This is a genomic window from Metabacillus sp. SLBN-84 (genome assembly GCF_053629595.1).
In genome coordinates, this window is sequence record NZ_JBRJIP010000001.1 from 1382864 (window position 1) to 1496387 (window position 113524).

124 protein-coding genes and 1 tRNA gene (2 of these 125 cut by a window edge) are annotated in these 113524 nt (G+C 43.9%); 102 read left to right on the plus strand and 23 right to left on the minus strand.

What is annotated here, in order from left to right; all coding sequences use genetic code 11:
- The 5 genes from RKD52_RS06765 to RKD52_RS06785 all read left to right on the plus strand — a co-directional run.
- Window positions 1-204, plus strand: the end of a protein-coding gene (locus tag RKD52_RS06765) for a peptidase U32 family protein (protein ID WP_454101155.1). 1065 nt of this gene lie to the left of the window's left edge; only the last 204 of its 1269 coding nucleotides appear in the window; its start codon lies beyond the left edge, outside the window; its stop codon occupies window positions 202-204.
- A gap of 4 nt (window positions 205-208) precedes the next feature.
- Window positions 209-844 carry a uridine kinase gene (gene udk, locus RKD52_RS06770; RefSeq protein WP_029279486.1) on the plus strand — a complete coding sequence of 212 codons (636 nt, stop codon included), beginning with the start codon at window positions 209-211 and terminating at the stop codon, window positions 842-844.
- Window positions 845-1158: 314 nt separating this feature from the next.
- Window positions 1159-1632, plus strand: coding sequence for a transcription elongation factor GreA (greA, locus tag RKD52_RS06775; RefSeq protein ID WP_282032990.1), 474 nt, complete (start codon window positions 1159-1161; stop codon window positions 1630-1632).
- Window positions 1633-1689: 57 nt separating this feature from the next.
- The gene (locus RKD52_RS06780) at window positions 1690-3432 is read left to right on the plus strand and encodes a peptidoglycan D,D-transpeptidase FtsI family protein (protein WP_454099139.1); all 1743 of its coding nucleotides are present in this window, start codon (window positions 1690-1692) and stop codon (window positions 3430-3432) included.
- A 60-nt stretch (window positions 3433-3492) separates the two neighbouring features.
- Entirely contained in the window at window positions 3493-4182 is a 690-nt protein-coding gene (locus tag RKD52_RS06785; protein ID WP_454099140.1) for a DUF1510 family protein, read from the plus strand.
- A gap of 28 nt (window positions 4183-4210) precedes the next feature.
- Here the strand turns inward: RKD52_RS06785 and RKD52_RS06790 are convergent, their stop codons facing one another.
- Window positions 4211-4411, minus strand: coding sequence for a DUF2536 family protein (locus tag RKD52_RS06790; RefSeq protein ID WP_454099141.1), 201 nt, complete (start codon window positions 4409-4411; stop codon window positions 4211-4213).
- A gap of 357 nt (window positions 4412-4768) precedes the next feature.
- Here RKD52_RS06790 and RKD52_RS06795 point away from each other — a divergent pair, with 357 nt between their 5' ends.
- The 5 genes from RKD52_RS06795 (at window position 4769) to RKD52_RS06815 (ending at window position 8639) form a co-directional block, all read left to right on the plus strand.
- A complete protein-coding gene (locus RKD52_RS06795; RefSeq protein WP_454101156.1) occupies window positions 4769-5410 on the plus strand; it encodes a class I SAM-dependent methyltransferase in 642 nt (213 codons plus the stop codon).
- 62 nt (window positions 5411-5472) lie between these two features.
- The gene (gene mtnN / locus RKD52_RS06800; protein ID WP_454099142.1) at window positions 5473-6171 is read left to right on the plus strand and encodes a 5'-methylthioadenosine/S-adenosylhomocysteine nucleosidase; all 699 of its coding nucleotides are present in this window, start codon (window positions 5473-5475) and stop codon (window positions 6169-6171) included.
- Window positions 6172-6253: 82 nt separating this feature from the next.
- Entirely contained in the window at window positions 6254-7177 is a 924-nt protein-coding gene (locus RKD52_RS06805) for a PLP-dependent cysteine synthase family protein (protein WP_454099143.1), read from the plus strand.
- A 1-nt stretch (window position 7178) separates the two neighbouring features.
- The gene (locus RKD52_RS06810; RefSeq protein WP_454099144.1) at window positions 7179-8312 is read left to right on the plus strand and encodes a bifunctional cystathionine gamma-lyase/homocysteine desulfhydrase; all 1134 of its coding nucleotides are present in this window, start codon (window positions 7179-7181) and stop codon (window positions 8310-8312) included.
- 78 nt (window positions 8313-8390) lie between these two features.
- Window positions 8391-8639 carry a YrhC family protein gene (locus RKD52_RS06815; RefSeq protein WP_454099145.1) on the plus strand — a complete coding sequence of 83 codons (249 nt, stop codon included), beginning with the start codon at window positions 8391-8393 and terminating at the stop codon, window positions 8637-8639.
- Window positions 8640-8687: 48 nt separating this feature from the next.
- Here the strand turns inward: RKD52_RS06815 and RKD52_RS06820 are convergent, their stop codons facing one another.
- Entirely contained in the window at window positions 8688-9452 is a 765-nt protein-coding gene (locus tag RKD52_RS06820) for an SGNH/GDSL hydrolase family protein (RefSeq protein WP_369734798.1), read from the minus strand.
- Between the two features lie 217 nt (window positions 9453-9669).
- Here RKD52_RS06820 and sigK point away from each other — a divergent pair, with 217 nt between their 5' ends.
- On the plus strand, window positions 9670-10410 hold the full coding sequence (gene sigK / locus RKD52_RS06825) for an RNA polymerase sporulation sigma factor SigK (RefSeq protein ID WP_029279504.1): 741 nt from the start codon (window positions 9670-9672) through the stop codon (window positions 10408-10410).
- A 542-nt stretch (window positions 10411-10952) separates the two neighbouring features.
- On the opposite strand, the gene RKD52_RS06830 is transcribed toward sigK, so the two are convergent.
- Together RKD52_RS06830 and RKD52_RS06835 are read right to left on the minus strand one after the other, a co-directional pair.
- A complete protein-coding gene (locus tag RKD52_RS06830; RefSeq protein ID WP_081414169.1) occupies window positions 10953-11093 on the minus strand; it encodes a YrzI family small protein in 141 nt (46 codons plus the stop codon).
- Between the two features lie 43 nt (window positions 11094-11136).
- Entirely contained in the window at window positions 11137-11277 is a 141-nt protein-coding gene (locus tag RKD52_RS06835; protein ID WP_454099146.1) for a YrzI family small protein, read from the minus strand.
- A gap of 585 nt (window positions 11278-11862) precedes the next feature.
- Between RKD52_RS06835 and RKD52_RS06840 the strand changes: the two genes are divergently transcribed.
- Entirely contained in the window at window positions 11863-12030 is a 168-nt protein-coding gene (locus tag RKD52_RS06840; protein ID WP_282032982.1) for a hypothetical protein, read from the plus strand.
- A 30-nt stretch (window positions 12031-12060) separates the two neighbouring features.
- On the opposite strand, the gene pssA is transcribed toward RKD52_RS06840, so the two are convergent.
- Window positions 12061-12600 carry a CDP-diacylglycerol--serine O-phosphatidyltransferase gene (gene pssA / locus RKD52_RS06845; protein WP_369734799.1) on the minus strand — a complete coding sequence of 180 codons (540 nt, stop codon included), beginning with the start codon at window positions 12598-12600 and terminating at the stop codon, window positions 12061-12063.
- A gap of 424 nt (window positions 12601-13024) precedes the next feature.
- Window positions 13025-13165, minus strand: coding sequence for a sporulation histidine kinase inhibitor Sda (sda, locus tag RKD52_RS06850; protein WP_369734800.1), 141 nt, complete (start codon window positions 13163-13165; stop codon window positions 13025-13027).
- A gap of 380 nt (window positions 13166-13545) precedes the next feature.
- Between sda and RKD52_RS06855 the strand changes: the two genes are divergently transcribed.
- The 8 genes from RKD52_RS06855 to RKD52_RS06890 are packed head-to-tail and all read left to right on the plus strand — an operon-like array spanning window position 13546 to window position 18573.
- Window positions 13546-14061, plus strand: a complete 516-nt coding sequence (locus tag RKD52_RS06855; RefSeq protein WP_369734801.1) for a YqeG family HAD IIIA-type phosphatase — start codon at window positions 13546-13548, stop codon at window positions 14059-14061.
- 2 nt (window positions 14062-14063) lie between these two features.
- Window positions 14064-15170 (plus strand): ribosome biogenesis GTPase YqeH, encoded by a 1107-nt coding sequence (yqeH, locus tag RKD52_RS06860; protein ID WP_454099147.1) that lies wholly within the window; start codon window positions 14064-14066, stop codon window positions 15168-15170.
- Window positions 15171-15185: 15 nt separating this feature from the next.
- A complete protein-coding gene (gene aroE, locus RKD52_RS06865; RefSeq protein ID WP_454099148.1) occupies window positions 15186-16028 on the plus strand; it encodes a shikimate dehydrogenase in 843 nt (280 codons plus the stop codon).
- Window positions 16022-16315 (plus strand): ribosome assembly RNA-binding protein YhbY, encoded by a 294-nt coding sequence (yhbY, locus tag RKD52_RS06870; RefSeq protein WP_029279516.1) that lies wholly within the window; start codon window positions 16022-16024, stop codon window positions 16313-16315. The genes aroE and yhbY overlap by 7 nt, the downstream gene beginning before the upstream one ends.
- Before the next feature lie 15 nt (window positions 16316-16330).
- Window positions 16331-16900: a nicotinate-nucleotide adenylyltransferase gene (locus RKD52_RS06875; RefSeq protein WP_454099149.1), complete on the plus strand. Its 570-nt coding sequence runs from the start codon at window positions 16331-16333 to the stop codon at window positions 16898-16900.
- Window positions 16890-17468 carry a bis(5'-nucleosyl)-tetraphosphatase (symmetrical) YqeK gene (yqeK, locus tag RKD52_RS06880; protein ID WP_454099150.1) on the plus strand — a complete coding sequence of 193 codons (579 nt, stop codon included), beginning with the start codon at window positions 16890-16892 and terminating at the stop codon, window positions 17466-17468. Before RKD52_RS06875 ends, yqeK begins: the two co-directional genes overlap by 11 nt.
- A 23-nt stretch (window positions 17469-17491) precedes the next feature.
- Complete coding sequence (rsfS, locus tag RKD52_RS06885; RefSeq protein WP_369734838.1) at window positions 17492-17821, plus strand: ribosome silencing factor; 330 nt, start codon at window positions 17492-17494, stop codon at window positions 17819-17821.
- Window positions 17818-18573, plus strand: coding sequence for a class I SAM-dependent DNA methyltransferase (locus RKD52_RS06890; protein ID WP_454099151.1), 756 nt, complete (start codon window positions 17818-17820; stop codon window positions 18571-18573). The genes rsfS and RKD52_RS06890 overlap by 4 nt, the downstream gene beginning before the upstream one ends.
- Before the next feature lie 94 nt (window positions 18574-18667).
- Here RKD52_RS06890 and comER read toward each other — a convergent pair whose 3' ends face one another.
- Complete coding sequence (gene comER / locus RKD52_RS06895; RefSeq protein WP_342823569.1) at window positions 18668-19492, minus strand: late competence protein ComER; 825 nt, start codon at window positions 19490-19492, stop codon at window positions 18668-18670.
- A gap of 85 nt (window positions 19493-19577) precedes the next feature.
- Here comER and RKD52_RS06900 point away from each other — a divergent pair, with 85 nt between their 5' ends.
- The 3 genes from RKD52_RS06900 (at window position 19578) to RKD52_RS06910 (ending at window position 23179) form a co-directional block, all read left to right on the plus strand.
- Window positions 19578-20207, plus strand: a complete 630-nt coding sequence (locus tag RKD52_RS06900) for a helix-hairpin-helix domain-containing protein (protein WP_454099152.1) — start codon at window positions 19578-19580, stop codon at window positions 20205-20207.
- 69 nt (window positions 20208-20276) lie between these two features.
- Window positions 20277-20825, plus strand: a complete 549-nt coding sequence (locus RKD52_RS06905; RefSeq protein WP_454099153.1) for a ComE operon protein 2 — start codon at window positions 20277-20279, stop codon at window positions 20823-20825.
- A 5-nt stretch (window positions 20826-20830) separates the two neighbouring features.
- Window positions 20831-23179 (plus strand): DNA internalization-related competence protein ComEC/Rec2, encoded by a 2349-nt coding sequence (locus tag RKD52_RS06910; protein ID WP_454099154.1) that lies wholly within the window; start codon window positions 20831-20833, stop codon window positions 23177-23179.
- Between the two features lie 36 nt (window positions 23180-23215).
- Here the strand turns inward: RKD52_RS06910 and RKD52_RS06915 are convergent, their stop codons facing one another.
- A complete protein-coding gene (locus RKD52_RS06915; RefSeq protein ID WP_029279532.1) occupies window positions 23216-23350 on the minus strand; it encodes a YqzM family protein in 135 nt (44 codons plus the stop codon).
- A gap of 294 nt (window positions 23351-23644) precedes the next feature.
- On the opposite strand from RKD52_RS06915, the gene holA reads away from it, so the two are divergent.
- The gene (gene holA / locus RKD52_RS06920) at window positions 23645-24673 is read left to right on the plus strand and encodes a DNA polymerase III subunit delta (protein WP_454099155.1); all 1029 of its coding nucleotides are present in this window, start codon (window positions 23645-23647) and stop codon (window positions 24671-24673) included.
- A 35-nt stretch (window positions 24674-24708) separates the two neighbouring features.
- Here holA and rpsT read toward each other — a convergent pair whose 3' ends face one another.
- Complete coding sequence (gene rpsT, locus RKD52_RS06925) at window positions 24709-24975, minus strand: 30S ribosomal protein S20 (RefSeq protein WP_029279536.1); 267 nt, start codon at window positions 24973-24975, stop codon at window positions 24709-24711.
- Window positions 24976-25179: 204 nt separating this feature from the next.
- Here rpsT and gpr point away from each other — a divergent pair, with 204 nt between their 5' ends.
- The 13 genes from gpr (at window position 25180) to deoC (ending at window position 40994) form a co-directional block, all read left to right on the plus strand.
- Window positions 25180-26298 carry a GPR endopeptidase gene (gene gpr, locus RKD52_RS06930; RefSeq protein WP_454099156.1) on the plus strand — a complete coding sequence of 373 codons (1119 nt, stop codon included), beginning with the start codon at window positions 25180-25182 and terminating at the stop codon, window positions 26296-26298.
- Window positions 26299-26366: 68 nt separating this feature from the next.
- Complete coding sequence (gene spoIIP, locus RKD52_RS06935; protein ID WP_454099157.1) at window positions 26367-27566, plus strand: stage II sporulation protein P; 1200 nt, start codon at window positions 26367-26369, stop codon at window positions 27564-27566.
- Between the two features lie 24 nt (window positions 27567-27590).
- Entirely contained in the window at window positions 27591-27932 is a 342-nt protein-coding gene (locus RKD52_RS06940) for a YqxA family protein (protein WP_454099158.1), read from the plus strand.
- A gap of 539 nt (window positions 27933-28471) precedes the next feature.
- Window positions 28472-30295 carry a translation elongation factor 4 gene (gene lepA / locus RKD52_RS06945; protein ID WP_454101157.1) on the plus strand — a complete coding sequence of 608 codons (1824 nt, stop codon included), beginning with the start codon at window positions 28472-28474 and terminating at the stop codon, window positions 30293-30295.
- A gap of 96 nt (window positions 30296-30391) precedes the next feature.
- On the plus strand, window positions 30392-31549 hold the full coding sequence (hemW, locus tag RKD52_RS06950) for a radical SAM family heme chaperone HemW (protein WP_454099159.1): 1158 nt from the start codon (window positions 30392-30394) through the stop codon (window positions 31547-31549).
- Window positions 31550-31692: 143 nt separating this feature from the next.
- Window positions 31693-32721, plus strand: coding sequence for a heat-inducible transcriptional repressor HrcA (gene hrcA / locus RKD52_RS06955; RefSeq protein ID WP_029279550.1), 1029 nt, complete (start codon window positions 31693-31695; stop codon window positions 32719-32721).
- 85 nt (window positions 32722-32806) lie between these two features.
- A complete protein-coding gene (gene grpE / locus RKD52_RS06960) occupies window positions 32807-33406 on the plus strand; it encodes a nucleotide exchange factor GrpE (RefSeq protein WP_454099160.1) in 600 nt (199 codons plus the stop codon).
- A 25-nt stretch (window positions 33407-33431) separates the two neighbouring features.
- Window positions 33432-35261, plus strand: coding sequence for a molecular chaperone DnaK (gene dnaK / locus RKD52_RS06965; RefSeq protein ID WP_282032970.1), 1830 nt, complete (start codon window positions 33432-33434; stop codon window positions 35259-35261).
- A gap of 453 nt (window positions 35262-35714) precedes the next feature.
- A complete protein-coding gene (gene dnaJ / locus RKD52_RS06970) occupies window positions 35715-36830 on the plus strand; it encodes a molecular chaperone DnaJ (RefSeq protein ID WP_369735914.1) in 1116 nt (371 codons plus the stop codon).
- Between the two features lie 20 nt (window positions 36831-36850).
- Entirely contained in the window at window positions 36851-37789 is a 939-nt protein-coding gene (gene prmA / locus RKD52_RS06975; protein ID WP_369735913.1) for a 50S ribosomal protein L11 methyltransferase, read from the plus strand.
- A gap of 13 nt (window positions 37790-37802) precedes the next feature.
- Window positions 37803-38558: a 16S rRNA (uracil(1498)-N(3))-methyltransferase gene (locus tag RKD52_RS06980; protein ID WP_454099161.1), complete on the plus strand. Its 756-nt coding sequence runs from the start codon at window positions 37803-37805 to the stop codon at window positions 38556-38558.
- Window positions 38559-38563: 5 nt separating this feature from the next.
- Complete coding sequence (gene mtaB / locus RKD52_RS06985; protein WP_342823551.1) at window positions 38564-39922, plus strand: tRNA (N(6)-L-threonylcarbamoyladenosine(37)-C(2))-methylthiotransferase MtaB; 1359 nt, start codon at window positions 38564-38566, stop codon at window positions 39920-39922.
- Window positions 39923-40322: 400 nt separating this feature from the next.
- On the plus strand, window positions 40323-40994 hold the full coding sequence (deoC, locus tag RKD52_RS06990) for a deoxyribose-phosphate aldolase (protein WP_035207215.1): 672 nt from the start codon (window positions 40323-40325) through the stop codon (window positions 40992-40994).
- A gap of 31 nt (window positions 40995-41025) precedes the next feature.
- Here the strand turns inward: deoC and RKD52_RS06995 are convergent, their stop codons facing one another.
- Entirely contained in the window at window positions 41026-41973 is a 948-nt protein-coding gene (locus RKD52_RS06995) for a Na/Pi symporter (protein ID WP_454099162.1), read from the minus strand.
- A gap of 206 nt (window positions 41974-42179) precedes the next feature.
- On the opposite strand from RKD52_RS06995, the gene rpsU reads away from it, so the two are divergent.
- The 26 genes from rpsU to RKD52_RS07125 all read left to right on the plus strand — a co-directional run bounded on the left by rpsU (window position 42180) and on the right by RKD52_RS07125 (window position 66590).
- Window positions 42180-42353 (plus strand): 30S ribosomal protein S21, encoded by a 174-nt coding sequence (gene rpsU, locus RKD52_RS07000; protein WP_015595024.1) that lies wholly within the window; start codon window positions 42180-42182, stop codon window positions 42351-42353.
- Between the two features lie 13 nt (window positions 42354-42366).
- Window positions 42367-42813: a GatB/YqeY domain-containing protein gene (locus RKD52_RS07005; RefSeq protein WP_029279574.1), complete on the plus strand. Its 447-nt coding sequence runs from the start codon at window positions 42367-42369 to the stop codon at window positions 42811-42813.
- 169 nt (window positions 42814-42982) lie between these two features.
- Window positions 42983-44281 (plus strand): NfeD family protein, encoded by a 1299-nt coding sequence (locus tag RKD52_RS07010; protein WP_454101158.1) that lies wholly within the window; start codon window positions 42983-42985, stop codon window positions 44279-44281.
- A 16-nt stretch (window positions 44282-44297) separates the two neighbouring features.
- Entirely contained in the window at window positions 44298-45287 is a 990-nt protein-coding gene (gene floA / locus RKD52_RS07015) for a flotillin-like protein FloA (RefSeq protein WP_454099163.1), read from the plus strand.
- Window positions 45288-45317: 30 nt separating this feature from the next.
- Window positions 45318-45809, plus strand: a complete 492-nt coding sequence (locus RKD52_RS07020; RefSeq protein WP_454099164.1) for a hypothetical protein — start codon at window positions 45318-45320, stop codon at window positions 45807-45809.
- Window positions 45810-45869: 60 nt separating this feature from the next.
- Window positions 45870-46157, plus strand: coding sequence for a sporulation protein YqfC (yqfC, locus tag RKD52_RS07025; RefSeq protein ID WP_029279581.1), 288 nt, complete (start codon window positions 45870-45872; stop codon window positions 46155-46157).
- A gap of 17 nt (window positions 46158-46174) precedes the next feature.
- A complete protein-coding gene (gene yqfD / locus RKD52_RS07030; RefSeq protein WP_454099165.1) occupies window positions 46175-47359 on the plus strand; it encodes a sporulation protein YqfD in 1185 nt (394 codons plus the stop codon).
- A gap of 3 nt (window positions 47360-47362) precedes the next feature.
- Entirely contained in the window at window positions 47363-48322 is a 960-nt protein-coding gene (locus RKD52_RS07035; protein WP_454099166.1) for a PhoH family protein, read from the plus strand.
- Between the two features lie 62 nt (window positions 48323-48384).
- A complete protein-coding gene (locus RKD52_RS07040) occupies window positions 48385-50562 on the plus strand; it encodes an HD family phosphohydrolase (RefSeq protein WP_454099167.1) in 2178 nt (725 codons plus the stop codon).
- Complete coding sequence (gene ybeY / locus RKD52_RS07045; protein ID WP_454099168.1) at window positions 50559-51041, plus strand: rRNA maturation RNase YbeY; 483 nt, start codon at window positions 50559-50561, stop codon at window positions 51039-51041. The genes RKD52_RS07040 and ybeY overlap by 4 nt, the downstream gene beginning before the upstream one ends.
- Window positions 51013-51390: a diacylglycerol kinase family protein gene (locus RKD52_RS07050; protein WP_454099169.1), complete on the plus strand. Its 378-nt coding sequence runs from the start codon at window positions 51013-51015 to the stop codon at window positions 51388-51390. The genes ybeY and RKD52_RS07050 overlap by 29 nt, the downstream gene beginning before the upstream one ends.
- A gap of 112 nt (window positions 51391-51502) precedes the next feature.
- Entirely contained in the window at window positions 51503-51901 is a 399-nt protein-coding gene (locus RKD52_RS07055) for a cytidine deaminase (protein ID WP_454099170.1), read from the plus strand.
- A complete protein-coding gene (gene era / locus RKD52_RS07060) occupies window positions 51894-52802 on the plus strand; it encodes a GTPase Era (protein ID WP_454099171.1) in 909 nt (302 codons plus the stop codon). Before RKD52_RS07055 ends, era begins: the two co-directional genes overlap by 8 nt.
- A 117-nt stretch (window positions 52803-52919) precedes the next feature.
- Window positions 52920-53063, plus strand: coding sequence for a YqzL family protein (locus RKD52_RS07065; protein WP_369735901.1), 144 nt, complete (start codon window positions 52920-52922; stop codon window positions 53061-53063).
- 32 nt (window positions 53064-53095) lie between these two features.
- Window positions 53096-53854, plus strand: coding sequence for a DNA repair protein RecO (recO, locus tag RKD52_RS07070; RefSeq protein WP_454099172.1), 759 nt, complete (start codon window positions 53096-53098; stop codon window positions 53852-53854).
- A 311-nt stretch (window positions 53855-54165) separates the two neighbouring features.
- Window positions 54166-55056 carry a glycine--tRNA ligase subunit alpha gene (glyQ, locus tag RKD52_RS07075; RefSeq protein ID WP_035207207.1) on the plus strand — a complete coding sequence of 297 codons (891 nt, stop codon included), beginning with the start codon at window positions 54166-54168 and terminating at the stop codon, window positions 55054-55056.
- Window positions 55049-57109, plus strand: coding sequence for a glycine--tRNA ligase subunit beta (gene glyS, locus RKD52_RS07080; protein WP_454099173.1), 2061 nt, complete (start codon window positions 55049-55051; stop codon window positions 57107-57109). Before glyQ ends, glyS begins: the two co-directional genes overlap by 8 nt.
- A gap of 180 nt (window positions 57110-57289) precedes the next feature.
- Window positions 57290-57928, plus strand: a complete 639-nt coding sequence (locus RKD52_RS07085) for a helix-turn-helix transcriptional regulator (RefSeq protein ID WP_029279601.1) — start codon at window positions 57290-57292, stop codon at window positions 57926-57928.
- Between the two features lie 19 nt (window positions 57929-57947).
- Entirely contained in the window at window positions 57948-58760 is an 813-nt protein-coding gene (locus RKD52_RS07090; RefSeq protein ID WP_369735898.1) for a pyruvate, water dikinase regulatory protein, read from the plus strand.
- A gap of 315 nt (window positions 58761-59075) precedes the next feature.
- Window positions 59076-59528, plus strand: a complete 453-nt coding sequence (locus tag RKD52_RS07095) for a YaiI/YqxD family protein (protein WP_454101159.1) — start codon at window positions 59076-59078, stop codon at window positions 59526-59528.
- 32 nt (window positions 59529-59560) lie between these two features.
- On the plus strand, window positions 59561-61372 hold the full coding sequence (gene dnaG, locus RKD52_RS07100) for a DNA primase (protein ID WP_454099174.1): 1812 nt from the start codon (window positions 59561-59563) through the stop codon (window positions 61370-61372).
- 99 nt (window positions 61373-61471) lie between these two features.
- On the plus strand, window positions 61472-62584 hold the full coding sequence (gene rpoD, locus RKD52_RS07105; RefSeq protein WP_029279609.1) for an RNA polymerase sigma factor RpoD: 1113 nt from the start codon (window positions 61472-61474) through the stop codon (window positions 62582-62584).
- Between the two features lie 357 nt (window positions 62585-62941).
- Window positions 62942-64081, plus strand: coding sequence for an acyl-CoA dehydrogenase family protein (locus RKD52_RS07110; RefSeq protein WP_454099175.1), 1140 nt, complete (start codon window positions 62942-62944; stop codon window positions 64079-64081).
- A 179-nt stretch (window positions 64082-64260) separates the two neighbouring features.
- On the plus strand, window positions 64261-64623 hold the full coding sequence (gene cccA / locus RKD52_RS07115; protein ID WP_029279613.1) for a cytochrome c550: 363 nt from the start codon (window positions 64261-64263) through the stop codon (window positions 64621-64623).
- Window positions 64624-64758: 135 nt separating this feature from the next.
- On the plus strand, window positions 64759-65472 hold the full coding sequence (locus RKD52_RS07120) for a tRNA (adenine(22)-N(1))-methyltransferase (RefSeq protein ID WP_454099176.1): 714 nt from the start codon (window positions 64759-64761) through the stop codon (window positions 65470-65472).
- Window positions 65469-66590, plus strand: coding sequence for a Nif3-like dinuclear metal center hexameric protein (locus RKD52_RS07125; RefSeq protein WP_454099177.1), 1122 nt, complete (start codon window positions 65469-65471; stop codon window positions 66588-66590). The genes RKD52_RS07120 and RKD52_RS07125 overlap by 4 nt, the downstream gene beginning before the upstream one ends.
- A gap of 40 nt (window positions 66591-66630) precedes the next feature.
- Here the strand turns inward: RKD52_RS07125 and RKD52_RS07130 are convergent, their stop codons facing one another.
- Together RKD52_RS07130 and vrrA are read right to left on the minus strand one after the other, a co-directional pair.
- Entirely contained in the window at window positions 66631-67572 is a 942-nt protein-coding gene (locus RKD52_RS07130; RefSeq protein ID WP_454099178.1) for a 4-hydroxy-3-methylbut-2-enyl diphosphate reductase, read from the minus strand.
- Window positions 67573-67697: 125 nt separating this feature from the next.
- Complete coding sequence (vrrA, locus tag RKD52_RS07135) at window positions 67698-68429, minus strand: VrrA/YqfQ family protein (protein ID WP_454099179.1); 732 nt, start codon at window positions 68427-68429, stop codon at window positions 67698-67700.
- A 243-nt stretch (window positions 68430-68672) separates the two neighbouring features.
- Here vrrA and RKD52_RS07140 point away from each other — a divergent pair, with 243 nt between their 5' ends.
- On the plus strand, window positions 68673-69989 hold the full coding sequence (locus RKD52_RS07140; RefSeq protein WP_454099180.1) for a DEAD/DEAH box helicase: 1317 nt from the start codon (window positions 68673-68675) through the stop codon (window positions 69987-69989).
- Window positions 69990-70000: 11 nt separating this feature from the next.
- Window positions 70001-70897: a deoxyribonuclease IV gene (locus RKD52_RS07145; protein ID WP_454099181.1), complete on the plus strand. Its 897-nt coding sequence runs from the start codon at window positions 70001-70003 to the stop codon at window positions 70895-70897.
- Between the two features lie 32 nt (window positions 70898-70929).
- Here RKD52_RS07145 and RKD52_RS07150 read toward each other — a convergent pair whose 3' ends face one another.
- The gene (locus RKD52_RS07150; RefSeq protein ID WP_426866683.1) at window positions 70930-71190 is read right to left on the minus strand and encodes a DUF2624 domain-containing protein; all 261 of its coding nucleotides are present in this window, start codon (window positions 71188-71190) and stop codon (window positions 70930-70932) included.
- A gap of 120 nt (window positions 71191-71310) precedes the next feature.
- Between RKD52_RS07150 and RKD52_RS07155 the strand changes: the two genes are divergently transcribed.
- From RKD52_RS07155 to RKD52_RS07170, 4 genes are all read left to right on the plus strand, one after another.
- Window positions 71311-72192, plus strand: coding sequence for a YitT family protein (locus RKD52_RS07155; protein ID WP_454099182.1), 882 nt, complete (start codon window positions 71311-71313; stop codon window positions 72190-72192).
- A 123-nt stretch (window positions 72193-72315) separates the two neighbouring features.
- Window positions 72316-73089, plus strand: coding sequence for a metal ABC transporter ATP-binding protein (locus RKD52_RS07160; RefSeq protein ID WP_454099183.1), 774 nt, complete (start codon window positions 72316-72318; stop codon window positions 73087-73089).
- 2 nt (window positions 73090-73091) lie between these two features.
- Entirely contained in the window at window positions 73092-73928 is an 837-nt protein-coding gene (locus tag RKD52_RS07165; RefSeq protein WP_454099184.1) for a metal ABC transporter permease, read from the plus strand.
- Between the two features lie 2 nt (window positions 73929-73930).
- Window positions 73931-74353: a Fur family transcriptional regulator gene (locus tag RKD52_RS07170; protein WP_369735884.1), complete on the plus strand. Its 423-nt coding sequence runs from the start codon at window positions 73931-73933 to the stop codon at window positions 74351-74353.
- A 38-nt stretch (window positions 74354-74391) separates the two neighbouring features.
- Here RKD52_RS07170 and RKD52_RS07175 read toward each other — a convergent pair whose 3' ends face one another.
- A complete protein-coding gene (locus RKD52_RS07175) occupies window positions 74392-74973 on the minus strand; it encodes a hypothetical protein (protein WP_369735917.1) in 582 nt (193 codons plus the stop codon).
- 188 nt (window positions 74974-75161) lie between these two features.
- Here RKD52_RS07175 and RKD52_RS07180 point away from each other — a divergent pair, with 188 nt between their 5' ends.
- A complete protein-coding gene (locus tag RKD52_RS07180) occupies window positions 75162-75548 on the plus strand; it encodes a hypothetical protein (RefSeq protein WP_369735883.1) in 387 nt (128 codons plus the stop codon).
- A 46-nt stretch (window positions 75549-75594) separates the two neighbouring features.
- Here the strand turns inward: RKD52_RS07180 and ispG are convergent, their stop codons facing one another.
- Window positions 75595-76698 (minus strand): flavodoxin-dependent (E)-4-hydroxy-3-methylbut-2-enyl-diphosphate synthase, encoded by a 1104-nt coding sequence (gene ispG, locus RKD52_RS07185; RefSeq protein WP_203290356.1) that lies wholly within the window; start codon window positions 76696-76698, stop codon window positions 75595-75597.
- A 141-nt stretch (window positions 76699-76839) separates the two neighbouring features.
- Window positions 76840-77172 (minus strand): hypothetical protein, encoded by a 333-nt coding sequence (locus tag RKD52_RS07190; protein ID WP_454099185.1) that lies wholly within the window; start codon window positions 77170-77172, stop codon window positions 76840-76842.
- A 223-nt stretch (window positions 77173-77395) separates the two neighbouring features.
- Here RKD52_RS07190 and RKD52_RS07195 point away from each other — a divergent pair, with 223 nt between their 5' ends.
- Window positions 77396-79135 carry a methyl-accepting chemotaxis protein gene (locus tag RKD52_RS07195; RefSeq protein WP_454099186.1) on the plus strand — a complete coding sequence of 580 codons (1740 nt, stop codon included), beginning with the start codon at window positions 77396-77398 and terminating at the stop codon, window positions 79133-79135.
- A 57-nt stretch (window positions 79136-79192) separates the two neighbouring features.
- Here the strand turns inward: RKD52_RS07195 and RKD52_RS07200 are convergent, their stop codons facing one another.
- Entirely contained in the window at window positions 79193-79966 is a 774-nt protein-coding gene (locus RKD52_RS07200; RefSeq protein ID WP_454099187.1) for a DUF1189 domain-containing protein, read from the minus strand.
- A gap of 213 nt (window positions 79967-80179) precedes the next feature.
- Here RKD52_RS07200 and RKD52_RS07205 point away from each other — a divergent pair, with 213 nt between their 5' ends.
- The 10 genes from RKD52_RS07205 to phoU all read left to right on the plus strand — a co-directional run bounded on the left by RKD52_RS07205 (window position 80180) and on the right by phoU (window position 92360).
- Window positions 80180-81811 carry a Na/Pi cotransporter family protein gene (locus tag RKD52_RS07205; protein WP_454099188.1) on the plus strand — a complete coding sequence of 544 codons (1632 nt, stop codon included), beginning with the start codon at window positions 80180-80182 and terminating at the stop codon, window positions 81809-81811.
- A gap of 96 nt (window positions 81812-81907) precedes the next feature.
- Window positions 81908-82390, plus strand: coding sequence for a DUF456 domain-containing protein (locus RKD52_RS07210; RefSeq protein ID WP_369735878.1), 483 nt, complete (start codon window positions 81908-81910; stop codon window positions 82388-82390).
- Window positions 82391-82507: 117 nt separating this feature from the next.
- Window positions 82508-83116, plus strand: a complete 609-nt coding sequence (gene sodA, locus RKD52_RS07215) for a superoxide dismutase SodA (protein WP_320156846.1) — start codon at window positions 82508-82510, stop codon at window positions 83114-83116.
- Between the two features lie 918 nt (window positions 83117-84034).
- Entirely contained in the window at window positions 84035-85330 is a 1296-nt protein-coding gene (locus tag RKD52_RS07220; RefSeq protein ID WP_454099189.1) for an MFS transporter, read from the plus strand.
- Between the two features lie 140 nt (window positions 85331-85470).
- Complete coding sequence (locus RKD52_RS07225) at window positions 85471-87633, plus strand: peptidoglycan D,D-transpeptidase FtsI family protein (protein WP_454099190.1); 2163 nt, start codon at window positions 85471-85473, stop codon at window positions 87631-87633.
- Between the two features lie 231 nt (window positions 87634-87864).
- Window positions 87865-88839 carry a PstS family phosphate ABC transporter substrate-binding protein gene (locus RKD52_RS07230; protein ID WP_454099191.1) on the plus strand — a complete coding sequence of 325 codons (975 nt, stop codon included), beginning with the start codon at window positions 87865-87867 and terminating at the stop codon, window positions 88837-88839.
- A gap of 73 nt (window positions 88840-88912) precedes the next feature.
- Complete coding sequence (gene pstC, locus RKD52_RS07235; protein ID WP_454099192.1) at window positions 88913-89854, plus strand: phosphate ABC transporter permease subunit PstC; 942 nt, start codon at window positions 88913-88915, stop codon at window positions 89852-89854.
- Between the two features lies 1 nt (window position 89855).
- Window positions 89856-90734 (plus strand): phosphate ABC transporter permease PstA, encoded by an 879-nt coding sequence (gene pstA / locus RKD52_RS07240; protein WP_426866696.1) that lies wholly within the window; start codon window positions 89856-89858, stop codon window positions 90732-90734.
- Between the two features lie 35 nt (window positions 90735-90769).
- The gene (gene pstB / locus RKD52_RS07245; RefSeq protein WP_454099193.1) at window positions 90770-91594 is read left to right on the plus strand and encodes a phosphate ABC transporter ATP-binding protein PstB; all 825 of its coding nucleotides are present in this window, start codon (window positions 90770-90772) and stop codon (window positions 91592-91594) included.
- 106 nt (window positions 91595-91700) lie between these two features.
- Window positions 91701-92360: a phosphate signaling complex protein PhoU gene (phoU, locus tag RKD52_RS07250; RefSeq protein WP_454099194.1), complete on the plus strand. Its 660-nt coding sequence runs from the start codon at window positions 91701-91703 to the stop codon at window positions 92358-92360.
- A 100-nt stretch (window positions 92361-92460) separates the two neighbouring features.
- Here the strand turns inward: phoU and RKD52_RS07255 are convergent, their stop codons facing one another.
- Together RKD52_RS07255 and RKD52_RS07260 are read right to left on the minus strand one after the other, a co-directional pair.
- Complete coding sequence (locus RKD52_RS07255) at window positions 92461-92937, minus strand: endolytic transglycosylase MltG (protein ID WP_454099195.1); 477 nt, start codon at window positions 92935-92937, stop codon at window positions 92461-92463.
- Complete coding sequence (locus RKD52_RS07260; RefSeq protein WP_454099196.1) at window positions 92934-93281, minus strand: hypothetical protein; 348 nt, start codon at window positions 93279-93281, stop codon at window positions 92934-92936. The genes RKD52_RS07255 and RKD52_RS07260 overlap by 4 nt, the downstream gene beginning before the upstream one ends.
- 198 nt (window positions 93282-93479) lie before the next feature.
- Here RKD52_RS07260 and RKD52_RS07265 point away from each other — a divergent pair, with 198 nt between their 5' ends.
- The 13 genes from RKD52_RS07265 (at window position 93480) to RKD52_RS07325 (ending at window position 105848) form a co-directional block, all read left to right on the plus strand.
- Window positions 93480-95165, plus strand: a complete 1686-nt coding sequence (locus RKD52_RS07265) for a glycosyltransferase family 4 protein (RefSeq protein ID WP_454099197.1) — start codon at window positions 93480-93482, stop codon at window positions 95163-95165.
- 5 nt (window positions 95166-95170) lie between these two features.
- Window positions 95171-96220, plus strand: a complete 1050-nt coding sequence (locus tag RKD52_RS07270; protein WP_454099198.1) for a sugar phosphate nucleotidyltransferase — start codon at window positions 95171-95173, stop codon at window positions 96218-96220.
- A gap of 109 nt (window positions 96221-96329) precedes the next feature.
- On the plus strand, window positions 96330-96479 hold the full coding sequence (gene rpmG, locus RKD52_RS07275) for a 50S ribosomal protein L33 (RefSeq protein WP_070875478.1): 150 nt from the start codon (window positions 96330-96332) through the stop codon (window positions 96477-96479).
- Between the two features lie 63 nt (window positions 96480-96542).
- Window positions 96543-97109 carry a 5-formyltetrahydrofolate cyclo-ligase gene (locus RKD52_RS07280; RefSeq protein WP_454099199.1) on the plus strand — a complete coding sequence of 189 codons (567 nt, stop codon included), beginning with the start codon at window positions 96543-96545 and terminating at the stop codon, window positions 97107-97109.
- Window positions 97102-97872, plus strand: coding sequence for a DUF92 domain-containing protein (locus RKD52_RS07285; protein WP_454099200.1), 771 nt, complete (start codon window positions 97102-97104; stop codon window positions 97870-97872). Before RKD52_RS07280 ends, RKD52_RS07285 begins: the two co-directional genes overlap by 8 nt.
- 67 nt (window positions 97873-97939) lie before the next feature.
- Window positions 97940-98116: a hypothetical protein gene (locus RKD52_RS07290; protein ID WP_087946341.1), complete on the plus strand. Its 177-nt coding sequence runs from the start codon at window positions 97940-97942 to the stop codon at window positions 98114-98116.
- 190 nt (window positions 98117-98306) lie between these two features.
- On the plus strand, window positions 98307-99476 hold the full coding sequence (locus RKD52_RS07295; protein ID WP_454099201.1) for a rhomboid family intramembrane serine protease: 1170 nt from the start codon (window positions 98307-98309) through the stop codon (window positions 99474-99476).
- A 145-nt stretch (window positions 99477-99621) separates the two neighbouring features.
- On the plus strand, window positions 99622-99822 hold the full coding sequence (locus tag RKD52_RS07300; protein ID WP_029279680.1) for a YqgQ family protein: 201 nt from the start codon (window positions 99622-99624) through the stop codon (window positions 99820-99822).
- Window positions 99823-99889: 67 nt separating this feature from the next.
- Entirely contained in the window at window positions 99890-100858 is a 969-nt protein-coding gene (locus tag RKD52_RS07305; RefSeq protein ID WP_454099202.1) for an ROK family glucokinase, read from the plus strand.
- Between the two features lie 350 nt (window positions 100859-101208).
- Window positions 101209-103092 carry an LTA synthase family protein gene (locus RKD52_RS07310; RefSeq protein ID WP_454099203.1) on the plus strand — a complete coding sequence of 628 codons (1884 nt, stop codon included), beginning with the start codon at window positions 101209-101211 and terminating at the stop codon, window positions 103090-103092.
- 131 nt (window positions 103093-103223) lie between these two features.
- Window positions 103224-104366 (plus strand): M14 family metallopeptidase, encoded by a 1143-nt coding sequence (locus RKD52_RS07315; protein ID WP_454099204.1) that lies wholly within the window; start codon window positions 103224-103226, stop codon window positions 104364-104366.
- A gap of 51 nt (window positions 104367-104417) precedes the next feature.
- On the plus strand, window positions 104418-105515 hold the full coding sequence (locus tag RKD52_RS07320; RefSeq protein WP_454099205.1) for a YqgU-like beta propeller domain-containing protein: 1098 nt from the start codon (window positions 104418-104420) through the stop codon (window positions 105513-105515).
- Window positions 105516-105536: 21 nt separating this feature from the next.
- Window positions 105537-105848 (plus strand): MTH1187 family thiamine-binding protein, encoded by a 312-nt coding sequence (locus RKD52_RS07325; protein ID WP_454099206.1) that lies wholly within the window; start codon window positions 105537-105539, stop codon window positions 105846-105848.
- Window positions 105849-105908: 60 nt separating this feature from the next.
- Here RKD52_RS07325 and RKD52_RS07330 read toward each other — a convergent pair whose 3' ends face one another.
- Both RKD52_RS07330 and RKD52_RS07335 read right to left on the minus strand, forming a co-directional pair.
- On the minus strand, window positions 105909-106082 hold the full coding sequence (locus RKD52_RS07330) for a DUF2759 domain-containing protein (protein WP_029279690.1): 174 nt from the start codon (window positions 106080-106082) through the stop codon (window positions 105909-105911).
- 82 nt (window positions 106083-106164) lie between these two features.
- Entirely contained in the window at window positions 106165-106611 is a 447-nt protein-coding gene (locus RKD52_RS07335; protein ID WP_454099207.1) for a hypothetical protein, read from the minus strand.
- Window positions 106612-106692: 81 nt separating this feature from the next.
- Between RKD52_RS07335 and RKD52_RS07340 the strand changes: the two genes are divergently transcribed.
- Window positions 106693-107325, plus strand: coding sequence for an MBL fold metallo-hydrolase (locus tag RKD52_RS07340; protein WP_454099208.1), 633 nt, complete (start codon window positions 106693-106695; stop codon window positions 107323-107325).
- 8 nt (window positions 107326-107333) lie between these two features.
- Window positions 107334-108422 carry an SAM-dependent methyltransferase gene (locus RKD52_RS07345; RefSeq protein WP_454099209.1) on the plus strand — a complete coding sequence of 363 codons (1089 nt, stop codon included), beginning with the start codon at window positions 107334-107336 and terminating at the stop codon, window positions 108420-108422.
- 437 nt (window positions 108423-108859) lie between these two features.
- On the opposite strand, the gene RKD52_RS07350 is transcribed toward RKD52_RS07345, so the two are convergent.
- The gene (locus tag RKD52_RS07350) at window positions 108860-109105 is read right to left on the minus strand and encodes a DUF2626 domain-containing protein (protein ID WP_029279699.1); all 246 of its coding nucleotides are present in this window, start codon (window positions 109103-109105) and stop codon (window positions 108860-108862) included.
- Between the two features lie 269 nt (window positions 109106-109374).
- Between RKD52_RS07350 and RKD52_RS07355 the strand changes: the two genes are divergently transcribed.
- Window positions 109375-109755 carry a Spx/MgsR family RNA polymerase-binding regulatory protein gene (locus RKD52_RS07355; protein ID WP_035207135.1) on the plus strand — a complete coding sequence of 127 codons (381 nt, stop codon included), beginning with the start codon at window positions 109375-109377 and terminating at the stop codon, window positions 109753-109755.
- A gap of 182 nt (window positions 109756-109937) precedes the next feature.
- Window positions 109938-110186: a hypothetical protein gene (locus tag RKD52_RS07360; protein WP_342823499.1), complete on the plus strand. Its 249-nt coding sequence runs from the start codon at window positions 109938-109940 to the stop codon at window positions 110184-110186.
- Between the two features lie 330 nt (window positions 110187-110516).
- On the opposite strand, the gene RKD52_RS07365 is transcribed toward RKD52_RS07360, so the two are convergent.
- A tRNA-Gln gene (locus tag RKD52_RS07365) sits at window positions 110517-110588 on the minus strand.
- Between the two features lie 196 nt (window positions 110589-110784).
- Between RKD52_RS07365 and comGA the strand changes: the two genes are divergently transcribed.
- The 4 genes in view from comGA to comGD are tightly spaced (at most 18 nt apart) and all read left to right on the plus strand, a layout consistent with a single transcriptional unit that may run on beyond the window.
- Window positions 110785-111852, plus strand: coding sequence for a competence type IV pilus ATPase ComGA (gene comGA, locus RKD52_RS07370; RefSeq protein ID WP_369735857.1), 1068 nt, complete (start codon window positions 110785-110787; stop codon window positions 111850-111852).
- The gene (gene comGB / locus RKD52_RS07375; protein ID WP_454099210.1) at window positions 111842-112876 is read left to right on the plus strand and encodes a competence type IV pilus assembly protein ComGB; all 1035 of its coding nucleotides are present in this window, start codon (window positions 111842-111844) and stop codon (window positions 112874-112876) included. The genes comGA and comGB overlap by 11 nt, the downstream gene beginning before the upstream one ends.
- Before the next feature lie 18 nt (window positions 112877-112894).
- Window positions 112895-113206 (plus strand): competence type IV pilus major pilin ComGC, encoded by a 312-nt coding sequence (gene comGC, locus RKD52_RS07380; protein WP_454099211.1) that lies wholly within the window; start codon window positions 112895-112897, stop codon window positions 113204-113206.
- A 13-nt stretch (window positions 113207-113219) separates the two neighbouring features.
- A protein-coding gene (comGD, locus tag RKD52_RS07385; protein WP_454099212.1) for a competence type IV pilus minor pilin ComGD crosses the window boundary here: on the plus strand, window positions 113220-113524 show its 5' portion. Its footprint extends 109 nt past the window's final position; only the first 305 of its 414 coding nucleotides appear in the window; it begins with the start codon at window positions 113220-113222; its stop codon lies off the right edge, out of view.

Consider the following 113524-nt stretch of genomic DNA (forward strand, 5'->3'; position numbering starts at 1 on the left):
ACACTGCAGCAGCGCAACTATTTCAAGCCTGGAGACGAAGTTGAATTCTTTGGCCCTGAAATGGAAAACTTCACGCAAAAAATTGAGCAGCTGTGGGATGAAGATGGAAACGTTCTTGATGCAGCCCGTCACCCTCTGCAAATTGTGAGGTTTAAAGCAGACCGAAAAGTCTTCCCAAATAACATGATGCGGAAGGGGAAGTGAACTGATGGGGAAAAAGCCCATTGTCATTGGGGTAGCCGGGGGCTCAGGCTCCGGAAAAACCAGTGTGACAAAGTCCATTTATGATTACTTTAAAGGCCATTCCATCTTAATGCTGGAGCAGGACTTTTACTATAAAGATCAAAGCCATCTTCCGTTTGAGGAAAGGCTGAATACAAACTATGATCACCCGCTTGCGTTTGACAACACGCTTTTGATTGAGCATATTAAACAGCTTTTAAATTACGAAGCCATCAACAAGCCTGTCTATGACTACAAGCTTCATACCCGTTCTGAAGATGTCCTGCTCGTTGAGCCGAAAGACGTCATTATTCTTGAAGGCATTCTTGTTCTTGAGGACGAGAGACTGCGCAATTTGATGGATATTAAGCTGTACGTTGATACAGATGCAGATATCAGGATCATCAGACGCATGCTTCGCGACATAAAAGAGCGCGGAAGAACGATTGACTCTGTCATTGAGCAGTATGTTTCCGTTGTCCGTCCAATGCATAACCAGTTCATTGAGCCGACAAAGCGCTATGCGGATATTATCATACCTGAAGGCGGCCAGAACCATGTGGCCATCGACCTTATGGTTACAAAGATTCAAACAATTCTTGAACTAAACGCAATTTTGTAATAACATAGCATAGATAAAGAGTACTGTGACCATATTATGTATAGGCTGTTAAAGTTTCTCACAGCTTTTATGAACCGGATGAAAATCCCCATGTTCAGAAAGCTTCATCGGGAAAAGAACGATGTCTTAAAAGCAAGCCCAGGGCTTGCTTTTAAGCTACATAAAGCAAATACCCGGCCAGTCGTTTTTGAGATGACCTGACACTTCAGCATATGCATAAACCGTGCGGGAGCAGCAACTGCTCCGCCGTTATCACAGTGCAGTCTTACATACCAATTGATTTTGGGGGCAGTTATACTAGAAGGAGTGAGATCATGGCACAAGAAAAAGTATTTCCTATGACACTTGAAGGTAAAGAAAAGCTTGAGCAGGAACTTGAATACTTAAAATCGGTCAAACGCAAAGAAGTTGTAGAAAGAATCAAGATTGCGCGCAGCTTCGGAGACCTGTCTGAGAACTCGGAATATGATTCAGCCAAAGAAGAACAGGCTTTTGTTGAAGGACGTGTAACAACACTTGAGAATATGATCCGCAATGCTAAAATCATTGTGGATGATGCAGATTCAAATGTTGTCACTCTCGGCAAAACCATTTCATTTATTGAACTTCCAAACGGCGATGAAGAAACATATACAATCGTCGGAAGCGCTGAGGCTGATCCATTTGAAGGCAAAATCTCAAATGATTCCCCAATCGCAAAGAGCCTCATGGGCCGCCAGGTTGGAGATGAAGTAAACGTGCAGACTCCGGGCGGAGAAATGCAAGTAAGAATCACAAACGTTAAGTAAGCAGGTTTAATAAGAAAACACCTCGTCGACACTAGTCAAAGGCGAGGTGTTTTTTTGATGATAATGAAGAAGAGAATGAAATGGACGGGTGCTTTTATTTTTATATGCATGCTTGTACTGATTGCAAGACTTGCTGACATCCAGCTTATAAACACTGAATCCTTTGGGGGAGAAAACGTCAATTTAATTGAAGAGAGTGTAGGCCAGAGAACGCAGGAAGTCATGATTGACGACGGCCGCGGCCGGTTTGTGGACAGAAATCTCCTTCCTGTCGGAAATTTTCAGGAATCCAAACTCGTATTATTTCCGTTTTTGAAAAACATTGAGTGGCCAAAAGAAAAACTGGCTCAGATAACCGGATACTCTGCATTTGACCTCGAAAATATGCTTGAGGATGCTCACAAACCGCTGATCATGGGTTCTGCAGAGGGAATTACCTTGACCGAGTCCGAAATGGATACGATCAATGACCTTGAGATTCCGGGAGTTTTCGCCATTTACCAGCAGGCAAAAAAGAAGGATGAAGCAGCAAACCATATGATCGGCATCACAGGAGAAAGTCCGGATGTACTGAGAGAACGCTACCCGGATAAGAAGGAGCTTTCCTCCAAAACGCAGGTCGGCTTTACCGGGCTTGAAAAAGCATTTGATGAATTTTTGCTTCCGGATGCAGAAACAAAGCTTTTATACCATGTGGACGGCGATGGAAATCCGCTCTTTGGCATAAACGTCAAGTATATTGCAAACGCAAATCCCTTTTATCCTGTAAGCGTCAAAACGACCATTGACAGCAGGATACAGAATATGGCGGATGCGGTCGTCACGAAATACGGCATTAAAAAAGGGGGACTTGTGCTCCTGGACGCTGAAACGAGTGAAGTGCTGGCGATGGTAAGCAAACCGGCGATTGAAAGGTCAGACTCCGGTTCACATATAAACCATATGCTGACTCCGCAAATCCCGGGCTCCGTTTTTAAAACGGTCATTGCAGCTGCCGCGATTGAAAGCGGGCTGGAGCTGAAAAATTCGTATAACTGCCAGCTGGATATGTATGGTAAACATGACGATGATTCTGACATGGGAATCCTCAATTTCGAACGCAGTTTTGCAAGAAGCTGCAACTACACGTTTACAACGACAGCTGATGAGCTGATTGAAAAAGACAAACAGACCATTGAGGAATTTGCAGGAAAATTAGGCCTGACTGAAAAAAATGGCTGGAGCGGAAATGTGTTTCATTATAACCAGTTCAGGCAGTTTCCTGAAGAGAAGTCTCCTTCTATTTGGGACGACCCGCGTGATAAAGGAGCGTTTCGTGCTGTGGCGCAGACGGCAATCGGGCAGAAAAATGTCCGCGTAACCCCGCTTGCAGCAGCGAACATGATGGCGACGATTGCGCGCGGAGGAGAAAAAAAGCAGGTGAAGATTGCTGACAGCATTCTTTATAAAAACGGGACAACCATGTTTGAATTTCCGGATCAGGATATGGAAGGTGACGGCATCTCTCCTTATACAGCGTCCAAACTTCAGCATTTGCTCAGGCTTGTTGTAACAGATAAAGACGGAACCGGCAGAAGATTTCAGTCGCTGCCATTTGAAGTTTCGGGAAAGTCAGGCACGGCTGAAACAGGACATAAAACTGTCCACAAATGGTTTGCAGGCTATTTCCCGTCAAACAATCCCAAATATGCCCTTGCAGTTGTTGAACTGGATACGCAAAGTGAAACATCCTCGGCCAACAGCATCTTTTATGATGTCGCAGCTGAATTATCCCGATTAGAAAATGCTTCTACTAGATAGAATTGCAATCTAATGATAGAATAAGACAGAATGTTAGAGGGATAAAGGAGTGTAATGCACTTGAGCAATCTAAGTAAAGGATCACGCTTTGAAAACCGTGATAAACGCCGGAAAGCAAATGTTGTCCTGAACATTTTAATTGGAATTGTAGCCATTTTAATTCTTGTCATTGGATCACAGCTGCTGCTAGGCGGAAATGACAGCGAAAAGGCGTCAGAAAAAGCAAACGAAGAGACGGCATCAGGTACCGTCAAGAATGATGAGAATAAAGGACAACAAGATAAAGAAAAAGAACAGGCTGAAGCGTCTGAAGAGAACAGCGAAGAAAATAGCACAGAAGATGCAGATGAAGCTGACAAAGAAGAAACCGCCGAAGAAAACGGCGAAGAAAATGAAGAAGCCGGAGAACCTGTCGTAACAGAAGGCGATCCGAATTCAAACGTAGATCAGATTATTGAAAATCCAGGCTGGAAACCGGTTGGAACTTCGCAATCTGAGCCTCACGTTGCCCAATATGACAAAAGCTCACAGGACTGGGCTGAAATGATTCAGGCTATGAGCTATGCTACTGGACTGAGTGAATCAGATATGACCATCTGGTTTATCGGAAACAACGGCAGTCCGAATGATGCAAAAGGAACCATTTCTTCAAAAGACAAAACACAAAATTACAAAGTAGAGATTACCTGGGTTGAAAATGAAGGCTGGAAGCCGGTCAGAGTCGAAAAACTGAAACAGCCTGAAAATTAATGAAAGGTGAGACACGCGTCTCACCTTTTTACTTTGCCTTAAAATGGACCGCAGCGCTGTAAAACCGTCTTCCTTCTTCACTTACATGCATCTGGTGGGAAACCGAATGCACCTCAAGCAGAATCGCTTTATTGATCTCAATCTGCTCGCTGATCTTCTTCTCAAGATCTGAAAGCTTCTCCGACTCGAAAAATTCGACTTTATCTTTGATAAACTCCAGTTTAAACATATTAGATGCCTCCAATTGTATTCTTATCTGCTGTTTAGAAACGTTATTAAGTTTGAACCTTAGTGGATTGCAGCGGAAAGGGACTTGACACCTTGTCCAGCTGCAGCGCCCAACTCCTCTGTCAGAACAAAATCCCCCAAAAAGTCAAACCCGGACTTTTCGGGTGATTTCTTATCTGACTGCCGGAGCAAAACGGGCGCTTCCGCTTTTCTATAGAATATCGCATAAAATACCCTTCTGGAAAGTCTTTTCATTGCCTCTGAAACAAACCATGTGGTAAATTAAGAACAGTTCTATTTTTAAATCATAGTATACACATAGGAATTATTTAAATTATCATCGAAGGATTGGTGCATGATGGGAAGAGAATTTGTAGAACTATTTGAAGATTGGGCTCACTCGTATGATTCGACAGTAGTCGGACATGATGAAGAATATAAAGAAGTGTTCAGCGGCTACAGCGCCATTCTTGATGCTGTAGCATCCAAATCCGGAAAATCCGTCCTTGAATTTGGAGTCGGAACCGGCAACCTGACAGCAGAACTGCTGAAAAAAGGAAAGCAGGTCTACGGAATTGAACCATCAAAGACCATGAGAGAAAAAGCAGCTGAAAAGCTTGGGAACGTGGCTCAGATCAGCGACGGTGATTTTCTCACCTTCCCTGTTCCAGAAGGGGAAATTGACACGGTTGTAAGCACATATGCTTTTCATCATCTAACAGATGAAGAAAAAGAGAAAGCTGTCGCAATTTATGCCCGTCTTCTCGGCAAAGGTGGTAAAATAGTGTTTGCTGACACAATGTTTGAAGATCAGGAGGCTTACGAGGCCATGATCGAAAAAGCAAAAAAACAGCACTACTTAAACTTGGCAGCCGACCTTGAAACAGAATATTACACGACACATTCAGTCATGCGCGGCATCCTTGAAAAACATTCATTCACTGCCGACTTCACGCAGCTCAACGAATTTGTGTGGCTGATAGAAGCCGTAAAAAAATAATACCGACAGCGTTTCAGGCTGATGCCGGCCAAAAACCCCTTTTGAAAGGAATGGATCAATAAATGAAAGCAGCCATCATTGGAGCAATGGAAGAAGAAGTTTCTATTTTAAGAGATCAGCTTGAACATGCAAAAACCGAAACCATCGCTGGAAGCGAATTTACAACTGGAACATACAGCGGGATGGACGTCATCCTGCTGAAATCAGGAATTGGGAAGGTAAATGCTTCAGTAAGCACCGCTATCCTGCTTGACCGCTTCAAACCGGACGTGGTCATTAACACAGGTTCAGCAGGAGGTTTTCATCAATCCCTGAATGTAGGAGACGTCGTCATTTCTACAGAAGTAAGACATCACGATGTAGATGTGACAGCATTTAACTACGAATACGGTCAGGTGCCCGGCATGCCGGCTGCTTTCCTTCCGGATGAAAAACTGGTTGCAATTGCTGCCGAGCAGGCCGAGGAACAGGAAGGCATTCAGGTTGTGAAAGGTCTGATTGCCACCGGTGATTCGTTTATGAATGATCCTGAAAGAGTCGCATACATCCGAACAAAATTTGAAGACCTTTACGCTGTTGAGATGGAGGCTGCGGCCATAGCCCAGACTGCCCATCAATTCGGCGTACCGTTTGTCATCATCCGCTCCCTGTCTGATATTGCAGGAAAAGAATCGGATGTTTCATTCGAACAATACTTGGAAACAGCTGCGAAAAACTCTGCAGAGCTTGTTTTAAGCATTGTCCGTGCATTAAAAAGCTAAAAACAGAGGGGATCGCAATGATCCTCTTTTTTAAGGATAACAGGATAAGAGTGCAGACATTCTTATCACAGGAGTGGACAGAATGAAAGTCGTAAAAGGCATTGAAGAACTGATTGGTAGAACGCCTCTGATGGAATTGACACAGTTTCCGCTTCCAAACGGCGTGCGGCTGTTTGCAAAACTGGAGTTTATGAATCCGGGCGGCAGCATTAAAGATCGTCTTGGCGCAGAACTGATAGATGAAGCACTAAGAACAGGCAAGGTAAAAAAAGGCGGAACGATTATTGAACCGACCGCGGGCAATACGGGCATTGGACTTGCGCTTGCCGCAATCAGCAGGAATGTAAATGTGATTGTGTGCGTCCCCGAAAAGTTCAGCATGGAAAAACAGGATCTCATGAGAGCGCTCGGGGCAGAAGTTGTAAATACCCCGACAGCAGAAGGGATGAAAGGCGCCATTAAGAAAGCGCATGAGCTTTGTGAGAAGATACCCGGATCCTACTGCCCTCAGCAGTTTGGGAATCCTGCAAATCCGCTGACGTACTATAAAACGCTTGGACCTGAGCTGTGGGAGCAGCTCGACGGGAAAATCGATGTGTTTCTCGCAGGGGCAGGAACCGGCGGAACATTTATGGGAACGGCGCAGTATTTAAAAGAGGTAAACCCCGGTGTGAAAACCGTTATCGTCGAGCCGGAGGGATCGATTTTGAACGGCGGAGAATCAGGACCGCACAAAACAGAGGGAATCGGAATGGAATTCCTTCCGGATTATATGGATGAAACGTATTTTGACAGTATTCATACAGTCATGGACACGGACGCGTTTACAAGAGTGAAAGAGCTTGCCATGAAAGAGGGCCTTTTAGTCGGAAGCTCAGCAGGTGCAGCGATGCATGCAGCGCTTCTTGAGGCAGAAAAAGCGGCCCCGGGCTCACACATTGTGACGATCTTTGCTGACAGCAGCGAACGGTATTTAAGCAAAAAGATTTACGAAGGAGGAATCTAGCATGAAACAGAAAACAAAAATGATTCACGGGGGCATTGTCGGTGACCCGCACACAGGAGCGGTATCAACACCTATTTATCAGGTAAGCACCTATAAGCAGGACGGGGTCGGCAATCACAAGGGATTCGAGTATTCACGCACAGGAAACCCTACCCGTCATGCTTTGGAAGAGCTGATCAAGGACCTTGAGGGAGGTCATGCAGGCTTTGCGTTTGGTTCCGGCATGGCTGCCATAACCGGTGTCATGATGCTTTTCAACAGCGGAGATCATGTGATTTTGACTGATGATGTCTACGGCGGAACGTACCGTGTAATGACAAAGGTTCTTAACCGTATGGGCATTGATTCTACCTTCGTTGACACAAGTGACCTCTCTACAATTGAAGCGGCGGTAAAAGAAAACACGAAAGCCCTGTTCATCGAAACACCGACAAACCCGCTTCTTAAAATTACGGACGTTGAAGCAGCAGCGGCACTTGCGAAAAAACACGGACTGCTGACGATCGTAGACAACACGTTCAGCACGCCATACTGGCAAACCCCGCTTTCAATGGGAGCTGACATCGTCCTGCACAGTGCAACAAAATACATTGGCGGACACAGTGACGTAGTAGGAGGCCTTGTAGTCGCAGGATCTGAACAACTGGCAGAAGAACTTCACTTTGTTCAAAACTCGACAGGCGGAGTACTTGGTCCTCAGGATTCATGGCTTTTGATGCGCGGTATTAAAACACTCGCTCTCCGTATGGAAGCACATGAGAAGAATACGGCAGCAATCGTAGATTTTCTAGTTCAGCATCCGGCAGTTGAAAAAGTATTTTACCCGGGACTTAAAAATCATCCTAACCATGAAATCGCGAAAAAGCAGTCAGGCGGATTCGGCGGAATGGTTTCGTTTGATGTCGGCAGCGAAGAAAAGGCAGAAGAAGTTCTTTCAAAAGTAAAATACTTTACTTTGGCAGAGAGTCTTGGCGCAGTTGAAAGCCTGATTTCAGTTCCGGCTAAAATGACGCATGCGTCCATTCCGGCAGAGCGCCGCAGAGAGCTTGGCATCACAGATGGCCTTGTCCGGATTTCCGTGGGCATTGAAGATGCAGAAGACCTTGTTGAAGATCTGAAAAATGCATTAAACTAATTCCTCTGCTGCCTGAATTTGCCTGCATCATTGCCTGCTCTGATATGTTAAGGTTTTTATAGACACATATTCAGGCAGGTGATTGGTTTGAATACAAAACAGGTAAAGCACTTAATGACAGACTTTAAGAGATATGCTTTTGTCCTTCTTGCAGTCAGCGTCTTTTTATATATCGGCATGCTCATTCCTGTAAAGGGAGGGGAACCTGGCGATATTCAGGAATACGCGATGATGGGCACAACTGCACTCTTCCTGATCGGAGCTTTTTTCTGCTTTAAACGGTCTCTCGATTATAAAAAACAGCTGGATGAAAAGGACCAGGCATAGTCTTCTACTATAAATAAAGAAAGAACCCGTTTTCTGAACGGGTTCTTTTTATTGGTTAAGCACCTTGCTCTTTAAGATGGATTCATAGATCAGCTTTGCACCATGAGGAGTCATATGATTTCCGGACGGATCAATGATTCCTGATTTCAGCAGCAGTTCATCGGAGTCTCCTCCTGCAGCCTGCACCATAGTAGTCCAGTTGTCAATTAAGGTGATGTCATTTTTAAACGCAATTTCACGGGTAATGTCATTATAGGAATTATGCCAGTTCCGTGCCCCGTCTGTATGGGAATAGAGTTTTTTAGGATATCTCGTGTAGTAAAGCTTGTCATGGCCGTTTCCTTCAACGATAGGAAGGCATGTCATCAGAACGGGCTTTCCGCCGTTCTTTTTAATCTCATTTACATAATAAAGCAGGTTTTCCCTGAAGCGGCTGTGTGTGACTTTTGGCTGCCCATTTGGCAGAATCACAGCATCATTCGTTCCAAACATGATGAAAACAAGGTCGGGTTTTGTGTTCAGCACATCCCGTTTAAACCGTTTTCTTGCATCCTCGGTCGTTTCTCCTCCAATTCCTGCATTATGAATGAACGTCTGTCCATCGTTTACAGGGAGAGTGGATTTGACCAGGTTTACCCATTTATCTGTATCCTGGTAATTTCGGATAGTCCAGTTTGCTCCGCGCGTGTTGCTGTCGCCAAAGGCTACAATGGTATATCTATCTGAACGGTTTCCGCAGCTGATCAGCAGCAGAAAAAACAAAAGAAAAGCGGCTAGAGACAAATATTTTTTCAAAAAAACAACCTCCAACATAAGATGGCCAAGGGCTTGCAGCACCAGCATTCATTATTGATGAAAAAGAAGGAAGAATCAATAGAGTTTTCAAAAATGTCATAATGTATGCGCTTAATTTTTGGTGAAAAACTGGAAGGACTTCCGCAATCTTTCGTAGTACAGACACTTTCACACCCTTCCGGACATAGACTTGATTATAGGCAGCTGCCTACAATCTGTTCGTGGAGGTGGGTCAATGTCAGGAGTTTTAGCTGCATTAGGATACTTATTAAAAGAGCTGGTTTTTTTAGTATCTTATGTCAAAAACAATGCCTTCCCTCAGCCATTGTCAGCTAGCGAAGAAAAAAAATACTTAAGGCTGATGGCAACAGGGGATGAGCATGCCCGTAATATGCTGATCGAGCACAATCTGCGGCTGGTGGCGCACATCGTCAAGAAATTTGAAAATACAGGCGAGGACTCGGAGGACCTTATTTCAATCGGCACGATCGGTCTGATAAAAGCAATTGAGAGCTATTCAGAAGGCAAAGGCACAAAGCTTGCTACGTATGCGGCAAGATGTATTGAAAATGAAATTCTCATGCATCTGAGAGCATTAAAGAAAACCAAAAAGGATGTCTCCCTTCATGATCCGATCGGCCAGGATAAAGAAGGGAATGAAATCAGCCTGATTGACGTGCTTAAATCTGAGTCAGAAGACGTCATCGATACGATTCAGCTGAACATGGAACTTGAAAAAGTAAAAGAATTTATCGATATTCTGGATGAGCGGGAGAAAGAAGTGATTGTAGGCAGATTCGGCCTTGACCTGCAAAAAGAGAAAACGCAGCGCGAAATCGCTAAGGAGCTGGGCATCTCAAGGAGCTACGTGTCGAGGATCGAAAAGAGGGCTCTCATGAAGATGTTCCACGAATTTTACCGGGCGGAAAAGGAAAAAAAGGGCCAGCAGAAGGGCCGGCAAAAGGGGAAGGGATGAAAAAAGCGAAGATCTTTAAAAAGATCTTCGCTTTTTTATGTTGGTTTATGTCAGGTTTCGGTCGGCTCCGCTTTTCGTGGTGTCCAGCTCCGCCTCCCAGCCCTTCCGTCAGAACAAAATCCCCCAAAAAGTCAAACCCGGACTTTTCAGGTGATTTCTTTTCTGCCTGTCAGGGCTAAACGGTCGACTCCGCTTTTCGTGGTGTCTAGCTCCATCAGCCAACTCCTCTGTCAGAACGGAATCGTCAAAAAAGGCAAAAAGCGCCTTTTCCGCCGCTTCCTTATCTGACTCCCGGAGCTAAACGGCTGATTCCGCTTTTCGTGGTGTCCAGCTCCATCGCCTAACTCCTCGGCCAGAACGGCTTCGCCGCAAAAAGCAAAACCGGCTTTTTCCGTCGAATCCTTTTCTGTCCTTCGGAGCTGAACAAGGCGATTCCGCTTTTCGTGCTACGCGGTATCCTTCTCCACATTAAGGTGCATTCTGAGTTTCATTTGAATCATCATTTTCGCCCTCTCCTTTCGTTTTTTAAGTATGATTGGGTATTAGTTTCCGTTATACATTTGGAAGCATTTGTTCATCATGGCTTCATAAGATTTGTAGACCTGTTCTTCGTGGTGGATCTCTTCGATTGATTTTTTCCTGCGTTCGATTGTCAGGCTTACAAACAATAGGTTGATCGTCATATAGTTTCACCTCCTGCTGTTTCTTGATGAGTTTGGCTGTGCATTAGATGCCGTTATACATTTGGAAGCATTTATTCTGCATGGCTTCATACGATTTGAAAACTTGTTCTTCATGCAGCAGTTGTTCAAGCGTCTGTTTTCTGCGGTTGATTGTAAGTGATACAAATAATAAGTTGATCGTCATTTTTTCTCACCTCCTTGAAATGTTAAAAATGAGTACAGGTTTTTGGTAAACGATACCGTTCCTTTCCGCTCCAGGAACAAGATTACCGCAGGGAGTGCCTGAAGCTTCCTCGCTGCGCTTGCGGGATCTTCAGTGCCCTCTTCATCCCGCAGGAGTCAAGTTCCTTCCGCTGCAATACACTGGAGAGGCTGTTCAAATCCCCAGAGAACACAAAAACGCCGCAGGGCATACCTGTGGCGTGTCGCGTTTTATAAAAATGGACATAAAAACGCCGCAGGATGATGCTACTCAACCTGCGGCGGTAAGGACAATAGGATAATTACCGTTTACCAGTTCGGCCGAATAGACGTATATTCAATTGAGCTGAATTAGATTGTGCTGACATGATTGACATTTGATTCGACCTCCCTTTTCGTGGTTTTGATTACAATGGTAATTATATCCACTAACAGATAAATTGTAAACCCTTTTTTTGAAAAATAGGCAATATTTATTAAATGCGCTGACAATCTATGGCTATAGCCTATACAAATTAGTTGAGTATCACATAATTTAGAGGGAACAGCTCAAAAGGAGGTCTTACTTATGCGCTCATGCACACCATTCTACGGACCGCCTGCACCATATCCTTATCCTTATCCCTATGCACCTTATGCGGGCTTTGGCTATTGGTACGCTTTTATTGTCGTATTGCTGATCCTGCTGCTTGTTTTAGGAGGAGGCTATTACTACAATAACTATTACTGCAAATAGCCAAAAAAAACACCTCGGCTGAGGTGTTTTTTACATTTTTCGGATTCTGAAGGATGAGATCATGCAAAAAGAAAGAATCATCAGAAGGAACATATAGAAATGCACCGGCATGAAGTCTTTCCATAAATAACTGAGCGTTGCAATGCATCCGGCTGCCGTTATTGGCAGGCCGCTGAAAAATCCGCAGTTTTCTGTAATGTTAAATCTGGCAAGTCTGAAAGCACCGCATCCTATAAATAAAACGGCGAAAAAAGCTCCCGGCGCCCCAAGTTCAAAAAGAATTCCTTTATAAATAAGTAGTGCCGGAGCAACACCAAATGATATAATATCACTCATTGAATCCAATTGTTTGCCGAGCTCGGACTCGATGTTGAATTTTCTGGCAACCATTCCGTCAAACCTGTCAGCGAGAGCAGCAAGAAAAATAAGCAGAAGACTCAGCTTCAGCACGTCGTTAAGAGTATAGATTATGGCGAAGCCGCCCAGGCCTAGGTTGACAAGGGTCAGCATGTTGGCGGTATTTGCTTTTATTTTTTTTAATGTGGCATCGATATAGCCTGCTAAAAACATAATGGCACTTCCTTAAGTAACATAAATGACCTATTCAGGCCTACTTTTATTCTATGCATGATATTGACAGTAGTAAAGATATTTTTTTGGAGGATGAGCATTGATAACAAGAATTTTCCAATGATTTCTTTAGAAAAGCATAAAAAAGAAGCATGAACATTTGATAATAACCCAAATCATGTGATTCGTCCAGGTTAATCATCAATTAATGTTAATGCCAGGGCTGTTTTAAATACGGTTGAATTGACTCATGCTAAGGAAAGACAAAAAAAGGAGAGGAGCTGGCTGATTTCTCTTTTGGACCGGCTGCTGTTCTCCTTTTTGAAAAGAAAAAAGCGGCATTTGCAGAGGCTGGGGGAGAGAGGGTAAGGTTTTCGCGGGATTGGCTGTAAGCGTTAAAGAAGGGAGCTTCACGTTTTAAAAGTCAGCCCGAAGCTTTTAAAACGTGAGTCAATGACCGGCGTTTGATCTCTTTTTTGATCAGTTCTATAAAATCTTCGCTCAGCTGCATTTCTGTCGCTTTATAGTAGGATTCAATGAGCAGTTCATCGGAAAGTTTTCTCATAGGATCGCCGGCTTGCCGGCTTGCACCTCCATTATGGAAATAATGTTCTATAAAATAAGCACCATGCATATACTTTTATGTTATTTTCTTCTAGTAAATTTAATCTAACACGAAAAATAAAATAGAACAATCGTTCTGTTATCCACAGAAGAAAGTGGATAAGCTGTTAATATCTTGTTTATAATCCTGCCAGCAGAGGAATCTATATGAGTGAACAATGTGAATAGACTTATCCACAGAACGGAAGGCCGAACATATTGTCGAAAAATTTACCGGATTTCTTCTGAATTTCTGCAGAACGCCAAGTTTCTTTTGAAAGAAAGATTAAAATCAGATATGATGTAGTTTGGCTAAAAAATGTCCGATGAGGTGTTTATAGAATGTTGAAATTATTTCTGCCGGGAGAGTACGTGAAGAATATTTATGAAATCTCTCCACAGGCATTAAAAGACAAGGGAGTAAAAGGCATCATTACGGATCTTGACAACACCCTGGTAGAATGGGACCGTCCAAGTGCCACTCCGAAGCTTATTGAATGGTTCAAAGATGTAAAAGAACATGGCATCAAGGTTACCATTGTTTCTAATAATGTAGAGAAACGGGTGCGCTCTTTCTCAGACCCCCTTCAAATTCCTTTCATCTATAAAGCAAGAAAACCGATGGGCAAAGCATTCCGCAGAGCTCTGAAAAACATGGAGCTTGATAAAAAGGATGTTGTTGTGATTGGCGATCAGCTGCTGACAGATGTCCTCGGCGGCAACCGCAACGGTTTTCATACGATTTTAGTCGTGCCTGTTGCATCTACTGACGGTTTTGTAACGAGACTTAACCGCAAAATTGAAAGAAGAATTCTTGCTGTTCTGAAAAGAAAAGGCTTGATTCAGTGGGAGGATTAAACGTGACAGAGGAACAATTTGTCTGCATCGGCTGCGGTGTGAAAATACAGACAGAACATCCGGACGAGCTTGGATATGCACCGGAGAGTGCTTTGCAAAAGGAACAGATTATTTGCCAAAGGTGCTTCCGCCTAAAAAACTATAATGAAATTCAGGATGTTTCCCTGACAGATGATGACTTTCTGAAAATCCTTCACAGTATCGGCGACACGAACGCACTTGTGGTGAAAATCGTTGATATCTTTGACTTTAACGGCAGCTGGCTGAGCGGTCTTCAGCGTTTTGTCGGAGGCAACCCGATTCTGCTCGTCGGCAATAAAGCGGATATTCTTCCAAAGTCGGTGAAGAGACAAAAATTGACCAATTGGATGAAAAGGGAAGCTAAGGAACTCGGATTAAACGCTGTGGATGTATTTCTGATCAGCTCTGCAAGAGGGCAGGGCATTCCGGAAGTCACTGAAGCGATTGAAGAGTACCGGAACGGACAGGATGTCTACGTGGTCGGCTGCACAAATGTCGGCAAATCCACCTTTATCAACCGCATCATTAAAGAGGTGACGGGTGAAAAAGATGTGATTACCACATCGCATTTTCCTGGCACAACTCTTGATCTCATTGAAATTCCGCTTGATGACGGATCAGCTTTATATGATACTCCGGGCATTATTAACCACCATCAGATGGCCCATTTCGTCGATAAAAAAGACTTAAAACTGCTGTCTCCGAAAAAAGAGATCAAACCAAAGGTTTTTCAGCTGAACGAGTCTCAGACTCTATTCTTTGGCGGTCTTGCCCGTCTTGACTATGTGAGCGGCGGAAGAACGTCTCTTACGTGTTATGTGCCTGCAGAAATAACGATCCACCGCACAAAGCTTGAAAATGCAGACGAGCTGTATGAACGCCATGCAGGAGACATGCTGACTCCGCCAAGAACAGACCAGCTCGGTAGCTTCCCGGAACTGACACCTCATGAATTTACAATTAAGGATGATAAGACCGATATTGTCTTTTCCGGGCTTGGATGGGTGACTGTCAACGAAGGAAACAAAAAAGTAACGGCTTATGCGCCTAAAGGTGTAAATGTTACATTAAGATCATCCTTAATTTAACGGGGAGAGATTCTTTTGAACAAAGTATACGGTCTTATTGGATGTCCGGTCGGACACTCCATGTCGCCGCTGATTCATAATGATCAGCTTCAGCATAAGAAAATAAGTGCGGCCTATCATGCTTTTCATGTGGAAAAAGAACACCTTAAAGCTGCGGTTGAAGGTGCAAGAGCGCTTGGCATTGCCGGATTTAATGTTACCATCCCTCATAAAATCGCCATTATCCCCTTTTTGGATGAACTTGATCAAAGCGCAGAGCTGCTTGGCGCTGTTAATACGGTTTTGAATAAAGAGGGCAGATTAATCGGGTATAATACAGATGGACAGGGATATTTGGAATCACTGAAGCAGCTGATGGAAAAGCCTCTGCATGAGCAGAGGTATTTGATTATCGGTGCTGGAGGGGCTGCCAGGGCGATTTTTTACACACTAGCATCAGAAGGCGCATCAGCCATTGATCTTGCCAACCGGACACCTGAAAAAGCCCGCATGCTTATGCAGGAGTGTCCGCATAAGGTAAAGGGAAACGTCTTTTCATTAAACGAGGCGGAATCCCTTTTATCTGATTATGATGTCATCATTCAGACAACGGCCATCGGCATGCATCCAAATGAAACAGAAAAGCCCTTTGCGGCAAGCAACATCCGAAAAGGGACGATTGTAAGCGACATCGTGTACAACCCGGTAAAAACCGCTTTTCTGACAGAAGCGGAAAAAGCAGGTGCGAGAATCCTGAACGGGGTTGGCATGTTTGTTTATCAAGCGGCCCTTTCATTTGAAATATGGACCGGTGAAAAACCGGATACTGCAAGAATGAGTAAGCTGGTATTTGCACAATTAGGAGGAAATTCATGTTAACAGGAAAACAAAAACGCTTTTTGCGTTCAGAAGCTCACCATTTGAACCCGATTTTTCAAGTAGGCAAAGGCGGGGTCAATGACAATATGATTCAGCAAATCGCAGATGTCCTTGAAGCGAGAGAACTAATTAAAGTAAGTGTGCTGCAAAACTGCGAAGAAGACAGAGATACAGTTGCAGCAGCCCTTTCAAAAGGCGCAAGAGCTGAACTTGTACAAGTGATCGGCAATACGATTGTTCTGTACAAAGAGTCCAGAGAGAATAAGCAGCTGAAGCTGCCTAGATAACAAGGAGGTTGAAGGATGAAGAAGGTTGGGATATTCGGAGGAACATTCGATCCTCCTCATTTTGGACATTTAATTATGGCAAATGAAGTTCTAAGTGCTCTTCACCTTCATGAGATCTGGTTCATGCCGAACCAGAACCCTCCCCATAAAGACTCAGAAGAAATATCAGACAGCCTTCACCGCATGCATATGCTCAGGCTGTGTACAGAAAAGAAGCCGGAATTTAAGGTTCAGAGTATTGAGTTTGAGCGGGTCGGACCTTCTTATACGTATGACACGATTGTCCTTTTGAAGGAACAATACCCTGACTGCTCGTTTTATTTTATCATTGGAGCGGACATGATCGAATATTTGCCGAAGTGGCATAATATAGACAAGCTTACTGAACTTGTTCAATTTGTCGGAGTGAAACGGGAAGGATATCAAACAGAGACAACCTATCCTGTCTGTGAAGTCACTGCTCCGATCATTGAGATTTCTTCCACAATGATCAGGGAACGGTTCAGGCAGCAGCAGTCGGCGGATTTTCTGCTGCCTGAAGAAGTGATAGGGTATATAGAGGAGAATCATTTATATGAATCGTGATCAGGCACTTGCTATTGTAAAAGAACAATTAACAGAACACAGATATGTTCATACAATCGGCGTGATGGAAACGGCGGCCGAGCTCGCTCAAAGGTACGGGGGAGACCTCAAAAAAGCAGAAACAGCTGCTATTTTTCACGATTATGCAAAGTTCCGCAGCAAGGAAGAAATGAAGCAGATTATTACGGAGCAGAAGATGTCCCCTGATCTGCTGATTCACAGTCCAGAGCTGTGGCATGCTCCTGTAGGGGCGTACCTTGTGAAAAAGGAAGCGGGGATAGAGGATGAAGAAGTCCTTGATGCGATCCGCTATCATACCTCAGGCAGAGAAAACATGACGCTGCTCGATAAAATCATCTATGTGGCAGATTACATTGAGCCAGGAAGAATTTTTCCTGGTGCTGAGGAAGTGCGCAAAATCGCTGAAACGAATCTGAATCAGGCGCTGATTGCATCGATGAAAAACACGATCCTGTTTTTGCTGAAAAAAAATCAGCCCATCTATCCGCAGACTCTGCAATCATATAATTATTTAGTGTTTGAAGAAAAAGGAGGAACAAGCTATTGACTGGTAAAGAAACATTGGAAATCATGGCAAAAGCAGCAGATGATAAAAGAGGGGAAGACATTGTTGCCCTTAAAATGGAAGGAATCTCATTAATTGCGGATTACTTTCTGATTTGTCACGGGAATTCAGATAAACAGGTTCAGGCCATCGCAAGAGAGATGAAAGATCAGGCAGGCGAAAAAGGGATTAACGTGAAACGTCTGGAAGGCTTCGATGAAGCACGCTGGGTACTGATTGATATGGGAGATGTTGTAGCTCATGTTTTCCATAAAGAAGAGCGGGGTTACTATAAGCTTGAAAAGCTCTGGGGAGATGCTCCGCATGAGAATCTGGAGAATGTTCTCGCTCCATGATCTATAAAGGATTCGCTGAAATTTACGATGAATTGATGAAAGACGTCCCGTACGGACAGTGGACGGATTTTCTTCATGAAAGAATGACGGGATATGGAAACGGAGGCAGCCGCATTCTTGATTTAGGCTGCGGCACCGGGGAGATATCCATCAGGCTCAAGCAAAAAGGATACGGCGTTACCGGCATGGACATCAGTGAAGAGATGCTTTCAGTCGCTTATCAGAAGACAGCAGAACTGGGTCTCAGCATCCAGTATCTTCAGCATGACATGCGTGAGAAAAGCGATCTGAATCAATCATTTGACGGTGTCTTTATCTGCTGTGATTCCCTGAATTATCTGCAGTCAAAAGAAGATGTCCAAAATACTCTTAAAGCATCCTTTGACCAGCTGGCTGATGGCGGTCTGATTATTTTTGATGTGCACTCATTATATAAAATTCATGAAATTTTTAATGGCGCTACTTTTGCAGGAAATGATGAGGATGTAAGCTTTATTTGGAACAGTTTCCTGGGCGATGAGCCCGGCAGCATCGAGCACGATTTATCCTTTTTTGTAAAGCGGGATTCTCTTTATGAGCGCTTCGATGAATTCCATATTCAAAGAACCTACTCCATTGACTGCTACAAAGATATGATTGCGGCTGCGGGGCTGGAACTGCTTGAGATAAGTGCGGATTTTTCGCAGGATCAGCCTGACGAAGAATCCGAGAGAATCTTTTTTACCGCTCGGAAGAACGGGTCACTGGGTTAAGCCTTATCTAACCGCTAAAAAACCATCATTTTTTTGATGGTTTTTTTTCGTATGAAGAAGGAATAGAAGGCTGCTTGAAGAATGATTAGTATAGTCACTCATATCTCCCGAACTGTTCTCCCACTTCTCTCAGATCCTGATCGAATTTTTTATGGGTCCTCTGAAACAGGTGTTCAAAAACATCGCCCAGTTCAGATTCCATCACACTGATCCCCTCTCCCGTAACACCGCCTTTTACACACACCTTCTCCTGAAGGGTTGGCAGTGTATACCTCTCGCTTTCAAGCAATTTCCCAAGACCGACGACCATTTCACTTGTAAGCTGTACCGCCTGATTTTTTGTAATGTCTGTTTCCCTGACAGCTGCATCAATAAACCGCTGAAGCAGATAACTGAAGAATGCCGGCCCGCAGCTTACAATATCTGAGGAGACACGTGTAATCTGATCGTCAATTGTAAATGGATGAGAGATGGTCTGGAAGAGTTCTTCAATTTTCTTTCGCATATCCCCGCTGCATCTTCCGAACGTCAGCAGTGACACTCCTGACAGTGCCCGGTTTGTAATACTCGGTATAACACGGGCGACCTGACAGCTGACAACCGACTGCAGCTGCTCCACACTGATTGGGCTCGTTATGGAAATAATGCATTGATCATGCCGGAGATAGGGTGACAATTTCAGCAACAGGGGGTGAATATCAAGCGGCTTGACGCATATAAAAATAAGCTCAGCTTGCCGAGCAATTTCTTCGGGCGTTAAGTACAGGTTCAGTTTAGGATGCTCTTTTCTCAGGTTTGCCGCTTTTTCAAATGTGCGGTTTGTAATATGAATGTCTGAGGGCTTAAGTGCATGAGATTCAATAAACGCTTCAATCAGAATCTTCCCCATATTGCCTGTTCCAATAAAACCTGCGTTCAATGTGTCATCCCCTCCTTTTATCATACTTACTCCTACACTTTATGAAATCTGTTTCCCATTTATGAATACAACTAAGGAGCTTAAAATGAAATTACTTAAAAAATATAAAATCGCTGTTCTGATTGCCGCTGCAGCTGTTTTTCTGTATGTTTATCAATCTCAGGAGCAAGATTCAGGGGGCGAAAAGACAAAATTGCTTGATGAAGAGGCTTTATCAATGGAACTCGAACCTCCCGAAACCACACCCGATCAAAGTGCGGAAAGTCAGCCGGAGGAAATCATTGTGGACGTGAAGGGTGAGGTGAAAACGCCTGGCGTTTATGAAATGAAGCCTGGAGAAAGATACCATCATGTCATCGATGCTGCCGGGGGACTTACTGAACAGGCGGATGCTGCACAGATTAACCTTGCCGCACTGCTTGAAGACGGTATGGTGGTTCAGGTTCCGAAGATTGGAGAAATCCCGAATGAGCTCACTCAGCAGACTGCAGGGGCAAATGCTTCGGGCGGGGGAGGAGAGAAAGTGGTGAACCTGAATAAGGCGTCATCTGAGGAACTGCAGACCCTTACAGGGATAGGCCCGGCAAAAGCAGAGGCCATTATTGCCTACAGGGAGGAAGCAGGCGGTTTTAAAGCCGTTGAAGATCTTATGAATGTTTCAGGAATCGGAGAAAAATCGTTTGAAAAAGTGAAAGACAGTATTTCAGTAAAATGAATTGACTGCGTTTTAGAAGTATCAGTACACTAGAAAAAGATCATGCACTTTTACAAATGGGGGGATAATATGAACAGAATTTCCTGGAATCAGTATTTTATGGCCCAGAGCCACTTGCTCGCATTAAGAAGCACGTGCACGAGGCTTGCAGTAGGAGCGACCATTGTAAGAGACAAGAGGATTATAGCAGGCGGGTACAACGGCTCCATTGCGGGAGGGGTGCACTGCATAGATGAAGGCTGCTACGTCATCGATAACCATTGTGTAAGAACCATCCACGCGGAAATGAATGCGCTGCTTCAATGTGCAAAATTCGGCGTTCCGGCGGCGGGAGCAGAAATATATGTGACCCACTTTCCCTGCCTGCAGTGCTGCAAAGCTCTTATTCAAAGCGGTATAAAGAAAGTTTATTATGCAAAAAGCTATAGGAATCACCCTTATGCTATCGAATTATTTGAACAGGCGGGAGTTGCAGTAGAGCAAGTGGTAGGCGAGACGGATTCACTTGAAGCGGAGCAAAGGGAGTTCGTAGAAGAACTTCTTCAACGTGTAAGTGCTGATGATGCGGATGCCCGCGACATGCTCATAAAAAAAGCAGACAAGCTGTTTAAAAGGTGAATATCTTGCAGATCTCTAAAATAAGCTATCAGGGAAGGCTTATCTATTTTGCGGCAGCATCCGGTTTAGGTGTTGCTGCTGCAAAATCTCCTGATCATCCCCATATGCTCATATTGTTGTTCTTCTTCTTTTCCTATCTTCTACTCCGTAAACAAAAGACCCTTTTCATTCTTACACTTCTCACGTTTATGTTCTTTACCATTTACTACACCCAAACCGACAATCGAAATGTTTCACAATTTACAGAAGGCAGAACCGTTCTCCGCGCAGCCTTTTTAAAACCGCCTGAGTTTGACGGAAATCAGATGAAAGGCCTGATTCTTGCGCATGGGGAGAAGCTGTCTGCCGTCTATTACGTTCAGTCTGAACGGGAACTTATGAACCTGGCCAAACAGATTGAAGCAGGCACCTCCTGTACATTTAATGGCAATCTCACGCATCCATTAAAAGCGACTGTGCCTAATGCGTTTGACTATCATGATTATTTGAGGTATAGCAGAATTCACTGGATTATGACCCCGGATTCGATCAAAGACTGCAGCGGCGGGGCATCATCTTTTTTTGAAAAGCTGGCTGAGTACAGAGAAAAAGGGATTAAGTTTGCTGCCTCGGAATTTTCTCCCCAATCAAGAGGCATTGCTGCGGCGCTGCTTTTTGGATACAGAGAGCTTATTCCAGAGGAGATCAACGAGGCGTACCGGGATTTGGGCATCATCCATTTGCTGGCGATTTCAGGACTGCATGTCAGCATTCTTGTTTCCTGCTTTTACTTCATTCTCATACGCTCAGGTGTGACACATGAATGGGCTGCCCGTATTCTTCTTCTGCTGCTTCCCGTATACAGCCTGCTTGCAGGCGGGGCTCCGTCTGTCCTGAGGGCTGCCGGCATGAGTATGATTTATCTTGCGGTTAAACAGCTGAAAGTAAAGCTCACGGCTGCTGATGCGATTTCCATTGCATTTATCGTGATGCTTGCCGCAGATCCCTATTATTTATTTAACATCGGTTTTCAGCTGTCCTTTGCAGTCAGTCTGGCCCTTCTTTTATCCGTTAAAATTTTATCCTCATTTTCAAGCCGTCTGCAGCAGCTCACAGCTGTATCAGTGATTGCACAGGCTTCCTCTCTCCCGATCATTCTGCACAGCTTCTATCAGATGTCAGCGGTAAGTGTACTGGTGAATTTGCTGTTTGTGCCATTTTATTCAGCGGTCGTCCTTCCACTTTGTATTGGCTCTTTTCTCTTAAAAGCGGCTGTTCCTTCTGCAGGGGCAGTGCTGATTGGAGTGACAGATGCCGTCATTTCCATCAGCAATGATGCGGTGCTGCTTGCAGGCAGCAAATATTCTTTTATGCTTTTATTCGGGAAGCCATCATGGCTGATGCTTTCCCTTTACACGATGTGCTTTTGCTTTGCTGCTGCAGCATACGAACGGAATTTCCTTTTCAGCCGGCTGAAAGGGCCGGCAGCAGTCATTTTTCTGCTTCTCTTCCTTCAGCATCAATCTGCACACTTCCAGGCAGAAGGAGAGGTTGTCATTCTGGATGTCGGGCAGGGTGATTCCATATTCGTGTCTGCGCCTTATAATCAGGGAACATATCTGATTGATACCGGAGGCATCCTCTCGTTCAGCAGGGAAGCCTGGCAGGAAAAACGGTCATCCTACTCCATAGCCGAGGATACGCTGGTGCCATTTTTAAAATCTAAAGGTAAGAACACGCTCGATAAGCTGATTTTGACTCATGGGGATGCGGACCATGCAGGGGAAGCACTGAAACTTTTAGATGAAGTGGAGGTAAGGGAAATCGTCGTTCCAAAAGGATTTATCAGAGGGGATTTTGAAAAAGAAATTGTAGATGAGGCTTTGGCAAGAGGGATAAAAATAACCGCTCTTAAAAGCGGAGATGTTATGGATGACAAATATTTCAAGTGGAAAGCATTATCACCTGCAGAGCTTACAGACAGTGAAAACGATGATTCACTTGTTCTGTACGCGGAAATAGGAGGTCTGAAGTGGATCTTTACCGGTGATCTTGAACATGAGGGGGAGAAGCGGCTCCTTGAAGCCTACAGGGGATTACGGGCGGATGTTCTGAAAATTGGCCATCATGGAAGCAAAGGTTCCACTTCCAATCCCTTTCTTCAGCAGCTGCAGCCCAAGATAGCCGTGATTTCGGCCGGAAGGAAAAACAGATACAATCATCCCCATCCGGAAGTGCTGAAACTCCTTGAGCAAAATGGGGCCAAAACATACCGGACGGACCGGGATGGGTCAATTGCTTATAAATTTAAGGGGGACAATGGAACATTTTCTATCTACCCTCCATACGATAGCGTATCAGGAAAGGAAAAATGAAAAAGAGACTGCCCGGCAGCCTCTATGTAAGGGTTGTCATGAACCGATTAACTTAATAACAGTTGCCATGATGAAGATCGTGGCGAAAAAACCGAATGATACAACAAATCCCACTCCAGAGTCTACAGCGTCGTTGCGTTTACTTTGAACATTCTTTTCAAATTCATTCACAATTTACCCCTCCTATTATGCCTTATAGTATAAGTCAAATCCGCCAAAAAATCTATCATTTTCGGGTCGCCCATTTGTCAACACTTTACACCTATAGAAAGATGGGGACAAGAGGAGACTATAAGAAATCAGATCGATCGCCAGCCAGTATGTGGAACCCGGGTCATGTGCGGCGGCGTTTATATAAATCAGGGGACTTGTCATCAGGTTCCCTGTTCCATTTGGCTTTTCCTCTTGAAAAAATAGCAAAGGACCTATACGATGAGAGAAGCATGATGGAAACTGGGTGATTACATGGTAGTAAATGTCTGGAAAGACCTGAAAAATAAAAAGCTGAAGCCTGTATACCTGCTGCTGGGCAAGGAATCCTATCTTCTTCAGGAAACCCTTCAGCTGATCATAGATGCTGCACTGGAACCGTCCGAAATGGATTTTAATCTTGCGCAGTACGATTTGTCGGAAACGCTGCTTGAAGCTGCAATAGAAGATGCTGAAACGCTTCCCTTTCTCGGTGAGCGGAGAGTGGTTATTATAAAAAACCCGGCGTTTTTAACAAGCGAGAAAAAGAAGGAAAAGCTTGAGCACCGCATTGAAAAACTTGAGGAGTACATAAACTCCCCAGCACCTTATACCATTCTTGTGATTGCAGCTCCGTATGAAAAGCTTGACGAACGGAAAAAAATCACAAAAGCCCTGAAAAAAACAGCCGAAACGGTGGAAATGAACGGATTTTCAGAAGGTGAAACGAAAAAATGGATGAATGAACTGGCGGATACGCATGGGATCACTCTTCAAAACGAGGCCCGGGACATGCTTTATATGCTGACTGCAGGAAATCTTATGGCCATCTCGCAGGAGCTTTCAAAATTGAGTACATATACAGGTGAAGGCGGAACCATTACAGCGGACACGGTATCCTCTTTAGTCGCGAGAACACTTGAGCAGAATATTTTTGAACTAATTGAAAAAGTTGTCCGCAAAGACCGGGCGAAAGCGATGCAGATCTTTTATGACCTGCTGAAAGCAAACGAAGAACCGATTAAAATTCTGTCCCTTCTAATCAATCAGTTCAGGCTCCTGCTGCAGGCGAAAGAGCTTGCAGCACAAGGCTATGGACAGCAGCAGATAGCAGGGAACCTCAAAGTGCATCCTTTCAGAGTCAAGCTTGCTCTGGCGCAGGCACAGCTGTTTCAAAGCAACGAGCTTGCAGCCATCATGAATGAGCTGGCAGAAGCTGATTATGTCATGAAAACGGGAAAGATGGATAAGAAACTGACCATTGAGTTATTCCTTCTGAAGCTTTTCAACAGTAAAAATGCATAAAAAAAATCCTCTTCCCGTGAAGAGGATTTTTTACATTATGCTGAAAGACCGTTTACAGATTTCGTTAAACGAGATTTGTAACGAGCAGCAGCGTTTTTGTGGATTAGTCCACTTTGAGCAGCTTTGTCAATTCTTTTAGCAGCTACAGATAGTGCAGCTTTAGCATTGTCAGCATCGTTGTTAACAATAAGAGCTTCTACTCTTTTGATAGCAGTACGCATAGCAGATTTGATTGTAGCGTTGTGTGCATTGCGCTCAGCGTTCGTTTTTGTGCGTTTGATCGCAGATTTGATGTTTGGCATTCGTTTCACCTCCTAAAAAGCATTCGAGATCTATTATACTCGATATTTTCATCAACAATAAGAACAAGTGATATTTTATCAAACGGGAATATAGAATGCAATAAAATTGTAAAGGAAAATCTCGCAGCCGTTTTCCTCCTGGAATGAAACGTTCCAAAACCGGTAAAAATAAGGAATAAATCTATTTTGCCAGGAGGAAAACACGTGAAAGAATCATTGGATTTAAGCAAGTACTCAGTCCGGACAGATTTAGCCATCGAAGCAAAGGGAATGGCCCAGGAATCAAGAACTCCTGAACAAAAGGAGAAATCTCCTGAAATAGAAGGTGTCATAGTTAAAGAGAGGGATGAGAACGGGATTAAAATCACATCTCTCCAAATAACAGAACAGGGAGCAGAGCTGACCGGCAAAAAACCAGGCAATTATCTGACGCTTGAAGTTCAGGGAATTCGCCAGAAAGATACAGCTCTCCAGGATCAGGTTGTCGATGTCTTTGCAAAAGAGTTCAGCCAGTTTATGGAGGGCCTGAACATATCCAAAGACGCAAGCTGTCTTGTTGTCGGACTCGGAAACTGGAATGTGACGCCTGATTCGCTTGGACCGCAGGTGGTGGAAAATCTCCTGGTGACCCGTCATCTGTTTAAACTGCAGCCTGAAAATGTTCAGGAAGGGTTCAGGCCGGTCAGCGCCATATCCCCCGGAGTCATGGGGATTACAGGCATTGAAACGAGTGATATCATTACTGGCATCATCGAGAAAAGCAAGCCTGATTTTGTCATTGCCATCGATGCACTTGCTGCACGTTCCATTGAACGTGTGAACACGACGATTCAAATTTCAGATACAGGCATCCATCCTGGTTCAGGTGTGGGCAACAAGCGGAAAGAACTCAGCATGGATACGCTTGGCATACCGGTTATAGCACTCGGAATTCCAACGGTTGTGGATGCCGTTTCGATTACAAGCGATACCATCGATTTTATTTTGAAGCATTTCGGCAGGGAGATAAGAGAAGGGGATAAACCTTCCAAAGCACTGACTCCCGCAGGAATGTCGTTTGGAAAAAAGAAAGTTCTTACAGATGAGGATATGCCTTCTGATGAACACAGACAGCAATTTCTCGGTGTCATCGGCACGCTTGAAGATGAAGAAAAAAGAAGGCTGATCCATGAGGTTCTGTCGCCGCTTGGACATAACCTGATGGTAACACCAAAAGAAGTAGACACATTTATAGAAGATATGGCGACGGTTGTTGCCAATGGTCTGAACGAAGCGCTTCATCAGCAGGTTGACAGAGGAAATGCACGATCGTACACCCACTAAAAAGCAGTCTATTTTCTCCTTCTGCTGCATATAATTCAGCAGGCAGGCTTTAAGGAGGAAAAAGAAAGATGAAGCACTTTCGTCAAACTCGCGGTATTGTTGTCACTTTAAACGGGACAAGCTTGAAAAAAGGATTCGCACTAGGCTTTACTTTGTTTATGCTCGTGTTTTTGCTCTCAGGCGCACTGACCTCGCTCAAGCCTGAATACAGGATTACCTCAAAATCAATTAACGAACTGACAAGCAATATTAACGGACAGGCATTCATACACCTTCTTGGTTTTGAAAACCGTTATTTTATAAAGGATCTTCCTAAAGAAACGAAGCTTCCGAGCGTGTCCTCCTTGTTTTTTAAAGCAGCAACAAGCATCAATCCGGATGATCCCCGCAGTCTTCTAGGAAGAGAGCTGCCCGGTTTCACTCTTTTTGACAGTGAAATTTTAGTAGCAGGCGAAGGAACCGACTATACGACCATGCCAATTGAATCTCCGCCTCCAACAGAAGTGCTGCTTGAAGAGAGGGAGGCTTCCATAGCTGACTTGGAGGGAGCAGGCGACGAGCCTGACCAGGCGAAAACCCCTCCGGTCGAAACGACAGGTGACCGGAAAGTCGTCTATATTTATCACACTCATACAACAGAATCCTATCTGCCCATGCTGAAAAATGTGAAGAACCCAAACAGCGCCTATCACTCAGAAGCTAATGTAACCCTTGTAGGCGACAGGCTTGGGAAAGCACTTCAAGACAAGGGAATTGGGACAAATGTTGATAAAACGAATTTTATGAAAAAGCTGAATGAAAAGGGATGGTCCTTTACCAAAGCATACTCAATGTCAAGACCGACAGTCGAAACAGCAATGGCATCAAACAAAGAAATTGAGTATGTCATTGATATTCACCGGGATTCACAGCCTTACAATATTACAACTGCGACCATCGGCGGCAAAAAATATGCACGAGTAGCATTTATTATCGGAGGGAAAAACCCCTTTCATGATAAAAATGCACAGCTAGCATCAGAGCTTCATAAGTCGATCGAAAGCAAGTATCCGGGACTCAGCCGAGGTGTACTTGTGAAAAAATCTCAGGGGTCAAACAGCCTCTATAACCAGGATCTTTCGCAAAATGCCATGCTCATCGAATTTGGCGGAATCGATAATAACCTTGAAGAACTGAACAGAACAGCGGATGCAGTGGCCGACATTTTTGCAGATTATTACTGGCAGGCAGAAAAAGTAAATGCAGCGCCTGCCGCTGAGAAAAAATAAGCAAACAGATTAGAGGGACGTACGATGATAAAATTCATGCTGAAGTGCTTTGTCTTATGCTCGGTTCTTCTTTTTGGAGTCCTGTTCGGCATGCAGCAGGCAAACCACGGCCTCGTTAAAATGAAAGGCTATGAAGACCCGGATTTAAGCAGCGCTTTTGAGGTGAAAAATGATGCATCAGGCGAACTCGAAGCTTCTGTCCTCGGAAACACACACAACCTTGAAGAAAAGCAGCAAAAGCTCGAAGACATGGAAGCATTCAACTTCTTTTCCCAGCTGGGAAAGACATTTGCCTCGTTTGCGAGTGCTGTCATTACGGGCCTGATCAGCTTTTTGGCAAGCCTGGTTGAAAGCCTGTTTCAATAAGCGGGATACTGCATATGATGGAGGGAAGCGGGGATGCTGCTTTCCTTTTTTTGTTTGGGGATTATGAAGGGCAGAAGTGAATAGTGTATTGAGCCCTTGACATGCTTGATGATTGCTGAAGGGCGAAAACCAAGTAAGAATGTGCCCTTCAGAGAAGCGGAAGTAAGTTCTAGGGCATAATCCGGATATAAATTGTGGCGATTCCGCTTTTCGGTGATGTCCAGCTCCGGTGCCCAGACCTTCTGTCAGAACAAAATCCCCGAAAAAGGCAAACCAGGCCTTTTCCGGTGATTTCTTATCTGCCTGCCAGGTCTAAACAGGCCCCTCCGCTTTTCGGTGATGTCCAGCTCCATCGCCCAACTCCTCTGTCAGAACGGAACCGTCGGCAAAGGCAAAAAGCGCCTTTACCGCCGTTTCCTTATCTGACTCCCGGAGCTGCCCGGGCGATTCCGCTTTTCGGTGTTGAATGTTCCCCCCCCTATTGTTATAATCAAAGTTAGTGCATTGGCCAGTTTAGTAGGAGTGATAGAACGATTATGATGAATAAAGACGATAAATTAAAGAGGCAGTCCAAGATCCGCAACTTCTCAATCATTGCTCATATTGACCACGGGAAGTCAACGCTAGCCGACCGGATTCTTGAGAAGACGTCTGCTTTGACTCAGAGAGAAATGAAAAATCAGCTTCTTGACTCAATGGACCTTGAGCGGGAACGCGGCATTACGATCAAATTGAATGCTGTTCAGCTGCGATATAAAGCAAAAGACGGGGAAGAGTACATCTTCCATTTAATCGATACCCCGGGACATGTTGACTTTACATACGAGGTATCCCGAAGCCTTGCTGCGTGCGAAGGTGCGGTTCTTGTTGTAGATGCAGCCCAGGGTATTGAAGCTCAGACGCTTGCAAACGTTTATCTGGCGCTTGACAATGATCTTGAGATTTTGCCGATCATTAATAAGATCGATCTTCCGAGTGCGGACCCAGAGCGGGTGCGTCAGGAGATTGAAGATGTGATCGGGCTTGACGCCTCAGAGGCTGTTCTTGCTTCAGCTAAAGCTGGCATCGGTATTGAAGAAATTCTGGAGCAGGTTGTGGAGAAGGTTCCGGCTCCAAAAGGCGACCCTGAAGCTCCTCTTAAAGCGCTGATCTTTGATTCGCTTTATGATGCTTACCGCGGAGTTGTAGCCTATATCCGTGTCGTTGAAGGAACGGTTAAAGTCGGTCAGAAAATTAAGATGATGGCGACCGGCAAAGAATTTGAAGTTACAGAGGTAGGCGTATTTACGCCAAAACCTGTCCTTATGGATGAGTTAAACGTTGGAGACGTAGGATTTTTAACAGCTGCGATTAAAAACGTGGGAGACACACGTGTCGGTGATACCATTACGGATGCAAAGAACAGTGCCACTGAGGCGCTTCCGGGCTACCGTAAGCTGAATCCGATGGTATACTGCGGACTTTACCCGATTGATACAGCAAAATACAATGACCTTCGCGAAGCTCTTGAAAAGCTTGAGCTGAACGATTCTGCTTTGCAATTTGAGCCGGAAACGTCACAGGCGCTTGGTTTCGGCTTCCGCTGCGGATTCCTTGGCCTCCTTCATATGGAGATTATCCAGGAGCGGATTGAACGCGAATTTAAAATTGACCTGATCACAACTGCACCGAGTGTTATCTATAATGTTTTCCTGACAGACGGATCTGACGTCCGTGTTGACAATCCGTCAAACCTGCCTGATCCGCAGAAGATTGACCGGATTGAGGAACCGTATGTAAAAGCAACCGTTATGGTGCCTAACGATTATGTTGGAGCGGTAATGGAGCTTTGCCAGATTAAGCGCGGCAATTTCATTGATATGCAGTATCTTGATGAAAACCGTGTCAGCATTATTTATGAACTGCCGCTTTCAGAGATTGTCTATGACTTCTTTGACCAGCTCAAATCCAACACGAAAGGATATGCCTCTTTCGATTACGAGCTGATTGGATACAAAGCATCCAAGCTTGTGAAAATGGATATTCTCTTAAATAACGAAAAAATTGATGCCCTGTCGTTCATTGTGCACAATGATTCAGCCTATGACCGCGGGAAAATCATTGTTGAAAAACTGAAAGAACTGATCCCCCGCCAGCAGTTCGAAGTGCCGATTCAGGCGGCGATCGGACAGAAGGTTGTTGCGCGTTCGACGATTAAAGCGATGCGCAAAAACGTTCTTGCCAAGTGCTACGGAGGGGATATCTCACGTAAGCGTAAGCTTCTTGAGAAGCAAAAAGAAGGTAAAAAGCGGATGAAGACAGTCGGATCTGTTGAAGTTCCGCAGGAAGCCTTTATGGCAGTCCTCAAAATGGATGACAATTAATCAAATGATTTTGAGTCACCGGAAAACTGTGATATTGTAAGAAAAAACTACTGCCGCAGTCGTGTACTGCGGCTTCTTTATTAGAAGGTGAGAACTATGGTACAGGCAGCATATTTTCATATTCCATTCTGCGAACAAATCTGTCACTACTGCGATTTTAATAAAGTCTTTTTAAAAAATCAGCCTGTAGATGAGTATTTGGACAGCATGCACAAGGAAATGAAAAACACAGTAAAGAAAACACCGGCAGACGGCCTCAAAACCATCTTTATAGGCGGCGGCACACCGACAGCCCTGAATGAACGCCAGATGGAAAAGCTGCTTACGTCCATTGCCGAAGAATTTCCGGTTGGAAATCTTCATGAATATGCTGCAGAAGCAAATCCCGGTGAAGTCTCCTTAGAAAAACTGAAAATCATGAAAGAGCTTGGAGTAAATAGACTGAGTTTTGGCGTGCAGACGTTTAATGACAGGCTGCTTGAAAAAATAGGCCGCAGCCACAGGTCTCTGGATGTGATGAAAACAATCGGACTTGCAGAAAAAGCGGGCTTTGATAATATCAGCATTGATTTAATGTACGGATTGCCGGGGCAGACGATTGAAGATTTTAAGGAAACCCTTCACACGGCGTTCAGTCTTGATGTTCAGCACTATTCGTCCTATTCGCTGATCGTGGAGCCTAAAACCGTTTTCTATAATTTAATGTCTAAAGGAAAACTTCTTCTTCCTCCTCAGGAAGAAGAGGCAGCCATGTATGAGCTGTTAATGGAGGAAATGGACAAGCACGGTTTCGCACAGTATGAAATCAGCAATTTTGCAAAGCCCGGTTATGAAAGCATGCATAATCTGACGTACTGGAACAATGAAGAGTATTTCGGAATCGGTGCAGGCGCCCATAGCTATGGAGGAGGAGTACGCCGTGCCAATGCCGGACCTCTGAAAAAATACATGGCTTTAGTTGCAGACGAAGGATTTCCGTATACGAGTGAGCACATCGTGTCTAAAGCGGAAGCAATGGAAGAAGAAATGTTTCTTGGCCTGAGAAAATCCGCAGGAGTGGGCCGTGCCAGGTTTTATGAAAAATTTGGCATGCGCATGGAGCAGGTTTTTGGACAGCAGATAAAGGAACAGATTGCCAATGGGCTGATTGAAGAAAACGGAGACTTCCTCTCGCTCACACACAAGGGCAAGCTTCTTGGAAACGAAGTGTTCCAGGCGTTTTTAGGAGTCATTCCTGAAAAGGACGGGCAGTAATCAGTCCTTTTCTTCCTCTTTGTTTTTTTGCCTGTCCTAACACGGGAATTTCGTCTAAATAATTGACATTTCACGAGTGATTTGATACTTTTTATTATAGATTTAGCACTCACACATACAGAGTGCTAACAGAGGTGATGATAATGCTAACAGATCGTCAGCTTTTAATCCTTCAGGTCATTGTGGATGATTTTATCCAGTCTGCACAGCCTGTAGGCTCCCGGACATTGTCCAAGAAGGATTCGATCACGTTCAGTTCGGCTACCATCCGCAATGAGATGGCCGATCTTGAGGATATGGGGTTTATTGAAAAAACCCACAGTTCCTCGGGAAGGGTTCCGTCTGAAAAGGGATACCGCTACTATGTCGATAACCTTCTTGCACCGCAGAAGCTATCAAATATGGATGTTGTCACAATCAAATCCGTTTTTGCAGAGCGTATATTTGAACTTGAAAAGGTCGTTCAGAAATCAGCGCAGATCTTATCGGATCTGACGAACTATACATCGATTATTCTCGGTCCAAAGGTGAACGAAAACCGGCTCAAGCGCATTCAGATCGTTCCGATAAATGACGATACGGCTGTTGCCATTATCGTGACAAATACCGGACATGTAGAGAACAGAACGATTTCCTTTCCCGAAAGCATAGCTCCCCAGGATATTGAGAAGATGGTCAATATTTTAAATGAGCGGCTCTTTAATGTGCCGATTGTGGAGCTGCATGACAAAATCTATAAAGAAATCGTCAGTCTCCTGAAAAATCATATCCAGAATTATGACGCTGTCATGAAGGTGCTTACCGGAACGTTTACGCTGAACAGCAATGAAAAGATCTATTTCGGCGGAAAGACAAACATGCTCAGTCAGCCTGAATTCAATGACATCTCAAGGGTCAGAACGCTGCTTACGATGATTGAACAGGAGCAGGAACTTTACAATATTTTAAATGCCAATGATTCAGGCATAACGATTAAAATCGGAAAAGAGAATGAAAATATCGCAATGGAAAACTGCAGCCTGATCACCGCAACCTACTCCGTTGACAACAGGCAGATCGGCCGCATTGCCGTGCTTGGCCCGACAAGAATGGAATATTCGCGGGTTATCAGCCTGCTGCAGAGAGTGACAAAAGACATGTCGAAGGCGCTGACAAATTTGTATCACTCGTAAAACAATTGTCCATATTGTAAGAGAGCGGAAAAACCGTTTTCCGCTCCTTTCCATGATGTTTATCCTTTAAGGGAGGTGAAAGAAATTGACTAACGAAGCAAAAGAAAGCTTAAAAGAAAATCAGGCAGCCGGGCAGGAAGAAACAGTGATCAGCCAGGAAGAAGAGGCAGCTGAAGCTCAGGTCGGCCAGGAGGAAGCTGTTCAGGAGCAGGGTTCTGACGAGTTATCTGAAGCGAAAGCGAAAATCGAAGAGCTTGAAGCAAAGCTCAGCGATACAGAAAACCGCATGTACCGTCTTCAGGCGGATTTAGATAACTTCAGAAGACGTGCCCGCCTTGATATGGAATCTGCTCAAAAGTATCGTTCTCAAAATCTCATTACCGACATTCTGCCAGCTCTTGATAATTTTGAAAGAGCGTTAAAAATAGATACAGATGACGAAAAAACACAGTCTCTGCTGCAAGGCATGGATATGGTATACCGCCAGCTGATCCAGGCACTTCAAAACGAAGGCGCTGAAGCCATTCAGGCAGAAGGCCAGCCATTTGACCCGCATCTTCACCAGGCTGTCATGCAAGTGGAAGATGAGAATTTTGAAGCGGGAACGGTTATTGAAGAGTTCCAAAAAGGGTATAAGCTAAAAGACCGCATTATCAGACCAGCAATGGTGAAAGTGAATCAATAAACTACATATCAGGAGGTTTTCTACGATGGGGAAAATTATCGGCATCGATTTAGGTACTACAAACTCATGTGTCGCTGTATTAGAAGGCGGCGAACCTAAGGTTATTCCAAACGCAGAAGGCAACCGTACGACTCCTTCAGTCGTTGCATTCAAAAACGGCGAGCGTCAGGTTGGGGAAGTTGCAAAGCGTCAGTCTATCACAAACCCTAACACAATCATGTCCATTAAACGCCATATGGGTACAGACTACAAAGTAGAGGTTGAGGGCAAAGAAAATACGCCTCAGCAAATCTCTGCAATCATCCTTCAGCATTTGAAAGCTTATGCAGAAGACTACCTTGGCGAGCCTGTAACTAAAGCCGTTATCACGGTTCCTGCATACTTCAATGATGCAGAGCGCCAGGCTACTAAAGATGCAGGTAAAATTGCAGGTCTTGAAGTAGAGAGAATTATCAACGAACCAACTGCAGCTGCACTTGCATACGGTTTGGATAAAACAGATCAGGATCAGACAATTCTTGTATATGACCTTGGCGGCGGTACATTTGACGTTTCTGTTCTTGAACTTGGCGACGGCGTATTCGAAGTACGCTCAACTGCAGGTGATAACCGTCTTGGCGGAGATGACTTTGACCAGGTGATTATTGACTACCTTGCAGCTGAATTCAAAAAAGAAAACGGCATCGACCTTTCTAAAGACAAAATGGCTCTTCAGCGCCTTAAAGATGCAGCTGAAAAAGCGAAAAAAGATCTGTCAGGCGTTTCATCAACACAAATCTCACTTCCATTCATTACAGCCGGAGAAGCTGGACCGCTTCACCTGGAAGTAACATTATCAAGAGCTAAATTTGAAGAGCTTTCTTCAAACCTTGTTGAAAGAACTATGGGACCGGTTCGCCAGGCTCTAAAAGATGCAGGTCTATCTAAATCAGAAATCGATAAAGTTATCCTTGTCGGCGGATCAACGCGTATTCCGGCCGTTGTGGAAGCAATCAAGAAAGAGCTTGGACAGGAGCCGTCAAAAGGCGTTAACCCTGATGAAGTAGTTGCACTTGGAGCAGCGATCCAGGGCGGCGTTATTACTGGAGACGTTAAAGATGTTGTACTTCTTGACGTAACTCCGCTTTCACTTGGAATTGAAACAATGGGCGGCGTGTTCACGAAACTAATCGAGCGCAACACGACGATTCCAACAAGCAAATCCCAAGTGTTCTCAACAGCTGCCGACAGCCAGACAGCTGTAGACATTCACGTTCTTCAAGGTGAGCGTCCAATGTCAGCAGACAACAAAACGCTTGGCCGTTTCCAGCTTACTGACATTCCGCCGGCACCTCGCGGAGTGCCTCAAATCGAAGTATCATTCGATATTGACAAAAACGGTATCGTAAATGTTCGTGCAAAAGATCTTGGAACAAATAAAGAGCAGGCGATCACAATCAAGTCGTCTACAGGCCTAAGCGATGATGAGATCGAACGCATGGTAAAAGAAGCAGAAGAAAATGCTGAAGCAGATAAATTGCGCAAAGAAGAAGTAGAACTTCGCAATGAAGCAGATCAGCTTGTCTTCTCAACAGAAAAGACACTGAAAGATCTTGAAGGCAAAGTGGACGAAGCGGAAGTTGCTAAAGCAAATGAAGCAAAAGACGCTTTAAAAGCAGCCATTGAGAAAAACGAACTTGAAGAAATCAAAGCGAAAAAAGACGAGCTTCAGGAAATCGTTCAGCAGCTGTCAATGAAACTGTACGAAGAAGCTGCCAAACAGCAGCAGGGTGCTGAAGGTGCACAAGGCGCTTCTAACCAGGACGACAATGTCGTTGATGCAGAATACGAAGAAGTAAATGACGACAAGAAATAAGTGTTGCCATCCCGAAAGTCAAAGTCAGGCTTGTCTTGACTTTGGCTTTTTTTGATGAAGAAAGATCATGTGATTTGAGGTTTGCCAAAAGCAGGATAGTTTTTAATAATGGATCTATTTGTAAATGGCGATTTTTTTCATATGTCACCAAAACTCCAGCGGACTGAAGCGGAAGGCACTTGACTCCTGCGGGATGAAGAGAACACGGGAGACCCCGCAAGCGAAGCGAGGAGGCTCCCGGGGCTCCCCGCGGTAATCTTGTGACTGGAGCGAAAGGGAGCGGGTACAATTGCAGAGTGAGCAATTTATGCTGAAACCGACAAAATACAAAGACACTTTCAGCTGCCAAGAATAATGTATAGGTACAGAATGACCCCCACAAACATTATCTTGCAATCATGCCAAATCGAGTGATACAATTTACTTTATGTGAGAATTCGGGAGTGAGCAATTATGAGCAAGCGTGATTACTATGAAGTGCTTGGAGTAAGTAAGAGCGCGTCTAAGGATGAAATGAAAAAAGCGTACCGCAAGCTGTCCAAAAAATATCATCCTGATATTAATAAAGAAGCAGACGCTTCAGATAAATTCAAAGAAATTACAGAAGCATACGAAGTCCTTTCTGACGACCAAAAACGGGCTCAATACGATCAATTCGGCCATGCTGATCCAAATCAGGGCTTTGGCGGTTCTGACTTTGGCGGGGGATTCGGCGGTTTTGACGATATCTTCAGCTCTATTTTCGGAGGCGGCAGAAGACGCGACCCTAACGCGCCGAGACAGGGTGCAGACCTGCAGTATACAATGACGATTGCTTTTGAAGAAGCTGTATTCGGCAAAGAAACAACGATTGAAATTCCTCGTGAAGAAACATGTGATACGTGTGACGGATCCGGAGCCAAGCCCGGAACAAAACCTGAAACCTGTTCGCACTGCAGCGGTTCGGGCCAGCTGAACGTTGAACAGAACACGCCATTTGGAAGAATTGTCAACCGCAGAGTATGTCATTACTGCAGCGGGACAGGCAAACAAATCAAGCACAAATGTTCAACATGCGGCGGAGCCGGAAAAGTGCAGAAGCGCAAGAAAATCTCGGTTAAGATTCCTGCCGGTGTTGATGACGGCCAGCAGCTGAGAGTATCCGGACAGGGTGAGCCAGGCGTAAACGGCGGTCCTTCAGGAGACCTGTATGTTGTCTTTAATGTAAGGCCTCATGAATTCTTTGAACGAAACGGTGATGACATCTACTGCGAAATGCCTCTGACATTTGCACAGGCTGCTCTTGGAGATGAAATTGAAGTTCCGACTCTGCACGGCAAAGTGAAGCTGAAAGTGCCTGCCGGTACACAAACCGGCACCAAATTCCGCATGAAGGGAAAAGGTGTCGCGAATGTGAGAGGCTATGGCCAGGGCGATCAGCACATTGTTATCCGGGTGCTTACACCTACTAATATTAATGAAAAACAAAAAGAACTGCTGCGCGAATTTGCTGAAATGAGCGGCGGCAGACCGGATGAGCATGAAGAAAGTTTTTTTGATAAAGTGAAACGTGCTTTCAAGGGTGAATAAACAGAAGTGGAGCTGGTAGAATGAAATGGTCTGAGTTAAGTATTCATACAACACAGGAAGCGGTTGAGCCGATTTCCAATATCCTGCATGAGGCGGGAGCTAGCGGAGTCGTAATTGAAGATCAGATGGATCTGTTAAAAGAGCGCGAAAGTGTGTATGGAGAAATCTACCACCTCAATTCTGATGATTATCCTGATGAAGGTGTTATTATTAAAGCATATCTTCCAGTAAACAGTTTTCTCGGGGAAACGGTGGAAGAAATTAAAGAAGCTGTGAACAATCTGCTTATTCATGACATTGATTTAGGGAAGAATGATATATCAATCAGTGAAGTGAATGAGGAAGAATGGGCTACAGCATGGAAGAAGTACTACCACCCTGTGAAAATTTCAGAGCGGTTCACGATTGTTCCAACATGGGAAACCTATACTCCTGTCCATTCGGATGAACTCATTATCGAGCTTGATCCCGGAATGGCCTTCGGTACAGGAACGCATCCGACGACCGTTTTATGCATTCAGGCGCTTGAACGCTCTGTAAAAGAAAATGACACGGTTGTCGATGTAGGTACCGGTTCAGGCGTTCTAAGCATTGCATCAGCAATGCTTGGGGCAAAACATGTACAGGCAATGGATCTTGATCCGGTTGCAGTTGATGCGGCGCGGCTTAATACGAAGCTCAACAAAGTGCATCAGACAGTCACGGTTACACAGAACAACCTTCTAAACGGTGTCGAAGGACCGGTTGATGTAGTTGTTGCGAATATTTTGGCTGAAGTCATTCTGCGATTTGCAGATGACGCCAATCATATCCTGAAGCAGGGCGGTTTATTCATTACTTCAGGCATTATTCTCAATAAAAAGGCAGAAGTCAGGAACGGTCTGATTGAAGCCGGGTTTGAGATTGAGGAAACAGTGGTCATGGAAGACTGGGTGGCCTTTATCGCCAGAAAAAAATAAGAGGTGCTCATCTGTGCAGCGTTATTTTATTGAGGAAAAAAAAGAAAACAGTCCATCCAGAATAACAATCACGGGAGACGATGTTCATCACATCTCCCGTGTTATGCGTATGAAGCCAGGCAATGAAATTGTATGCTGTACAGCAGACGGGTTTTCTGCGCTGTGTGAAATCGCAGAGCTCCACGAGGATGCGGTTGTATGTTCTGTTTGGGAATGGCAGGATGCGGACAATGAACTGCCTGTGAAGGTCACGATTGCGAGCGGGCTGCCTAAAGGGGATAAGCTCGAGTGGATTTTTCAAAAAGGCACTGAGCTTGGTGCTTCTTCGTTTATCCCTTTTAATGCTGCCCGTTCCGTTGTTAAACTTGATGCAAAAAAAGCAGGCAAGAAAGCGGACCGCTGGAGAAAAATCGTGAAAGAAGCTTCAGAGCAATCGTACAGAAATGTGATTCCCGATGTTTCTGAGCCTCAAAGTTTTCAAGAACTTTTAAGACTTTCAGAGTCTTATGATTATAAAATTGCCGCTTACGAGGAATCAGCCAAAACAGGCGAGATGTCGAACCTTGCGAAGGTGCTGCAGTCTTGCAGTCCGGGGCAGTCGGTTCTTGCTGTGTTCGGACCTGAAGGCGGCCTGACGAAAGAAGAAACAGAGCAGCTGGCAGCCGCAGGATTTAACCTTTGCGGACTTGGGCCAAGAATTTTAAGGACGGAAACGGCTCCTCTATACCTTTTGTCTGCTGTTTCCTATCATTTTGAATTATCGAGGTGAATCCCATGCCAACAGTAGCTTTTCATACACTTGGCTGTAAAGTAAATCATTACGAAACAGAAGCGATCTGGCAGCTGTTCAAAGAATCAGGCTATGAGCGGTCTGATTTTGAAAGCAAAGCAGACGTATATGTTATTAATACATGCACCGTTACAAATACGGGCGATAAAAAAAGCCGGCAGGTCATCCGCCGCGCCATCAGAAAAAATCCGGACGGCGTCATCTGTGTAACCGGCTGTTATGCACAAACTTCTCCTGCTGAAATTATGGCAATTCCGGGAGTCGATATTGTAGTTGGAACATCCGACCGCATTAAAATGCTTGATTATATCGAGCAGTTCAAAAAAGAAAGACAGCCAATCAACGGTGTCAGCAACATCATGAAGGCGCGCGTCTATGAAGAACTGGACGTTCCGGCCTTCACAGACCGCACGCGTGCTTCCCTTAAGATCCAGGAAGGCTGCAATAACTTCTGCACATTCTGCATTATTCCATGGGCACGCGGACTTATGCGTTCACGTGACCCGGAGGAAGTCATCAATCAGGCTCAGCAGCTTGTTGATGCAGGATACAAAGAAATTGTTCTGACCGGCATTCACACAGGCGGATACGGCGAAGATATGAAAGATTACAACTTCGCGATGCTTCTCCGCGATCTTGACGCACGGGTTAAAGGACTGAAACGCATCCGTATTTCATCTATTGAAGCAAGCCAAATTACGGACGAAGTGATTGAAGTGCTGGATCAGTCGGACAAAATTGTCCGTCATTTGCACATTCCTATTCAATCCGCTTCGAACACAGTGCTGAAAAGAATGAGACGAAAGTACACAATGGAATTTTTCGCAGAGCGTCTGACGCGCCTGAAACAAGCGCTGCCGGGCCTTGCGGTTACATCTGACGTCATTGTTGGTTTCCCTGGCGAAACAGAAGAAGAATTCATGGAAACCTACAACTTTATTAAAGAGCACAAATTTTCCGAGCTTCACGTATTCCCGTACTCGAAACGTACCGGAACACCTGCTGCAAGAATGGAAGATCAGGTGGACGAGGAGATTAAAAACGAACGCGTTCATCAGCTTATTGCGCTGTCTGACCAGCTTGCAAAAGAATATGCTTCAGATTACGAAGGAGAGGTTCTTGAGGTTATTCCTGAGGAAGAGTACAAAGAATCTCCTGAGAGCGGCCTTTATGTAGGATATACTGACAATTATCTGAAAGTCGTATTCCCGGCTTCTGAAGAAATGGTTGGAAAAATAGTAAAAGTAAAAATCACAAAAGCAGGCTATCCGTACTCAGAAGGACAATTCGTCCGTGTCATGGACGAAGACACCACAGCTGAAGCGGTCCGCCAGATTTCATAAACAGCAAAAGAAAAATCCGAACTGGGAATCAGTTCGGTTTTTTTTCTTTATGAAATGCTTTTACATAGTAAAGCTTTATTAAGTTATTTGAGCACCAGACTAACATATTTGGCGCTATTTCTCACTCCAGTGGACTGCAGCGGAAGGCACTTGACTCCTGCGGGATGAAGAGGGCACTGGAGACCCCGCAAGCGAAGCGAGGAGGCTCCAGGCACTCCCCGCGGAAAGCAAGTGACTGGAGCGAAAGGGAACGGGTTTTCATTCTAACTAAAAGAATTACCGAAAGCAGGTTTATAATTATTTTCCCGGTGTAAATTAAACTTGTACTCGTATTTCAATCAAAAAAATGATAAGATGTAAGAGGTCAGACGACTATAATAATGGAAAAGGGGTAGTACATATGTCAGTAAACATTGGCAGTATGATCGACCATACGGCTTTAAAGCCTGAAACATCTAAATCACAAATCGAAACATTATGCGCAGAAGCGAAAGAATATAAATTTGCATCAGTCTGTGTAAACCCGACCTGGGTTGAAACAGCCGCCGCCCTTCTAAAAGGCACAGAAGTAAAAGTTTGCACAGTAATCGGTTTTCCCCTGGGAGCATCTACTCCTGAAACAAAAGCATTTGAAACAGGCGATGCGATTGCAAAAGGTGCAACTGAAGTAGACATGGTCATCAACATCGGTGCCCTAAAAGACAAAAACGATGAGCTTGTTGAGCGTGACATCCGCGCAGTTGTCGATGCAGCTAAAGGAAAAGCGCTTACGAAGGTAATCATTGAATCATGCCTTCTGACTGACGAAGAAAAAGTCAGAGCATGTGAGCTTTCTGTGAAAGCAGGAGCTGATTTTGTTAAAACATCTACTGGCTTCTCAACTGGCGGAGCAACTGTAGAAGACATCGCTCTTATGCGCAAAACAGTAGGCCCTGATATCGGCGTAAAAGCTTCAGGCGGTGTCCGTGACCGTGCAGGTGCAATGGCAATGGTTGAAGCCGGCGCTACACGAATCGGTGCAAGTGCAGGAATTGCCATTGTAAATGGTGAAACTTCAACTTCAGATTATTAATAGCGGAAAAAGCTGCCACCGGCAGCTTTTTTTAATGTTTTCTATTAAAAAACCTGGCGGAAGACTCCACAAATCTTCCGAAGGGTTCAGCAAAAGGAAGTACGGCAATCGAACTTACTACATTGAACACGAGACTGAAATGGGCCAGCTGCAAATCAGGCTCGGCTGCAAAATGCTCTGCAATCCCGCTGCACAAAGCGATGAAAGGGTAAAAGGCTGCGACCCCAAGTACATTGAGCCATACATGGGCATAGGCGGTCAGTTTGGCTTCATGCCCCGCTCCGGCAGATGCCATCAGACCGGTGATGCACGTGCCGATATTGGCTCCGAGAATGTAGGCTATGCCGGCGCTTAGAGTCAAAAGGTCTGCATTCATAAAGCTCATAATAATGCCTGCGGCTGCAGCACTTGAGTGAATGATGGCAGTCAGCACCGTGCCGCCGAGCACTCCTGCAAATGCATGGGTGTTCGAATACATCAGCAGTTCACTTACTGCCTCAAGATGCGACAGCGGTTCTGCAAGCTTGCCGAACCCCGACATGGATAAAAACAGCAGGCCAAGTCCTGATAGGATGCCGCTGATCCTTACAAGGGACTGCCTTTTCATCATCGCACCCGCTAAAAAGAAAAGAAATCCCCCGCCTATCATGGGTATAATCAGCGATCCAAGGTCAAGAGTGATCAGCTGAGTCGTAAAAGTGGATCCAATATTTGTCCCCAGTATGATTCCGATTGTTTGTCTGAAAGTAATGACACCAGCGGAAACCAGCCCGATCACAATGACCATAACTGCTGAGCTGCTCTGCAGAATGCCGGTAAAAACAATGCCTGCAAGAAACGCTTTGAACGGGTGATCGATACAGGCAAACACCCAGCTTCTCATGGTGCTCCCTGATAAAATGGAAAGACCGTTTTTAAGTATATGCATACCTGTCAGAAAGAAAAGTAAATATAACAAAAAGAACCCTGCAGCCGCCATGTGCTCACCTCTTCTTACCACTATATGGACAAGCGCGCAGAAACATGACAGAAACACCAGGGACAAACGATTGTTCTTTAGAAGTTTATTTATATAAGTTGACCTCTGAGGCACGTTATATTATAATGGCAAAGTACATGTTTTCTTTAAACATGTTTATTAAACAGATGATGTCGATTGGTTGTATTCGGAGGGAGGGAATAAGAATGTCAAAAACGGTCGTTCGTAAAAACGAGTCGCTTGAGGACGCTCTTCGTCGCTTCAAACGTACAGTATCAAAAAGCGGTACTATACAAGAAGCAAGAAAGCGCGAATTCTATGAAAAACCTAGCGTAAAACGTAAGAAAAAGTCTGAAGCTGCTAGAAAACGCAAATTCTAAAGAGGGTGGATTTATGAGTCTTCTTGAGCGTTTGAATCAAGATATGAAACAAGCGATGAAGAACAAAGAGAAGGACAAACTGGCTGTTATCCGTATGGTGAAAGCCTCATTACAGAATGAAGCCATCAAACTGGGTAAACAGGAGTTGTCTGCTGAAGAGGAACTGACTGTGTTTTCTCGCGAATTAAAGCAACGTAAAGACTCCCTCCAGGAATTCAGTAAAGCTGATCGCTTAGATTTAGTTGAAAAGACACAGGCTGAACTTGATATTTTAACTGTATACATGCCTAAGCAGCTGACAGAAGAAGAGCTTACGGCCATCGTTCAGGAAACGATTGCCGAAGTGAATGCTGTGTCAAAAGCAGACATGGGGAAAGTTATGGCCGCCATCATGCCTAAGGTTAAAGGTAAGGCTGACGGTGCGCTTGTCAATAAAACTGTAGCTGGACAGCTATCATAAAAACCGGAAAACACTCTGTTCATTTGAACAGAGTGTTTTTTATTGGGTCTTTCCGGAGAATTTTTATTAAAAATGAAACCTATACTTAAGTAGAAACGTATTACAGATAGACTGTAAATGGAAGGGGGCCAGCTGAACATTGAGGAGTCATCATAACCGTCTTTTTCATATCTTCTTCGGCATTGTTCTTTTCCTTTCGCTTTTCGGAAGTGCTTATATACCCGCAGCTGACAATTCACCAGATAAAGTTGCGGTTATCCCCATTGAAGAGACGGTTGAAAAAGGATTGTCGCAGTTTATCAAGAGGTCATTTAAGGAAGCAGCTGCCGAAAATGCAGACCATATTATTTTAGACATTAATACTCCAGGGGGAGCGGTTGATGCTGCTCTTGAAATTGCCGATACAATCAGAGGGTCGAAAATCCCTGTAACCGCTTTTATTGACCGCAGGGCGTTGTCTGCCGGAGCGTATATTGCCCTGAATGCAGATCAGATTTATATGGTTCCGGGTGCGAAAATGGGATCTGCCGCCATCATTGATCTGGAAGGCAATACAGCAGATAAAAAGGCAGAATCGCTTTGGCTTGCCGAAATGAAGGAATCAGCTGAGCAAAATAACCGTAATGCCAAATATGCCCTTGCCATGGCAGATCCTGATGTGGATGTGCCTGAATACGGAGCCGGAAAAGGTGATCTTCTAACACTGAATTCGGAACAGGCGCTTGAGGTCGGTTATTCCGAGGGAACGGCTGAAAATCTGGACAGTTTGCTTGAAAAGCTGAATCTTGCGTCGGCTGATGTGATTGATATTGAAGTAAGCTTTGCTGAGAAGGTTGCGCGGTTTGTCACAAACCCGATTGTCATCCCTATTTTGCTCTCTATTGGAAGCCTCGGGCTGATTGTTGAGCTTTACAGTCCAGGTTTCGGACTGCCGGGAATTATGGGACTGTCTTCTCTTTTCCTGTTCTTCTACGGACACTATATTGCGGGACTTGCAGGACTTGAGACCATCATTCTTTTTGCCGCCGGAATCATTCTTGTGGCAGCTGAGTTTTTCGTACCTGGAGGCATTATAGGATTTATTGGTTTTGGAGCAATCCTGCTCAGTTTCTTCATCGCCACAGATGACATAGGCTATATGGCCTTTTCGCTTGGGATTGCGCTTTTAGTTGCCGTATCGGCAGCCATCATATTTGTAAAGGTGTTTGGAAAACGTATGAATATCTTTAAAAAAATCATTTTGCGTGATTCAACCAATACGGAAAGCGGATATGTCTCGAGCCGCAGCAGGCTCGAGCTTATCGGCAAAACGGGTGTGGCTTTAACTTCAATGAGGCCTTCGGGCACAGCTCTGATCGAAGATGAGCGCATTGATGTGGTTACAGAAGGAACGTTTATTGCAAAAGATCAGAAAGTAAAGGTTATTAAAGTAGAGGGCTCACGGGTCGTCGTAAGAGAAATCATTTAATTGAAGGAGGAACAAAATGGATCCATCATTGCTGCTCACGTTAGGCTTAATTGTTATAGGTGTCATTGTACTAGGTATTTTATTTACCTTTGTGCCGATTGCACTGTGGATTTCAGCACTTGCTGCAGGGGTAAGAATCAGTATTTTCACCCTGATTGGGATGAGGCTTCGCCGAGTAAGTCCGAACAGAATCATTAATCCGCTCATTAAAGCGCATAAGGCTGGACTCGGAGTAACCATCAATCAGCTTGAAAGCCATTATCTTGCCGGAGGGAACGTAGACCGGGTTGTAAATGCTTTGATTGCAGCTGAGCGCGCCAACATCGAACTTACATTTGAGCGCTGTGCAGCTATTGACCTGGCTGGACGCGATGTTCTTGAAGCCGTTCAGATGAGTGTAAATCCAAAAGTGATTGAAACGCCGTTTATTGCAGGGGTTGCTATGGACGGAATCGAAGTAAAAGCAAAAGCGCGCATCACAGTCCGCGCAAACATTGAAAGACTTGTCGGGGGTGCCGGCGAAGACACCATTATTGCACGGGTAGGAGAAGGAATCGTAAGTACAATCGGTTCATCTGACAATCATAAAAAAGTTCTTGAAAACCCGGATAGGATTTCTCAGACGGTATTAAACAAAGGACTTGATTCCGGGACTGCTTTTGAAATTCTGTCGATCGATATCGCGGATGTGGATATCGGCAAAAACATCGGGGCGATTCTGCAGACTGACCAGGCTGAAGCAGATAAGAAAATTGCCCAGGCAAAAGCTGAAGAACGCCGTGCGATGGCGGTCGCTCTTGAACAGGAAATGAATGCTAGAACGCAGGAAATGAGAGCGAAGGTTGTGGAGGCAGAAGCTACAGTCCCGCTTGCTATGGCAGAAGCACTGCGCAATGGAAAAATCGGCGTGATGGACTATATGAATTTTGAAAATATACATGCTGATACAGGCATGAGAGATTCAATTGGTAAGCTTTCGAAAGATCAGCCTGATCATGAAGAATAGGAATCAGCCCAAATCAGGAGGTGCTGATGGATGGAATGGATCGATTTTCTTTTAAACAACCCGCTTGTGATAGCAGGTCTTATCTTTGCTATTTCCTCCCTGTTCGGAAAAAAAGCGAAAGATAAAAAAGCAGAAGCGCAGCGTGATCGAAAAAGAAAACCTGCATCTGTACCAAATCAGTCTGCCGCCCCGCATAAAGCGGAGGCTGAAAAACCGGGCAGGGAATCGTTTGAAGAAGCAAAGGAACGAATGAAAGAAGCGGCTAAAACAATTGAAGCAAGATATAAGTCTGCTAAAAGCACCCTGCCGAATGCAGACGGCGGTACGGTTTCAAAGAATGTGACAGAAATAAAGGAGCAGGCGGATCAGTTTATGCAGCAGACAGCTCAAAAGGCTCCTGCTGCTCCTAAGAAAACACCTGCAGCTGCAAGAGATGATATTGTCCGGGGAATTATCTGGAGCGAGATCATCGGACCGCCGCGATCTAAAAAGCCGCACAGGGCAGCAAGGCGGCAACTTTAAAAAAATGTGTTAGAACCCCCTTTAAACTCATACACATGAGATGAGAGGGGGTTCTTTTTTATGGCGAAAAAATGGCGGCAGAACGTTGCTAAATGGATCACGCGAACAATTGAAATACCCCAGGATGTCATGATGGATCTTCCCCGCATCACGATGATCGGCCAAATACATATTTATATAGAAAATCACAGAGGGCTGCTTACATTTACAGACAATGAGCTGAGGCTTCTGTTAAAACAGGGGCAGCTTCAAATAAAGGGAGAAGCTTTTGTCATTAAAACGATTCTGCCTGAAGAGATTCTTCTGCAGGGGAAAATTGATCAGGTCAATTACTTGGAACAATCATAAAAAATCGGGGGATGACGATGAAAAATCAGTGGATGCATTTCTTTTACGGCGTGATAAAAATAACAGCAGCGGGAAGAGGAACGGAAAGGTTTGTGAATGACTGCATCAGACAGGGAATCCCTGTCTGGAATGTGAGAAAAGAAGAGAATGGACTCTCTTTTTTTATTCGCCTGAAAGATGTACATGCCTTGAGGAGGGCGGCAAGAAAAAGCGAGTGCAAATGTTCGCTGCAAAAAGTGTCGGGACTGCCGTTTCTAATCCAGAAATCATTGAAAAACAGCGGCTTTGTTATCGGATTCACCCTGTTTTTTGCTGTCATCCTGCTCCTCTCCAATATGATTTGGGGGATTGATGTGAAAGGGGCAAAGCCGAGCACGGAGCACAAAATCCTGAAAGAGCTGGATGCAATGGGGGTGAAAACCGGCAGACTGCAGTTCATGACGCTTGATCCGGATTCCATCCAGAAAAAGCTGACAGACAACATCAGCGAATTGACATGGGTGGGTGTTGAACTCAGGGGAACGCATTTTCATTTTGAGGTGGTCGAAAAGAATGAACCTGAAAAAACAGCAGAAGCAGGACCTCAGCATATTGTAGCGAAAAAGAAAGCGGTCATTACAAAGATGTATGTTGAAAAAGGACAGCCTTCCGTGACCATTCATGATCATGTTGAAAAAGGGCAGCTGCTCGTTTCCGGATTAATCGGTGGCGAAAAAAAGAAGCAGCTTGTTGCGGCTAAAGCGGAAATTCTGGGTGAAACCTGGTACAAATCTGAAATTACGGTTCCGTCAAAACAGACATTTCAGCTTTATTCCGGGAGCGAAGTAAGAAAAACGTACCTTTCAGTTGGTTCAGCTGATCTCCAGATTTGGGGATTTAATCAGGATCTTTTCGCAAAATATGAAGAGGAAAATGATATCAGGCCGCTCCGATTTTTAAAATGGACTCTGCCGCTCGGATTCGGCCAAAAAATCTACCGTGAAAAAGAAGTTTTTGAAAAACAATATACAGAGAAAGAGGCGCGCGCTGCTGCGATTGATCAGGGCAAAAAAGAGCTCCTTGGACAATTAGGAGAAGATGCAGAGGTGAAGGGTCAAAAAGTTTTGCACCAGACGAACGAGAATGGTAAAGTAAAACTAACAGTGCTCTACCAAGTTATAGAAAATATCGTAAAAACAACACCAATTGTTCAGGGAGACTAAATCATGCCAGAAGAACTCATTACGATAAATCTGCAAGTGGAAAATCCAAACGAAGCAGCCTCTCTTTTTGGAAACAATGATGTACACCTGAAGCGGATGGAAGATGAGCTTTCCGTGACAATCGTATCAAGAGGCGAAGCTGTCTATGTAAATGGAGAAGAAGAGAATGCAAATATAGCAGGTGATGTGCTTGCGTCGCTTCAGGTTCTCCTTAAAAGAGGAATAGCCATCAGCGAACGCGACGTCATCTATGGTATTGAAATGGCAAAAAAACACAAGCTTGACGAATTTGAAGCCCTGTATGTTGAGGAAGTAAGCAAAAATGCGCAGGGAAAATCCATCAGAGTCAAAACTCTCGGTCAAAGACATTATGTGTCTTCTATCCGCAATAAGGATCTGATATTCGGCATCGGCCCTGCAGGAACAGGCAAAACGTATCTCGCCGTTGTAATGGCGGTCAGTGCGCTTAAGAATAATCAAGTAAAAAGGATCATTCTCACGCGGCCTGCTGTTGAAGCAGGAGAAAGTCTAGGCTTCCTGCCTGGAGACCTCAAAGAAAAAGTCGATCCGTATTTGCGCCCGCTCTATGATGCGCTTCACGATGTTCTCGGAACGGAACATACGCAGCGGCTGATTGAGAGAGGCACCATCGAAATTGCGCCTCTTGCCTATATGAGAGGAAGAACGCTCGATGATGCGTTTGTTATTTTGGATGAAGCCCAGAATACAACACCGGCACAGATGAAAATGTTTTTAACAAGACTCGGATTTGGTTCGAAAATGGTCATTACCGGTGATATTACACAGGTTGACCTGCCGAGAGGCGTCCAGTCGGGTCTTGCTGCAGCAAGGGATACACTCAGTTCTGTAAGCGGTATAGCGTTTAATGAACTGCAGCAGTCAGACGTCGTGCGCCATCCGCTTGTAGCGAAAATCATTGAAGCATATGACAAGACAAAGTGACCCGGGCGGCCCGTTTTCGGGTCACTTTTTTCAGGAATGCAAAGGGGAGCGGGGGTGATGTTATGAAAACAAAGCGAAGTGCAAAGCTCAGTCAGCTCATTGAAACGTTAAAGCATTATAAGTTTATACATATTTCCATGTATTTTTTGCTTGCTGCTGTCATTTTTGTCTCACTTTACAGCAATGTAAAGCCGGAAACGGTTGATGTTGAACTTTTTACTTACTCTGATCAGACAATCATAGCTCCGACTCAGGCGGAAGATACGTTTGAAACAGAGAGCAAACGGCAGGAAGCGTACGATGCCGTTCAAGATGAATATGTCTTGAGAAAAGACTATGTCGTAAACCGCGTAGAAGTCATAACATCGATTTTTGACTTTGTAAAAGAAACAAACAAAGAGACGGCAGATGAAATAAAGCTGCAAAATGAAAGTGTGACTGAAGGCGAAGAGGCATACACAATATCAATTGACGAAAAGCTCACTCGGCTGAAGGACAAGCTTACAGAAGATATCAGAGAAAAAATTTCAGATGATACATTCACTGCCCTTCTTGAATCCTCCGATAATGAGCTGAACATAGCCAAGGATGCAGCGGTCACCGCAGTTAACAGGGTGATGAGCGAGGAAATTCCCCTGCAGAAGCAGGATGAGGCAAAGGATCTGGTTGAAGAGGACCTTACATCCTCAAATTTAAGGGCGGACTTACTGAAAGCAGCGATTGAGCTCGGAAGATATGCCGTTATAGCGAACTATGTTTTTGATCTTGATGCGACAGAAGAGAAAAAGCAGCAGGCATACGATGATGTAAATGAAGTACAGATTAAACAGGGGCAGATTCTTGTTGAAGAAGGCGGTTACATCAGCAGGGATATCTACCGCAAGCTTGATCTTGTAGGTCTTCTAGACAATAAGCTTGCTTTGAAGCCGTTTGCGGGTCTTCTGCTTGTGATTCTGCTGATCCTTGCGGCGCTCATTTATTATTTTGAGGCTCCTGACAGGCAGCCGCACAGAAAAAATCATTCTCTCATTCTGTATGTCCTGATATTCAGCATTACAATTCTGCTGATTAAAATCATCAGCTTCTTTCAGGAAATCAATTATAATAACGTAGGGTATCTCGTTCCTGTCGCTATGGGAGCCATGCTGATCAAGCTGCTACTCCATGAAAGACTGGCCATTTTGACAAGCATTATATTTGCTGTGTGCGGCAGCATTATCTTTAATGAAGGCGTAACGGGGACATTCAATTTCACCATCGGAATCTACTTCCTGTTCGGCAGTATAGCAGGAGTCCTCTTTCTGAACGACCAGAACGTCAGATCAAGAATTTTGCAGACAGGATTGTTTGTGTCGCTGATCAACATCATGATCATCACAGCCATCACCCTGATACAAAACGGAAGCTACTCGAATATTGAGCTTGGCTCTTATTTCATAATGGCTCTTGCTTCCGGACTCATATCGTCTGTGCTGACAATTGGATTCATGCCGTTTTTTGAAACGGGATTCGGCATTCTCTCCACGATGAAACTGATCGAGCTGTCGAACCCGAATCACCCTCTGCTCAGAAAAATTCTGACTGAAACACCTGGGACGTATCATCACAGTGTCATGGTCGCAAATCTTTCAGAAGCAGCGTGCGAGGCAATCGGCGCGAATGGACTGCTTGCCCGCGTGGGAGCCTATTACCATGATATCGGAAAAACAAAACGGCCTCAGTACTTTATTGAGAACCAGATGAATATTGAGAATCCGCATGATAAGCTGTCTCCTCAGCTAAGTAAAAATGTGATTATCGCACATGCTTCAGACGGTGCGGAAATGCTGAGAAAACACAAAATGCCTAAAGAGTTTGTGGATATTGCAGAACAGCATCACGGGACAACCCTGCTGAAGTTTTTCTATCATAAAGCTAAGCAGAACCACCCTGAAATATACGAAGAAGAGTTCAGATATCCCGGACCGAAGCCGCAGACAAAAGAAATCGCGATAATTTCGATTGCAGACAGTGTAGAGGCTGCGGTAAGATCCATGTCGAGTCCGACACCGGATAAAATTGAGAAGCTGATACGCGGAATTATTGCGGACAGGCTTCAGGACCATCAGCTGAATGAGTGTGATCTGACACTGAGGGAACTGGACATCATTGCGAAATCATTCAGCGAAACATTAAAGGGAATATTCCATTCAAGAATCGAATATCCGGAAATTACAAAACAGAAGGTGAAACAAGCATGAACAGAATCATAATCGATATGGAGGATGAAACAGAACAGCTCGCACAGGACCAGCTTTCAATGGTCGAAAATCTGCTGCAGCACGCGGCTCAAACAGAGAACGTGCCTCAGGATGCAGAGCTTTCTGTTACGTTCGTAGACAATCAGAGAATTCAGGAAGTAAACAGAGAGTACCGGAACAAAGATCAAGTAACGGACGTCATTTCTTTTGCGATGGAAGAACTGGGTGAAGGCGAGGTTTCAATCGTCGGCGGGGAAGATATGCCACGCATCCTCGGGGATATCATCATTTCTGTGCCCCGTGCAAAGGAACAGGCGGAAGAATACGGCCATTCTTTTACGAGAGAACTCGGATTTCTGGCTGTTCACGGTCTTCTTCATTTGCTCGGATATGACCACATGACAGAAGATGATGAAAAAAAGATGTTCGGCAAACAAAAGGATATTCTCGATGCGTATGGACTTAAAAGAGAAGTCTGAGCGTGAACGGTTTTTAAAAAGTTTTTATTATGCATGGCAGGGGATAAAGATGACCCTGATTCATGAGCGGAACTTTCAGATTCATGCAGCTGTATGTCTGATCGTGACAGGGGCCGGGCTGTACTTTCACCTGTCTGCAGTCGAATGGATCATCGTTCTTTTCCTAATGGGAGGAATGCTCTCGCTTGAGCTCATGAATACGGCGGTAGAGCGTGTTGTTGACCTTGTAACCGCCGACTATCACCCGCTTGCAAAGGCAGCCAAAGATGCAGCAGCCGGCGCTGTTTTGATTTATGCCATTCTTGCGGTTATGATAGGGTTACTCATTTTCTTTCCAAAGATCCTTTAAGTTATGAGAAAATTCTTACAATTAAATTACATTTGCGGCAATCAGGTGAAATTTCATTCCGGCAGAGGTAAAATAGAAGAACACAGAGCCGCTTAAGAAAGGGAGAATAGCATTGAACTCAGAACAACTCATCAAAGAAGCAATAGCAGCTCGGGAAATGGCATATGTTCCTTATTCCAAATTTCAAGTTGGTGCTGCTCTATTAACAAAAGACGGAAAAGTGTACAGAGGCTGCAATATTGAAAATGCCTCATACGGCATGACGAACTGTGCAGAACGGACAGCGCTTTTTAAGGCTGTTTCAGAAGGCGACAAAGAGTTTGCGGCAATTGCCATCGTAGCAGATACGGATGGCCCTGTGTCCCCATGCGGTGCGTGCAGACAGGTCATCTCGGAATTGTGTCCAAAAGACATGAAAGTAATATTGACAAATTTAAAAGGCGACGTAAAAGAATGGACAGTTGCTGAATTATTGCCCGGGGCATTTTCATCGGAGGATTTGCATGAGTAAAAATGAATATAAGTCAGGTTTTGTTTCCATTATCGGCAGACCGAACGTCGGGAAATCAACATTTTTAAACCGCGTGATCGGACAGAAAATCGCGATTATGAGCGACAAACCGCAGACAACACGTAATAAAATACAAGGCGTATATACAACAAACGAATCTCAGATTGTGTTCATAGACACACCTGGAATCCACAAACCAAAGCACAAGCTGGGCGATTTCATGATGAAGGTAGCCCAGAATACGCTTAAGGAAGTCGATGTCGTCTTATTTATGATCAATGCAGAAGAAGGCTACGGCCGCGGAGATGAATTTATCATTGAAAAACTTCAGCATACAAAGACACCAGTTTTTCTGATCATTAATAAAATAGACCAGATCCATCCGGATCAGCTTCTGCCGCTGATTGACCAGTACCGCGCATTCTATCCCTTCAAGGAAATTATTCCAATTTCAGCTCTACAGGGCAATAATGTGGACACTCTTCTTGAACAGATTGAATCATATCTTCCAGCGGGACCTCAGTACTACCCTGCCGATCAGGTGACAGATCACCCTGAACGGTTCATTATTTCTGAACTTATCAGGGAAAAAGTGCTGCATTTAACACGCGAAGAAATTCCCCACTCGGTTGCAGTGGTGATTGATGCCATCGAAAGACGCGACAACAATCAGTCCATTTATGTAAGTGCAACCGTTATTGTCGAACGCGATTCACAAAAAGGAATCGTCATCGGCAAGCAGGGGAAAATGCTGAAGGAAGTAGGCCAGCGGGCAAGGGTGGATATTGAAGCGCTGCTCGGCACGAAAGTATTTTTGGAGCTTTGGGTGAAAGTGCAGAAAGACTGGCGCAATAAAATGAATCAGCTCAGAGACTTCGGTTTCAGAGAAGACGAATATTAAAGGCTCCTTGAAATTAACAAATTTTATCTAACATGAAACGAAGGATGTTCGGTCAAGATAACGGTATAGAATTGGATAACAGCTTGCTTCTCTTAACAACAGAAAGGCGGGGTTAACATGCTTGATTTTACCTGGAAAGTGTTCATTCAGACAGGTAATATTGATACCTATCTTCTTTTTAAGGAAATGGAAAAAGATACTGGTGACGGACCCGATTTACATGATCATGAGGTGACAGAAGCGGACTTTCCAATTTCGTGATCTGACCGAATCCTTCTGGATGGTGAGAATGATTGCTTCAAAAATGCGAAGGCATTGTGATACGGACAAATGATTACGGTGAAACAAACAAGATTGTGACACTCTATACCCGTGAGCTTGGAAAAGTGGGCGTTATGGCGAGAGGTGCTAAAAAACCGAACAGCCGCCTGACTGCTTCTACACAGTTATTCACTTACGGGTATTTTTTATTTCAAAAATCAACAGGTCTCGGCGGTCTTCAGCAGGGAGAAACGATTGCATCAATGAGAGGCATAAGGGAAGATATTTTTCTGACGGCATATGCGTCCTATATGGCGGAGCTGCTTGATAAAAGCACGGAACAAAATGACCCTAATCCCTTTCTTTTTGAGCTTTTCAGCCAGTCTCTCAAGCTTTTAAATGAAGGAGTGGACCCGGACGTTCTGCAGCACATTCTTGAGATGAAAATGCTGAATGTTCTTGGTCTTTATCCTCAGCTTGACTCTTGCGTCAACTGCGGAAGCAGGGATGGGACGTTTCATTTTTCCATTCGTGAAAACGGCTTTTTGTGCCACCGCTGCTTTGAAATGGATCCTTACAGACTCAAGATCTCGCAGGGAACTGCCAAGCTGCTGAGGCTGTTTTATTATTTTGATCTGGAAAGGCTTGGACAGGTGTCTTTAAAATCCGAAACGAAGGCTGAGCTGAAAATGGTCATCGATACATACTACAGCGAGTACTCAGGCCTTTTTCTTAAATCCAAGCGCTTCCTTGATCAGATGGACGCGCTGCGGGGCAAGCTTTCGGATTAACGGGCCTATTGACTTTGAACAGGCATTCAGGTTATGATGCTAGTAATTATATGGAGCTGCTATGAAGGAAAAAGAGTATTTGCTGCAGTTGTGTGAAAGCGAGCCCGGGACGGTGGAAGCCGGGTGACAACAGGCAAAGAAAGGCGTTTCCCGAGCGGCGCTTACGGAAAGTGGCAGTGCAAAAATGCACTTGCAATTAGGGTGGAACCGCGGGGTAACTCTCGTCCCTATGCTGAGATTTAGCAGCATAGAGACGGGAGTTTTTTTGTTGCTTATCTTGTGAATGACAATCAATTTTGGAGGTGCATGTTATGAATATTCAAGACATGATTTTGACATTGCAAAAACACTGGTCTGATCACGGCTGTGTATTAATGCAGGCGTATGACACAGAAAAAGGGGCAGGTACAATGAGTCCGTATACGTTCCTGAAAGCTGTAGGTCCGGAGCCTTGGAAGGTAGCTTATGTTGAGCCTTCCCGCCGCCCGGCAGACGGCCGTTACGGCGAGAATCCGAACAGACTGTATCAGCATCATCAGTTTCAGGTTATTATTAAGCCTTCTCCCGACAATATTCAGGAGTGGTATCTCGATTCTCTTAAAGCGCTTGGCATTGACCCCCTGAAGCATGATATCCGTTTTGTAGAGGATAACTGGGAAAACCCTTCACTGGGATGCGCGGGACTCGGGTGGGAAGTGTGGCTTGACGGCATGGAAATTACGCAGTTCACCTACTTCCAGCAAGTAGGGGGACTCGAATGCAAACCTGTTTCTGTTGAAATTACTTACGGTATTGAACGTCTCGCATCCTACATTCAGGATAAAGAAAATGTGTTCGATCTGGAATGGACAGAAGGATACACTGTGCGTGACATCTTCCTGATGCCTGAATACGAACATTCTAAATATACGTTTGAAACATCTGATGCAGATATGCTCTTTAACCTGTTTTCCATTTATGAAAAAGAGGCCCACCGCCAGATGGATGAAGGACTTGTGCACCCTGCTTACGATTATGTTTTAAAATGTTCCCATACGTTCAATCTGCTTGATGCAAGAGGGGCCATTTCCGTGACAGAAAGAACGGGATATATCGGCCGCGTCCGAAACCTTGCCAGAAAAGTAGCCAAAACATTTTATAATGAACGGGAGAAGCTTGGATTTCCAATGCTGAAACAAGAGGAGGCTGAAACAAATGAGTAAACAGGATCTGCTGCTTGAACTTGGACTTGAGGAGCTTCCGGCAAGATTTGTAACAGATGCGATGAATCAGCTTTCTATGAAAGTTGAAAACTGGCTGAAAGAGCAAAACATTTCGTTCGGAGATGTACATGTTTACTCAACTCCGAGAAGGCTTGCCGTTCGGATTGAGGATGTGGCGGAAAAGCAGAAAGATATTGAAGAAGAAGCTAAAGGACCGGCTAAGAAAATTGCGCTTGATTCAGAAGGAAACTGGTCCAAAGCGGCTGCCGGCTTTTCAAGGGGCCAGGGAGCGTCTCCCGAGGATATTTATTTTAAAGAAATCGGCGGCATTGAATATGCCCATGTCCATAAATTTATTAAGGGAAAAGAAACAGTACAGCTGTTGTCAGAGCTTAAAGACATCATCACAAGCCTGACATTCCCGAAGAATATGCGCTGGGGATCCCAGGATCTCAGATTTGCACGTCCGATCAAATGGATGATTGCGCTTTTTGGCAGCGAAGTCATTCCGTTTGAAATCACCGGTGTGAAAACAGGCAATGAAACAAGAGGACACCGCTTCCTGGGGCAGGATCAGACCGTGCAATCAGGATCTGACTATGAAGAAACCCTGCTTTCACAATACGTTATCGCTTCCCCGGTAAAACGGAAAGAAGCGATCCTGACTCAGCTTCATCATATTGAAGAAGAAAACGGGTGGGAGATTCCGATTGATAAGAATCTGCTTGAAGAAGTAACGAATCTTGTGGAGTATCCGACGGCTCTCTTCGGCAAATTTGAAGAAGAGTATTTGTCTCTTCCTGAAGAAGTTCTGATTACAACGATGAAAGAACATCAGAGATATTTCCCTGTGAAAAACAAAGAAGGAAAGCTGCTTCCATACTTTGTGACTGTCAGAAACGGTGATCACAACCATATTGAAAATGTAGCAAGAGGAAACGAAAAAGTGCTGCGTGCACGCCTTTCTGATGCTGCGTTCTTCTACAATGAAGATCAAAAGCTTGTGATTGCAAATAATGTAAAGAAACTCGATAAAATCATTTTCCACGAAGAACTTGGTTCCACAGGCGATAAAGTGAGAAGAGTAACGGCATTGTCTGAAAAACTGGCAGACCGTTTTGCGTCAGAAGCAGAGAAAAAACATGCTGTGCGTGCAGCTGAAATCTGCAAATTCGATCTGGTCACTCATATGGTCTATGAATTCCCTGAGCTGCAGGGAATCATAGGAGAAAAATATGCAAGAGCATTCGGAGAAGCAGAAGAAGTGGCAGTGGCCATTAATGAGCACTATATGCCTCGTCATGCAGATGATGCAGCACCTTCAACCACCGCTGGTGCGATTGTTGCTCTAGCGGATAAACTGGATACGATTGCGGGCTTCTTCTCGATCGGCGTCATTCCGACAGGATCGCAGGATCCATATGCACTCAGACGTCAGGCGAGCGGTATTGTTCATATTCTTCTTGCTAAGCAGTGGAAGGTGACGCTTGATGAATTGTTCGAAGCTGCGCTTGCGCCGTTTGAAGGTTCGGATAAAGCAAAAGTGATGGCAGATTTGCGTTCATTCTTTAAAATGCGCATCAAGCATGTTCTTGATGAAAAGAAAATCAGATACGATATCGTCGATGCGGTTCTTGGTTCTGAACAGCTTGAACTTACGGCTGTCCTTTCCAAAGCGGAAGTTCTGGCCGCCGCTGCAGGTGAAGCAGGATTTAAAGAAGAAATGGAAGCTTTTGCGCGCGTTCAGAACATCTCCAAAAAAGGAACGGGTGACACTGTAGATCCTTCTTTGTTCAAGAATCAGGAAGAAAAAGATCTTTACAGCAAGTACACAGAAGCAGCGGAAGCATACGCTGCACACGAAGCCCGCGGCGAGTATAAAGAAGCATTTAAAGCTCTTCGCTCCCTTCAGCCTGCTATTGAGAAATATTTCAGCGAAACCATGGTTATGGCAGATGATGAAGCACTGAAAACAAATCGCCTTGCCCAGATGAAAAAGCTTGCAGCGCTCATTGAATCCTTTGCGGACATGAACGCTGTCATTGTAAAATAGAGAAACGAGGACGGTTGCCTTAAGGCAATCGTCCCGTTTGTTTACGTATTTCAAAAGCAGCCTGTGAAAAGGTTCTTTTCAATCTGCTCAAATAGTATATAATATTTTTATATGAGTATAACCTATTTGGATTGAGTGAAAGCAGAACTATAGATACATATGTATTGGAACCTTAAGGTGGTGAGTACAATCGAATTAAATAAAAGACAGGAACATATTCTGCAGATTGTAAAAGCAAGCGGGCCGATTACCGGCGAACACATTGCAGACCAGCTGAATTTAACGAGGGCAACACTGCGGCCTGACCTTGCCATCCTGACGATGGCCGGATATCTGGAAGCGAGGCCGAGAGTCGGCTATTTTTACACAGGCAAGACCGGAGCCGGCATGCTGTCTGATAAACTGAAAAAACTTCAGGTGAAGGATTTTCAGTCCATACCTGTCGTTGTAAATGAAAATGTGTCTGTTTACGATGCCATTGTGACCATGTTCCTTGAAGATGTGGGGACGCTCTTTGTAGTCGACCAGGGGTCCATCCTTGTCGGTGTGCTGTCAAGGAAAGATCTCCTCAGGGCAAGCATCGGAAAGCAGGAGCTTGCATCGATTCCGGTCAATATTATTATGACAAGAATGCCGAACATCACGATGTGCAGCAGAGAGGACAACATCGTGGATGTAGCGAAATATTTAATTCATAAACAAATTGATGCCATTCCAGTTATTAAAGAAACAGATAAAGGGTTCGAAGTAACAGGCAGAATTACAAAAACAAATATGACAAAGATATTGGTCGGACTAGCGGAGAATGAAATCATCTAACTGGGGAGTGGGGAATGGTATGTACAATCGTCATGTCTATGTTGTTTCGGATTCTGTCGGAGAAACGGCTGAACTGGTCATCAAAGCTGCGATCAGCCAGTTCAACGGGTACGCTGCAGACACCAAAATCAAGCGGATTCCATATGTAGAGGATCTTGGAACGATTAAAGAGATTATCGCTCATGCAAAGCTTGAACAGGCTATTGTCTGCTTTACCCTTGTTGTGCCTGAACTAAGGCAGGGACTGATTGAGGAAGCGGATGCACAGGGCGTCGTTTATTACGATATTATCGGACCGCTCATTGATAAAATGGAATCTGCGTACGGCATCTCAGCCAAATATGAGCCGGGCAGAGTCAGAAAACTTGATGAAGATTACTTCAAAAAGGTTGAGGCAATTGAATTTGCCGTAAAATACGATGATGGAAGAGATCCAAGGGGCATAATGAAAGCGGATATCATCCTTGTCGGTGTGTCAAGAACGTCTAAAACGCCTTTGTCCCAGTATCTGGCACACAAACGGTTTAAAGTGGCCAATGTTCCGCTCGTTCCGGAAGTTGAACCGCCTGAAGAGCTGTTTAAAGTTTCGCCGCAAAAATGCATCGGACTGAAAATAAGCCCGGACAAGTTAAACGATATCAGAAAAGAACGGCTCATTTCACTGGGGCTGAATGACAAAGCGATCTACGCCAACATTGACAGGATCAAGGTGGAGCTTGAATACTTCGAAAAGATCATCGACAGGATAGGCTGCCAGGTGATTGATGTTTCAAATAAAGCGGTAGAAGAGACAGCCAACATGATCCAGAACATCATGAACAAATACAATTAAATCTCAAACTGATTCAAAGACTCAGAGTGGCCTGATACTCTGAGTTTTCTGCATGTATCTTGTTTACAGCTTTAATTGGCTAAAAACAATGGAAAAATGAAAGACTTTGTATTATAATAAAAAATTGTGATAAAATTACTTATTTTAGGTTTAGACTTGACTTATTACGAATAAACTATTTATTGTGATCTGTCAAGTTAATCATTAAAAAATAATTCGACAAATTCAGTCTTGATTTCCTCTGGCATCTTTTCTGGATAGTTTAGAAGGAATCCTTCGGAGTGATGTAGAATAGTGAAAGACGGCGAAAAAAAGATGCAGATTATTGTCGACGCAGATGCGTGTCCGGTTAAACAGGAGATTGCTGATCTGGCTGCTGTGCACGGGGTACGCGCCCTGTTTATTGCTTCCTACAATCATCAGTCATCAACTACATATGGATGCGACTGGGTATACGTGGACACAGGAAAAGAAGCTGCTGATTTATACATTGTTAATCACACCTCGAGGCACGATACAGTTGTGACTCAGGACATCGGTCTTGCAGGGCTTCTCCTTAAAAAAGGGGTTACAGTTATCACACCCCGGGGTATAGAACTTACAGAAGATTCGATTGAAGCAGCTCTTCAGTTCAGGTATCTTTCCGCAAAGGAACGGCGAAGCGGGAATCATACGAAAGGACCGAAAAAGTTTACCGGAGCAGACCGGGAGCATTTTGTCCGCACCCTTCAAAAGATTTTGTCGAAAGATGCAGGAATTAGTGATTAAATCGCGAATATTAGTTTCACGGAGATGTTACTATGGCAAATCGTATTCCTGACGAACTTATTGATCAGATTCAGAAGTCTGCAGATATCGTGGATGTTGTAGGCGAATATGTTCAATTGAAAAAGCAGGGGCGAAATCATTTTGGTCTCTGTCCTTTTCATGGAGAAAAATCTCCATCATTTTCTGTCTCGCATGATAAGCAGATCTACCACTGTTTTGGATGCGGCGCCGGCGGAAATGTGTTCTCCTTTCTGATGCAGATAGAAGGGCTTTCCTTTGTGGAGGCGGCCGGATCTTTAGCAGACAGGCTGAACATAGAACTGCCGGATCATATTCATTCCGCCCAGCCAAAAGACGCAAACAGCGAAGATGAAAAAATGATTGAAGCTCATGAACTGCTGAAAAAGTTTTATCATCACCTGCTCGTAAACACGAAAGAAGGCCAGGAAGCTCTTGATTATCTGACTGGCAGAGGCTTCGATAAGGAAACAATCGAACAGTTTGAAATCGGCTACTCGCTTGATTCTTGGGATTTTGCTGCGAAATTCCTGACCAAACGCGGATACAGTCCCGAAATGATGGAACGAGCCGGACTGCTTGTTAAGAAGAACAATTCTGATTCCTATCTTGACCGCTTCAGAAACAGAATTATGTTCCCGATCCTTGACCATACCGGGAGAACAATCGCTTTCTCCGGCAGAGTGCTCGGCAAGGAACAGCCGAAATATCTGAACAGCCCGGAAACCCCGATTTTTAATAAGAGCAAGGTCCTTTACAATTTTCATCAGGCAAGAGTACATATACGCAAAAATCAGCAGGCCGTTTTATTCGAAGGTTTTGCCGATGTGATATCTGCCGTCCGTTCAAATGTGCCGAATGCGATTGCCACAATGGGAACATCGCTTACAGAGGCTCAGGCAAAAATCATCAAAAGAAATGCTGGAGATGTTATCATATGCTATGACTCGGATTCTGCAGGCCTGGAAGCAACGCTCAGGGCTTCAAGAACACTTGCTGCCGCAGGATGCAAAATGCGGGTAGCCGCCCTGCCTCATGGTACAGACCCTGATGACTACATCCGGACACACGGAGCTGAAAAGTTCAGGCAGGATGTAATAGGGGCAAGCATTACGCTTATGGCATTTAAGATGCAGAAGTTCAGAAAAGGCAAAAACCTGCATGATGAAGGACAAAGGCTGCAATACATCGAAGATATAGTAAGAGAGCTGAGTCTTCTTGACAATCCTGTTGAAATTGAGCTTTATCTGAAACAGCTGTCTGAAGAATTTTCACTCTCCATGGATGTTTTGAAAAGCCGCGTGCTAGATCAAAAAGGCAGCAGGCAGCGTGAGCCGAAAAAAGAGCAGGCTGCGCCGGCACCTCCAAAAACGGAGACAAGGAAACCGCAGCAAAAGCGCCTTCTGAAAGCTTATCATAACGCCGAAAGGCTGCTCATTGCCCACATGCTGAGAAACAAAGAAATCGCCCAAAAAGTGCTAGACAGGGTGGGGCTGCAGTTTAATATTGAGGAACACAGAGCCATTATTACTTACTTATATGCTTATTACGAAGAGGGCTTTGAAGCAAATGTAAGCTCCTTTCTAAGGAGACTGCCTGATCATAAGCTTCATCAAGTGGTTTCAGATATCGCCATGCTTTCCGTCAATGAAGAAATTTCTGAGCGGGAGCTGTCAGATTATATCAAACAGGTGTTGAATCACCAAAATTGGTTAATGATAAAAGAAAAAGAATCTGAAAAGCACGATGCAGAACGCAAAAAGGATTTTGTCAAAGCTGCCGGCATTGCCATGGAAATCATTAAGCTGAAGCAAAGCCTTAAGTAGCACTGAAATGAGATTCACTGTTGCTGATTGATTATTTCTTTTCCAATCAGAACATTACTATAAAGCACTAATTGCAAGAGTTTGGAAGGAGGGGATCCAATGGCTGATAAACAAACCCATGATTCTGAATTGACATTGGAACAGGCTAAGGACCAATTAACTGAAATCGGAAAAAAACGTGGAGTTTTAACATACGAAGAGATTGCTGAACGCATGTCAGGCTTCGAAATTGAATCAGACCAAATGGATGAGTATTATGAGTTCCTGGGTGAACAGGGTGTTGAACTGGTGGGAGATAACGAATCAACAGAAGACCCGAACATTCAGCAGCTTGCAAAGGAAGAAGAGTTTGACCTGAATGACCTGAGTGTGCCGCCTGGCGTTAAAATAAATGACCCTGTCCGCATGTACCTTAAAGAAATCGGACGAGTTGACCTTTTGACTGCAGACGAAGAGATTAAGCTTGCAAACCGGATAGAAGAAGGAGACGAAGAAGCGAAAAGAAGACTCGCTGAAGCAAACCTCCGACTTGTAGTCAGTATTGCAAAACGGTATGTAGGCCGCGGAATGCTGTTTCTTGATCTGATTCAGGAAGGCAACATGGGACTTATGAAGGCGGTAGAGAAATTCGATTACCGCAAAGGCTTTAAATTCAGTACCTATGCTACATGGTGGATTCGCCAGGCCATTACACGCGCCATTGCCGACCAGGCAAGAACGATCCGTATTCCTGTTCATATGGTTGAAACGATTAACAAGCTGATCCGGGTTCAGCGCCAGCTGCTTCAGGATTTAGGCCGCGAGCCTTCACCGGAGGAAATTGCGGAAGATATGGATCTGACACCGGATAAGGTCAGAGAAATCCTTAAAATTGCCCAGGAGCCCGTTTCTCTTGAAACTCCAATCGGGGAAGAGGATGACTCACATCTTGGTGACTTTATAGAAGATCAGGATGCCACTTCTCCATCGGAGCATGCTGCATACGAACTTCTGAAAGAACAGCTTGAAGATGTGCTTGATACTCTTACTGACCGGGAAGAAAACGTGCTTCGTCTCCGCTTTGGACTTGACGACGGACGCACCCGCACTCTTGAAGAGGTCGGAAAAGTTTTCGGTGTGACAAGAGAACGTATCCGTCAGATTGAAGCAAAAGCGCTTCGCAAGCTTCGCCATCCAAGCAGAAGCAAACGATTGAAAGATTTTCTGGAATAGAAAGCGGACAATTTGTCCGCTTTTTTTTGTTGTTTAAAAACGGTAACATACGTGGCAGCGCTAACACCCTTTTTCTTACATCTTCTTTTCATTATTTTACTTAATTGTTATTTATTTTGCAAACTGCCTTCCGAAAAAAATTCTTCGGCCATTTATTTCTTCCCTGCTAAGTAATAAGGGTTTTCCCCTTTTAATACGCGGGTTTTATTCGAACTGAATACTCGTTATGGGACACTTGGACAAAAATCAAGATGAAAAAAATATTTTTTCATAAAATAAAAAATTTAAAAAGTTGTGAAAATAGATCCGTTCAATTTATAATTTATAATGTAAGCGTATTCAAAACGGAGGGATAAAATGAATTTTGAATTATCACAAGAGCAGCGCATGATTCAAAAAACCATCAGGGAATTCTCAGAAGAAGTTGTGGAACCGGGAGCATATGAACGGGACAAAACGAAACAGTTTCCGGCCGAAATTTTTAAACAGCTCGGGGATATGGGCATTCTTGGCCTGCCATTTTCTGAGGAATACGGCGGAAGCGGAGCAGATACAACCAGTTTTGCAATCGTAACGGAAGAATTAAGCAAAGCTTGCGGTTCGACAGGCATTACATATTCCGCCCATATTTCTTTAGGAGGGGCGCCAATCAGCATGTTTGGAACAGAAGAGCAGAAGCAAACGTATCTTTCAAAGATCTGCTCGGGGGAGTCTCTCGGAGCTTTCGGACTTACTGAGCCTAACGCAGGCTCTGATGCAGGAGGAACCCTGACTGAAGCAGTTGAAAAGGACGGCAAGTATACGATAAACGGAAACAAATGCTACATTACAAATGCATCTTACGCCAAATTTCTTTCATTAACAGCCATTACTGGGCGGAATGAAGGAAAAAAAGAAATCAGTGCCATTATTGTTCCTACCGATGCACCGGGCTTCAAGGTCATTGATAATTATGAAAAAATGGGGCTGAACGCATCCAACACGACAGAACTGATTTTAGAAGATGTCGAGGTTCCGTCTGAAAATCTCCTTGGAAAGAAAGGGAACGGCTTCAGACAATTTCTGATGACTCTTGACGGAGGAAGAATCGGGATTGCTGCAATGGCTGTCGGAATTGCCCAGGCGGCATTTGAAAAGGCGCTTGCTTACTCAAAGGAGCGCAGGCAATTCGGCAAAACGCTAAGCGAGTTTCAGGCGATACAGTTCAAGCTTGCTGACATGGCCATGAAAATCGACCTTGCGCGTACAGCGGTTTACAAAGCGGCCTGGCTCAAGGATCAGGGAAAGCCATTTACTAAAGAAGCGTCCTACTGCAAGCTGTTCGCATCTGAAATGTGCACAGAGGTATCCAACCAGGCTATCCAAATTCATGGCGGATACGGCTATATGAAAGAATACCAGGTGGAGCGCTATCTGAGGGATGCAAAGCTTCTTGAGATTGGTGAAGGCACGAGTGAAGTTCAAAGAATGGTTATTGCGAGACAGATTGGGTGCTGAACGAACGTGATTTGAAGAACTTCATCTTAACAGATGAGGTTTTTTTGTCTATTTTTTGAAAAATACGCCATCTTTCTGCAATAACTCTTTTCCTTCAAAGCGTTTTCAAGTAAAATAGAGATTGTTTAAATCTATCGTTTACCTGTATTTCAAGATTTTTACATAGGGGAGGTTACATAATGAATCGCAATCCGCTCATTCCATTTGCTCTAGTTGCCGTAATCGGAATCGGCCTTATGTTTTTCTTATCCATCAAGGGGCTCGGCGATATGAAGGAAATGGCTGGTGAAGGAAAAGAAGAAGATAAATCAGGCGAAGTTGCAAACGCTTCACCGGAGGAAATCTACAAGCAGAACTGTATTTCCTGCCATGGTGAGAATTACGAAGGCGGAGCAGGACCGGCTCTTAAAGGAGTAGGGGACAAGCTCGGTGTTGACGGAATTAAAGACACGATTAAAAACGGCCGCGGAGCAATGCCTGCAGGACTTGTACCTGATGAAAAGCTTGACGAAATGGCCAAATGGGTATCAGAAATCAAATAGCCTTGAACCGGGTCATATTATGACGCTTAAAGCATTACATAATGTGATAGAGAAAAGTCCTTTGCATCTGCGGAGGACTTTTCTTATTATATAGAGAGACTGATTTTAAAGTACATAAGAATGTGGTGATAGAAAATGAACGATGTAAACTTATCAAAACGCCTGAAAACAGTGGCTGATTATATACCTGAAGGTGCGGTGCTTGCTGATATCGGCTCAGACCATGCCTATCTGCCTTGCTATGCCCTCCTGAACGGGCTGGCCGCTTCTGCAGTAGCAGGAGAGGTTGTAGAAGGGCCTTACCAGTCTGCAAAGAAACAGGTCAAAAAAAGCGGACTCGAGGATGTCATCTCTGTGCGTCTCGGCAGCGGGCTGGAAGTGATAGAGCCGAATGAAGTCACCTGCATTACGATCGCCGGCATGGGCGGTGCTTTGATCGAAAAGATTCTGGATGCAGGAAAAGAAAAGCTCCAGGGTGTGCAGAGGCTGATTCTTCAGCCGAATATTCATGCTCATCACATTAGAGAATGGCTGCTTCAAAACGGCTGGGAACTGGTGAATGAAGAGATTTTGGAAGAGGACGGCAAGATCTATGAAATTCTTGTCGGGGAAAGAGGAGACGCTAAAGCTGCGTATAAAGATGTTTCTCTTGAAACCGGCCTTCTTGTAGGACCCCATTTAATGCGAAAACAATCAAGCACGTTTAAAAAGAAGTGGTCACAGGAAAAAGAACACTATAAACGTATTTTAGAAAATATAAGCAAGGCATCAGAAAGCGAAGAAAACAGCAGGAAAAAGCAGGAATTAACTCGCATGATTGCCATGCTTGAGGAGGCGGCGGGAGAATGAGCAAACAACCAAACGGCTTTGAAATCATTCAGCTCTTCGAATCTTTTTCAAAGAAAGAATATGCGGTGGAAGGAGACAAAATCGGCCTGCAGATCGGAACGCTGAATAAACCGATAACAGGTGTATTAGTAGCACTGGATGTACTTGATGAAGTGGTGGATGAAGCCATTGAAAAAAAGGCAAACCTGATCATTGCCCATCATCCTCCCATTTTCAGGCCGCTTAAACAGCTTGCAACCGACCAGCCAGGCGGAGCACTGATTGAGAAGTGCATCAAGCATGATATCGCTGTTTATGCTGCCCATACAAACCTCGATGTCGCAGAAGGCGGAGTGAATGATCTGCTCGCAGACGCTCTCGGGCTAACAGACACAGAAGTCCTTGCAGACACCTATCAGGAGACATTGAAGAAACTGGTGGTCTATGTCCCGAAAGATCACGCCGGCCGGATACGGACCGTTCTGGGGGATTCAGGTGCAGGTCACATCGGCATGTACAGCAATTGTTCTTTTTCCTCTGAAGGAACAGGGCGTTTTCTTCCCCTTGAAGGAACGAATCCTTACATCGGAGAAAAGGGAAAACTGGAATGTGCAGAAGAAGAGAGAATTGAAACGGTCATTCCGGCAAGCAGCCAGAAGAAAATTGTATCTGCTATGCTGAAAGCACATCCTTACGAAGAGCCTGCGTTTGACATTTACCCGGTTGAAAATGGAGGAAAGACTCTTGGGCTTGGCAGAATTGGAAAACTGGAAAAGGAAATGACACTTGGAGAATTCGCTGTCCATGTAAAGAAAGCGCTCGATGTGCCGTTTGTGAGACTTGTCGGAAATAAAGAAGACAAAGTCAGGAAAGTCGCAGTCCTTGGCGGTGACGGAAACAAATACATTCATCACGCCAAACGCAAGGGTGCTGATGTTTATGTGACAGGGGATATGTACTACCATACTGCCCATGACGCAATGATGCTCGGCCTGAACATCATTGACCCGGGCCACAACGCAGAAAAAGTGATGAAAAAAGGGGTCGCGGATCTCTTGCTTTCAATGTGCGAGGAAAAGAAATTTGAAGTGGGCATATACCCGTCTGCAATCAACACCGATCCATTTAGCCTTGTATAAAAACAGCCGCCGGAAAAGGATTTCCGGCGGCTGTACTTTTTTATTTTGCTTTTACTTTCGGAAGAATTTTCTGCAGGGGAACATTATGCTCAATATTCCACGTCAGACTGTTCTCAGGGTCATACTTTTCAAGGAACTGAATGACCTCTTTGGTAATAGGGGTCGGAGTTGAAGCGCCTGCTGTGATGGCCACTTTCTTCACTCCTTCAAACCACTGGAGCTTCAATTCGCTGATGTCTGAAATGCGGTAGGCTTTCGTGCCTGCAATCTCTTCAGAAACCTGGGCAAGACGGTTTGAGTTGTTGCTTTTCGGATCTCCGACAACAATCGTCAGGTCAGCATCTTTGGCCTGTTCGGCAACTGCTTCCTGGCGTACCTGTGTCGCAAGGCAGATCTCCTGGTGATATTCAACATGAGGGTATTTTTCTTTCACGCGCTCCATAATGTCATAAACGTCCCACTGGCTCATCGTTGTCTGGTTTGTGACAATGATTTTATCATTCTGGAACGTTAATGCCTCAACATCCTCTTCCGTTTCCACCAGATGGACGATATCAGGCGCTACGCCGACAGCTCCTTCAGGCTCTGGATGGGACTTCTTACCGATGTATATGACATGATAGCCTTCGGCTTTTTTTGCACGGATCAGATCATGTGTTTTTGTTACATCAGGGCATGTCGCATCAAGGGTAACCAGGCCTTTTTCGGATGCAATCTTTCTTACTTCCGGAGAAACGCCGTGGGCGGTAAAAATGACGGTTCCGCTCTGGACTTTCTCGAGAATTTCAAGGCGGTTGCTTCCATCAAGCGTGATGATGCCTTCATCTTCAAATGCGTCCGTTACATGTTTATTGTGAACAATCATGCCAAGGATATAAATCGGTCTCGGCAGTGTTTTATCGAGAGCGGCATTTTTGGCAATAACCATGGCATCTACTACACCATAGCAATAGCCCCGCGGTGCAATCTTAATTACTTCCATTAAAAAGAGCCCCCTAAAGAGAAGTACTTTACAGAAAAGAGAAAAAAGCCAAAGAATCAGGCTCTTGGCTCTTGTAATCTCTTCATTATTATAGCTGAGACTCGGGAAGAATACAAAGAAGAATATCAGATATACAGTTTCGGAGCAGAAGCGCCTTTGACTGCAGGTGTTTTTTCTTTCACCGCAGCCTGTTTTACTTCAGCTGAAGTTTCCTGCTCTGATGTTTCGGTTAAAACGGCCTCAGTCTGGATTGCGGCAGGCTGAGTTTCAGCTGTTTCTGTGCTTTCGCCGTCATCACTTGAGCCTCCGCCTTTAAGTTCACTGTATATTTTAATCATAGCCGGAAGGTTCCGTACCAAAGGTCCGTACTGCTGAACCATTGGAGTGACCTGCTGCGCCATTCCCAGCACTTTCTGAACGTTTCCAAGCATGCCGGAAAGGTTGGCTGGATTTGTGAGTCCCTGAAGGCCCTGCGCTGCATTTGCCGCACCTGTAAGTCCCTGGCCTCCGCCGCCCGGCAAAAATCTTGATAAAAGACCTTTTAGCCCTCCGCTTCTTCCGATTGCCTGCTGTCCAAATTGCTGTGCGCCAAATCCTGCTCCTCCGAATCCCTGTCCCCCGAATCCCGGTCCGCCAAAACCGGCCCCTCCAAAACCAGGACCTCCAAACCCCGGTCCGCCAAACTGCGGCCCAAATGATCCCATCTGAGGTCCGAAAGGCTGAAATCTGGATGAGCCTAATCCTCTTGCTTGCTGATATCCAATAGGCTGCCCCGAAAACGGCTGTGCGCCCATCTGCATTCTTTGGGGCTGCATACCTCTTGAAGGCATTTGGGGCATTGGTCTTTGCTGAAACATGATGACCCTCCTTTAAACTAACGTCTATCCTACCTACACAATATGCAGGGTACCTGCGGATGGTCAGCGGATTTATGAGAATAGGCCAAAAAGCAAATTGGTTTTTTTGCCGGAAATCGTATATAATGTTTTGATGGACAGGCGTGTCTCCGGATGCGTGCAGTGTTTTTGTTTGAAAGAAGATCTCACCTTCGTATGGCTAAAACCGTCTTACTTTAATTTTTCATCAAGGAGATGATGAACATGGAACAGACAAAGTTCACTCAGTTTCCATTTAAGCCTTTTATTATAGATGCTGTTAAAGCGCTGGGTTTTTATGAACCAACTGAAATACAGGAACGCTTATTTCCATCCCTTCTGAAAGGGGAAACGGCAATCGGGCAGTCGCAGACAGGAACGGGAAAAACCCATGCGTATCTGCTGCCGCTTATTCAAAGAATTGATGCCGCGGACGAAAGTGTGCAGGTTGTCATTACCGCACCGACAAGAGAACTTGCAAATCAAATCTACCAGGATGCCCTTAACATTATTAAATTTGCACCTGAAAACGAAACGATTACAGCTAAATGCTTTATCGGAGGAACCGATAAGCAAAGAATGATTGATAAACTGAAAACTCAGCCTCAAATCGTCATTGGCACGCCTGGGCGGATTAAAGACCTTGTTGCAGCAAATGCCCTGCTTGTTCATCATGCAAAAGCGCTTGTTGTCGATGAAGCTGATCTTATGCTTGATATGGGCTTTATTGAAGATGTGGACAAAATCGGTGCATCTATGCCTGCCAAGCTTCAAATGCTTGTATTCTCAGCAACGATTCCCGAGAAACTTAAGCCATTTTTAAAAAAATACATGGAAAACCCGAAATTCACCCATGTTGCACCTAAACAGGCAGCGGCTAAGAAAATTAAACATGTGCTTGTGCCTCTGCGCCACCGCAACAAAACAAATCTGCTTTATGAAATGCTGAAAAGCTATAATCCGTTTCTTGCCATCGTGTTTACAAACACGAAAAAGAAAGCGGACGAGGTTGCAGACGGACTGATTGCAAAAGGACTGAGAGTCGGCAGAATCCACGGGGATCTGACGCCGAGAGACCGCAAAAAAATGATGAAACAGATTAATGACCTGGAGTATCAGTACGTTGTTGCAACAGACCTTGCATCACGCGGAATTGATATCGACGGAGTCAGCCACGTCATCAATTTTGAACTGCCGAGCGATCTTGATTTTTACATCCACCGTGTCGGCCGTACAGGACGGGCAGACTATTCAGGCATTGCGGCAACCATTTATGAGCCTGAAAATGAGCATGCTCTGAACTTGCTTGAAAAGCTTGGCATCCAGTTTGAAAACATGGACCTTGCAAACGGCGAGTGGAAAACGATTGACGACCGCAAACGGAGACAAAAACGGGCTAAGCCGTCAGATGGAACCGAACAGATGGCGAAAAGCATGGTGAGAAAGCCTAAGGGCGTCAAACCGGGCTACAAAAAGAAAATGTCCCGTGAAATGGATGAAATAAAAAAACGCCAAAGAAGATTGAACAAAAAACGCAAGTAGGGGGATAAGGTATGCTTAAAATTGGATCACATGTATCAATGAGCGGAAAAAAAATGCTCCTTGCGGCAAGTGAGGAAGCGGCTTCTTACGGTGCAAATACGTTTATGATCTATACAGGAGCACCCCAGAATACAAGAAGAAAAAAGATAGAAGACCTGAACATTGCTGCCGGTCTTGCACACATGAAGGAGCACGGCATTTCGGATATTGTTGTGCATGCTCCGTACATCATCAATATCGGCAACACGACAAATCCGGCTACGTTTGAGCTCGGTGTGCAGTTTCTGCGCTCTGAAATAGACCGTTCCCACGCACTCGGCGCAAAGCAGATTGTTCTGCATCCTGGTGCGCACGTAGGTGCGGGAGCTGACATAGGCATTAAAAAAATTATCGAAGGGCTGAACGAAGTGCTTGTCAGGGAAGAAAATGTTCAAATCGCCCTTGAGACTATGGCCGGAAAAGGCTCAGAGTGCGGCCGGTCGTTTGAGGAACTGGCTCAGATCATTGACGGAGTGACTCATAACGAACATTTATCCGTATGTTTTGATACGTGTCATACTCATGATGCCGGCTACGATTTGATCAATGACTTTGACGGCGTCCTGAAGGAATTTGATTCCATCATTGGACTCGACAGACTGAAAGTTCTTCACATCAATGACAGCAAAAACCCGGCAGAAGCCAGAAAAGACCGCCATGAAAACATCGGCTTCGGTCACATCGGCTTTGAAGCACTGAACCGGATCGTTCATCATCCTGAACTCTCGGACGTGCCGAAAATTCTTGAAACGCCTTATGTGGGCGAGGATAAAAAAGACAAGAAGCCTCCGTACCGCTTTGAAATTGAGATGCTCCGCAATCAGGAATATAACCCGGATTTGCTTGATTTAATACGCAATCAGGAATAGAACAAAAAAAGCTGCCGGGAAACCGGCAGCTTTTACCCAATAAACTGCTGCAGGAGCTGATTGACCTTCTGGGCTGTCGCAGGCGAAGTAATGGCAGCCACGCGTTTTAAAAGATCAATTCGTTCTGCATCGTTAAAAATATTGATGTTTTTCCCTCTGATGATTTTCACAATTTCCTGTGCCTGGGGTCTGCTGATGGAAAGGTTATTCTGCTTGGCAAGCTGAAGCAGGCCGTCTGTATCAAGGGAATTCAGTTTCTGGTTGACAATCTTCTGAAATAAAATCACGTACATAACCTCCTCTACAGTTCAATGTATGGCGGAGTTTTTTAAAAAGTGCCTATTCAGGAAAGAAGAAAGGCAAATTTTTTACACATATCCGGAACAGGGATTTTATAAGAAAGGAGTTTTATTGTGGCAAAAAAACAGCATAAAAAGGAAAGTGCAGGACGGTTTATCAGAAGGATGATCCTGATTGTAATCGGAGCTGCTCTTGCAGCAGCGTCGATTGAACTGTTTTTGATTCCCAATCAGATCATTGACGGAGGAATCATTGGAATTTCGCTTATTCTGGATTACCTCTCAGCGGGCAGTATTCCATTTGTCAGCTTTGGAACGCTTGTCGTGATACTCAATCTCCCGTTTATGTACTACGGCTACAAACAAATCGGAAAAACGTTCATGATCTCGTCTATCTTCGGGATTGTCTGTCTTGCCATTATAGAAAGCATGCTGCATCATGTAGAGCCGTTTACGAACCAGCCGGTGCTTGCAACTGTGTTTGGCGGACTGATGCTTGGAGCGGGTGTAGGGCTTGTTATCCGAAATGGCGGTTCGATGGACGGAACGGAGATCCTCGGGATTCTCCTGACTAAGAAGCTTCCGTTTTCAGTGGGGGAGTTTGTGATGTTCATCAACATTTTCATTTTTACATGGGCAGCGTTCGTGTTCGGGCCTGAACAGGCAATGTACTCTGTCATGACATACTATATTGCGTTTAAAACAATTGATACGGTCATTCAGGGACTTGATGAAACAAAAGCGGTCATCATTATTTCCGACTATTATGAGGATGTATCTGATGCCATTCTTCAGCGCCTTGGAAGGGGAACGACAAAGCTGAAGGGAAAAGGCGGCTATACAGATGACGAAAAAGAAGTCATTTATGTCGTTGTAACGAGGCTAGAGGTGACCAAGCTTAAATCCATCGTGCATGAGATTGACACAAACGCATTTATCACGATTATGAACACGCAGGAAACAAAAGGAACCAACTTTAAATCTGCGATTCACTAAGCAGAAATTCTTGCTCTTTTACGGGTAATCTTGTATAATCTCTATGTTAAAGATCAGACATGGCTTCTGATCTTTTTTTACGAAAATAAATCGGAACCATTCTGAAACTTGGAAGTGAATAAAATGAATCAGCCTATTATTGATGTTCAAAGTCTGACTTTCACATATGAACGCACTGCGGTGCTTGAGGATATTCATTTTACCGTGAGAGAGGGAGACTTTCTTGGTCTTGTCGGTCCCAACGGATCCGGAAAAACAACGCTGCTTAAATGCATGCTTGGGCTCTTAAAGCCGGATCACGGGAATATAAAGCTTTTTGGCCAGGACATCCGCAAATTTAAAGATTGGCACCGCATCGGCTTTGTTTCCCAAAAAGCCAGCAGCTTTAATACCGGGTTTCCGGCTTCTGTCTATGAAGTGGTTGCGAGCGGCCTGACATCAAAGCTCGGGTTATTTAAAAAACTGAACCAAGCTCACCACCAAAAAGTAAAAGAAGCGATTGGGGCAGTCGGGCTTGAAGAACTGTCAAACCGGAACATAGGAGAGCTTTCAGGCGGGCAGCAGCAGCGGACTTTTATTGCCAGAGCGCTTGTGAGTGATCCGGATTTGCTCATTTTGGATGAGCCGACAGTTGGAGTTGATGCTCAAACCGTTCAGAGCTTCTATGAAATGCTGCAGCGTTTAAACAAAGGCATGGGTATTACCCTCATTCTCGTTACACATGATGTCGGAACGATCACAGATAAGGTAACTCATGTTGCATGCTTAAATAAACATATGCATTTCCACGGAAATACACAGGAATTTGAAAGCCTGAAAAGCTCTGACATGTCTGACTATTATGGTCATTCAGTTCATGTGTTGACTCACGATCATCACGATCATGGGGGAAGGTAAAAATGATTAACAGTATATTTACGTACGAATTCCTGCAGAATGCGTTTCTTGCAGGCATATTAATTGGTTTAATTGCTCCGCTTCTGGGAGTATTTGTTGTCGTCAGGAGACTGTCGCTGATTGCAGATGCTTTAAGTCATGTAACACTCGCCGGCATCGCTGCGAGTCTTCTTCTTGAAAAGAAAGTACTCGGTATGTCAGGGCTCAATCCAATCTATCTCGGAATGGGCTTTTCAGTAGCGGGGTCATTGTTTATTGAAAAGCTCAGAGGCGTTTATAAACATTTTCAGGAGCTCGCGATTCCGATTATCCTGTCGGCAGGAGTCGGCCTCAGTGTTATCTTCATTTCGCTTGCGGACGGATTTAACACAGATTTGTTCAACTACTTATTTGGAAGTGTAAGTGCGGTAACACGCACGGATTTATGGGTGATTATCTCCATTGCAGCCTTTGTTCTGATCGTCGTTTTTGCTTTATATAAAGAACTGTTCCTTTTGTCTTTTGACGAGGAGCATGCAGCAGCATCGGGCATCCATTCAAAGTGGATCCATTTTATCTTTATTTTAACAGTCGCGCTTGTCATTGCAGCGTCTATGCGGATTGTCGGCATTCTGCTTGTTTCATCGCTTATGACGCTTCCTGTAGCAGCAAGCATCCGGATTGCGAAAGGGTTTAAGCAGGCCATTTTCTTTTCTGTACTCTTTGGAGAAATATCTGTTATCATTGGTTTAGTGTTAGCCTATCAGCTCGATTTAGCTCCGGGTGGGACGATTGTTATGCTTTCCGTTCTCATTCTCGTTCTTACAATTGGATGGACTAAATTAAAAAGGGGCCAGTAAAAATGAATGTACAGGAAGCTCTCCTTTTAATGAAGGAAAAGGGATACAAATATACGAGCAAGAGGGAAGAGATGCTTGAACTTTTTTCACAGTCAAATAAATACTTGACTGCGAGGGACGTGCTTGAAGAAATGAAGCCGGAATATCCCGGTTTGAGTTTTGATACGATTTACCGCAACCTTTCTCTTTTTGCGGAAATGGGCATTCTTGAAACGACAGAACTCTCAGGGGAAAAGCATTTCCGCTTTTCATGCTCAACGAAACATCATCATCACCACTTTATTTGCCTGACCTGCGGAAAGACAAAGGAAATTTCGTCTTGTCCGATGGAAAAGCTGAAAGAAAATTTATCCGGCTATGAAATCAGCGGCCACAAGTTTGAAATATACGGAACGTGCCCTGAATGCCATGAAATGACCACATAAAAAACGCCTGCGGCTTTCTGCAGGCGTTTTTTATGTGGTTATTTTGTTAAAGAGTAGCGGTTTTGTGCATAAGAATTGACCCAGTCTCTTGCCTCCAGCCAATTATCTGCCCTGATGACGTTTTTTGGAACAGGTTCCTGGTTGTAGGGGGTATTAAATAAGATGACAGGAATATTAAATACCTCACTGATCGTGCATGCATTGTCATGCTTGTCTTCAAAAAAGACATCAATTTGATTTTTTCTCACTGCTTCAAGCTTATCGTGTGTACCGATTAAGTCGATTTGATGGTACGTAAGACCGTTTCGCTTAAACCACTCATACGTAACTTCTTCCAAATGGCTTCTTCTTGCACTGATGAAGAGAAGCTTATGCTTATTTTTCCATTCATCAAGAACGAGTTTTGCATCCAGTGCCATTGGTGCTTCTTTGTAAATAAGCGGTTCTTTTTCATCCATCCATTTCCAGAATTCAGCTTCTGTGATCTTTAAAAGCTTCGTCAGGTCGTATTCCTTCATATCTTCAAACGTAATGGATTCATTAAATGATTTTTGCAAATACGGCACAAAGGTTTCAGGTGATGTAACTGTGCCATCTATATCAATTCCCAAACGCAGCATCATGTCTTCTCTCCCTTGCTGTAAAACCTTTTCATAAAGGTTTATCTCATAACCGATTAATGATGAACTATACTCTTTAGTGTATCATAATCAGCCGTTACAATCACAGTAAACTTTAACAGTTATACTGACGTGCCGATCAACTCATACTATAAATGTTCCTTACAATATGAATGGAGGGATCACGCATGGCAGATGAGAAACATTATGATTATCACGGCAACATCAAGGAATATGACCTCCGTGATGATGAAGTTGGCTACAGCAGAGATTTTCGCGATGACTATAAAGAGGAAACGGCTGCCGAAATTGCAGCTCCGGCTACTCTGAGAAGAGATGAAGACTACGACCGCCGCGAAGAAGAAGGAGGCAGAACCGACGGACGAAGAATGGGATATTTGGCCATTGTTTTGTCAGTCATCTCCTTGTTCGTTTTCCCGGTTATCCTCGGGGCAGCGGGCATTATTGTGGGCTTTGTCGCACGCCGCAGAGGGGCAGAAGCTCTTGGCGGATGGGCAATCGGTATCGGTATCGTATCACTCATCCTCGGAATTTTTATCCTGCCGTTCTTTTAGGATTAGGATAAATTGAAACAAGCCCGGCCACTTGGCCAGGCTTGTTTTACATTTCAGCAGCAGCTTTTTCAGCTTCCTGCTTTGCATAATGCTCTTCGGCAATTTTGTCAATTTCTTTTTTCAGTTCCTCAACCATTGTTTCCTCCGGCACTTTGCGGACAATTTGTCCTTTGCGGAAAAGAAGACCTTCACCGCGTGCTCCTGCGATACCAATATCAGCTTCCCGTGCTTCTCCAGGTCCGTTTACGGCACAGCCGAGAACGGCAACTTTGATTGGAGCTTTGATGGTTGAAATATATTCTTCCACTTCATTTGCAATACTGATCAGGTCAATTTCAATACGTCCGCATGTCGGGCATGAAATTAATGTCGCGGCGTTCGATGCAAGACCGAATGATTTAAGAAGCTCGCGTGCAACTTTCACTTCCTCAACGGGATCTGCGCTAAGGGAAATGCGGAGCGTGTTTCCGATTCCTTTGTTTAAAATAGCGCCAAGTCCGGCAGCACTTTTAACCGTTCCGGCAAACAGCGTTCCTGATTCCGTAATTCCAAGATGAAGGGGATAGTCAAAAGCCTTTGCCGCTTTCTCATAAGCCTCGATGGCAAGATTTACATCAGATGCTTTCATGGACACAATGATATCGTGGAAATCAAGATCTTCAAGAATTTTAATATGGTGCAGGGCACTCTCGACCATACCGTCTGCTGTCGGATAGCCGTATTTCTCAATGATGCGTTTTTCAAGGGAACCAGCATTCACTCCGATGCGGATCGGGATTCCTTTTTCTTTTGCTGCTTTTACAACAGCCTCGACTTTTTCTCTGCGGCCGATGTTTCCCGGATTGATGCGGATCTTATCTGCACCGCCCTCAATGGCTTTTAGAGCCAGTTTATAATCGAAATGAATATCTACAACAAGCGGAATGTTGATGCGTTTTTTAATTTCAGCAATAGCATCGGCTGCACGCTCATCCGGGCAGGCAACACGCACTACTTGGCATCCTGCTTCTTCTAATCGCAGGATTTCAGCGACTGTAGCTTCCACATCGTGTGTTTTCGTTGTTGTCATACTCTGAATGACTAGTTCATTATTTCCGCCAATGGTCAGGTTGCCGACTTTAACTGGACGGGTTTTGGTACGATGTATGATTTCACTCACGTGTAAATCGCTCCTTAATTCATAATCATGGTCCTATGGTTTCATAGTACCTATTTGATCATCATTCAATGCAGGGGAAATTGTGCTTTCCCTCACAATATTGTAACAGTGAGTGCGCGATATTGACAAGAATTAAGAAGCAACTTCTTTTTCATAAAGTGGAAATTTATATGCTTTTCCTACCTGGATCGCATCTGCTTTTGCATTTGGATTCAGCTTTTCAAAGTCTTTCCTGACTTGTTCTATAGAAACGGGCAGTCCGCTGTGAAGCTGTTCAACGATGGTTAAGACGGTTTCACCCTGTTTAATTTCTTTTACTGTAAAAGGAGAGGGGGACGACTGAACCGCCGCTGCAGGTTCATTATCCGTGGCAGGGGGGGAAAACGCAATCGTTCCTGTACTGATGTCATAGTACATAATATAGAGAAGAAAGAGTGTTAAAAGAAAAACCATCAGCCGCTTCATATGTATCATCTCCCAATCCGTCACGATGATTATTTATATGGCTTGTCCACTAAAAATATGACATGCATTTCTTTTTTCCTTTCAAAGAAAGATCTAATGATGGAGAAACCTTCTTAATACCTATAAATACGACAAAATTCTCCATAAATTAATGAGGAATTTACACTCTCTTAACATTAATCTGGGATAATTTTCATGAGTTAAGAGGAAGGGTGTATGAGCATTGAAGGGACTTATCGGGAAAGTAAGCAAAAAGAACGGGTCTTTACCATATATATACAGGAAGATTCGGACTGTAAAAATATCAGAAGTGAGCCTCCAGGCAAGGCTCCTGTTCCTTGTATTAACCATTATGGCAGCATCGATCAGTGCTGTCGGCTTCATCTCCTATTCAAAATCGAAAGAAGCAACAATGTCACTGATTGAGGACAGACTTGTACGGGAGGTTAATACGACAGGCGAAATCGCAGGAAATCTTATGATTGCGTACGTAGGCGAAGAGGATTCATTCCTTGAAAGGTTTAATAAAGTGGTCCTCTCCAATCAGGCCTCCGCATTAATACAGGACGGGCTGAAGGCGGATTTTTTCCTTGTAGGCGAAGGGAAAGTTGATCCTTTTTCTGTGAGTTCAAACAGCAGGCTGCAATTTGAAGAGGATCAGCTGAAAGAAATCAGCGAAAAGAAAAATGGCGTGATCCACCAGACGATAAACGGGACCGACTATACATTGTCTTTTAAGAAAGTACAGGAACTCAAGGGTCAATTCCTGATTGCAGTAGAGACAGAAAGCTATATGAAAACCACAGAGACCCTTGCTTCGTTTACCATTTGGATGATTGGAATCAGTGTCCTGCTTACAGCGGCCGTGCTGATTCTTGTGATCAGAAGTTTAACAAATCCTCTTGCCGTCCTCAGAAAAGCGATGAAAGATGTGAGGGATGGCGATTTAACAAGAAATGTCCATGTGAAAACGAAGGTTCCTGAAATAAATTCAGTCATGAAAAGCTTTAACTCCATGATGGATCATATGCGCAGCATAATTGGTGATATCAATCATGCAGCAGATGAGCTGTCGAACAAGGGAGACCAGCTCAGAGAAGCAACAGATGAAGGGGTTATGCAGAATGGGCAGCTTGTCGAGGCCATTAAAATCGTAAAATTGGGTGCAGAGCAGACAGCAGCAGGTTCAGGGGAAAGCGCAGAGGCGTTCAGCAGGATGAAAGATGAATTAAAAGATGTATTCCGCAACATGGAATTTTTGTTCAGCCGTGCATCAGATATGAACTCTTCAGCAGCACGCGGAGAAGAGCAGGGATCAAAAATGATACGTACTATGAATGTGTTTGAGCGGGAAACAGAGAAAATGACGGCTGTGATCAGAAGCGTTAAAGAGCATTCCATCTCAATTGCAGATGTTGCCGCCATTATTCAAACGATTGCTGAACAGACGAAACTTCTTGCACTCAATGCAGCAATTGAAGCAGCAAGAGCTGGAGAGGCGGGAAAAGGGTTTGCCGTTGTTGCAGATGAGGTGAAAAAACTCGCTGAACAATCATCAAATGCCACTCATAAAATCAGGAATTCCATCTCAAACATGGAGAATATCGCCGTTCAGGCATCAAAAGAATATGATGAAATGCTGTCAGCCATTCATTCGCACCTCAGCGCAGCATCACAGTCAAGGGTATTGTTCGATGAACTTTCAATTGAAATCAAAACAGTAACAGACAGGCTGTCCGGAATGAAGAGGCAAATGAATAAGTTGCATGACTATCTGCCTGTGATGGAAAAATCTTCGGCAAGCTTTGAATCTGTCTCTCAGGAAACGCTTGCGAGCGCAGAGCAGATGCTGTTTGCTTCAGAAGAACAAATGATTCAGGTAAGCAGAACGCATGAAATCGGCTTAAGGGTTTCAGAGCTTTCAAAAAGCCTCGCGAAATCCGCCAAAGAATACAAAGTGTAAAAACACTTGTACATAAAACGAGCCCCAAAGCTTAAGAAAGCTTTGGGGCTCGTTTTGTCATTCAAGCGTTTGTTTCCGTGCACCCGGAATTTCTTTTAATGCCAGATACATCACAATCAGATTCACAAACCAGTTGATGAAAATTCCGCTTGGGACTGATACCTGCAAAAACTCCATGATCATAAAGAAAATGGAAGCGAGTGTGACTGAATATGCAGCCATTACCCACATCTGTTTAAAATTCACTTTTTTCTGCAGACTGTTCTTAAACAGAATACTCACAAACGCAAGAAACGTAATTTCGATAAACTTTGATGCAGCGGTAAAAAGATAAAAGACGAGTAGAACAGTTCCGATGACAATCGGCAGGACACTTTCAAATTGAGCAGAGTATGTAAGCAAATCTGATTTCGTCAATGTGTTCAGCATAGAGTAATCATAGCTTTGCGACTGTCCGGCAAAAGCATAGACAAATTCATTTTTGAGGAGGCCGATCGCATTTTCTTTGTTTTCAATTTCCTGAGTGGTAAACGCGCCTGTCGGGTCAAAAACAATAAAGAGATCGTCTTTTGTCAGCTCTATTGGCTCTTTCGCATCAGAAACCAATGTTCCATCTTCTATTGTAAAGTCGGGCAAATCCTCTCTAAGCGTTGAGTCAAGCCCTTTAAGCAGGGCTGAAATGCCGGAGGACATATAAATCCCCATAGGCAGGGTAATGAGTACTGTCAGCATAAAGACGTATAGAATCGTTTTGCCGATTCCCTGAAACCTGTACATAGAGATCGATTTTGGGGAGTAAATACTTTTCGCAAGCTGTTTAAAAATATTCAAATATACGCACATCCTTCTATATTCATCCAGTTTTCATTTTAACCATCAAGACCTTAAGAAACAAGGAATAATGCAATTGGAACAGTTATTGTTAAGATATTGTAAATTTTTTATGAAAAAGAGTTAAACGCCTTTACAATTAATATACATTCCGTTAATAATTGGGAAGGTTGTAGAAACATGTCGATAATAGATGTTAGGGGTTGAATGAAGTTGGATCTCGATTTACAAAAGATGATCTTTGAATTTGTCGGAGGCCTCGGAATTTTCCTGTTCGGAATTAAATTCATGGGCGACGGACTGCAAAAATCAGCAGGTGACAGACTGCGTGACATACTGGATAAATTTACAACAAATCCAGTAATGGGTGTTCTGGCAGGTGTATTTGTCACAATTCTCATCCAATCAAGCAGTGGTACAACTGTACTCGTAGTAGGCCTTGTCAGCGCAGGGTTTATGAATTTGCGCCAGGCAATCGGCGTTATAATGGGTGCTAATATCGGCACTACTGTCACTGCCTTTATCATAGGAATAAAAATTTCAGACTATGCACTCCCTGTTTTATTTGCGGGAGCGGTGCTGCTTTTCTTTTTTAAAAACAAAAAAATTCACAACTTTGGCCAGATTGTTTTCGGATTCGGTGCCCTGTTCTTCGGTCTTGAACTGATGGGTGATGGAATGAAGCCGCTGCAGTCACTTCAGGCCTTTCAGGATCTTACTGTCAGCTTGAGCGACAATCCTCTGCTCGGTGTTTTAATCGGTACAGTATTCACTGTCATCGTTCAAAGTTCCAGTGCAACGATTGGGATTCTGCAGGAACTTCACGGTCTTGGTCTGATCGATATAAAAGCTTCGCTGCCGGTTCTTTTCGGAGATAACATTGGAACAACGATTACAGCAGTTTTAGCATCAATCGGAGCTTCTGTTGCTGCAAGAAGAGCAGCTTTTACACATGTTATCTTCAATTTAATCGGGACAGCCATTTTCTTGCTGATTCTCCCTCTGTTCACTGCATTTATCACCATGCTGAAGACGAACCTTGGGTTAAATCCAGAAATGACAATTGCCTTTGCGCATGGAACGTTTAATATTACAAACACGCTCATCCAGCTACCGTTCATAGGGGTGCTTGCTTATATTGTAACGAAGTTAATCCCCGGCGAAGATTCTCTGGTGGAATACAAAGCAAAGCATCTGGATCCAATGTTTATTGAGCAATCTTCTTCTATTGCCTTGGGACAGACAAAAGAAGAAATTCTCCGCATGGGTCAATTTGCATCTCTTGGACTTGAAGAAGCCAACTATTATCTAAAAACGAATCAGCAGAAACATGCTGATACGGCTTATCAGATTGAAGACGCAATTAACAACCTCGACCGTAAAATTACTGATTACCTCGTATTAATTTCCCGTACAGAAATGTCGGCAGCAGAGTCTGAAGAACATTCGGCTCTCTTTAATACAGTAAGAGACATTGAACGCGTTGGAGATCACTTTGAAAATATCGTTGAACTTGTCGATTATCAGCTCTCAAACAAAGTGAAGCTGACAGGGTCTGCGCTTCAGGATTTAGATGAGATGTTCACATTGACGATAAGCACGTTAAAAGATGCCATTGCTGCACTTGACGATAAAGATACAGATCTTGCAGCAAAAGTCATGAAATCAGAAGAACAGATTGACAAAATGGAGCGCACACTGCGCAAAAAGCATATTCTCCGCATAAACGAAGGAAGCTGCACGGGTCAGGCAGGCATTGTGTTTGTCGACATCGTCAGCAACCTTGAGCGGATCGGGGACCATTCAGTCAACATTGCTGAAGCAGTACTCGGATACCGCAAATAATGGGTTAAAATCAGACTTAATAAGCTATAATGAAAGCAAGGGCTGCGGCTCTTGCTTTTTTTCATGACTAAATAAGAAGGTGTGGTGTTTTCCGAATTGGAAGCTTTATATTGGACACTGATTATTATCATGTTTGTTATTGGATTTGCAGGCCTGATTTATCCGATTATCCCGAGCGTTCTTTTCATTGTCGGCGGATTCCTTCTTTTTGGAGCCTTCTTTGGCTTTGAGGAATTCGGCTATCAATTCTGGCTGATTGAGGGAGTCTTCGTCGCAGTTTTATTTGCCGCGGACTATGTGGCAAATTTGATGGGGGTCAAAAGAGTCGGGGGAAGCAAGGCTGCCATTTGGGGAAGCACGATTGGACTTTTGATCGGTCCATTTATTATCCCGATAGCGGGAATCATTATTGGCCCGTTTGTCGGTGCAGTGCTTGCAGAGCTCCTCGTTCACAAAAAAGACTTTAATGAATCTGTAAAAGTCGGCCTGGGATCTCTTATTGGATTTATATCCGGGGTTTTTGCCAAAACGATTATTCAGCTCGTTATGATCGGTTATTTCCTGTATACCGTTCTCTGACGTGCAGAACATTCCAAAAAGCCGTGCATATAAATTGAAACAATCGGTCAATTTTGGTAATCTTAATGTGACAAGCTTAGGCTTAGCAACTACATACCATTCGAGGAGGAGATTTAAATGGCTTACGAACTACCGCAACTGCCTTACGCATATGATGCACTTGAACCGCATATCGATAAGGAAACAATGAACATTCACCACACGAAACACCATAACACATACATCACGAACGTGAATGCTGCTCTAGAAGGTCATGACGATCTTCTCAGCAAAAGTGTTGAAGAACTTGTTTCAAATCTTGACGCAGTGCCTGAATCTGCACGCACAGCTGTACGCAACAACGGCGGCGGCCATGCGAACCACAGCCTGTTCTGGACAATCCTTTCACCAAACGGCGGAGGAGCTCCATCAGGAGAACTAGCTGACAAAATCAACAGCAAATTCGGAAGCTTTGAAACATTCAAAGAAGAATTCGCCAAAGCCGGCGCTACGCGTTTTGGATCAGGCTGGGCTTGGCTTGTTGTAAACAATGGAGAGCTTGAAGTAACAAGCACTCCAAACCAGGACTCTCCTCTAATGGAAGGCAAAACGCCGATCCTTGGTCTTGATGTCTGGGAGCATGCTTACTACCTGAACTACCAAAACCGCCGTCCTGACTACATCGGAGCTTTCTGGAACGTTGTAAACTGGGATGAAGTAAACAGACGCTACGAAGAAGCAAAATAATAGACGTGAAAAAACAGGGAATCTTAGATTTCCTGTTTTTTTATTTGCCTTCATCAGCTGAAAGTGTATATCAGGCAGGCATAATTGTCCTTACACCATTCAGAAATGGTTATGAGATGAAAGTAACATAGCAGGAAACTTAAGGAAAAAAGAGCGAAAGATAGCATAAGAAAGGGATGGAATCGTACGGTATAAAAAGAGTGCGGGTGCAAGATAGAACAAGAAAAAGGTGGAATCGTACGGTATAAAAAGAGTGCGGGTGCAAGATAGCATAAGAAAGAGGTGGAATCGTACGGTATAAAAAGAGTTCAGGTGCAAGATAGCATAAGAAAGAGGTGGAATCGTACGGTATAAAAAGAGTGCGGATGCAAGATAGCGTAAGAAGTGGATGGAATCGTACGGTATAAAAAGAGTGCGGATGCAAGATAGTGTAAGAAAGGGATGGAATCGTACCGTATAAGAAGAGCGCAGGTGCAAGATAGCGTAAGAAGTGGATGGAATCGTACGGTATAAAAAGAGTGCGGATGCAAGATAGTGTAAGAAAGGGATGGAATCGTATGGTATAAGAAGAGTGCAGGTGCAAGATAGCGTAAGAAGGCGATTCCGCTTTTCGTGTTGTCCAGCTCCATCAGCCAACTCCTCTGTCAGAACGGAATCGTCAAAAAAGGCAAAAAGCGCCTTTTCCGCCGCTTCCTTATCTGACTCCTGGAGCTAACCGGTTGATTCCGCTTTTCGCGGTGTCCAGCTCCATCACCCAACTCCTCTGTCAGAACAAAATCACCAAAAAAGTCAAACCCGGACTTTTCGGGTGATTTCTTTTCTGCCTGTCAGGGCTAAACGGTCGGCTCCGCTTTTCTTTGTATATCTCCCCCCCCTTTACACAGACTAATTAGTAGCTGATGAAGGGGAGTTTTAGGTATGTCTAAGCTGCAGAAAGTCTTTGGTAATGTGGAAGTTAACCGTGATTTGCTTCTGCTTCTGACGATTGGGGGCATGTATTCTTTAGGGATTGCCCTCTCGAATGCTTTTGTTAATGTGTATTTGTGGAAGCAGTCCGGCAGTTTTTTGGATTTAGGGATCTATAATCTGACGATTGTAATCATGCAGCCCATTACATTTATTATTGCCGGGAGATGGGCAAAAAAAATTGACCGGGTGATTGTGTTTCGTCTTGGTGTTGCATTCCTGGCTGTATTTTATCTGTCTGTTCTCTTAATTGGGGACAGGGCAGCAGACAATTTGATTTTGCTTGGAGGTCTTCTTGGGATAGGCTCAGGTTTTTACTGGCTTTCCTTTAATGTACTGACATTTGAAATTACAGAACCTGAGACAAGGGACTTTTTTAACGGATTTTTAGGGGTCATGACTTCCTCTGCTGGAATGATCGGCCCGATTGTCGCCGGTTTTGTCATCTCAAGGCTTGCAGGAGACACGGGATACAAAACAATCTTTTCCCTGTCGCTTGCCCTGTTTTTTTGTGCAGTGATTCTAAGTCTCTTCTTAAAAAGAAGGCATGCAAACGGGCGTTTTCTGCTTATGGATGTTTTAAAAGAGAGAAAGCGGAATATGAACTGGCGCATGATTACGAACGCTCACTTCTTTCAGGGGCTCAGGGAAGGGACATTTATTTTTGTCATTGGAGTCCTTGTTTTTATCACGACCGGCAGCGAACTTGCTCTGGGGAAGTATGGGCTGATTAACTCTGCGGTTGCTTTCGTTTTTTATTATCTGGCTACAAGGATGATTACGAAGAAAATGAGGAAGAAATTTATCCTGGCAGGGGGAATTCTGCTTTATGCCTCCATTTTCCTGCTCCTGTTTGATCTGACCTATGCAAAGCTCATCATCTATGCGATTTCCATTGCGGTCGCCTATCCGCTTCTGCTTGTTCCCTACATTTCATTGACCTACGATGTGATTGGGCGGTCATGGAACGCGGGAGAAGCAAGGATCGAATACATTGTCGTCAGAGAACTGTTTTTAAACATGGGAAGAATTACATCCATTCTGCTGTTTATTCTTTCTGTCACGCTATTCGATGAAAAACAGAGCATTCCTTTTCTGCTTGCCATTATAGGGGCAGGGCACAGCTGTATTTATTTTTTCATCAGGAAGGTTTCGCTGCCTGAAACAAATGAACCCATTGATAAAAAAGAAGTTAACGGACAGAAAAAAATGCCTGAGCCGAACCTTGTAGATGGAGAAAGCAGCTGACACGGCATATGACAATCGTGTTACAACTGTCGAAAATAATAGAAATTAGTCGATTTTTTTCATAAACTAGAGGATAGACACCATGTTATGGTGTCTATTTCAATTTTCGGAACCTGATATCGACAATAAGGCGGTGCAGCATGACAAAGAAAAAGAAACGGACAGTCCCGCTTCGCTTGAATATCCTGTTTTTTCTTATCTTCCTGTTATTTTCAGGAATGATTTTAAGGCTTGGCATTGTCCAGATTGTATATGGAGAAGATTACCGCAAAGAAGTTGAGCGCACGGAAGAAGTAACGATCAGCACTTCTGTCCCGCGGGGGAAAATCTTTGACAGAAACTACAATACCATTGTAGACAATAAGCCGATCAAAGCGATTACATATACAAGATCGGCTTCTTCTGATCAAGAGGAGCGACTTGAAACAGCAGCCAAACTTGCCAAGATTTTTGACCAGGACAGAACGGACTCAAAAGAGGACCAGGAAGCTCTGGAGAACGAGTTAAAGAAAATAACGGAAAGAGATAAAAAAGATTATTGGATCTTAACGCGTCCGGAGAAGGCGGAAAAGAAAATCACGAAAGCGGACCGTCAGAAGGTGCTCGACGGTGTAATGAGCGATGAGGATCTGTATGATCTGCAGCTTGAGAGAATAACGGAAAACGAGCTGAAGGAAATCACCCAGGAAGAGCTTAAAGTCCTTGCGATTAAACGGGAAATGGACAGCGGCTATGCCCTGACGCCCCGGATTATAAAAAAAGACAACATTTCTGAAAAGGAATTCGCTTTTATCAGCGAGAACCTTGATGAACTGCCGGGTATCGACATTACAACAGACTGGCAGCGCAACTATGTATTTGATAAAACACTCCGAACCCTTATAGGCAGCATCTCTTCTTCTGAAGAGGGGATACCCCAGGACAGACTGGACTATTTCACTTCCCGTGAGTACAGCCGAAATGACAGAGTAGGGAAAAGCTATCTGGAATATCAATATGAAGACATTCTGCAGGGCCAAAAAGCAAAGGCCCGCAACATCACAGATAAGTCGGGGAACATCCTTGATACAGAAATCATTACTGAAGGAAAGAGCGGCAAAGACTTGATCATGACAGTCGATGTAGAGCTTCAGCAGGAAGTTGAAAAAATCATCGAAGAAGAATTGACTGCTGCCAAAAAGAAATCAGGAACTGCTCTTCTTGACCGGGCGTTTGTCGTCATGATGGACCCAAGAAACGGTGAAGTGCTTTCTATGGCAGGAAAACAAATTAAAAAAGATGAAAATGGAAAAACCGTCATTGATGATTATGCCCTGGGCACGATGACAAGCTCATACACAATGGGGTCGGCTGTAAAAGGGGCCACTGTCCTGTCAGGTTTTCAATCAGGCGTGATTAAGCCTGGAAGCATACAGCTGGACGAACCTCTTTACATTAAAGGCTCACCGCCTAAAAAGTCCTATCAGACAATGGGAAACATCAATGATCTTGAAGCGCTTCAGAGATCTTCCAATGTATACATGTTCAAAACAGCCATTGCTATGGCTGATGGAGAGTATAGACGAAATAAATCACTGCCTCTTGATACATCAGCCTTTTCCGTGCTTAGAAACTACTACAGCCAGTTTGGCCTTGGCGTAAAAACGGGCATAGACCTTCCAAATGAAGCAACAGGCTTTAAAGGAAGGGATGTTACCCCCGGACTGCTTCTTGATTTATCAATCGGACAATATGACACGTATACGCCGCTTCAGCTTGCGCAGTATGTTTCTACTATTGCAAATGGCGGCTATCGGATGAAGCCGCAGCTAGTGAAGGAAATCAGAGAACCTTCTCCGAAAGACAATCTTGGATCAGTGATTGAATCCATTAATCCTGAAGTACTTAACAAGGTTGAAATGAAGCCTGAGTATGTTGAACGTGTTCAAGAAGGGTTCAGAAAGGTCATGCAGGAGAAAAGAGGGACTGCCTACGGTTATTTTATGGGAGCGGATTATCTTCCTGCAGGCAAAACAGGGACAGCGCAGGCATTTTACGATGGACCTAATAAAGACCAGTTCCTTTCGCCTACTTATAATCTGACCCTTGTCGGCTATGCGCCTCATAACAATCCCGAAATTGCCTTTTCAGTGGTTGTACCATGGGCCTATGATAAAGCAAGCAATTCTCACCCAATCAATAACCTGATCGGACGAAGAATCATGGATAAGTATTTCGAACTGAAAAGCGAACAGAGCAAAGAAGGCATTGAAGAAGGCGTCGGCCAGCCTGAAAATGCAAGAGAATTAGAAGAAGCTGAATAAAAACATGGGATAAAGAGGACAATAAAAGCACTCAAATGAGAGTGCTTTTTTTGTGTTACATTGGCTGAAAGTCTGCTGGAGCAATCATGAAGCCGGCATCTTTTCATCATTCGACAAAAAGGTTCACGCATTTACAAAACCTTAACATTCGATTAAAACCATGTTAACACTTAGGCGTTATTGTATTACTTGTAGGACAAAAACACCACTTTGTAGGGGGAATTAAGAAATATGAAAAGCTTCAAATTTTTAGCCATGACTATTATGATTTCGTCTTTGCTTGCATTCGCAGCAGCATGCGGAAATGGTGAAAGCACAGAAGGAAACGGTTCTGAAGACAAAACTTCTGAAGAAGCAGCTCAATTAGAAGGTGAAGTTGGAATCGACGGATCATCAACTGTTGCTCCTATCGGTGAAGCAGTTTCTGAAGAATTCGCTATGGAACATCAAGGTGTTAAAGCTCCAATCGGCGTATCAGGAACTGGCGGCGGATTTGAGAAATTCGTAGCAGGCGAAACGGACATTTCTCAGGCGTCACGTCCAATTAAAGATGAAGAAGCACAAGCAGCTAAAGACGCTGGCATTGAATACACAGAACTTCAAGTTGCCTTTGACGGACTTTCAGTTGTTGTAAATAAAGAAAATGATTTCATTAAAGAACTAACGGTGGAAGACCTTAAAAAGATCTGGGTTGAAGACGGAAAAGAAAAGAAATGGTCTGATATTAACCCTGACTGGCCGAACGAGCCAATCAAGCTTTTCTCTCCTGGAACAGATTCAGGAACATATGACTACTTCAATGAAGTAATCCTTGAAGATGAAGCAGTAGCAAAGCAAGCAACACTTTCTGAAGATGACAATGTACTAGTTAAAGGTGTGCAGGGCGACAAAACTGCTATGGGATTCTTCGGTTATGCGTATTACCTTGAAAACAAAGATACACTTAAAGTTGTTCCGATTGTAAACGAAGAAGGCAAAGCAGTTGAGCCGACAAATGAATCAGTTGAGTCTGGCGAATACAACCCGCTTTCACGTCCTCTTTACATCTATGTAAACAATGCTTCAATGAAAGAAAAGCCTCAAGTTGCTGAGTATGTGAAGTTCTACTTGGAAAACGCTGGCGCTCTGGCTGAAGAAGTTGGATACGTAAGCCTTCCAGAAGAAAAGTACACAGAGCAGCTTGAAACAATCGAAGGTTTAAAATAATTTAAAATCTAATAGATGAGAAGCATAAAACTGCTTCTCATCTTCCCATGTTTTGGAAAGGGGTTTTCGCATTATGGCAACAGAAACAAGCCGCTCTGTCAGCGAGCTGATCAGAGAAAAAAAAGAGAAAAGATCCTGGATGAGATCTACAGAAAAAATGGTACCTGCATTTTTATTGCTGACAGCTGTCATTTCCGTTCTTACAACAGTAGGAATTGTGTTAACTCTTATCGTTGAAACGGTAACGTTTTTCAGCAAAGTGTCTCTGCTGGATTTTATAACCCAGCGGGAATGGTATCCGTTTTTTGAAAGTGATCCAGCCTACGGAATTATAACACTAATTTCTGGAACACTTCTTGTAGCAGTGATTGCAATGGTTGTTGCTTTGCCTATTGGTTTGGCATCTGCTATTTATTTGAGTGAGTATGCATCAGACCGGGTAAGAAGAATCATAAAGCCGATTCTTGAAGTACTTGCCGGGATACCGACTATTGTGTACGGATTCTTCGCCCTGACATTTGTTACACCGCTGCTTCGTTCGATCATGCCTGATCTTGGATTTTTCAATGCTCTGAGCCCGGGTATCGTGGTAGGAATTATGATTATACCGATGATTGCTTCATTATCTGAGGATGCCATGACATCTGTTCCAAGAGCAATGAGAGAAGGAGCTCTTGCACTTGGATCAACAAAATTTGAAGTCGCCATCAAGGTAGTGCTTCCGGCTGCCATCTCTGGTGTCATTGCTTCATTCGTACTGGCTATTTCACGTGCAATCGGCGAAACGATGATTGTTACACTTGCAGGCGGTGCTACACCCAAGCTGACATTTGATCCGACGGAATCGATTCAGACAATGACAGCTTATATTGTTCAAGTAAGTTCAGGTGATGCAGGTTACGGAACTACAATTTATTACAGTATTTATGCTGTAGGGATGACACTTTTCCTGTTCACGTTAATCATGAACCTGCTTGCACAGTTTATTTCCCGCCGTTTCAGGGAGGAATACTAAGATGAACTACATTAATAAAGATAAAGTCGCAAAGAAAATGAGCAGCAGGCTTGCGGTTAACGGAATATATAAAGGAATCTTTATGATTGCCACAAGCTTTGCTCTCGTTGTTCTCGGAATTCTCTTATATCGGATATTCACTCAAGGATTTAGCTTTTTAACACCGGAGTTCTTTCAGAATTTCGCATCAAGAAGACCATCTGCCTCAGGAATCAAAGCAGCTTTGGTCGGTTCTCTCTGGGTAATGGCTGTTGTCATTCCGACTGGACTAATTCTAGGTGTTGGAACGGCATTATATATGGAAGAATACGCTAAGAAAAATAAATTCACGAATTTCCTGCAAGTAAATATTGCAAACCTTGCCGGAGTTCCGTCGATCGTTTTTGGACTCTTGGGTCTTACTGTATTTGTCCGTTACTTTGAACTTGGAAGAAGCATTTTAGCCGGAGGGTTTACAATGGCGCTTCTAGTTCTTCCAGTTATTGTAGTTGCGTCTCAGGAAGCCATTAGAGCAGTACCTAAAGAGCTGCGTGAAGCTTCTTTCGGTATGGGGGCAACTAAGTGGCAGACTATCCGCAGGGTTGTTTTGCCTGCTGCTATACCAGGTATCTTAACAGGGAGCATACTTGCTTTCTCAAGGGCAATAGGCGAAACAGCGCCTCTTCTAGTTGTAGGTGCATTTGCATTCGTTAACTATCTGCCTGAGAGTGTAATGAGTACATTTACCGTTATGCCAATTCAGATCTTTAACTGGGCTTCAAGACCACAGGCTGATTTCCAGGATGTAGCTGCTGCCGGAATTATCGTTCTGTTTATCTTCCTGATTGTCATGAACTCCGTGGCTGTCTTGATTCGAAACAAGTTCCAGAAAAATTATTAAACATGCTTTGAAATGGATGAAGGAGGTTTCACACGATGGAAATGACAAAAGTTGTGAAAGAGCGGAAGGAAAATGAGGAGTTTGCGGCGAATGCTGAAAAAGAAAAAAGCATCGTCTATAAAACAGACAACCTGAATCTTTGGTACGGAAATGACCAGGCTTTGAAAAATATTGACCTTAATATCTATGAAAATGAAGTAACAGCGATTATCGGACCTTCAGGCTGCGGTAAATCAACTTACATTAAAACATTGAACCGCATGGTTGAACTGATCCCTACAGTCCGCACATCAGGCAAGATTATCTACCGCGGAAAAAATATCTTTGATAAGGGCTATGGGGTTGAAGACCTTCGCACAAGAGTCGGAATGGTGTTTCAAAAGCCAAATCCGTTCCCTAAGTCTATTTATGACAATGTGGCATACGGACCAAGAATTCATGGAATCCGCGATAAAAAGACGCTTGATGCCATCGTTGAAAAAAGCTTAAAAGGCGCAGCCATCTGGGATGAAGTAAAAGACCGCTTAAAAGAAAATGCATACGGCCTTTCAGGCGGACAGCAGCAGCGTCTGTGCATCGCGCGCTGTCTTGCAATTGAACCGGACGTGATCCTGATGGATGAGCCGACATCTGCACTTGACCCGATCTCAACGTTAAAAGTGGAAGAGCTTGTTCAGGAATTGAAAAAGCAGTACAGCATCGTGATTGTTACTCATAACATGCAGCAGGCTGCACGTATTTCCGACCGTACAGCATTCTTCCTCAACGGCGAAGTTGTGGAATACGCTCATACTGACAAGCTGTTCTCAAACCCGTCTGATAAACGTACAGAAGATTACATCACAGGTCGTTTCGGTTAAATAAAGGTAAGTCGTGCAAAACGATCAGTTTGCACGGCTTATTCCTGTATGATTTACTAGAATAAACACACACTGCTGAATGATGATACTATTGGAGGGAAGCGACATGGTAGTAAGAGAGAAGTTTGAATATGATCTAAAAATTCTTCAGGATAAATTAAATGAAATTGCAAGCCTTTCCGTAAAATCGCTGTCGGATGCGATTAGTGCTCTTGAAACAAGAAATGTAGAAGCAGCGCTTGAAATTATCGAAAATGATGAAAGAATTGATGATCTGGATGAAGAAATCAATGACCTGGCCATCCTCCTGATTGCCAAGCAGCAACCTGTTGCCATTGATCTGAGAAGGATTATCGTTGCCATTAAAATCTCCAACGACATCGAAAGAATGGCTGACTTTGCCGTTAATATTGCAAAATCAACAATCAGAATCGGGGACGAGCCTTTATTTAAACCGATTGAAAGCATTAAAAAAATGCATGCGATTGCTGTGGAAATGTTGTCCCTGTCTGTAAAGGCATATAACGAAGAAGACGTTGTCCTTGCCAAACAAGTAGCGGAGATGGATGATCAGGTAGATGATTTATACGGCCAGACAATCCGTGAGCTGCTTGAAATCATGCCTGAGCGCAAAGAGCTTATGCAGCAGCTTACTCAGCTGATGTTTGTCTGCAGATACATCGAACGCACGGCTGACCATGCGACAAATATCTCTGAAAGCGTCCTTTACCTTGTAAAAGGCAGAAGATACGACCTTAACGCCTAAACTATCAAAAAAGCTTGCCGCATATGCGGCAAGCTTTTTTATGTACGGAAATCCCAAATAGAAAAATGAACGCCTTGATTTCTCTGGCGTTCACTCATTGTTATTTTACGAGAACATTTACAATCTCGCTGAAGCTCATGCCTTTTTTAAGCTGGAATGTTCCCATGCGTACTTTTGTATGATAATTTCCGTTTATGACAAAATCGTTAAACTCGCTTGCTGATTCGATAACGCCTTCCTGTTCGAGAATGCGCGAAACATCAGATGTCGCCATGCCGTCTACAATTTTAAGGGTATAGTTTTCCTGCTGTGGTTTTTCTTCTGCAGGTTTTTCAGCCTGTTTTTGCTTTTCGATCAAAGCCTTTTCTTTAAAGGCAATCAATTCGTCATATTCTTTCGTATCAACAGCCGTCTGGCCATTTTTAATTAAGTATTCTTTGATGTCATTTTCAGTTACTTCTCTATCGACAGTCACAGTCGCTTTATCGTTGGTTTCTCCGAAAAAGTGAGTGGCAGCGAGTACAGATGTGGAAAGAATCATTCCTGCTGCGAACGATTGAAATCCTTTTCTGCTCATGTTAGGACCCTCTCATTCTTTTTAAGAATGTCTCTGATTTCGTCCTCGCTTAAGTATTCAGAACGTGCAATGGCTTCAGTGGATAATCCTTGATTATGCTTTAAAACAATGCGCTGAAGCGTTTGAGGATCAATTGAATCATAATCTGAAAGCTGAAGGCCGTTTTGCAGAATTTCTTCTTCTAAAACTCTGACTTTTTTCTTCAGCTTGTAGATCTCCTGCATAGATGATACGGACAGGTGCTCTACTTCCTGTTCAATGTCTTTAACGGAATCTCTCTGAAAAAATGAGACGCCAATTAAAAGGATGCTTACGGCAAACAGGGCAATAATCATAATCTCCATTTTATTCACCTTCTAATATTTTTTCCCTTTTTCTTTATACCACAAAAAGCTTAAGGACTAAAGAAAATTCGTAGATATTGTCGAAAATTGTCCCTATTGGATCAGCTTTTTTCCATTGCCGGATTTATGTCATAATAAGGAGAAAAAATGGGTGTGCGGGAAATGCCAATGAATCAAGTGAAGAGAGGGGGAATAGCAGTGGAAATCATTCATGAAAAGGGGACAGGAATCAGTCTCGCCAGAAAACGGTCAGGTTTGTATGCAAGCTTGCATATTGATAAGCCGGATCAAAGGATTGTGTCCGCTCTATTCGGCAAAGCGTTTTCCCTCCTTGGAATTAAGATTCGCTTTTTCAGGCAGGCAGAAGGGTTTCTTGCTTATAAGGATATAGAACTGCAACATGAATGGCACGCATTCATTTCATACAGCGGAACGGAAGCAACCTACTTTGCCGATCTTGTCATTTATGATCAAAACAAGGAACTTACACTTGCAAGATCAGACTCCGTTGATGGAGAAACCGGCAGCGGCAGCAGTTCAGATTGGCGATCGGCCTCTCCCAGGACGAACTGGGAACGCTGCTTTTCCGGATACACCTCCTATGGGAATGTTCCAGATGAAATAGATCCGCTAAAGTTTAAGGACATAAACACGAATATGCAGGATGTGGAGGAGATCAAAAGCACGCTCCACAAACTTCACGCTTCTGTTGTTATGATCTCAACAGAATATCCGCCAAATCTGGTTGGCGGGCTTGGCCGTCATGTGCATATCCTTGTTCAAGCCCTCGCTGAAAAAAAGAAAACAGTCATTCTATTAACTGCTGCAGCAGATCACGCTCTGGCAGGCTATGAAAACCCGGCGCCTTTTCTGCACATATTCAGGTTAAAACCCCTGCATAAAACAAGCAATAGCCTTGAAGAGTGGGTGCTGAACATGAACTTTGCTTTCGTTCAGTTTTTGAAAAAAAACAGATGCCTCTCATTTGATCTTGTTCATGTACATGACTGGCTGACTGCCGGAGCCGGACGGGCTGTAAAGGAAGTATGGGGAGTTCCGCTTGCAGCGACGATACATGCGACAGAAATAGGGCGAAACGGGTCCGCATGCACCCGGCTGCAGAAACACATTACTATGGAAGAAAAAAGACTTGTTAAAGATTCTGACAGGGTCATCGTATGCAGCAAATATATGAAGAAACAGGCTGAAGACCAATTAGAAATGGCCTCAGGCAAGTCTGCGGTCATCTATAATGGAATAAATCCGCTGAAAAGTAATATGAATGATAAAAATTCTAAAAACAAAAAACCTCTTTTTTTCTCTGGAGAGCCATATATATTTGCAGCGGGGCGGCTGGTCCCCGAAAAAGGATTCGGCGTGCTGCTTGCAGCCATGCCGGAAATTTTAAAGCGTTTTCCTGAAATTAGGCTTATGATTGCAGGAGATGGGCCGTTCCGCAGCGAATATGAAAAACTAGCGAAAGAATTGAACGTTCAAAATCATGTCATATTTCTTGGTTTTTTAGACGATGCACCTCTTCATATATTTTTTAAGAACTGTGAGATGACCGTTGTGCCAAGTTTGTATGAACCCTTTGGAATGATCTCCCTTGAGAGCATGGCAGCGGGTAAGCTTACAATTGCATCTGATACCGGCGGACTTAAAGAAATCATCCGGCATAGAGAAAACGGTCTTTTATTTGAGCGGGGGAATTCGGAAGCTTTAACATCAGCTATCTTAGAGGCACTCACAAATAAAAAATGGGCAGATCGCCTTGCGAAGGAAGGATTGTCTGACGTTTCGCGGCGTTTTTCCTATGATCTGTTTGCAGAGCAAGTGATAGAAGTATATGAAGTGCTGAATTCTATAAAGACAAGGAGCTGAATAAAGTGAAAGCTGTTATCCTCGCAGGCGGAGAAGGCTGCCGGCTCAGACCGCTTACAAATCATTGTCCAAAGCCGCTTGTGCCCATATTGAATAAGCCCGTACTGGAATATAGCCTTGAGCTTCTCAAAAGGCATGGTATAGATGATGTTATTATGACCGTACATTACTTGTCATCAGCCATCAGGTCCTATTTCGGAGACGGTTCTAAGTGGGGCATCAGAATCACATACAGTGAAGAGGAAATGCCTCTTGGCACAGCAGGGAGCGTCAAGCTTGCAGAAGAGCTTCTGACAGAACCCTTTCTTGTCATCAGCGGGGACATTCTGACCGATTTTGATTTAACAGCAGGCATTGATCATCATTTGTCACACGGTGCGGCTGCGACGATTTTCACAAAGCCTCTGGATCTCCCGATTGAATACGGAGTTCTGCTTTCAAAAGAAACCCATATCAGCAGGATGTTTGAAAAACCGAAGTGGAATGACCTTTCAGACCACTCCATCAATACGGGGATCTATATTTTCAATCCAAGCATTTTCTCATATCTGGAAGAGTTTGCATGCAGTGACTTCAGCAATGATCTATTTCCTGAAATGATCCGAAATAAAGAAACCATCTCCCTTTTCAGAGCGGATGGGTACTGGTCGGATATTGGAACTCTCTCAAATTACCGCGAAGCACAATTTGATATGCTTGAACATCGGGTGAACCTGGCCCCAAGAGGAAAAGAGATTGCCAAGGGCATCTGGATGGAGGACGGAGTTACCATTCATGACGATGTAACCTTAAAGGGCCCAATCTATATCAGCAGCAATACGATTATACATGAAGGGGCTACAGTGGGTCCTCACACTGTATTGTCTGAATCAGCCATCATCCACGAAAAATCTTCCGTTACACATTCCATTCTGTGGGAAAACAGCTATATAGGAAAAGCGTGCAGTCTTGGCGGGATGATCGGGCAGTGCCAAATTCAGGATCACTCAGCTCTCGCAGATATGAATGAAGAGACGGCAAATGCCTGGCAGGAGTACACGAAAAAAAATTCCTAACATCTGTATGAAATAAAATATGAAAATAATGTGGCATTTATTTTTTAAAAATGCTATTATAGTTAAGTCTGATTTAGTATAAGTTTTTTCAGTTTGGAGGGAAATCAACATGCGCGTTAATCTTACATTGGCTTGCACAGAATGCGGCGAACGTAATTACATTTCTAAAAAGAATAAACGTAATAACCCTGATCGTATGGAGCTTAAAAAATACTGCTCTAGAGAGAAAAAGGTTACATTGCACCGCGAAACAAAGTAAGCAGCAGGAATTTTTTCCTTGCTGTTTTTTTTTACGCGAATTTTAGCAAAGGGAGAATGGCTGATGCTGAAAAAAACATTGAGAAAACAAATGCTGGACCAAATGTCGGAGATGAACCCTGATACATACAGGAGCCTTTGCGGGCGTATACATAAACAACTCTTTCAATCCTCCTGCTGGAAAGACAGCAAGACGATTGGCATTACAATCTCACGCGGCATGGAAGTTGACACAAATAGTATCATTGAAAAAGCGCTGCAGATGAACAAGCGTGTAGCTATTCCGAGATGCTTGCCGAAAACCAGGGAAATGGAATTTCGCACGTATACATCAGAAGATCAGCTGGAAATTGTTTATTACGGCTTGAAGGAACCCGCTGTTTCAAAAACATCCTTAGTGACGCCTGACGAAATGGATCTTCTATTTGTTCCCGGGGTTTGTTTTAGCAAATTGGGGTACCGGATCGGCTACGGTGGAGGCTATTATGACCGGTATCTTCCTTCGTTTGGCGGGATGACGGTCTCTCTTGCCTTTTCTGAACAAATTCTGCCTGAGCTTCCTGCTGAACATCATGATATTCCGGTCAGGAAGATCATAACTGAAGATGAGGTGATCATGACAAGTGGCTGATCTTTCAATTTCCATTCTGTTTATTCTGGGCATTTCTGCTGCAGGATTTAAGCTGAAGTCTTTAACGCTTGGCGGTGCAGCGGCAGCGGCTTGTACCGGCGTCTCCATTTATGCAGGCTTTGGATATCCGGGACTGATATTGCTGGGCGTCTTTTTTGGAAGCTCAAGCTTATGGAGCAAGTACAAGAGGAATCAAAAAGCGAGTGTTGAAGAAATGCTTGTTAAAGGAGATCAGAGGGATGCCGTTCAAGTGTTTGCAAATGGAGGTGCTGCCTCACTATTAAGCATTCTGTATGCATTTTTTCCGTTTGAGGGGGGGTTTGCTGTCTACAGCGCTGCAATTGCTGCTGCAAATGCTGACACCTGGGCTTCAGAGATTGGAACATTGAGCAGAAAGAAGCCGAGAATGATTTTTTCCTTTAAACAAGTGGAGAAGGGAACATCAGGCGCAGTCAGCGTTCTCGGCACAGCAGCTGCAGCGGCAGGATCCGGGCTGATAGCGCTTTGCGCATATGCTGTTTTTTCCCTTGAGCCAATGGAGTTCTATCTGATCCTTCTTATTGGTTTTGCCGGAAATCTGCTCGATACTTTTCTCGGTGCGGCAGTTCAGGTTCAGTTTCAATGCCCTTCATGCGGAAAAGCAACAGAAAAAAAGATGCACTGCGGTACGGAAGGAGTGAAAACCGGCGGCTTTCTTGATAATGATGCCGTTAATTTCACCGCGATCCTTGGTGCAGCTTTGCTTGTATTTCTTTTTTATTAACCGAAAGTGAATGATGTATGGATAAAACCGTGATCTCCCGCAGAGAGTAATAGCAGGAGGGATGATCATGCGAAAGGTGAATTCTGTACTTTTGACTATACTCGGAGCTCTTGTCTTTTATCAGTACCGCTACAGGCTGATGAATGCCGTTCTGAGCAGCCCGGCCATCCGGCACCAATTTATACAGCTGTCGATGAGGATACCGTTTATCCGAAATAAGTTTATGTTCCGTGTTTTCCGCTGAAAAGCGCCTCCTGCAGGTGCTTTTTTGTCTTTTTGCAGACATATACTTAATCACAGGCATCAGAAAGACCTCTGGAACACCTGTTGTGCAGGCGGATTTGCAGGCTTCATCAGATTAAGGAACAGGCGCTTTTCTTAACAGGGATGCATGGAGTTGGTATACTATATTTAAAAAGGTCGGAGAGAAGCATATGGGAATGAGGCAGGAACAGTTTTTCTGGAAATATGTTCATGATGCTGTCACGCGGCATAACGATCAGATCATCCGTCTTTCGGACGATGATCAAGAAGTGCTGCTTGCTCCAAATAAAAATAAAGAGTTTCAGCTTATCCGCATCCTGCAGATTGACCTGGACTGGGGCAGTCAGCTTCAGCAGGATATCGAGAGAACCGCATTCAGAATGGATAGGCTTCGCGCGCAAACATTCAAGCACCCTGTCCAGCTTCTAAATATTTATCTCTCTCCCTATCCGCCTGTCGATGATTGGGAACACCGGACCCAAAAACCGCATCAGGAAGGAAAAATAACCATTAAATCGGTTGTTATCCATAAAGACAATGAGCAGAAGATGATTGACTATCTTGGAGCGCTGCTTGGGAAAAGGCTGTCGTTTTTAGAAGATGCAGAAGAAGCAGACATAAGCTTGTTAAAGAAGGAGGCCATCTTTCATTCAAACAAGAAAGCGAATGAAGAAAGGCAGCTTTTCCGTTATGGAAAACCTCTTTTCACCTATTTGTTTATCGGTTTGCAGGTCGGCATGTTTATGCTTCTTGAAGCTTCAGGAGGCAGCCAAAACCCTCAAACGCTTGTTGACTATGGGGCGAAATACAACCCGCTGCTTGCTGACGGGGAATGGTGGCGTTTGTTCACCCCCATTCTTCTTCACATCGGAATCCTTCATCTGCTGATGAATACACTGGCGCTTCTTTATATAGGGGGTGCGGTTGAAAGGATGTACGGGTCTGTAAGGTTTCTGCTTATTTACTTGTTTGCGGGAGCATCAGGAACGCTCGCAAGCTTTGCATTCAGTCCTTCTATATCCGCCGGGGCCTCAGGCGCCATTTTTGGTTGTTTCGGAGCCTTGCTCTATATGGGTATTGCCAAGCCTAAGCTGTTTTTCAGGACAATTGGAACAAATGTCATCTTCATTATCGTTTTGAATCTTCTCTTTGGCTTTGTATTTCCCGGAGTGGATAACGCCGGTCATATCGGAGGTCTTGCAGGAGGATTTCTTGCAGCTTTGATGGTGCAGCTGCCCAAACAGAAGAAATGGGGACTGCGGCTGACAGGAGCTGTTCTGGCATTGTTTTTTACAGGGGGGCTGTATCTTTACGGTTCACTTCTGATAAATGGATTGTAGCGAAGAGCGGTTCCGCTCTTTTTTTGTTCCCTTAAAAATATGTTCTAGTTTTGAATTTTAAAATATCCTCTTGACGGAAAGTGACATTCCTTTATACTTTTATGTAGGTTCATGCAGAATATCTTTGAAATGAGCAGGTGTATTGATGAAAACGATTTACGATATTCAGCAGTTTCTAAAAAAAATGGGAACAATCATATATATTGGAGACAGAGCAGCTGATCTTGAACTGATGGAAATGGAAATCAGGCAAATATATGAATCAAACCTAATGGACGTAAAGGACTACCAAATGGCGATCCTGCTTCTGAGGCAGGAAAGGCAGCGGGTTCTTGAAAAGAAATAGTTCCTGTTGTTTTAAATGATTGTGCAAACGGTTTCTCAAAGACTACAACAAAAAAGGATGACATATTATGACAGATAAATGGCTGGTTGGAATAGATCTTGGCGGTACAACAATTAAAATGGCATTTATCAGCCATTACGGCGAAATGATTGAAAAGTGGGAGATCCCTACAGATAAAAGCGGAAAAACCATTACGACAGATATTGCAAAGGCCATTGACGCCAAACTTACAGAACTTGGCCAGACAAAAGCAAAGCTTGCCGGCATCGGAATGGGTGCACCCGGACCTGTGAATTTAGAAACAGGACTTGTGTATGAAACTGTGAACCTTGGCTGGAAGAACTACCCGCTAAAACATCATCTTGAAATTGAAACAGGCCTTAGAGCCGTTATTGACAACGATGCAAACATCGCAGCGATCGGCGAGATGTGGAAGGGAGCCGGAGACGGAGCGACGGATGTTATTTGTGTAACGCTTGGCACAGGAGTCGGCGGCGGCATCATTTCAAACGGAACTGTTGTGCATGGTGTAAACGGTGCAGGGGGAGAAATAGGGCACATTACCTCTGTGACTGAAGGCGGAGCACCTTGCAACTGCGGAAAAGAAGGCTGTTTAGAGACAATTGCATCTGCAACGGGCATTGTAAGACTTGCCGTTGAAAAACTGAGCGAAAGTGATGCGCATAGCAGCCTCAGAACCCTTTATGCTGAAAATGGCAGCATTTCGTCTAGAGATGTCTTTGAAGCTTCTGAACAGGGTGATGCTCTTGCAACGGAAGTTGTTGAGTATATTACGAAACAGCTTGGTCTTGCACTTGCAAACCTTTCAAACGGTCTGAATCCGGAGAAGATTGTAATCGGCGGAGGAGTTTCAAGAGCTGGAGAGCACTTAAGAAAAAACACAGAAAAGTATTTCAAGCGTTATGCATTCCCGCGTGTGGCTGAAGGCGCGTCTATATCCATTGCAACTCTTGGCAATGATGCGGGCGTTATTGGCGGAGCGTGGCTTGTAAAAACAAAACTTTCCGCGGTTTAATCGCATATAAAAACCCGGGCAAGCAATACTAAAAGGAGCCTTATCAAAGCAGATAAGGCTCCTTTCTTATTTTAAAGAATATTCAGAAGATATTTACTTTGGCATTTTTGAAACCTTTTTGGGTTTTATACGTCTAACTATAGGGTAAAACGAATAAGCTGAACAACATTACAATTCTATCATCCTATTGTAAGCTAAGTGTTAAAAACGATTGATTTTTTGTTAAAGAAGTATTAAGATATGGTTTAGTTGTTTAATCTGCCTAATTATATGGAAATTAAAGAGAATTTAAAAAAATAAAAAAACGAAATCTTGACTGCGCAGGTTCTAACGAATGAGGAGGTTATGAAATGCGTATCCAATCATTTTCAAAAATTTCATTTTTGCTTATCGCGACATTGTTCATGTGGATCAAAACATACGTTGTCTACAAAACTAGCTTTGATATCAAAATTGAAAATTTCACCCAGGAGTTTATCCTGTTTATTAACCCCCTGAGCTTTCTTTTGTTTATCTTCGGCTTTGGCCTGTTCATGAAAGAGAAGAACCGCAACCGCTATATCCTTGCTGCAAGCATGATCGTTACGTTTGTCCTGCTTGCCAACATTGTTTTTTACCGGTTTTTCAATGACTTCCTGACAATTCCGGTTCTTTTTCAGACAAGCAATATGGGTGACCTGGGAAGCAGCATTTCTTCCCTGTTCGAACCGCTTGATCTGCTATTGCTTGTTGACATTGTCATTCTTGCCTGGCTTATGAAGCGCCCGCACTTTCAGGCAGATGCCACCGTCACAAGAAAAGAAAAATCGGCCTTCTATCTGCTTGTTGCCGGAATCTTTTTCTTTAACCTTGGACTGGCTGAGACAGAACGTCCGCAGCTGCTTACACGTTCCTTTGACCGTGAGATGCTTGTGAAAAACATCAGCGTCTATAATTTCCACATTTATGACGGCGTGCTGCAGTCCAAAACATCTGCACAGCGTGCTCTTGCAGACAGCAACAGTCTTACTGAAATAGAGAACTATGTAAAAGCGAATAAAAAAGAACCGAATAAAGACATGTTCGGAATCGCAAAAGACAGAAACGTTATTCTGGTTTCACTGGAATCAACTCAGAGCTTTGTCATTAACGAAACCATTAACGGCAAAGAAATCACGCCATTTTTAAATGATTTTATCGGTGAAAGCTATAACTTTGAAAACTTTTACCATCAGACAGGACAGGGTAAAACGTCCGATTCTGAATTTATCGTAGAGAATTCATTGTATCCGCTTGGGCGGGGAGCAGTATTCTTTACAAACAGCAACAACGAATATGCAGCGGCTCCTGAGCTGCTTAAAGAGCAAGGATACTATTCGGCCGTTTTCCATGCCAACAATAAAAGCTTCTGGAACCGCGACATCATGTATCAGACACTCGGGTATGACAGGTTCTTTGATGTAAATGACTATGAGGTAAATGAAGAAAATTCTGTCGGATGGGGATTAAAAGACAAAGAGTTCTTTGAACAGTCTGTTGACCATATGAAAGAACTTCCCCAGCCGTTTTACAGCAAGCATATCACGCTTACCAACCACTTCCCGTTTGAACTGAACGAAGAAGACAAAATGGTGGATGAGTTTAACTCAAACAGCAAAACGCTGAATAATTACTTCCCGACTGTGCGTTACCAGGATGAGGCCTTAAAACACTTCATTCAAAAACTAAAAGATGAAGGTCTTTACGAGAACTCCATTATTGTCCTTTATGGCGACCATTACGGCATTTCTGAAAACCACAATGCAGCCATGGGCGAATTCCTCGGCAAAGAAGTGACGCCGTACGATGAAATTCAGCTTCAGAGAGTGCCTTTTGTCATTCATATCCCTGGTGTGACAGATCAGAATCCTAAAACCATTTCTGATGTTTCAGGTCAGATTGATATACGTCCTACACTCATGCATTTGCTTGGCGTAGAGACGAAAGATGAGATTGAATTCGGCAAGGATCTTTTCTCAAAAGATAAACTTCCGTTTACGGTTCTGCGTGATGGAAGCTTCATCACAGACAAATTTGTCTACACAAGCGGCACATGCTACGATAAATCAACAGAGGAGCCTGCTGAAGACAAGGATGCATGTGAACCATATATGGATAAAGCAAAACAGGAGCTTAACTACTCCGATAAAATCATCTATGGTGACCTGCTTCGTTTCTATGATGAAATGAAAAAGGAAAATGAAAAACAAGAATAAACCTGCAAAAGCTTTGGCCCTGTGCCAAAGCTTTTTTTCATTTTCTTTGATCCCCTTTGGAAAATGCTTTAACAAGAAAGCCCACATGCAATCATATGCTGAATATAAGCACATTTTTTGGGGGGATTGAAATGATTGTCAGAGTAAAAAGGGATACACATTTAAAAGAACTGTCCCATCTGCTGAATATACATGAACAGCTCCTGTTTGAGGCAAATCCTGCCTGTTCTGCAGCCTGCATCCTTTCAGGAGAGACGCTCCGCATACCTTTTACCGAGAATGTAAACTGTCACATATCGTCCACTTTCAATGCACCTCATATTAGGAATATAATAGACTTTTATGAGGGTCAGATTCCATTGCCGCCATCACCTGAGTTTATCCAAAAGAAGAGAGCATATGATTACATTGTTTTGCTTGAAGATCTCGAAAAAATCCTTCATGCATATCCTTTTGTAGAAAAACGGACCATTGGACACAGTGTTCTGGGGCTGCCGGTGTATGAGCTTAAAATTGGAAACGGACCCAAAAAAGTCCATATGAACGGCTCCTTTCATGCAAATGAATGGATTACAACATCTGTTCTGATGAACTGGCTTCATGAATATTTAGAAGCGGTTGTTGACGGAGGGTCATTTGAAGGTCATTCCGCAATGGATTTATATCAGCAAGTATCGCTTTCTTTTGTCCCGATGGTCAATCCTGACGGTGTACAGCTTGTACTGAACGGTCTACCGTCTGATCATCCGCACTATCATTCGACGCTTCAGATGAACAATAACAGCCTTGATTTTGAACAGTGGAAGGCGAATATAAACGGAATTGATCTGAACAATCAATATCCTGCGAACTGGGAGATTGAAAAGGAGAGGAAAATTCCGAAAGCACCGTCTTCAAGGGACTACCCGGGTGACGCGCCGCTGACTGAACCGGAATCCATTATGATGGCAAAGCTTGCGGATAGAGAGAATTTTGATATGGTTGTCGCTGTCCATACCCAGGGAGAAGAAATCTATTGGGGATATATGAACTGCGAGCCTGAACAAGCGGGCATCATCGTGAAAGAATTCAGCAGGCAGAGCGGCTATAAAGCGATCAGAACCATTGACAGTCACGCTGGATTCAGGGACTGGTTTGTTTTGGAGAAGAAGAAATGCGGGTATACTATAGAGCTTGGGACGGGAGTGAATCCTCTTCCGCTCAGTCAGTTCGATGAAATTTACAAAAAAAGCAGAGGCATTTTCTGGGCTTCATTATATATGCTGAAATCCTGAAACTTTTCAGCAAGTCTGAACGTAATACAAGATAAGAAGAGGGGAGACGGGATGATGAGAGCCAGACTATTTACCGCTGTACTATTTATTGTCATGCTTGCTGCCGGCTGCTCGCAGCAGCCTCATCAATCTCGGGATGTTCCGGACGAAAAGGAAGTAAAATCAGAGCAATTGAATGAGAAAGATAAGTCTGCAGACAAGGCACCAGAAAAAGATGTCGTCCCGCTTTCGGATGCAGAATTCTTTTCTGCTGAAGACTGGGCAAATGAGAGCAGTATTTATTATTTAAGCGAAAATGCCGGCGGATCAGTCGTCTACCAATATCATTTGTTCACAGGAGAAAGAAAACCGTTTTTTGAAACAAAGGCATCCATCGTTCAATTGTCAATCAACCGGGAGACGGGCTTGCTCGCCGTTCACTCCAGCCCTTCAAGCTATGAGGCAAACATCACGATCCTTGATCAATCAGGAAATATCAGAACAGAGCGGTCATTCCCGTCAACTGAACTGAATCTGTCATGGAGTCCATCAGGAGAAAAACTTTTCATCACAGCTTTTGATGAAAACTGGTCTTTTGAAACATTTCTCCTTTCAATGAGTGATTATTCGCTTGAAAAAAACCCGGTCGAGCTTCCCTTTATTCAGTGGCTCACTGATGATGAAGTCACTTATCTGAAATGGAATGAAGCAGAACCGCAGCTCACAGCTCCTCTTGCAGCCTATTCTCTGCAGACAAAGGAAGAGCGGATTCTTGATGAACACATTATTTCACATGCGCATTTTGGGGAATACACATTTTCAATAAAAGTAGAGAACGAAGAGGAATCAACCGGCACGTATTTATTTTTCAAAAACGGAGAACTTCTCTATTCATTTGACGTTCCATTAACTCCTTTATACTCTGAGTGGCTTATTCCTGAATATGACACGGCAGAAGGTGTATTCTATACTTTTATTCCGGGAGATACGGAAGGGAAGTTCGATTTGACTGCTGTTGACCCGGAAAAAGCATCAATGAAGGTCATCACCCGGAATGTCGATAACAGTCCGATCAGCCTTTCACCCGACGGGAAATATGCTTTGTACGGATCGTACCGGGAAAAGCTCATTCACTTGAAAGATGGGGAAATTAAGAGTATCGTTAAATGAAAAAAGAAGGCAGGAACGAACATGGCCATAGCAGATGTAACCGTCATACCAATAGGCACCGAAACGGCAAGTGTAAGCCAATATGTAGCAGCAGTTCAAAAAATCCTTAGAGGATATGAAGCGGAAGGCAAGATTAAATTTCGGCTTACCCCGATGAATACGCTTATCGAAGGGGAGCTGCCGGATTTATTTGAAGTCATTCAGGCGATTCACGAGTCTCCTTTTGAGAAAGGGATTCAACGAGTAGCCACCAATATCCGCATTGATGACCGGAGAGACAAACCGTCTACAATGGAAAGCAAGCTTAAAAGTGTAAATGCCCATCAGGAGTAAAAAACAAAAACGGCCATACAGAGTGCATGTGCACCCGGTATGGCCGTTTTTTGCTGTCTATTAATGAGCAGTTGGAAATCCATGGTGAAGAATGGTCATAACAGTAAACCATCCGAAAACAGCAAGTGTTCCGCCGGCGAAAACAATGCCCATTACATTTTTGTCTTTAAACGAGCGCAGCAATCCGAGCACAGACAGCAATGTAACAAGAGCAAAAATAATAACTAACCCCATATTTGTAGCCCCCTGACGTATGTAAGTCGTTTCATAAAATCATGAAGAAAGAAAAATATTCCTTTTAATAGTTTAAACGTTTTCATTCTGTTTGTCGAGGCCCGAATTCTATGCAGACGCCATATGATTCAGCCGTTTTTTTCATGAGCTCCAAATTGTCTGCGTCTGTGAATAAAACGCTGCCATTCTCTGCAATCAGGTGCTCTTCTGTCTGAAGTCTGCACATGTGTTTCTCGAGAGGATCGCCGCTTGTGAGTCTGAACGAAAGGATCATCTCTGAAAGGAAATAATGGCGGCCCGCTTCACTTGTAAAACCATAGTCAGTAAATGTATCGTACAGCACACTCAGGTCTGTCTGCAGCAGCTCGTGCACATCTTCTATCAGAGTATGTTTTTCTTCTTTCAGCTGTGTGACAAGACGGCTGCATTCTGTTACCGTGATCATATCCGCTCTGTCTATCCAGTCATATTCCTGAATAGCTTGAGCACAGGCATCACTGGTCCATTCAATTCCCCATAATCTTTTCACCCTTTTTCAGCCTCTCCTTCTTTTAGTTGTTTCCCTTTTTAGTGTAGAATAGAAAGAAAATGCATGCAACGGGGTGTTTATATGAATTGGGAGCAGCTGCCTTTAGGTCCTCTCCAAACAAATTGCTACATAATCTCTAACCGCGAAAAGGAATGCCTGGTCATTGATCCGGGGAGCGAAGGAAATAAATTGATTCAGCACCTGCAAAAACGCGGCCTGAAGCCAGTAGCTGTGCTTCTGACACACGCCCATTTCGATCATATCGGCGCAGTTGACGACGTGCGCAATGAATACAAAGTTCCGGTCTACATACACAGACTTGAAAAAAAGTGGCTTGGTAATCCAGCTAAGAACGGGTCAAATGCTTTTCTTGGACAATCTATTGCAGCTGAAGACGCCGACTATCTGATTGATGAGGAAACCATTCTGAATGCGGGGTCTTTCTCCTGCAAAGTGCTGGAAACGCCGGGCCACTCACCGGGAAGCATTTCCTTTTACTTTGAGGAAAGCGGATTTGTCGTATCGGGAGATGCTCTTTTTGCGGGCAGCATTGGCCGGACGGATCTTCCTGAAGGCAATCATCGCCAGCTGATTAAAAGCATTCATGACAAACTGCTGAACCTTCCTGAAGACACGGTCGTGCTGCCTGGACACGGACAGGATACAACGATAGGAGCCGAAATGGACAGCAATCCATTTTTAAACGGTTTTTAGGAAGTGCCATGAAACAGCTTGTCTTCGATTTGATTGACCGGCAGGGAGGCTCTATTTCCTATGCGGAGTATATGAACCTTGTCCTCTATCATTCAGAGCACGGCTACTATTCAAGACCTGGGCAAAAGATAGGAAAAGGCGGGGACTTTTACACATCCAGTAATGTCTCGGATGTTTATGCGAAAGTATTTGCAGCCTTTTTTTCCAGGATTGTTGAAAAAGGACTTGCTGAACCGGCGTTTTGTGAAATCGGCGGGGGCACAGGGAGATTTCTGGAAGCACTCCTTTTGGAATGGAAAAAGTGTTCACCTCATACTTATGAGGCATTAACGGTTATTTCTGTTGAAGGAAGCGGGTTTCACAGAAACCTTCAAATGCAAAGGTGTGCACACCTTGCCGTTTCTTTTCAGGAGCAGCTTCCGGATAATTTCAGAGGGATCATCTTCTCAAACGAACTGTTTGATGCCTTTCCTGTACATGTAGTTGCCAAAATAGATTCACAGCTTGCTGAAGTGAAAGTGGCTTATAAAAATGGCTTGCTCGTTGAAGAATTCGAGCCTCTCAAAAATGAAGAGATTGTTTCTTTCCTGCTGTGGCAGAATATTCAGCTCTCAGAAGGCCAGCGTTTTGAAGTGCCGCTGTCTATGCTCAGCTATATGCGGATGCTGGATCATGCTTGTGAGGCTGCTGTCATCGCAATGGCGGACTATGGCTACACAAACGCAGAGTGGCACACTCCTGCAAGAAAGCAGGGGAGCATGAGGGGATATTTCAAACATCAAATGATGCCGCCGCTTCTGCACCCGTTTGAAATGGATATAACAACCCATATCCATTTTGATGCTTATGAGAAAAAAGCGGAAGAGCTTGGGTGGAACCTGCTCGTGAAAGAAAGGCAGGATCAGTTTCTGATGAATGCGGGAATCCTTTCATTTCTTCATGAGCATTCCCACAGAGATCCTTTCAGCCCGTCTGCCAAACAGAACAGAGCTGTAAGAGACCTGATCATGCCGGGGGGTATCAGTTCTGCGTTTCATGTGTATCTGCATGGCAAAGAAATTGAACGCCTGACTGAAGACATTTATAAAAAATGGTGACCTGCATTTTGCAGATCACCATTTTTTTGTCTGATAAGTCCGATAGAGGGGGCGCGCGAATTGGCTTTTCCTGGTGTCCAGTTCCATCGCTCAACTCCTCTGCCAGAACAAATCCGTCAAAAAAGTCAAACCCGGACTTTTCAGCCGGATTCTTATCTGGCTCCCGGAGCTAAACGAGCGATTCCACTTTTCGTGGTGTCTAGCTCCATCGCGCAACTCCTCTGCCAGAACAGAAACGGCGGTATAGGCAAAAAGCGCCTATACCGCCGTTTCTTTATCTGACTCCCGGAGCTAACCGGGCGCTTCCACTTTTCTTGGTGTCCAGCTCCGCCTCCTAGCCCTTCCGTCAGAAAAGAAATCCCCGAAAAAGTCAAAAGCGGACTTTTCCGGGGATTTCTTTTCTGCCTGTCAGGGCTGAACAGTCGGCTCCGCTTTTCTTAGTGACCGCCTTGCCCAGGTACCATCATAAATGTAGTCCAATATGTAAAGCCCACGAAGAAAATCGTTAAATATGCGCCGAACACGTAAATGTACATGCGCTCAGAAAGTTTAAGATAAGATAAAAACACGAAAAATCCCGTCTGACCGAAGAATAATAATGAAGTCGTTTTCATATCTCCCAGGTAAAACATGACAGCGAAGATGCCAGTCCAGAAGCCTAATACTCGGAACATGCGATCCATATGTCAATCCCTCCTTTGTTAAGTCCCTAAGTCCATCACTTTTTTTATTATAATGTACGTCCAACACCCTTGTAAATAGCGTTTACATTCTAGAAGTACCAATTATGTCACAAAGTGTAAACAAACCTAAAAAAAAGTTTGTTGAAATCAAGGCTTATTGCTGTACAAAAGTTAAACAATTGCTGTACAATCGGTTTATACAAGTTGAACAGCTGTCGTCTAAGCAAAATTGATCATAAAAAAACAATATGAAATGGGAGATGAAGACAATGAACGAATTGGTTTTTTATAGTTATCCGAGCTGTACATCATGCAGAAAGACAAAGCATTGGCTTAAGGCACATAACGTTGATTTCAATGAAAAACATTTGTTTCGCGAAACTCCTACTTATTCAGAACTTCAAAAAATCCTTCAGCTTACAACAGACGGCATGGATGAGATTCTAGCGACCCGCAGCCAGACATACAAGGAACTGAACCTGGATATAGATGAACTGCCGCTTTCAGATGTGATAAAACTGATCATCGACGAGCCCAAACTTCTTAGAAGGCCTATTATCACAGACGGAAAAAAACTGGTCGTCGGCTATAATCCTCAAGCCCTTACAAAGCTTTCTAAAAAGAAAGAAGTACAAAAATCCGTTTCATAAAAAGTCCCCCTGTTCTTTATAGGGAACGAAATAATAAGAATTCATTAGAATTATGCAGAAATACCTAGTAATGATGTGATAACTTAAAAATATGCCCGAATTTGAAGATTTTCATTTCAGCCTTTTCTTTGTATAGTGAATACAGATGGTTCATTATAAAGAACGAAAAGGGTGGAATGATGATGACAGAAATTCAATTTTTCCTAGAAGGCATTGGCAACCGGAACGTAGCAACAGACTACTCCAGCCCGAATTTTATTACAGATGAGGCAAGCATCGAAAAAGCTTCCAAAGAGTTTGCTAAAAAGAACAAGCTGAAATATATTGAATATGAAATCCTGAACAGCGGGTACAGGGTTTACTATCTAAAACCGTCCTTGCTCAAATCAAAGAGGAAGCCATATATTTATTATGCGAAAAGAAACGCTTAAAAAACCTGCGGATACAATATCCGCAGGTTTTTTGGTGTTTGGTGATTGTGCAAAGGTTGAACATCCCGATCTCTCCGCTTTTCGTGGTGTCCAGCTGCGCCTTCCAACTCCTCTGCCAGAACAAAATCACCCAAAAAGGCAAAACCGGCCTTTTTGGGTGATTTCTTATCTGACTCCCGGAGCTAAACGGAAGGCTCCGCATTTCGTGGTGTCTAGCTCCGCCTCCTAGCCCTTCCGTCAGAACAAAATCCCCGAAAAAGTCAAACCCGGACTTTTCCGGTGATTTCTTTTCTGCCTGTCAGGGCTGAACAGTCGGCTCCGCTTTTCGTACTGGGCTAGCTGGATTCGAACCAGCGCATGACGGAGTCAAAGTCCGTTGCCTTACCGCTTGGCTATAGCCCATTAAAGACTTTATTAAGTATGGGCAGAACTTGTAAAATTATTCATTGCCGCTCTATTTTTTGTTTTTCATCCAGGAGAAAATGAGTTTTTCACCCTTATAGAACTCATGAATCGTCCCGAAAATTTACTTTTCGCCGTGTGCGCTTTCTTCTTAAATGAGGTAGGCTTTCAGTAGCCGCTCAGAAAGGAGGAAATCATGAATTCCATCGAATTGCTCAGTGAAAGAATTGTAGAAGAAGCTTGTGAGCTTAACGCTTCTGATATTCATTTTGTTCCCAGGGAAACAGACGCGGTCATTCAATACAGAATCGATGATGATCTCATTGAAAAGAGGATTATCCGCAAAGAAGTCTGCGGCAGGATCATCGCACATTTTAAATTTCTTGCATCTATGGATATTGGCGAGAGGAGGAGGCCGCAGAACGGTTCACTTGCTCTGTCAAATCAGGCAATCAATGTGCAGCTTCGCATGTCCACTCTTCCTACCGTTTTTGAAGAAAGTCTAGTGATCAGAATCCTCCCGAATGATTGCATCCCTTCCGTCACCAAGCTGTCGCTTTTTCCGCAGTCCGCACAAAAACTTCTCTCTTTTCTAAATCATTCCCACGGTTTAATGGTTTTCACCGGTCCAACCGGTTCCGGAAAAACAACGACTCTATATTCTCTCATTCATTATGCAAAAAAACATTTTAACCGCAGCATCATAACGCTTGAGGATCCGGTTGAAACGAAAAGCTCCGAGGTTCTGCAGGTACAGGTTAATGAAAAAGCGGGGATCACGTATGCGGTCGGGCTGAAGGCCATACTGAGGCACGACCCGGATATTATTATGGTCGGTGAAATAAGAGACAGGGAAACCGCACAAATTGCAATCAGGGCAGCGCTAACTGGGCACTTGGTGCTCTCGACGATGCATACAAGAGATGCCAAAGGCGCCATATACAGAATGCTTGAATTTGATGTAAGCCTGTCTGAAATTGAGCAGACGTTTCTCGCGGTCGTTGCTCAGAGGCTTGTCGGGGTTAAATGTCCATTTTGCGAGGGCGAATGCTCACCGCAGTGTAAAAAAATGAGGAACGTCAGGAGACTTGGAATCTTTGAAATGCTGTACGGTAAAAATCTTACTCTTGCCATAAAAGAAGCCCGAGGAGAAAAGGTCGAATGTGATTATGCCACCTTAAGGGATGCGATAAAAAAGGGAATTGCCCTTGGGTACTTGCCCTCCTATGCTCTTCATAAATGGATGTATGCCTATGAAGACTAAAAAAAGATGGAGTCTTAAGGAGCAATCTCAATTTCTGAAGAGGATGAGCAGTCTTTTAGAAAAGGGCTACACATTAAATGAAGCACTAACATTTACTTCAATTGATCTTCGGGCAGACAAAAGCGGGGATGTGGCTCATTGTCTGCGGAGGCTCTCTGCAGGCCAGTCCATCAGGTCGGCTTTTGAAGAATTATCCTTTCACCGTGAAGTCCTGAGCTATTTGTATTTTGCTGAAAAGCACGGGGATTTGGATGCCGCCTTTAAAGAGGCGGGAGATATGCTCAGCAGAAAAGTCGTACAGCACGAAAAATGGAAGAAGGTCATGCAATATCCTCTTTTTCTCTTCTTTACAATTGGAATTCTCTTTTACCTCTCACAATCTGTTATTGCCCCTCAGTTTCAGCAGATCTACCATTCCATGAACCTTGAGCCCAGTTTTTTGACACATTTTCTATTTTTCCTGTTTGAAGCAGTAAAATTAGGGATGATTGGAAGCCTCGTCTTCCTGATGCTTTTCGGTGTTTATTATATGGTCCGGCTGAGAGCCTTTAAACCTCAGAGGAAAATGAGGGTTATGCTGAAAATTCCAATCTGGAAAAAAATCATTGTCCTTATTAACAGCTACTATTTTTCCCTGCAGCTGAGCAATCTTCTGAAAAGCGGTTTATCGATTTATGAATCACTCAAGGTTTTTGAACATCAGAATTTTCTTCCGTTTTACAGAGATGAAGCGAAATGGTTTATTGAACATTTAAAAAAAGGGGAGAGATTTGAAACCCTCATAAGCCTTAACTGTTTTTACGAAAAGGAAATGAGTCAGGTCGTCGGCCATGGACAAGCAAACGGAAGGCTTGCAAGAGAGCTGTATACATACAGCCAGTTTGTCCTTGAAAGACTTGAAGACAAAACAATGAAATGGCTGCTGATAATTCAGCCTGCAGCCTATATCACAGTGGGAATTACAGTGCTGATCATGTACCTGTCAATGATCATGCCCATGTATCACATGATGGAAGCTTTATAAAGGGAAAGGAGTCTGATTATGGTTAAAAATGAAAAGGGGTTTACACTGATTGAAATGCTTATTGTCCTTCTTGTCATATCCGTACTGCTTTTGATCACCATTCCCAATATTACAAAACATCATGCAAACATCCAGAGCAAAGGGTGTGAAGGACTGAAAAACACGGTTCAGGCCCAAGCCTCCGCCTATCAGATTGAAACGAAAAAGACTGCGACGATCGAAGAACTTGTGACGGCAGGGTACCTTGAAGAAGCACCTGCATGTCCTAATGGCACGGCGCTTACCATTGATGCTGAGGGCAAAGTCGGTGAGGCGCCTGCAGTCGAATAAAGGGTTCACGCTTATGGAAACAGTCATCGTAATCTGCATCGTTACTGTGATGACAGGGACCGCTGTTTTCATCCTTCAGCCATTTCAAAGTCAAAAGCCTGCTCAGCTTTTCTTCAAGGCGCTTGAACAGGATCTTTTATATGCCCAGCAGTATGCCATTTCAAATAAAAAAACGATTGTCCTGTTATTTGACCCTGCTAACCACAGGTATATAGGTACAGAAGGCGGAATTTCCAAGGATAGGCTCTATACCGTTTCTTATGATTCGAATATTCTTCTAACACCTTCCACTATGGAAGCGAGGGTTCAGTTTACTCC

What these genes read in the sequence shown, in the direction of transcription:
- udk (WP_029279486.1), top strand. Translation starts at nt 209, where the DNA reads ATGGGGAAAAAGCCCATTGTCATTGGGGTAGCCGGGGGCTCAGGCTCC.
- greA (WP_282032990.1), top strand. Translation starts at nt 1,159, where the DNA reads ATGGCACAAGAAAAAGTATTTCCTATGACACTTGAAGGTAAAGAAAAG.
- RKD52_RS06780 (WP_454099139.1), top strand. Translation starts at nt 1,690, where the DNA reads ATGATAATGAAGAAGAGAATGAAATGGACGGGTGCTTTTATTTTTATA.
- RKD52_RS06790 (WP_454099141.1), bottom strand. Translation starts at nt 4,411, where the DNA reads ATGTTTAAACTGGAGTTTATCAAAGATAAAGTCGAATTTTTCGAGTCG.
- RKD52_RS06795 (WP_454101156.1), top strand. Translation starts at nt 4,769, where the DNA reads ATGGGAAGAGAATTTGTAGAACTATTTGAAGATTGGGCTCACTCGTAT.
- mtnN (WP_454099142.1), top strand. Translation starts at nt 5,473, where the DNA reads ATGAAAGCAGCCATCATTGGAGCAATGGAAGAAGAAGTTTCTATTTTA.
- RKD52_RS06805 (WP_454099143.1), top strand. Translation starts at nt 6,254, where the DNA reads ATGAAAGTCGTAAAAGGCATTGAAGAACTGATTGGTAGAACGCCTCTG.
- RKD52_RS06810 (WP_454099144.1), top strand. Translation starts at nt 7,179, where the DNA reads ATGAAACAGAAAACAAAAATGATTCACGGGGGCATTGTCGGTGACCCG.
- RKD52_RS06820 (WP_369734798.1), bottom strand. Translation starts at nt 9,452, where the DNA reads ATGTTGGAGGTTGTTTTTTTGAAAAAATATTTGTCTCTAGCCGCTTTT.
- sigK (WP_029279504.1), top strand. Translation starts at nt 9,670, where the DNA reads ATGTCAGGAGTTTTAGCTGCATTAGGATACTTATTAAAAGAGCTGGTT.
- RKD52_RS06830 (WP_081414169.1), bottom strand. Translation starts at nt 11,093, where the DNA reads ATGACGATCAACCTATTGTTTGTAAGCCTGACAATCGAACGCAGGAAA.
- RKD52_RS06835 (WP_454099146.1), bottom strand. Translation starts at nt 11,277, where the DNA reads ATGACGATCAACTTATTATTTGTATCACTTACAATCAACCGCAGAAAA.
- RKD52_RS06840 (WP_282032982.1), top strand. Translation starts at nt 11,863, where the DNA reads ATGCGCTCATGCACACCATTCTACGGACCGCCTGCACCATATCCTTAT.
- pssA (WP_369734799.1), bottom strand. Translation starts at nt 12,600, where the DNA reads ATGTTTTTAGCAGGCTATATCGATGCCACATTAAAAAAAATAAAAGCA.
- sda (WP_369734800.1), bottom strand. Translation starts at nt 13,165, where the DNA reads ATGAGAAAACTTTCCGATGAACTGCTCATTGAATCCTACTATAAAGCG.
- RKD52_RS06855 (WP_369734801.1), top strand. Translation starts at nt 13,546, where the DNA reads ATGTTGAAATTATTTCTGCCGGGAGAGTACGTGAAGAATATTTATGAA.
- yhbY (WP_029279516.1), top strand. Translation starts at nt 16,022, where the DNA reads ATGTTAACAGGAAAACAAAAACGCTTTTTGCGTTCAGAAGCTCACCAT.
- RKD52_RS06875 (WP_454099149.1), top strand. Translation starts at nt 16,331, where the DNA reads ATGAAGAAGGTTGGGATATTCGGAGGAACATTCGATCCTCCTCATTTT.
- yqeK (WP_454099150.1), top strand. Translation starts at nt 16,890, where the DNA reads ATGAATCGTGATCAGGCACTTGCTATTGTAAAAGAACAATTAACAGAA.
- rsfS (WP_369734838.1), top strand. Translation starts at nt 17,492, where the DNA reads ATGGCAAAAGCAGCAGATGATAAAAGAGGGGAAGACATTGTTGCCCTT.
- RKD52_RS06890 (WP_454099151.1), top strand. Translation starts at nt 17,818, where the DNA reads ATGATCTATAAAGGATTCGCTGAAATTTACGATGAATTGATGAAAGAC.
- RKD52_RS06900 (WP_454099152.1), top strand. Translation starts at nt 19,578, where the DNA reads ATGAAATTACTTAAAAAATATAAAATCGCTGTTCTGATTGCCGCTGCA.
- RKD52_RS06905 (WP_454099153.1), top strand. Translation starts at nt 20,277, where the DNA reads ATGAACAGAATTTCCTGGAATCAGTATTTTATGGCCCAGAGCCACTTG.
- holA (WP_454099155.1), top strand. Translation starts at nt 23,645, where the DNA reads ATGGTAGTAAATGTCTGGAAAGACCTGAAAAATAAAAAGCTGAAGCCT.
- rpsT (WP_029279536.1), bottom strand. Translation starts at nt 24,975, where the DNA reads ATGCCAAACATCAAATCTGCGATCAAACGCACAAAAACGAACGCTGAG.
- spoIIP (WP_454099157.1), top strand. Translation starts at nt 26,367, where the DNA reads ATGAAGCACTTTCGTCAAACTCGCGGTATTGTTGTCACTTTAAACGGG.
- RKD52_RS06940 (WP_454099158.1), top strand. Translation starts at nt 27,591, where the DNA reads ATGATAAAATTCATGCTGAAGTGCTTTGTCTTATGCTCGGTTCTTCTT.
- lepA (WP_454101157.1), top strand. Translation starts at nt 28,472, where the DNA reads ATGAATAAAGACGATAAATTAAAGAGGCAGTCCAAGATCCGCAACTTC.
- hemW (WP_454099159.1), top strand. Translation starts at nt 30,392, where the DNA reads ATGGTACAGGCAGCATATTTTCATATTCCATTCTGCGAACAAATCTGT.
- hrcA (WP_029279550.1), top strand. Translation starts at nt 31,693, where the DNA reads ATGCTAACAGATCGTCAGCTTTTAATCCTTCAGGTCATTGTGGATGAT.
- dnaK (WP_282032970.1), top strand. Translation starts at nt 33,432, where the DNA reads ATGGGGAAAATTATCGGCATCGATTTAGGTACTACAAACTCATGTGTC.
- dnaJ (WP_369735914.1), top strand. Translation starts at nt 35,715, where the DNA reads ATGAGCAAGCGTGATTACTATGAAGTGCTTGGAGTAAGTAAGAGCGCG.
- prmA (WP_369735913.1), top strand. Translation starts at nt 36,851, where the DNA reads ATGAAATGGTCTGAGTTAAGTATTCATACAACACAGGAAGCGGTTGAG.
- mtaB (WP_342823551.1), top strand. Translation starts at nt 38,564, where the DNA reads ATGCCAACAGTAGCTTTTCATACACTTGGCTGTAAAGTAAATCATTAC.
- deoC (WP_035207215.1), top strand. Translation starts at nt 40,323, where the DNA reads ATGTCAGTAAACATTGGCAGTATGATCGACCATACGGCTTTAAAGCCT.
- RKD52_RS06995 (WP_454099162.1), bottom strand. Translation starts at nt 41,973, where the DNA reads ATGGCGGCTGCAGGGTTCTTTTTGTTATATTTACTTTTCTTTCTGACA.
- rpsU (WP_015595024.1), top strand. Translation starts at nt 42,180, where the DNA reads ATGTCAAAAACGGTCGTTCGTAAAAACGAGTCGCTTGAGGACGCTCTT.
- RKD52_RS07005 (WP_029279574.1), top strand. Translation starts at nt 42,367, where the DNA reads ATGAGTCTTCTTGAGCGTTTGAATCAAGATATGAAACAAGCGATGAAG.
- floA (WP_454099163.1), top strand. Translation starts at nt 44,298, where the DNA reads ATGGATCCATCATTGCTGCTCACGTTAGGCTTAATTGTTATAGGTGTC.
- RKD52_RS07020 (WP_454099164.1), top strand. Translation starts at nt 45,318, where the DNA reads ATGGAATGGATCGATTTTCTTTTAAACAACCCGCTTGTGATAGCAGGT.
- yqfC (WP_029279581.1), top strand. Translation starts at nt 45,870, where the DNA reads ATGGCGAAAAAATGGCGGCAGAACGTTGCTAAATGGATCACGCGAACA.
- yqfD (WP_454099165.1), top strand. Translation starts at nt 46,175, where the DNA reads ATGAAAAATCAGTGGATGCATTTCTTTTACGGCGTGATAAAAATAACA.
- RKD52_RS07035 (WP_454099166.1), top strand. Translation starts at nt 47,363, where the DNA reads ATGCCAGAAGAACTCATTACGATAAATCTGCAAGTGGAAAATCCAAAC.
- RKD52_RS07040 (WP_454099167.1), top strand. Translation starts at nt 48,385, where the DNA reads ATGAAAACAAAGCGAAGTGCAAAGCTCAGTCAGCTCATTGAAACGTTA.
- ybeY (WP_454099168.1), top strand. Translation starts at nt 50,559, where the DNA reads ATGAACAGAATCATAATCGATATGGAGGATGAAACAGAACAGCTCGCA.
- RKD52_RS07050 (WP_454099169.1), top strand. Translation starts at nt 51,013, where the DNA reads ATGCGTATGGACTTAAAAGAGAAGTCTGAGCGTGAACGGTTTTTAAAA.
- era (WP_454099171.1), top strand. Translation starts at nt 51,894, where the DNA reads ATGAGTAAAAATGAATATAAGTCAGGTTTTGTTTCCATTATCGGCAGA.
- RKD52_RS07065 (WP_369735901.1), top strand. Translation starts at nt 52,920, where the DNA reads ATGCTTGATTTTACCTGGAAAGTGTTCATTCAGACAGGTAATATTGAT.
- glyQ (WP_035207207.1), top strand. Translation starts at nt 54,166, where the DNA reads ATGAATATTCAAGACATGATTTTGACATTGCAAAAACACTGGTCTGAT.
- glyS (WP_454099173.1), top strand. Translation starts at nt 55,049, where the DNA reads ATGAGTAAACAGGATCTGCTGCTTGAACTTGGACTTGAGGAGCTTCCG.
- RKD52_RS07090 (WP_369735898.1), top strand. Translation starts at nt 57,948, where the DNA reads ATGTACAATCGTCATGTCTATGTTGTTTCGGATTCTGTCGGAGAAACG.
- RKD52_RS07095 (WP_454101159.1), top strand. Translation starts at nt 59,076, where the DNA reads ATGCAGATTATTGTCGACGCAGATGCGTGTCCGGTTAAACAGGAGATT.
- dnaG (WP_454099174.1), top strand. Translation starts at nt 59,561, where the DNA reads ATGGCAAATCGTATTCCTGACGAACTTATTGATCAGATTCAGAAGTCT.
- rpoD (WP_029279609.1), top strand. Translation starts at nt 61,472, where the DNA reads ATGGCTGATAAACAAACCCATGATTCTGAATTGACATTGGAACAGGCT.
- RKD52_RS07110 (WP_454099175.1), top strand. Translation starts at nt 62,942, where the DNA reads ATGAATTTTGAATTATCACAAGAGCAGCGCATGATTCAAAAAACCATC.
- cccA (WP_029279613.1), top strand. Translation starts at nt 64,261, where the DNA reads ATGAATCGCAATCCGCTCATTCCATTTGCTCTAGTTGCCGTAATCGGA.
- RKD52_RS07120 (WP_454099176.1), top strand. Translation starts at nt 64,759, where the DNA reads ATGAACGATGTAAACTTATCAAAACGCCTGAAAACAGTGGCTGATTAT.
- RKD52_RS07125 (WP_454099177.1), top strand. Translation starts at nt 65,469, where the DNA reads ATGAGCAAACAACCAAACGGCTTTGAAATCATTCAGCTCTTCGAATCT.
- RKD52_RS07130 (WP_454099178.1), bottom strand. Translation starts at nt 67,572, where the DNA reads ATGGAAGTAATTAAGATTGCACCGCGGGGCTATTGCTATGGTGTAGTA.
- vrrA (WP_454099179.1), bottom strand. Translation starts at nt 68,429, where the DNA reads ATGTTTCAGCAAAGACCAATGCCCCAAATGCCTTCAAGAGGTATGCAG.
- RKD52_RS07140 (WP_454099180.1), top strand. Translation starts at nt 68,673, where the DNA reads ATGGAACAGACAAAGTTCACTCAGTTTCCATTTAAGCCTTTTATTATA.
- RKD52_RS07145 (WP_454099181.1), top strand. Translation starts at nt 70,001, where the DNA reads ATGCTTAAAATTGGATCACATGTATCAATGAGCGGAAAAAAAATGCTC.
- RKD52_RS07150 (WP_426866683.1), bottom strand. Translation starts at nt 71,190, where the DNA reads ATGTACGTGATTTTATTTCAGAAGATTGTCAACCAGAAACTGAATTCC.
- RKD52_RS07160 (WP_454099183.1), top strand. Translation starts at nt 72,316, where the DNA reads ATGAATCAGCCTATTATTGATGTTCAAAGTCTGACTTTCACATATGAA.
- RKD52_RS07165 (WP_454099184.1), top strand. Translation starts at nt 73,092, where the DNA reads ATGATTAACAGTATATTTACGTACGAATTCCTGCAGAATGCGTTTCTT.
- RKD52_RS07170 (WP_369735884.1), top strand. Translation starts at nt 73,931, where the DNA reads ATGAATGTACAGGAAGCTCTCCTTTTAATGAAGGAAAAGGGATACAAA.
- RKD52_RS07175 (WP_369735917.1), bottom strand. Translation starts at nt 74,973, where the DNA reads ATGCTGCGTTTGGGAATTGATATAGATGGCACAGTTACATCACCTGAA.
- RKD52_RS07180 (WP_369735883.1), top strand. Translation starts at nt 75,162, where the DNA reads ATGGCAGATGAGAAACATTATGATTATCACGGCAACATCAAGGAATAT.
- RKD52_RS07190 (WP_454099185.1), bottom strand. Translation starts at nt 77,172, where the DNA reads ATGAAGCGGCTGATGGTTTTTCTTTTAACACTCTTTCTTCTCTATATT.
- sodA (WP_320156846.1), top strand. Translation starts at nt 82,508, where the DNA reads ATGGCTTACGAACTACCGCAACTGCCTTACGCATATGATGCACTTGAA.
- RKD52_RS07220 (WP_454099189.1), top strand. Translation starts at nt 84,035, where the DNA reads ATGTCTAAGCTGCAGAAAGTCTTTGGTAATGTGGAAGTTAACCGTGAT.
- RKD52_RS07225 (WP_454099190.1), top strand. Translation starts at nt 85,471, where the DNA reads ATGACAAAGAAAAAGAAACGGACAGTCCCGCTTCGCTTGAATATCCTG.
- RKD52_RS07230 (WP_454099191.1), top strand. Translation starts at nt 87,865, where the DNA reads ATGAAAAGCTTCAAATTTTTAGCCATGACTATTATGATTTCGTCTTTG.
- pstC (WP_454099192.1), top strand. Translation starts at nt 88,913, where the DNA reads ATGGCAACAGAAACAAGCCGCTCTGTCAGCGAGCTGATCAGAGAAAAA.
- pstA (WP_426866696.1), top strand. Translation starts at nt 89,856, where the DNA reads ATGAACTACATTAATAAAGATAAAGTCGCAAAGAAAATGAGCAGCAGG.
- pstB (WP_454099193.1), top strand. Translation starts at nt 90,770, where the DNA reads ATGGAAATGACAAAAGTTGTGAAAGAGCGGAAGGAAAATGAGGAGTTT.
- phoU (WP_454099194.1), top strand. Translation starts at nt 91,701, where the DNA reads ATGGTAGTAAGAGAGAAGTTTGAATATGATCTAAAAATTCTTCAGGAT.
- RKD52_RS07255 (WP_454099195.1), bottom strand. Translation starts at nt 92,937, where the DNA reads ATGAGCAGAAAAGGATTTCAATCGTTCGCAGCAGGAATGATTCTTTCC.
- RKD52_RS07260 (WP_454099196.1), bottom strand. Translation starts at nt 93,281, where the DNA reads ATGGAGATTATGATTATTGCCCTGTTTGCCGTAAGCATCCTTTTAATT.
- rpmG (WP_070875478.1), top strand. Translation starts at nt 96,330, where the DNA reads ATGCGCGTTAATCTTACATTGGCTTGCACAGAATGCGGCGAACGTAAT.
- RKD52_RS07280 (WP_454099199.1), top strand. Translation starts at nt 96,543, where the DNA reads ATGCTGAAAAAAACATTGAGAAAACAAATGCTGGACCAAATGTCGGAG.
- RKD52_RS07290 (WP_087946341.1), top strand. Translation starts at nt 97,940, where the DNA reads ATGCGAAAGGTGAATTCTGTACTTTTGACTATACTCGGAGCTCTTGTC.
- RKD52_RS07295 (WP_454099201.1), top strand. Translation starts at nt 98,307, where the DNA reads ATGGGAATGAGGCAGGAACAGTTTTTCTGGAAATATGTTCATGATGCT.
- RKD52_RS07300 (WP_029279680.1), top strand. Translation starts at nt 99,622, where the DNA reads ATGAAAACGATTTACGATATTCAGCAGTTTCTAAAAAAAATGGGAACA.
- RKD52_RS07305 (WP_454099202.1), top strand. Translation starts at nt 99,890, where the DNA reads ATGACAGATAAATGGCTGGTTGGAATAGATCTTGGCGGTACAACAATT.
- RKD52_RS07310 (WP_454099203.1), top strand. Translation starts at nt 101,209, where the DNA reads ATGCGTATCCAATCATTTTCAAAAATTTCATTTTTGCTTATCGCGACA.
- RKD52_RS07315 (WP_454099204.1), top strand. Translation starts at nt 103,224, where the DNA reads ATGATTGTCAGAGTAAAAAGGGATACACATTTAAAAGAACTGTCCCAT.
- RKD52_RS07320 (WP_454099205.1), top strand. Translation starts at nt 104,418, where the DNA reads ATGATGAGAGCCAGACTATTTACCGCTGTACTATTTATTGTCATGCTT.
- RKD52_RS07325 (WP_454099206.1), top strand. Translation starts at nt 105,537, where the DNA reads ATGGCCATAGCAGATGTAACCGTCATACCAATAGGCACCGAAACGGCA.
- RKD52_RS07330 (WP_029279690.1), bottom strand. Translation starts at nt 106,082, where the DNA reads ATGGGGTTAGTTATTATTTTTGCTCTTGTTACATTGCTGTCTGTGCTC.
- RKD52_RS07340 (WP_454099208.1), top strand. Translation starts at nt 106,693, where the DNA reads ATGAATTGGGAGCAGCTGCCTTTAGGTCCTCTCCAAACAAATTGCTAC.
- RKD52_RS07345 (WP_454099209.1), top strand. Translation starts at nt 107,334, where the DNA reads ATGAAACAGCTTGTCTTCGATTTGATTGACCGGCAGGGAGGCTCTATT.
- RKD52_RS07350 (WP_029279699.1), bottom strand. Translation starts at nt 109,105, where the DNA reads ATGGATCGCATGTTCCGAGTATTAGGCTTCTGGACTGGCATCTTCGCT.
- RKD52_RS07355 (WP_035207135.1), top strand. Translation starts at nt 109,375, where the DNA reads ATGAACGAATTGGTTTTTTATAGTTATCCGAGCTGTACATCATGCAGA.
- RKD52_RS07360 (WP_342823499.1), top strand. Translation starts at nt 109,938, where the DNA reads ATGACAGAAATTCAATTTTTCCTAGAAGGCATTGGCAACCGGAACGTA.
- comGA (WP_369735857.1), top strand. Translation starts at nt 110,785, where the DNA reads ATGAATTCCATCGAATTGCTCAGTGAAAGAATTGTAGAAGAAGCTTGT.
- comGB (WP_454099210.1), top strand. Translation starts at nt 111,842, where the DNA reads ATGAAGACTAAAAAAAGATGGAGTCTTAAGGAGCAATCTCAATTTCTG.
- comGC (WP_454099211.1), top strand. Translation starts at nt 112,895, where the DNA reads ATGGTTAAAAATGAAAAGGGGTTTACACTGATTGAAATGCTTATTGTC.